This is a genomic window from Kribbella sp. NPDC050459, assembly GCF_040655315.1.
In the GTDB taxonomy this organism is placed as follows: domain Bacteria; phylum Actinomycetota; class Actinomycetes; order Propionibacteriales; family Kribbellaceae; genus Kribbella.
On record NZ_JBFAJQ010000015.1, the window covers coordinates 57,672 to 169,296 of the forward strand.

112 protein-coding genes and 1 riboswitch (2 of these 113 only partly in view) are annotated in these 111,625 nt (G+C 69.4%); of the genes, 50 read left to right on the forward strand and 62 right to left on the reverse strand.

Going from position 1 to position 111,625, the window contains the following annotated elements; translation table 11 throughout:
- The 11 genes from AB0I12_RS35200 to AB0I12_RS35250 all read left to right on the forward strand — a co-directional run.
- On the forward strand, window positions 1-339 hold the final stretch of the coding sequence (locus tag AB0I12_RS35200) for a carbohydrate ABC transporter permease (RefSeq protein ID WP_359938323.1). The gene continues 480 nt to the left of window position 1, outside the view; the window shows 339 of its 819 coding nt (coding positions 481-819); its start codon lies off the left edge, out of view; the stop codon is at window positions 337-339.
- Window positions 340-352: 13 nt separating this feature from the next.
- Entirely contained in the window at window positions 353-1,351 is a 999-nt protein-coding gene (locus tag AB0I12_RS35205) for a LacI family DNA-binding transcriptional regulator (RefSeq protein ID WP_359938326.1), read from the forward strand.
- 38 nt (window positions 1,352-1,389) lie between these two features.
- A complete protein-coding gene (locus AB0I12_RS35210) occupies window positions 1,390-3,930 on the forward strand; it encodes a tetratricopeptide repeat protein (protein ID WP_359938329.1) in 2,541 nt (846 codons plus the stop codon).
- A 157-nt stretch (window positions 3,931-4,087) separates the two neighbouring features.
- Window positions 4,088-4,927, forward strand: coding sequence for a hypothetical protein (locus tag AB0I12_RS35215; RefSeq protein ID WP_359938332.1), 840 nt, complete (start codon window positions 4,088-4,090; stop codon window positions 4,925-4,927).
- A 168-nt stretch (window positions 4,928-5,095) separates the two neighbouring features.
- Window positions 5,096-6,718, forward strand: coding sequence for a sugar ABC transporter substrate-binding protein (locus AB0I12_RS35220; protein ID WP_359938335.1), 1,623 nt, complete (start codon window positions 5,096-5,098; stop codon window positions 6,716-6,718).
- 3 nt (window positions 6,719-6,721) lie between these two features.
- Window positions 6,722-7,681 carry an ABC transporter permease subunit gene (locus AB0I12_RS35225; protein ID WP_359938337.1) on the forward strand — a complete coding sequence of 320 codons (960 nt, stop codon included), beginning with the start codon at window positions 6,722-6,724 and terminating at the stop codon, window positions 7,679-7,681.
- The gene (locus AB0I12_RS35230) at window positions 7,678-8,553 is read left to right on the forward strand and encodes a carbohydrate ABC transporter permease (RefSeq protein ID WP_355474079.1); all 876 of its coding nucleotides are present in this window, start codon (window positions 7,678-7,680) and stop codon (window positions 8,551-8,553) included. The genes AB0I12_RS35225 and AB0I12_RS35230 overlap by 4 nt, the downstream gene beginning before the upstream one ends.
- A gap of 17 nt (window positions 8,554-8,570) precedes the next feature.
- Entirely contained in the window at window positions 8,571-9,563 is a 993-nt protein-coding gene (locus AB0I12_RS35235; RefSeq protein ID WP_359938340.1) for a LacI family DNA-binding transcriptional regulator, read from the forward strand.
- Window positions 9,560-11,029, forward strand: a complete 1,470-nt coding sequence (locus AB0I12_RS35240) for an arylsulfatase (protein WP_359938343.1) — start codon at window positions 9,560-9,562, stop codon at window positions 11,027-11,029. Before AB0I12_RS35235 ends, AB0I12_RS35240 begins: the two co-directional genes overlap by 4 nt.
- Window positions 11,010-11,759, forward strand: a complete 750-nt coding sequence (locus tag AB0I12_RS35245) for an aminoglycoside 3'-phosphotransferase (protein WP_359938346.1) — start codon at window positions 11,010-11,012, stop codon at window positions 11,757-11,759. The genes AB0I12_RS35240 and AB0I12_RS35245 overlap by 20 nt, the downstream gene beginning before the upstream one ends.
- A 3-nt stretch (window positions 11,760-11,762) precedes the next feature.
- Entirely contained in the window at window positions 11,763-12,299 is a 537-nt protein-coding gene (locus AB0I12_RS35250) for an MOSC domain-containing protein (RefSeq protein ID WP_359938348.1), read from the forward strand.
- Between the two features lie 164 nt (window positions 12,300-12,463).
- Here the strand turns inward: AB0I12_RS35250 and AB0I12_RS35255 are convergent, their stop codons facing one another.
- On the reverse strand, window positions 12,464-12,718 hold the full coding sequence (locus tag AB0I12_RS35255; protein WP_359938351.1) for a hypothetical protein: 255 nt from the start codon (window positions 12,716-12,718) through the stop codon (window positions 12,464-12,466).
- On the opposite strand from AB0I12_RS35255, the gene AB0I12_RS35260 reads away from it, so the two are divergent.
- Window positions 12,702-13,193 (forward strand): class E sortase, encoded by a 492-nt coding sequence (locus AB0I12_RS35260; protein WP_359938354.1) that lies wholly within the window; start codon window positions 12,702-12,704, stop codon window positions 13,191-13,193. The genes AB0I12_RS35255 and AB0I12_RS35260 overlap by 17 nt on opposite strands.
- A gap of 1 nt (window position 13,194) precedes the next feature.
- On the opposite strand, the gene AB0I12_RS35265 is transcribed toward AB0I12_RS35260, so the two are convergent.
- From AB0I12_RS35265 to AB0I12_RS35280, 4 genes are all read right to left on the reverse strand, one after another.
- The gene (locus tag AB0I12_RS35265) at window positions 13,195-14,367 is read right to left on the reverse strand and encodes an FAD-dependent monooxygenase (protein ID WP_359938357.1); all 1,173 of its coding nucleotides are present in this window, start codon (window positions 14,365-14,367) and stop codon (window positions 13,195-13,197) included.
- A gap of 2 nt (window positions 14,368-14,369) precedes the next feature.
- Window positions 14,370-14,921, reverse strand: a complete 552-nt coding sequence (locus AB0I12_RS35270; RefSeq protein WP_359938360.1) for a TetR family transcriptional regulator — start codon at window positions 14,919-14,921, stop codon at window positions 14,370-14,372.
- An 81-nt stretch (window positions 14,922-15,002) separates the two neighbouring features.
- Window positions 15,003-15,425, reverse strand: coding sequence for a hypothetical protein (locus AB0I12_RS35275; RefSeq protein ID WP_355696031.1), 423 nt, complete (start codon window positions 15,423-15,425; stop codon window positions 15,003-15,005).
- Window positions 15,426-15,446: 21 nt separating this feature from the next.
- Window positions 15,447-16,175, reverse strand: coding sequence for a methyltransferase domain-containing protein (locus AB0I12_RS35280; protein ID WP_359938363.1), 729 nt, complete (start codon window positions 16,173-16,175; stop codon window positions 15,447-15,449).
- A gap of 63 nt (window positions 16,176-16,238) precedes the next feature.
- On the opposite strand from AB0I12_RS35280, the gene AB0I12_RS35285 reads away from it, so the two are divergent.
- From AB0I12_RS35285 to AB0I12_RS35300, 4 genes are all read left to right on the forward strand, one after another.
- Entirely contained in the window at window positions 16,239-17,030 is a 792-nt protein-coding gene (locus AB0I12_RS35285) for a class I SAM-dependent methyltransferase (protein ID WP_359938366.1), read from the forward strand.
- A gap of 171 nt (window positions 17,031-17,201) precedes the next feature.
- Entirely contained in the window at window positions 17,202-18,389 is a 1,188-nt protein-coding gene (locus tag AB0I12_RS35290; protein ID WP_359938369.1) for a neutral zinc metallopeptidase, read from the forward strand.
- Between the two features lie 17 nt (window positions 18,390-18,406).
- The gene (locus AB0I12_RS35295; RefSeq protein ID WP_359938372.1) at window positions 18,407-19,678 is read left to right on the forward strand and encodes a neutral zinc metallopeptidase; all 1,272 of its coding nucleotides are present in this window, start codon (window positions 18,407-18,409) and stop codon (window positions 19,676-19,678) included.
- Between the two features lie 2 nt (window positions 19,679-19,680).
- Window positions 19,681-20,538 (forward strand): neutral zinc metallopeptidase, encoded by an 858-nt coding sequence (locus tag AB0I12_RS35300; protein WP_359938375.1) that lies wholly within the window; start codon window positions 19,681-19,683, stop codon window positions 20,536-20,538.
- Here AB0I12_RS35300 and AB0I12_RS35305 read toward each other — a convergent pair.
- Complete coding sequence (locus tag AB0I12_RS35305; RefSeq protein WP_359938378.1) at window positions 20,531-20,986, reverse strand: GNAT family N-acetyltransferase; 456 nt, start codon at window positions 20,984-20,986, stop codon at window positions 20,531-20,533. The genes AB0I12_RS35300 and AB0I12_RS35305 overlap by 8 nt on opposite strands.
- A 233-nt stretch (window positions 20,987-21,219) precedes the next feature.
- On the opposite strand from AB0I12_RS35305, the gene AB0I12_RS35310 reads away from it, so the two are divergent.
- A complete protein-coding gene (locus AB0I12_RS35310) occupies window positions 21,220-22,110 on the forward strand; it encodes a hypothetical protein (RefSeq protein WP_359938380.1) in 891 nt (296 codons plus the stop codon).
- An 85-nt stretch (window positions 22,111-22,195) separates the two neighbouring features.
- On the opposite strand, the gene AB0I12_RS35315 is transcribed toward AB0I12_RS35310, so the two are convergent.
- From AB0I12_RS35315 to AB0I12_RS35390, 16 genes are all read right to left on the reverse strand, one after another.
- Complete coding sequence (locus tag AB0I12_RS35315) at window positions 22,196-22,720, reverse strand: hypothetical protein (protein WP_355696044.1); 525 nt, start codon at window positions 22,718-22,720, stop codon at window positions 22,196-22,198.
- A 39-nt stretch (window positions 22,721-22,759) separates the two neighbouring features.
- The gene (locus AB0I12_RS35320; protein WP_359938383.1) at window positions 22,760-23,464 is read right to left on the reverse strand and encodes a hypothetical protein; all 705 of its coding nucleotides are present in this window, start codon (window positions 23,462-23,464) and stop codon (window positions 22,760-22,762) included.
- Between the two features lie 90 nt (window positions 23,465-23,554).
- Complete coding sequence (locus tag AB0I12_RS35325; protein ID WP_359938386.1) at window positions 23,555-24,559, reverse strand: BadF/BadG/BcrA/BcrD ATPase family protein; 1,005 nt, start codon at window positions 24,557-24,559, stop codon at window positions 23,555-23,557.
- A complete protein-coding gene (locus AB0I12_RS35330; protein ID WP_359938389.1) occupies window positions 24,547-25,803 on the reverse strand; it encodes a 6-phospho-beta-glucosidase in 1,257 nt (418 codons plus the stop codon). Before AB0I12_RS35330 ends, AB0I12_RS35325 begins: the two co-directional genes overlap by 13 nt.
- A complete protein-coding gene (locus tag AB0I12_RS35335; protein ID WP_359938392.1) occupies window positions 25,800-26,684 on the reverse strand; it encodes a carbohydrate ABC transporter permease in 885 nt (294 codons plus the stop codon). The genes AB0I12_RS35330 and AB0I12_RS35335 overlap by 4 nt, the downstream gene beginning before the upstream one ends.
- Complete coding sequence (locus AB0I12_RS35340) at window positions 26,681-27,610, reverse strand: sugar ABC transporter permease (protein WP_359938395.1); 930 nt, start codon at window positions 27,608-27,610, stop codon at window positions 26,681-26,683. Before AB0I12_RS35340 ends, AB0I12_RS35335 begins: the two co-directional genes overlap by 4 nt.
- The gene (locus AB0I12_RS35345) at window positions 27,607-28,929 is read right to left on the reverse strand and encodes an ABC transporter substrate-binding protein (RefSeq protein WP_359938398.1); all 1,323 of its coding nucleotides are present in this window, start codon (window positions 28,927-28,929) and stop codon (window positions 27,607-27,609) included. The genes AB0I12_RS35340 and AB0I12_RS35345 overlap by 4 nt, the downstream gene beginning before the upstream one ends.
- Window positions 28,930-28,940: 11 nt before the next feature.
- A complete protein-coding gene (locus tag AB0I12_RS35350; protein WP_359938401.1) occupies window positions 28,941-30,128 on the reverse strand; it encodes an ROK family transcriptional regulator in 1,188 nt (395 codons plus the stop codon).
- Between the two features lie 173 nt (window positions 30,129-30,301).
- Complete coding sequence (locus tag AB0I12_RS35355; protein WP_359938404.1) at window positions 30,302-31,267, reverse strand: DUF2891 family protein; 966 nt, start codon at window positions 31,265-31,267, stop codon at window positions 30,302-30,304.
- Between the two features lie 9 nt (window positions 31,268-31,276).
- Window positions 31,277-32,284 carry a DUF979 domain-containing protein gene (locus AB0I12_RS35360; RefSeq protein ID WP_359938407.1) on the reverse strand — a complete coding sequence of 336 codons (1,008 nt, stop codon included), beginning with the start codon at window positions 32,282-32,284 and terminating at the stop codon, window positions 31,277-31,279.
- Complete coding sequence (locus AB0I12_RS35365) at window positions 32,281-32,985, reverse strand: DUF969 domain-containing protein (protein WP_359938410.1); 705 nt, start codon at window positions 32,983-32,985, stop codon at window positions 32,281-32,283. Before AB0I12_RS35365 ends, AB0I12_RS35360 begins: the two co-directional genes overlap by 4 nt.
- Window positions 32,986-33,135: 150 nt before the next feature.
- Window positions 33,136-33,813 (reverse strand): uracil-DNA glycosylase, encoded by a 678-nt coding sequence (locus AB0I12_RS35370; RefSeq protein ID WP_359938413.1) that lies wholly within the window; start codon window positions 33,811-33,813, stop codon window positions 33,136-33,138.
- 140 nt (window positions 33,814-33,953) lie between these two features.
- Window positions 33,954-34,505 carry a DUF1990 domain-containing protein gene (locus AB0I12_RS35375; RefSeq protein ID WP_359938416.1) on the reverse strand — a complete coding sequence of 184 codons (552 nt, stop codon included), beginning with the start codon at window positions 34,503-34,505 and terminating at the stop codon, window positions 33,954-33,956.
- Window positions 34,502-34,627, reverse strand: coding sequence for a hypothetical protein (locus AB0I12_RS35380; RefSeq protein WP_359938739.1), 126 nt, complete (start codon window positions 34,625-34,627; stop codon window positions 34,502-34,504). The genes AB0I12_RS35375 and AB0I12_RS35380 overlap by 4 nt, the downstream gene beginning before the upstream one ends.
- A 114-nt stretch (window positions 34,628-34,741) precedes the next feature.
- The gene (locus tag AB0I12_RS35385; RefSeq protein WP_359938419.1) at window positions 34,742-35,758 is read right to left on the reverse strand and encodes an LCP family protein; all 1,017 of its coding nucleotides are present in this window, start codon (window positions 35,756-35,758) and stop codon (window positions 34,742-34,744) included.
- Window positions 35,759-35,842: 84 nt separating this feature from the next.
- Window positions 35,843-36,646 (reverse strand): AraC family transcriptional regulator, encoded by an 804-nt coding sequence (locus tag AB0I12_RS35390; protein WP_359938422.1) that lies wholly within the window; start codon window positions 36,644-36,646, stop codon window positions 35,843-35,845.
- A 111-nt stretch (window positions 36,647-36,757) separates the two neighbouring features.
- Here AB0I12_RS35390 and AB0I12_RS35395 point away from each other — a divergent pair, with 111 nt between their 5' ends.
- Window positions 36,758-37,504 carry a phytanoyl-CoA dioxygenase family protein gene (locus AB0I12_RS35395; protein ID WP_359938425.1) on the forward strand — a complete coding sequence of 249 codons (747 nt, stop codon included), beginning with the start codon at window positions 36,758-36,760 and terminating at the stop codon, window positions 37,502-37,504.
- Window positions 37,505-37,542: 38 nt separating this feature from the next.
- On the opposite strand, the gene AB0I12_RS35400 is transcribed toward AB0I12_RS35395, so the two are convergent.
- Window positions 37,543-38,571 carry a superoxide dismutase gene (locus tag AB0I12_RS35400; protein ID WP_359938428.1) on the reverse strand — a complete coding sequence of 343 codons (1,029 nt, stop codon included), beginning with the start codon at window positions 38,569-38,571 and terminating at the stop codon, window positions 37,543-37,545.
- A gap of 207 nt (window positions 38,572-38,778) precedes the next feature.
- Between AB0I12_RS35400 and AB0I12_RS35405 the strand changes: the two genes are divergently transcribed.
- The gene (locus AB0I12_RS35405) at window positions 38,779-40,713 is read left to right on the forward strand and encodes a M13-type metalloendopeptidase (protein ID WP_359938430.1); all 1,935 of its coding nucleotides are present in this window, start codon (window positions 38,779-38,781) and stop codon (window positions 40,711-40,713) included.
- Between the two features lie 81 nt (window positions 40,714-40,794).
- Here the strand turns inward: AB0I12_RS35405 and AB0I12_RS35410 are convergent, their stop codons facing one another.
- The 10 genes from AB0I12_RS35410 to AB0I12_RS35455 form a co-directional block, all read right to left on the reverse strand.
- Window positions 40,795-41,217: a GNAT family N-acetyltransferase gene (locus tag AB0I12_RS35410; protein WP_359938433.1), complete on the reverse strand. Its 423-nt coding sequence runs from the start codon at window positions 41,215-41,217 to the stop codon at window positions 40,795-40,797.
- Window positions 41,218-41,240: 23 nt separating this feature from the next.
- Window positions 41,241-42,680: an aminopeptidase P family protein gene (locus AB0I12_RS35415; protein ID WP_359938436.1), complete on the reverse strand. Its 1,440-nt coding sequence runs from the start codon at window positions 42,678-42,680 to the stop codon at window positions 41,241-41,243.
- Between the two features lie 34 nt (window positions 42,681-42,714).
- On the reverse strand, window positions 42,715-43,131 hold the full coding sequence (panD, locus tag AB0I12_RS35420) for an aspartate 1-decarboxylase (RefSeq protein ID WP_359938742.1): 417 nt from the start codon (window positions 43,129-43,131) through the stop codon (window positions 42,715-42,717).
- A 58-nt stretch (window positions 43,132-43,189) separates the two neighbouring features.
- Entirely contained in the window at window positions 43,190-45,373 is a 2,184-nt protein-coding gene (locus AB0I12_RS35425) for an MMPL family transporter (RefSeq protein ID WP_359938439.1), read from the reverse strand.
- 81 nt (window positions 45,374-45,454) lie between these two features.
- Window positions 45,455-46,135: a response regulator transcription factor gene (locus tag AB0I12_RS35430; protein ID WP_359938442.1), complete on the reverse strand. Its 681-nt coding sequence runs from the start codon at window positions 46,133-46,135 to the stop codon at window positions 45,455-45,457.
- A complete protein-coding gene (locus AB0I12_RS35435) occupies window positions 46,038-47,504 on the reverse strand; it encodes a histidine kinase (RefSeq protein WP_359938445.1) in 1,467 nt (488 codons plus the stop codon). The genes AB0I12_RS35430 and AB0I12_RS35435 overlap by 98 nt, the downstream gene beginning before the upstream one ends.
- A 181-nt stretch (window positions 47,505-47,685) precedes the next feature.
- Window positions 47,686-49,107 carry an FGGY family carbohydrate kinase gene (locus AB0I12_RS35440; protein WP_359938448.1) on the reverse strand — a complete coding sequence of 474 codons (1,422 nt, stop codon included), beginning with the start codon at window positions 49,105-49,107 and terminating at the stop codon, window positions 47,686-47,688.
- Window positions 49,094-50,491, reverse strand: a complete 1,398-nt coding sequence (locus tag AB0I12_RS35445; protein ID WP_359938745.1) for a trehalose-6-phosphate synthase — start codon at window positions 50,489-50,491, stop codon at window positions 49,094-49,096. The genes AB0I12_RS35440 and AB0I12_RS35445 overlap by 14 nt, the downstream gene beginning before the upstream one ends.
- 8 nt (window positions 50,492-50,499) lie before the next feature.
- Complete coding sequence (locus AB0I12_RS35450) at window positions 50,500-51,501, reverse strand: Gfo/Idh/MocA family oxidoreductase (protein WP_359938451.1); 1,002 nt, start codon at window positions 51,499-51,501, stop codon at window positions 50,500-50,502.
- Window positions 51,492-52,976 carry an amidase gene (locus tag AB0I12_RS35455; RefSeq protein WP_359938454.1) on the reverse strand — a complete coding sequence of 495 codons (1,485 nt, stop codon included), beginning with the start codon at window positions 52,974-52,976 and terminating at the stop codon, window positions 51,492-51,494. Before AB0I12_RS35455 ends, AB0I12_RS35450 begins: the two co-directional genes overlap by 10 nt.
- A gap of 68 nt (window positions 52,977-53,044) precedes the next feature.
- Between AB0I12_RS35455 and AB0I12_RS35460 the strand changes: the two genes are divergently transcribed.
- The 3 genes from AB0I12_RS35460 to otsB all read left to right on the forward strand — a co-directional run bounded on the left by AB0I12_RS35460 (window position 53,045) and on the right by otsB (window position 54,863).
- Complete coding sequence (locus AB0I12_RS35460; protein WP_359938456.1) at window positions 53,045-53,353, forward strand: DUF3263 domain-containing protein; 309 nt, start codon at window positions 53,045-53,047, stop codon at window positions 53,351-53,353.
- Between the two features lie 83 nt (window positions 53,354-53,436).
- The gene (locus tag AB0I12_RS35465; protein WP_359938459.1) at window positions 53,437-54,033 is read left to right on the forward strand and encodes a LytR C-terminal domain-containing protein; all 597 of its coding nucleotides are present in this window, start codon (window positions 53,437-53,439) and stop codon (window positions 54,031-54,033) included.
- Window positions 54,030-54,863, forward strand: coding sequence for a trehalose-phosphatase (gene otsB, locus AB0I12_RS35470; protein ID WP_359938462.1), 834 nt, complete (start codon window positions 54,030-54,032; stop codon window positions 54,861-54,863). Before AB0I12_RS35465 ends, otsB begins: the two co-directional genes overlap by 4 nt.
- Here the strand turns inward: otsB and AB0I12_RS35475 are convergent.
- Window positions 54,829-55,296 (reverse strand): hypothetical protein, encoded by a 468-nt coding sequence (locus tag AB0I12_RS35475; RefSeq protein WP_359938465.1) that lies wholly within the window; start codon window positions 55,294-55,296, stop codon window positions 54,829-54,831. The two genes, otsB and AB0I12_RS35475, sit on opposite strands and share 35 nt — an antisense overlap.
- A gap of 46 nt (window positions 55,297-55,342) precedes the next feature.
- Here AB0I12_RS35475 and AB0I12_RS35480 point away from each other — a divergent pair, with 46 nt between their 5' ends.
- The 5 genes from AB0I12_RS35480 to AB0I12_RS35500 all read left to right on the forward strand — a co-directional run bounded on the left by AB0I12_RS35480 (window position 55,343) and on the right by AB0I12_RS35500 (window position 60,320).
- Window positions 55,343-56,290, forward strand: a complete 948-nt coding sequence (locus AB0I12_RS35480) for a DNA-3-methyladenine glycosylase 2 family protein (RefSeq protein ID WP_359938468.1) — start codon at window positions 55,343-55,345, stop codon at window positions 56,288-56,290.
- A gap of 22 nt (window positions 56,291-56,312) precedes the next feature.
- Entirely contained in the window at window positions 56,313-57,539 is a 1,227-nt protein-coding gene (locus AB0I12_RS35485) for a cation:proton antiporter (RefSeq protein WP_359938471.1), read from the forward strand.
- Between the two features lie 65 nt (window positions 57,540-57,604).
- A riboswitch (SAM riboswitch) is annotated at window positions 57,605-57,745 on the forward strand.
- A 13-nt stretch (window positions 57,746-57,758) separates the two neighbouring features.
- Window positions 57,759-59,018: a threonine synthase gene (gene thrC / locus AB0I12_RS35490; RefSeq protein WP_359938473.1), complete on the forward strand. Its 1,260-nt coding sequence runs from the start codon at window positions 57,759-57,761 to the stop codon at window positions 59,016-59,018.
- The gene (locus tag AB0I12_RS35495; protein WP_355473980.1) at window positions 59,015-59,290 is read left to right on the forward strand and encodes a ubiquitin-like small modifier protein 1; all 276 of its coding nucleotides are present in this window, start codon (window positions 59,015-59,017) and stop codon (window positions 59,288-59,290) included. The genes thrC and AB0I12_RS35495 overlap by 4 nt, the downstream gene beginning before the upstream one ends.
- Window positions 59,291-59,303: 13 nt before the next feature.
- Complete coding sequence (locus tag AB0I12_RS35500) at window positions 59,304-60,320, forward strand: zinc-dependent alcohol dehydrogenase family protein (protein WP_359938476.1); 1,017 nt, start codon at window positions 59,304-59,306, stop codon at window positions 60,318-60,320.
- Here the strand turns inward: AB0I12_RS35500 and AB0I12_RS35505 are convergent, their stop codons facing one another.
- The 3 genes from AB0I12_RS35505 to AB0I12_RS35515 all read right to left on the reverse strand — a co-directional run bounded on the left by AB0I12_RS35505 (window position 60,321) and on the right by AB0I12_RS35515 (window position 63,842).
- Complete coding sequence (locus AB0I12_RS35505) at window positions 60,321-61,544, reverse strand: hypothetical protein (protein WP_359938479.1); 1,224 nt, start codon at window positions 61,542-61,544, stop codon at window positions 60,321-60,323. It lies immediately after the preceding gene.
- Window positions 61,545-61,772: 228 nt separating this feature from the next.
- Entirely contained in the window at window positions 61,773-62,720 is a 948-nt protein-coding gene (locus AB0I12_RS35510) for a dihydrodipicolinate synthase family protein (RefSeq protein ID WP_359938482.1), read from the reverse strand.
- A gap of 9 nt (window positions 62,721-62,729) precedes the next feature.
- Window positions 62,730-63,842, reverse strand: a complete 1,113-nt coding sequence (locus tag AB0I12_RS35515) for an enolase C-terminal domain-like protein (RefSeq protein ID WP_359938485.1) — start codon at window positions 63,840-63,842, stop codon at window positions 62,730-62,732.
- A gap of 95 nt (window positions 63,843-63,937) precedes the next feature.
- Between AB0I12_RS35515 and AB0I12_RS35520 the strand changes: the two genes are divergently transcribed.
- From AB0I12_RS35520 to AB0I12_RS35530, 3 genes are all read left to right on the forward strand, one after another.
- Complete coding sequence (locus AB0I12_RS35520; RefSeq protein ID WP_359938488.1) at window positions 63,938-64,912, forward strand: LLM class flavin-dependent oxidoreductase; 975 nt, start codon at window positions 63,938-63,940, stop codon at window positions 64,910-64,912.
- 97 nt (window positions 64,913-65,009) lie between these two features.
- Window positions 65,010-66,092, forward strand: a complete 1,083-nt coding sequence (locus AB0I12_RS35525; RefSeq protein ID WP_359938491.1) for a hypothetical protein — start codon at window positions 65,010-65,012, stop codon at window positions 66,090-66,092.
- Between the two features lie 27 nt (window positions 66,093-66,119).
- On the forward strand, window positions 66,120-66,584 hold the full coding sequence (locus AB0I12_RS35530; protein WP_359938494.1) for a hypothetical protein: 465 nt from the start codon (window positions 66,120-66,122) through the stop codon (window positions 66,582-66,584).
- Between the two features lie 10 nt (window positions 66,585-66,594).
- Here the strand turns inward: AB0I12_RS35530 and AB0I12_RS35535 are convergent, their stop codons facing one another.
- The 10 genes from AB0I12_RS35535 to AB0I12_RS35580 all read right to left on the reverse strand — a co-directional run bounded on the left by AB0I12_RS35535 (window position 66,595) and on the right by AB0I12_RS35580 (window position 76,692).
- Window positions 66,595-67,470, reverse strand: coding sequence for a carbohydrate ABC transporter permease (locus AB0I12_RS35535; protein WP_355696113.1), 876 nt, complete (start codon window positions 67,468-67,470; stop codon window positions 66,595-66,597).
- On the reverse strand, window positions 67,471-68,400 hold the full coding sequence (locus AB0I12_RS35540; RefSeq protein ID WP_355696115.1) for a sugar ABC transporter permease: 930 nt from the start codon (window positions 68,398-68,400) through the stop codon (window positions 67,471-67,473).
- Window positions 68,397-69,641: an extracellular solute-binding protein gene (locus AB0I12_RS35545; RefSeq protein ID WP_359938498.1), complete on the reverse strand. Its 1,245-nt coding sequence runs from the start codon at window positions 69,639-69,641 to the stop codon at window positions 68,397-68,399. The genes AB0I12_RS35540 and AB0I12_RS35545 overlap by 4 nt, the downstream gene beginning before the upstream one ends.
- A 111-nt stretch (window positions 69,642-69,752) precedes the next feature.
- The gene (locus AB0I12_RS35550; RefSeq protein ID WP_359938501.1) at window positions 69,753-71,783 is read right to left on the reverse strand and encodes a hypothetical protein; all 2,031 of its coding nucleotides are present in this window, start codon (window positions 71,781-71,783) and stop codon (window positions 69,753-69,755) included.
- 126 nt (window positions 71,784-71,909) lie between these two features.
- Window positions 71,910-72,473, reverse strand: a complete 564-nt coding sequence (locus AB0I12_RS35555; protein WP_359938504.1) for a hypothetical protein — start codon at window positions 72,471-72,473, stop codon at window positions 71,910-71,912.
- A 5-nt stretch (window positions 72,474-72,478) separates the two neighbouring features.
- Window positions 72,479-73,627, reverse strand: a complete 1,149-nt coding sequence (locus AB0I12_RS35560; protein WP_359938507.1) for an L-histidine N(alpha)-methyltransferase — start codon at window positions 73,625-73,627, stop codon at window positions 72,479-72,481.
- Between the two features lie 57 nt (window positions 73,628-73,684).
- On the reverse strand, window positions 73,685-73,885 hold the full coding sequence (locus tag AB0I12_RS35565; RefSeq protein WP_350278708.1) for a cold shock domain-containing protein: 201 nt from the start codon (window positions 73,883-73,885) through the stop codon (window positions 73,685-73,687).
- A gap of 27 nt (window positions 73,886-73,912) precedes the next feature.
- A complete protein-coding gene (locus AB0I12_RS35570) occupies window positions 73,913-75,046 on the reverse strand; it encodes a Cmx/CmrA family chloramphenicol efflux MFS transporter (protein WP_359938510.1) in 1,134 nt (377 codons plus the stop codon).
- 150 nt (window positions 75,047-75,196) lie between these two features.
- The gene (locus AB0I12_RS35575; protein ID WP_355696124.1) at window positions 75,197-75,388 is read right to left on the reverse strand and encodes a hypothetical protein; all 192 of its coding nucleotides are present in this window, start codon (window positions 75,386-75,388) and stop codon (window positions 75,197-75,199) included.
- Window positions 75,385-76,692, reverse strand: a complete 1,308-nt coding sequence (locus AB0I12_RS35580; RefSeq protein ID WP_359938513.1) for a PspC domain-containing protein — start codon at window positions 76,690-76,692, stop codon at window positions 75,385-75,387. The genes AB0I12_RS35575 and AB0I12_RS35580 overlap by 4 nt, the downstream gene beginning before the upstream one ends.
- 181 nt (window positions 76,693-76,873) lie before the next feature.
- On the opposite strand from AB0I12_RS35580, the gene AB0I12_RS35585 reads away from it, so the two are divergent.
- Both AB0I12_RS35585 and AB0I12_RS35590 read left to right on the forward strand, forming a co-directional pair.
- The gene (locus AB0I12_RS35585) at window positions 76,874-78,379 is read left to right on the forward strand and encodes a PspC domain-containing protein (RefSeq protein WP_359938516.1); all 1,506 of its coding nucleotides are present in this window, start codon (window positions 76,874-76,876) and stop codon (window positions 78,377-78,379) included.
- Window positions 78,376-79,017, forward strand: coding sequence for a response regulator transcription factor (locus tag AB0I12_RS35590; RefSeq protein ID WP_359938519.1), 642 nt, complete (start codon window positions 78,376-78,378; stop codon window positions 79,015-79,017). The genes AB0I12_RS35585 and AB0I12_RS35590 overlap by 4 nt, the downstream gene beginning before the upstream one ends.
- Window positions 79,018-79,311: 294 nt before the next feature.
- Here the strand turns inward: AB0I12_RS35590 and AB0I12_RS35595 are convergent, their stop codons facing one another.
- A complete protein-coding gene (locus tag AB0I12_RS35595; RefSeq protein ID WP_359938521.1) occupies window positions 79,312-79,716 on the reverse strand; it encodes an NUDIX domain-containing protein in 405 nt (134 codons plus the stop codon).
- Window positions 79,717-79,979: 263 nt separating this feature from the next.
- Between AB0I12_RS35595 and AB0I12_RS35600 the strand changes: the two genes are divergently transcribed.
- Window positions 79,980-81,395 (forward strand): IS110 family transposase, encoded by a 1,416-nt coding sequence (locus AB0I12_RS35600; protein ID WP_359938523.1) that lies wholly within the window; start codon window positions 79,980-79,982, stop codon window positions 81,393-81,395.
- Window positions 81,396-81,425: 30 nt separating this feature from the next.
- Here the strand turns inward: AB0I12_RS35600 and AB0I12_RS35605 are convergent, their stop codons facing one another.
- Window positions 81,426-81,986: a GNAT family protein gene (locus AB0I12_RS35605; protein ID WP_359938526.1), complete on the reverse strand. Its 561-nt coding sequence runs from the start codon at window positions 81,984-81,986 to the stop codon at window positions 81,426-81,428.
- 168 nt (window positions 81,987-82,154) lie between these two features.
- Window positions 82,155-82,868 carry a class I SAM-dependent methyltransferase gene (locus tag AB0I12_RS35610; RefSeq protein WP_359938748.1) on the reverse strand — a complete coding sequence of 238 codons (714 nt, stop codon included), beginning with the start codon at window positions 82,866-82,868 and terminating at the stop codon, window positions 82,155-82,157.
- Window positions 82,869-82,937: 69 nt separating this feature from the next.
- On the opposite strand from AB0I12_RS35610, the gene AB0I12_RS35615 reads away from it, so the two are divergent.
- A complete protein-coding gene (locus AB0I12_RS35615; RefSeq protein ID WP_359938529.1) occupies window positions 82,938-83,426 on the forward strand; it encodes a GNAT family N-acetyltransferase in 489 nt (162 codons plus the stop codon).
- A gap of 6 nt (window positions 83,427-83,432) precedes the next feature.
- Here AB0I12_RS35615 and rpsR read toward each other — a convergent pair whose 3' ends face one another.
- On the reverse strand, window positions 83,433-83,675 hold the full coding sequence (gene rpsR / locus AB0I12_RS35620) for a 30S ribosomal protein S18 (RefSeq protein ID WP_355473940.1): 243 nt from the start codon (window positions 83,673-83,675) through the stop codon (window positions 83,433-83,435).
- A 135-nt stretch (window positions 83,676-83,810) separates the two neighbouring features.
- Here rpsR and AB0I12_RS35625 point away from each other — a divergent pair, with 135 nt between their 5' ends.
- Window positions 83,811-85,133 carry a C1 family peptidase gene (locus AB0I12_RS35625; RefSeq protein ID WP_359938533.1) on the forward strand — a complete coding sequence of 441 codons (1,323 nt, stop codon included), beginning with the start codon at window positions 83,811-83,813 and terminating at the stop codon, window positions 85,131-85,133.
- Between the two features lie 115 nt (window positions 85,134-85,248).
- Here AB0I12_RS35625 and AB0I12_RS35630 read toward each other — a convergent pair whose 3' ends face one another.
- Both AB0I12_RS35630 and AB0I12_RS35635 read right to left on the reverse strand, forming a co-directional pair.
- Entirely contained in the window at window positions 85,249-85,977 is a 729-nt protein-coding gene (locus tag AB0I12_RS35630; protein WP_359938536.1) for an alpha/beta hydrolase, read from the reverse strand.
- Window positions 85,978-86,018: 41 nt separating this feature from the next.
- Window positions 86,019-86,744 (reverse strand): PIG-L deacetylase family protein, encoded by a 726-nt coding sequence (locus tag AB0I12_RS35635; protein WP_359938539.1) that lies wholly within the window; start codon window positions 86,742-86,744, stop codon window positions 86,019-86,021.
- Between the two features lie 44 nt (window positions 86,745-86,788).
- On the opposite strand from AB0I12_RS35635, the gene AB0I12_RS35640 reads away from it, so the two are divergent.
- On the forward strand, window positions 86,789-87,859 hold the full coding sequence (locus AB0I12_RS35640; RefSeq protein ID WP_359938542.1) for a serine hydrolase domain-containing protein: 1,071 nt from the start codon (window positions 86,789-86,791) through the stop codon (window positions 87,857-87,859).
- Here the strand turns inward: AB0I12_RS35640 and AB0I12_RS35645 are convergent.
- The 3 genes from AB0I12_RS35645 to AB0I12_RS35655 all read right to left on the reverse strand — a co-directional run bounded on the left by AB0I12_RS35645 (window position 87,856) and on the right by AB0I12_RS35655 (window position 90,133).
- A complete protein-coding gene (locus tag AB0I12_RS35645; protein ID WP_359938544.1) occupies window positions 87,856-88,464 on the reverse strand; it encodes an ATP-dependent Clp protease proteolytic subunit in 609 nt (202 codons plus the stop codon). The two genes, AB0I12_RS35640 and AB0I12_RS35645, sit on opposite strands and share 4 nt — an antisense overlap.
- Entirely contained in the window at window positions 88,461-89,057 is a 597-nt protein-coding gene (locus tag AB0I12_RS35650; RefSeq protein WP_359938547.1) for an ATP-dependent Clp protease proteolytic subunit, read from the reverse strand. The genes AB0I12_RS35645 and AB0I12_RS35650 overlap by 4 nt, the downstream gene beginning before the upstream one ends.
- 203 nt (window positions 89,058-89,260) lie before the next feature.
- On the reverse strand, window positions 89,261-90,133 hold the full coding sequence (locus AB0I12_RS35655) for a phospholipase (RefSeq protein ID WP_359938550.1): 873 nt from the start codon (window positions 90,131-90,133) through the stop codon (window positions 89,261-89,263).
- 82 nt (window positions 90,134-90,215) lie between these two features.
- Between AB0I12_RS35655 and pcrA the strand changes: the two genes are divergently transcribed.
- From pcrA to AB0I12_RS35675, 4 genes are all read left to right on the forward strand, one after another.
- Window positions 90,216-92,534: a DNA helicase PcrA gene (gene pcrA, locus AB0I12_RS35660; protein WP_359938553.1), complete on the forward strand. Its 2,319-nt coding sequence runs from the start codon at window positions 90,216-90,218 to the stop codon at window positions 92,532-92,534.
- 84 nt (window positions 92,535-92,618) lie between these two features.
- Window positions 92,619-93,179 carry a hypothetical protein gene (locus AB0I12_RS35665; RefSeq protein ID WP_359938556.1) on the forward strand — a complete coding sequence of 187 codons (561 nt, stop codon included), beginning with the start codon at window positions 92,619-92,621 and terminating at the stop codon, window positions 93,177-93,179.
- Between the two features lie 53 nt (window positions 93,180-93,232).
- A complete protein-coding gene (locus AB0I12_RS35670; RefSeq protein ID WP_359938559.1) occupies window positions 93,233-93,907 on the forward strand; it encodes a TetR/AcrR family transcriptional regulator C-terminal domain-containing protein in 675 nt (224 codons plus the stop codon).
- A 78-nt stretch (window positions 93,908-93,985) separates the two neighbouring features.
- Window positions 93,986-94,966, forward strand: a complete 981-nt coding sequence (locus tag AB0I12_RS35675) for an NAD(P)-dependent alcohol dehydrogenase (RefSeq protein ID WP_359938562.1) — start codon at window positions 93,986-93,988, stop codon at window positions 94,964-94,966.
- Here AB0I12_RS35675 and AB0I12_RS35680 read toward each other — a convergent pair.
- The 4 genes from AB0I12_RS35680 to AB0I12_RS35695 form a co-directional block, all read right to left on the reverse strand.
- On the reverse strand, window positions 94,956-96,239 hold the full coding sequence (locus AB0I12_RS35680; protein ID WP_359938565.1) for a lanthionine synthetase LanC family protein: 1,284 nt from the start codon (window positions 96,237-96,239) through the stop codon (window positions 94,956-94,958). The two genes, AB0I12_RS35675 and AB0I12_RS35680, sit on opposite strands and share 11 nt — an antisense overlap.
- A complete protein-coding gene (locus tag AB0I12_RS35685) occupies window positions 96,236-96,754 on the reverse strand; it encodes a DUF6886 family protein (RefSeq protein WP_359938568.1) in 519 nt (172 codons plus the stop codon). Before AB0I12_RS35685 ends, AB0I12_RS35680 begins: the two co-directional genes overlap by 4 nt.
- Window positions 96,755-96,778: 24 nt before the next feature.
- Window positions 96,779-97,540, reverse strand: coding sequence for a M23 family metallopeptidase (locus AB0I12_RS35690; RefSeq protein WP_359938571.1), 762 nt, complete (start codon window positions 97,538-97,540; stop codon window positions 96,779-96,781).
- Between the two features lie 337 nt (window positions 97,541-97,877).
- The gene (locus tag AB0I12_RS35695; RefSeq protein WP_359938573.1) at window positions 97,878-98,729 is read right to left on the reverse strand and encodes an alpha/beta fold hydrolase; all 852 of its coding nucleotides are present in this window, start codon (window positions 98,727-98,729) and stop codon (window positions 97,878-97,880) included.
- A gap of 132 nt (window positions 98,730-98,861) precedes the next feature.
- On the opposite strand from AB0I12_RS35695, the gene AB0I12_RS35700 reads away from it, so the two are divergent.
- The 6 genes from AB0I12_RS35700 (at window position 98,862) to AB0I12_RS35725 (ending at window position 104,369) form a co-directional block, all read left to right on the forward strand.
- On the forward strand, window positions 98,862-99,281 hold the full coding sequence (locus tag AB0I12_RS35700; RefSeq protein ID WP_355473907.1) for a cobalamin B12-binding domain-containing protein: 420 nt from the start codon (window positions 98,862-98,864) through the stop codon (window positions 99,279-99,281).
- Between the two features lie 326 nt (window positions 99,282-99,607).
- A complete protein-coding gene (locus AB0I12_RS35705) occupies window positions 99,608-100,933 on the forward strand; it encodes an ABC transporter substrate-binding protein (RefSeq protein WP_359938576.1) in 1,326 nt (441 codons plus the stop codon).
- Between the two features lie 97 nt (window positions 100,934-101,030).
- Window positions 101,031-102,086 carry a sugar ABC transporter permease gene (locus AB0I12_RS35710; protein ID WP_359938579.1) on the forward strand — a complete coding sequence of 352 codons (1,056 nt, stop codon included), beginning with the start codon at window positions 101,031-101,033 and terminating at the stop codon, window positions 102,084-102,086.
- Window positions 102,086-102,967 (forward strand): carbohydrate ABC transporter permease, encoded by an 882-nt coding sequence (locus tag AB0I12_RS35715; protein WP_359938582.1) that lies wholly within the window; start codon window positions 102,086-102,088, stop codon window positions 102,965-102,967. Before AB0I12_RS35710 ends, AB0I12_RS35715 begins: the two co-directional genes overlap by 1 nt.
- On the forward strand, window positions 102,964-103,110 hold the full coding sequence (locus tag AB0I12_RS35720) for a hypothetical protein (protein ID WP_359938585.1): 147 nt from the start codon (window positions 102,964-102,966) through the stop codon (window positions 103,108-103,110). Before AB0I12_RS35715 ends, AB0I12_RS35720 begins: the two co-directional genes overlap by 4 nt.
- 212 nt (window positions 103,111-103,322) lie before the next feature.
- Window positions 103,323-104,369, forward strand: coding sequence for a porin PorA family protein (locus AB0I12_RS35725; RefSeq protein WP_359938587.1), 1,047 nt, complete (start codon window positions 103,323-103,325; stop codon window positions 104,367-104,369).
- Window positions 104,370-104,376: 7 nt separating this feature from the next.
- Here AB0I12_RS35725 and AB0I12_RS35730 read toward each other — a convergent pair whose 3' ends face one another.
- Entirely contained in the window at window positions 104,377-106,056 is a 1,680-nt protein-coding gene (locus tag AB0I12_RS35730) for a glycoside hydrolase family 13 protein (protein WP_359938590.1), read from the reverse strand.
- 127 nt (window positions 106,057-106,183) lie between these two features.
- Between AB0I12_RS35730 and sucC the strand changes: the two genes are divergently transcribed.
- Entirely contained in the window at window positions 106,184-107,356 is a 1,173-nt protein-coding gene (gene sucC / locus AB0I12_RS35735) for an ADP-forming succinate--CoA ligase subunit beta (protein WP_359938593.1), read from the forward strand.
- A gap of 14 nt (window positions 107,357-107,370) precedes the next feature.
- Entirely contained in the window at window positions 107,371-108,261 is an 891-nt protein-coding gene (sucD, locus tag AB0I12_RS35740) for a succinate--CoA ligase subunit alpha (protein ID WP_359938596.1), read from the forward strand.
- A gap of 48 nt (window positions 108,262-108,309) precedes the next feature.
- Here the strand turns inward: sucD and AB0I12_RS35745 are convergent, their stop codons facing one another.
- On the reverse strand, window positions 108,310-109,641 hold the full coding sequence (locus tag AB0I12_RS35745) for a hypothetical protein (protein ID WP_359938599.1): 1,332 nt from the start codon (window positions 109,639-109,641) through the stop codon (window positions 108,310-108,312).
- 175 nt (window positions 109,642-109,816) lie between these two features.
- Between AB0I12_RS35745 and AB0I12_RS35750 the strand changes: the two genes are divergently transcribed.
- Both AB0I12_RS35750 and purN read left to right on the forward strand, forming a co-directional pair.
- Window positions 109,817-111,079, forward strand: coding sequence for a DUF6350 family protein (locus tag AB0I12_RS35750; protein WP_359938602.1), 1,263 nt, complete (start codon window positions 109,817-109,819; stop codon window positions 111,077-111,079).
- A 10-nt stretch (window positions 111,080-111,089) separates the two neighbouring features.
- Window positions 111,090-111,625: the 5' portion of a phosphoribosylglycinamide formyltransferase gene (gene purN, locus AB0I12_RS35755; protein ID WP_359938605.1), read on the forward strand. 106 nt of this gene lie beyond the right edge of the window; the window shows 536 of its 642 coding nt (coding positions 1-536); the start codon lies at window positions 111,090-111,092; the stop codon falls past the right edge of the window.

Below are 111,625 nucleotides of genomic sequence, written 5' to 3' on the forward strand. Positions count from 1 at the left end.
CCGGTCGAGCTCGACGACGCCGCGCGGATCGACGGCTGCGGTGCGTGGGGGATCTACCGGCGGATCATCCTGCCGCTGCTGTCGCCGGCGCTGGTGACGACGGCGATCTTCTCGTTCATCTGGACCTGGAACAACTTCTTCAGCCAGCTGATCTACCTGTCGACCAGGACCCGGCTGACCGTGCCGGTGGCGTTGCGCGGGTTCCTGGACGCCACCGGCAGCTCGGAATGGGGAGCGCTGTTCGCGATGAGCGTCGTCACGCTGGTGCCGGTGGTCGTGGTGTTCGTGATCTTCCAGCGGCGGATCCTGGCCGGAATGGCCCACACCGGCCTCAAATGAGATCCTGCCAGCTATGAGGCCGCGCCTGACCGACGTCGCCGAGGCGGCCGGTGTGTCGATGAAGACGGTGTCGAACGTCGTCAACGGCGCCGAGCACGTCCGCGAGGAGACCCGGCAACGGGTGCTCGCCGCGATCGACAAGCTCGGGTACCGGCCGAACATCGCGGCCCGCAACCTGGCCCAGGGCCGCAGCGGCGTGATCGCGCTCGCCGTACCGCAGCTCGACCGTCCGTACTTCGCCTCGCTCGCGGCCCGGATGCTCGACGAGGCGGAGTCGTTCGGCTGGATCGTCCAGTTCCACCAGACCGGCGGTCGCCGCGAGGCCGAGCTCGCCCTGCTCACCGAGCGGCACCCGGCCCGCCTCGACGGGATCGTGATGAGTCCGCTCGGGCTGACCGCGGAGGACGTGCAGGGCCGCGATCCGGCGTTGCCGCTGGTGCTGCTGGGCGAGAAGGCCGGCGTCGGGCACCACGCGGATCACGTCGGCATCGACAACCGCGAGGCCGGCAAGGTGGCGACCGAGCATCTGCTCGAGCTCGGCCGCCGGCAGGTGATGGCACTCGCGCCGGGGCCGCGGATGGACGACGAGCGGATCAACGGCTACCGCGACGCGCTGACCGCCGCCGGGCTGCCGGTCGACGAGGACATCGTGCTGCCGACCGGAGGCCTGCGCGGCCAGGACGCCGAGCGCACCCTCGGCGAGTGGCTCGACTCGGGACACGCGCCGCCGGACGCGGTCTTCGCGGCCACCGACTGGCTGGCGATGGGCGCGATCCGGGCCCTCGTCCTGCGCGGTCTGCGGGTGCCGCAGGACGTCGCCGTGGTCGGATTCGACGACATCCCGTACGACCTCGCGACCCTCCCGACTCTGACCACCGTCGCGCCCGACCGGGTCGCGATCGCGCGGCTGGCGTTGCAGGCGCTGAAGGACCAGCGCCCCGGCGCCGACCCCGTCCGCCGGCAGGCGCCCTTCAGTCTCGTCGTCCGCGAGAGCACCACCGGCATCGGTTGACCCTGGCGCATCGCCCGCGCGCATCCGAGACTGGCGGCATGGGTGGGGGCATGGTGGCCATGCTGTTCTCGGACATCGAAGGGTCGACGCTGCTGCTGCGCCGGCTGGGCGACCGGTACCTGGACGCGCTGGAGGATCACCGGCGGATCCTGCGCGCCGTGTGGACGGCGTACGGCGGAACCGAGATCGGGACCGAGGGCGACAGCTTCTTCGTCGTGTTCGGGACCGCCGGGGACGCGGTCCGGGCCGCGGCCGACGGGCAGCGACAGCTCGCCGGGCATGCGTGGCCTGGCAACGAGAGCCTGCGGGTGCGGATGGGCATCCACACCGGTACGCCGGGCGTGTACGACGGTGACTACTGGGGGATGGACGTCCATCTCGCCGCGCGGATCGGGGCGGCCGCCCACGGCGGGCAGATCGTGGTGTCGGCGGTCACCGGTCAGCTGACCCAACTGCCCGACGGTGTCACGCTGCGCGATCTCGGCACCCATCACCTGAAGGACATCCCGGAGCCCGAGCACCTGTTCCAGGTCACGGTCGACGGTCTGCAACTCGAGTTCCCGCCGCCGCGCACTCTCGGTACGTCGACGAGCCTGCCGTCGCCGGCGACCCCGCTGCTCGGGCGCGCGCCGGATCTCGAGCGCATCGGCGAGCTGCTCGGGCGGCCCGACGTACGCCTCGTCACGCTGACCGGTCCGGGCGGAGCGGGCAAGACCCGGCTGGCGATCGGCGCGGCCGCGGAGCTGACCACCAGGTTCCCGGGGGGTGTGTACTTCGTCCCGCTCGCGGCCGTCACGTCCGCACCCGTGCTGTGGACGACGATCGCCGAGGTCCTCGACATCCCGCCGCGCGACCGCGGCCGGGTCGTTGCGTACCTGGCCCAGCGAACCCTGCTACTCGTCCTCGACAACCTCGAGCAGTTGCCGGACGCCGGCAAGGTCGTCGCCGAGATCATCGAGGGCGCGCCGCACGTGCAGCTGATCGCCACCTCGCGGCGAGCGCTCGGACTCACCGGCGAGCACCAGCATCCGGTGCTGCCGCTGCCGATCGCGGACGGCGCCGACTCGGCCGCCGTGCAGCTGTTCGTGCAACGCGCGCAGGCCGTTCGGCCCGCGTTCACGCTGACCGCCGGGAACACCGCCGACGTGGTCGCGATCTGCCGCCGGCTCGACGGGCTGCCGCTGGCGATCGAGCTCTGCGCACCGCGGATCCGGCTGCTCAGCGTCAAGGAGCTGCTCGCACGGGTTGACCAGTTGCTCGACATGGCGTCCACGAGTGCGGCGACGCCGCAACGGCAGCGGACGTTGCGCGAGACGATCGCCTGGTCGTACCAGCTGCTCGGGCCGGAGCACCGCCGGACGTTCCGCCGCCTGGCCGTCTTCTCCGGCGGCGCCGACCTGGCCGCGGTCGAGAAAGTTGCCACTGGCATCGACCTGCTCGACGCCGTCGCCGAGCTGCACGACGCCAACCTGATCACGGTGTACGACGGACCGGACGGGACCCGGGTGCGGATGCTGGAGACCGTCCGCCAGTACGCCGCCGACGAGCTACAAGCCACGGACGAGGATGCCGGCGTCCGCGGTCTCCACGCCGGCTACTACGCTGACCTTGCCGAGATCATCGAGAACACCAAGAAGACCACGTCCGACCTGCCGCTCGATCGTGCCGAGATCGACCTCGACAACTTCCGTACCGCCCTCAGCTGGGCGACCGGCCACGACGTACGGACCGCTCTCCGGCTCTGCTCGGCCCTGGCCTGGGTCTGGATCGTCGGCGGCTATCTGGCCGAGAGCCGCGCCTGGCACGAGCAGGTCGTCACCGCCGCCGGTACGACGTCCTCGCCGGAGCTGGCCGCCTGTCTGCGCGGATTGAGCAACGTCTTGCTCATCCAGGGGGAGGCGGAGCACGCCGAAGAGGTGGCAGCCCGCAGCGTCGAGATGGCCCGGAGGCTCGGCGATCCGGCCGGTATCGCGTACGGAATGACCGTGCTCGGCTCGATGCAAGGCCAGCGAGGGGACACCCGCGCGGCGCGGGCGACGCTGACCGAGGCCGTAGCGCGGCTCCGCTCCTTGGACGACGAGTGGCGGTTGGCCCGGGTGCTCAACCACCTGGGCGGGATCGAGGAGGACCTCGGCAACTTCGAGCAGGCGGAGGAGCTGCTCCGCGAGTCGCTGAGGATCACCGAGTCGCAGGGGGACGTGCACGAGCTCGCCGTGGTGGGGCAGAACCTGGCCTACCTGCTGACCCTCGCCGGCCGTCTCGACGAGGCCGGCGAGCTGGCCCGTGGCCTGGTTCCTACCGTGGTGGCGCTCGGCAGCCCGACTCTCACGATGGCGTTCTCGAACACCGTGATGAACCTTCTGATCCGCCGCGGCGATCCGGTCCGCGCAGCGGAACTGTTCGGCGCCGAGGAGGCGATGGGCGAGCGGCTGGAGATCCCGAATCCGTACCGGGAGGAGGAGCTCGCGGAGGCCCTCGAACTCGTCGGCGACACGCTGACCCGCGAAGACTGGGAGCGGCACTGCCGCACCGGCCGGACCGAACGCGTCGAGGAACTCCTGGGCCGCGTGTCGCTCTAGGACCTTGCCGGCCGCAACGAACCGCAACGAACCCGCCACGGTCGCCGAACGGTTGACCACGGACAGTGCCGACTACATACTGCTTGCACCGCCGTCGGCGGGCTGTGGGGGCAGCTGGGGTGATCATGGGGAACAAGGGGGGCAAGTTGTGCATGCCTTGAAGTTGATTCGTGCTGCGCTGATCGTGGGGATTCTCGGAGCGTCGCTGACCGCGCCGCTCGCGGCCTCGGCCGAGGATCCGCCGACCAGCGCGGTGGAGGTCAGTGCGACCACATTGAGTCCGGGGGACACGTTCACGGTCACGCAGACCGTGTACAACAAGGGCGACTTCACGCTCGAAGGCGCCAAGGCCGCGCTGTACGCCAAGGACCAGACGCTCACCGACTGGATCGAGCTGGTCAGCTGCACCGGCGCGAACTGCTTCACCGCCGAGGGGACGCACGTCCGGGCCTCGTTCGGTGACGTCGGCGCGCACGAGACCCGGACCGTGGTGTGGACGCTGCGGGTGCGGGACGACACCAAGCTGGATCCGTTCATCCTGCGGAACCAGTTGTTCGCGGACAACTACGGGTACGAGATCCTGTCGGGCCCGACGATCACGATCGTCCCGAAGGCGGCCGACATCGCCGTCGCGCTGAGTGCCTCGGTGAAGATGGTGACGACGGCGCGGATCACGTACACGATCACCGTGAAGAACAACGGGCCGAACGCGGCGACCGGGGTTCGGGTGGTCGCCACGGCGCCGGCCGCGACGGCGTACTACGCGAGCACCTGCACGCGGGTCGGGACCACCCGGTCGGCGAACTGCGACTTCGCCACGCTGGCGAGCGGTGAGACCGTGACCCGGACGCTGACGGCGAACACCGGGATGCTCACGGCCGGCACGTTGACCGCGACGGCGCAGCGGACGGCGAGTTCGCCGAACGACCCGGTGGCGACGAACGACAAGGCCACGAAGAGCTGCAGCGCGCTCACCGGGCTGGTCGTGCGCTGCTGACGACACGCTGAGGTTTCTGCGACGGCCGGCGGCCGCGGGTTCTCGAGTCCCCGCGGCCGCCGGCTCTTTTGCTGCCCACGTCTTGCATCCAGGGGCGGGGGAGGTTTACGGTCCGGGTTAACGTTTAAGTGAGTGTTAGTGAGCACTTCTTCGAAACTTGGAGCAACTATGATCAGTCGGCGGCGGTTCCTGCAGGTGACCGGTGCGGCGATTGCCACCTCTTCGCTCGCGGCCTGTGGTGACGGCGGGGCGTCGAACGGTGGTGCGAAAGCGTCGGGCGAGCTCAAGCTGCCGACGTACAAGCCGTTCGAGGGGCTGCACCCGGAGCTGCCGGGCGCCGAGTCCGGCCTCGAGCCCGGGTTCCTGAAGTTCCCGGCGGACGCGGTCGCCAGCGTGAAGGCGCCGCCGCTGAAGGGCCCGGTCACCGCGCTGACCGAGACCTTCGCGACGCCTCCGCCGCCGATGGGCAGCAACCCGATGTGGCAGGCGCTGAACCAGGCGCTCGGCGGCGAGCTCCGGCTGACCATCGGCACCGACCCGGGCTACCCGGAGAAGTTCGCGACGCTGCTGGCCAGCGACTCGCTGCCGGACCTGATGTGGCTGCCGCCGAACCAGGGCATCCCGAACATCGGCCCGATGCTCGAGGCGAAGTTCCAGGACCTGACCAAGTACCTGTCCGGGGACGCCGTGCTGGAGTACCCGAACCTGGCCGCGCTCAAGCCGGCCTCCTGGCGGACCGCGGTGGTGAACGGGAAGATCTGGGGCGCCCCGATCCCGTCGACGCCGTTCGGCCAGGTGATGATGGGCAACCCGAAGACCTGGGCGAAGGTCGGCGGCCTGCAGTGCGCGACCGCGGACGAGTTCTTCGCCAAGTGCAAGGAGCTGACCAACGGCACGAACTACGCGCTCGAGCCGGCGATCATCAACATGCTGCACATGTTCGGCGAGTGGTTCGGCGCCCCGAACGGCTGGCGGGTCAACCAGGACCGGTCGCTGACCCATCTGTACGAGACCGACAACTACAAGGCCGCCGTCGAGTACGCCGCCAAGCTCTGGGCCGCGAAGGTGTTCTACCCGGACCTGAACCTGGCCGACGCCACGCCGAAGACCGTGAACGGCCAGATCGCCGCGCAGGTCGTGGTCGGCCCGCGGGCCACCGCCGACTTCCGGGCGCTGGACCCGTCGCTGTTCGTCGACACGATGATCCCGTTCGGCCACGACGGCAAGGCGAAGCCGGTCTACGACATGGGCTACGGCACCGTCGGGTTCACGCCGTTCAAGAAGACCGACGAGGGCCGCATCCGCGAGCTGCTCGCGCTGATGGACTACCTGTCCGCGCCGTTCGGCACCAAGGAGTACCTGGTCAAGAACTTCGGCGTCGAGGGCCAGCAGTACCAGCTCGACGCGCAGCACAACCCGGTGCTGACGAAGGCCGGCCAGCAGCAGGCGCCCGGTCTGGTCAGTGCGCTGCAGATCATGAACTCGCCGGAGAGCGTGATCTTCAACCCGGCGTACCCCGACGACACCAAGAAGATCTACGCGACCGAGCAGCAGCTGCTGAAGTTCGCGATGCGGAACCCGACCGCGGGCACGTACTCCGACACCAGCAGCAAGGTCGGTCCGAAGCTGACCGCGGCGTTCCGGGACACGATCGTGGACATCGTCACCGGCCGCCAGAAGATCGACGCGTACGACGCGGCGCTGAAGCGCTGGAAGTCCGGCGGCGGTGACAAGATGCGCGACGAGTTCGCGGCCGTGCTGCCGTCGAGCGTGCCGGTCACCGGGTCCTGATCGATGCTGAAGCCGAACTCCTCGAAGCGGCAGGTCGCCAACGGCCTGCCGCTGAAGGCGAAATGGCGCCGGGACTGGCAGATGGTGCTGCTGATGATCCCCGGCGTGCTGTTCCTGCTGGTGTTCTTCTACCTGCCGGTGCTCGGAAACGTGGTCGCTTTCCAGGATTTCCAGCCGTACCTCGGCATCATGCACAGCGAGTGGAACGGCCTGCAGAACTTCCTCAACCTGTACGACAACCCGGACTTCTGGGACGCGCTGCGGAACACGCTGGTGCTGGCCGGCGTCCAGCTGCTGCTGTTCTTCCCGGTGCCGATCGGGCTGGCGCTGATCGTCGACTCGCTGGTCAGCAACCGTTTTCGGCGCTGGTTCCAGACCATCGCGTACCTGCCGCACTTCCTGTCCTGGGTGCTGGTCGTGACGCTGTTCCAGCAGTCGCTCGGCGGCGCCGGGTTCGTCAACAACCTGCTCCGGCAGGCCGGCCTCGACCCGATCCCGTTCATGACCAACCCGGACACCTTCCCGCTGCTCGTCGTCGCGCAGCTGATCTGGAAGGACGCCGGCTGGGCGATGATCATCTTCCTGGCGGCGCTGACCACGGTCGACGTGTCGCTGTACGAGGCCGCCGCGGCGGACGGCGCCGGGCGCTGGCGGCGGCTGTGGCACATCACGCTGCCGTCGCTGCGCACCGTCATCGTGCTGCTGCTCATCCTGCGGATCGGCGACATCCTCAGCGTCGGCTTCGAGCAGTTCATCCTGCAACGCGACTCGGTCGGACCGGGCGCCGCCGAAGTACTGGACACGTTCACGTACTACGCCGGCGTGGTCGGCGGTGACTGGAGCAGCGGCGCCGCGGCCGGGTTGGCCAAGGGCGTCGTCGGAGCCCTCCTCCTGTGGGGCGCCAACGCGCTGGCCCACCGCCTGGGTGAGCCCGGCATCTTCCAGAAACGAGGCGCTTCATGAGACCGGTGTGGAAGGAGAACCCTTCTCCGGCGTACCAGGCGATCAAGGCCGTCGTACTGGGCGGCTTCGCGCTCGTCATCGTGATCCCGATCCTGGTCGTGATCTCGACCTCGCTGGCCAGCGACAAGGACATCATCGACGCGGGCGGCTACGTGCTGTGGCCGTCGCATCCGACGTTCAAGGCGTACCAGACGCTGTTCTCCGGCGGCCTGATGGGACGGGCGATCCTGGTCAGCGTCTTCGTGACGCTGGTCGGTACGGCGATCGCGCTCGCCGTCACCATCGCGCTCGCGTACGCCACGTCGCGGCCGGTGCTGTTCGGGCGGCCGGTGCTGCTGATGGTGCTGTTCACGTTGCTGTTCGCGCCGGGCATCATCCCGATGTTCCTGGTGGTGAAGCAGCTCGGACTGCTCGACAGCCTGTGGTCGCTGATCCTGCCGGGCGCGCTCGGCGCGTTCAACTTCGTTGTCCTGCGCACCTTCTTCATGAATGTGCCGGGCGAGCTGCTGGAGAGCGCGCGGATCGACGGCGCGAGCGACTTCACCATCCTGCGCCGCATCGTCATGCCGCTGTCGAAGGCGGTGATCGCGGTCGTCGGCCTGTTCTACGCGGTCGGGTTCTGGAACGCGTTCTTCAACGCCTTGCTGTACCTCAACGACACGTCGAAGTGGCCGGTCCAGGTGATCCTGCGGACCTACGTCCTGCAGGGCAAGTCGCTGTCCGCCGACCAGCTCGGCGTTCATCCGCCGCCGCAGCCCCAGTCCCTGCAGATGGCCGTGGTGGTGGTCGCGCTGGTCCCGATCGCGATGGTGTACCCGTTCCTCCAACGGCACTTCACCAAGGGCGTCATCACCGGTGCGGTCAAGGGCTGATCTGCAAGAATCGACATATGTCCTCACCTTTGGCTGAGCGGCCGACGCTGCGGATGGTCGCGAAGGAGGCCGGTGTCTCGGTCGCGACCGTGTCCTACGTGCTGTCCGGACGGCACCGCAGCCACACGATCAAGGACTCGACAGCGGACCGGGTCCGCGAGGCCGCGTCGCGCCTGGGCTACCGGCGCAACGACGCGGCCCGCGCGATCCGGACCGGCAAGTCGGACCTGGTCCTGCTGTCGCTGAACGTGCTCGCGGACCCGTGGTCGCAGGCGGTCGCGGCCACCGTCAGTACGGCGGTGACCCCGCTCGGCAAGACCGCGCTGATCGTCGCCGACGGGGACTGGCGCACCGTGCTGGCGAACCGGACGCCCGACGTGATCTTCATCGACAGCATCGCGCCGGACCCGGAGCAGATCGCGGAGCTGGCCGCGTTCGCGGCGCAGGGCGTGCAGATCGTCGTGTTCAGCGAAACCCTGGAGCCGCAGGGCTTCGACGTGATCCGGTCCGGCGCCGAGCCGCGCTGCCATCTCGCGGTCGAGCACCTGCTGGAGCATCACGACCGGGTCGGCGCGCTCACCTCACGGACCACCGGGTTCGCCCGCTTCGACGCCTACCTGAACACCCTGCGCGCGGCGGACAAGCCGATCCGCGACCAAGACATCGAGATCTTCGAGCAGCATCCCGAGGGCGCGTACCGCGCCGCGATGGCGTTGCTCACCAAGCCGGATCGGCCGACGGCGATCTACTGCACGACGGACTTCGCCGCGATCGCCGCGGTCCGGGCGGCGCACCGGCTGCGGATCGACGTACCGCGGGAACTGGCGATCGTCGGCGTCGGCAACACGCCCGAGGGCGAGCACCTCGACCCGTCGCTGTCGACGGTCGGGCCGGTCGACTTCAACGAGGCGCTGGCCAAGATCATCGTCGGGCGGCTGACGGACCGCGAGGGCGCGCCCGGCGAAGTGTTCGATTTCCCCTGGCAGCTGATCGTTCGGGAGTCTTCTTGAGTCAACCCAACGTCGTACTGATCTGTGTCGACGAGTGGCGTGGGGACGCGATGTCATGCGCCGGCCACCCGTACGTCGAGACGCCGCATCTGGACGAACTGGCTCGCACCGGGGTGCGGTTCAGCCGCGGGTACTCCGCGACGCCGACGTGCGTGCCGGCCCGGGTGGCGTTGTTCACCGGGCAGTCGCAGGAGCGGCACGGGCGGGTCGGGTACACCGACGGCGTACCGTTCGACGCCGCGCATCCGGTGACGGTGCAGGGCGAGTTCCGCCGGGCGGGGTACCACACGCAGGCGATCGGGAAGATGCACGTCTGGCCGGAGCGGGCGCGGCTCGGGTTCGACGACGTGGTCCTGCACGACGGGTTCCTGCACCACGCCCGGCGTACGCATCGTCAGCAGTTCGGGTTCTTCGACGACTACGTGCCCTGGCTGCGGCGGCAGCCCGGGGTGTCGCCGGACGCGGAGTACTTCGATCACGGGGTGAACTGCAACTCGGTGGTCGCACGGCCGTGGGACAAGGCGGAGGAGCTGCACCCGACGCACTGGATCGGCACGCAGACGATCGAGTGGCTGTACCGGCGGGACCCGTCGCGGCCGTTCTTCCTGTACCTGTCGTTCCATCGGCCACACCCGCCGTACGACCCGCCGGCGTGGGCGTTCGACCAGTACAACGCGCTCCCGCCGTACGAGCGGGAGCTGGGGGACTGGGAAGGCGACTGGGACGAGTTCCGCCGGGACGGGGACTACCAGGCGTCGATCGGGGACCTACCGGACCGGGTCGTGCACCGCGCCCGGGCCGGGTACTACGGCCTGATGGCGCAGATCGACCTGCAGATCAACCGGATCCGCGAGGCGCTGGTCGACTTCGGGGTGTACGACGACACGATCTTCGCGTTCACGTCCGACCACGGCGAGATGATGGGCGACCACCGGATGTTCCGGAAGTCGGTGCCGTACGAGGGGTCGGCGCGGGTGCCGTTCATCGTCGCGGATCGCCCTTCGGCTGGTTCTGTGCGCGGTGGGGTGGTGGATCAGGTGGTCGAGCTGCGCGACCTGATGCCGACGCTGCTGGACCTGGCCGGCGTACCGATCCCGTCGTCCGTCGACGGGGTGTCGCTGGCGCCGTTCCTGCGCGGGGAGTCGGTGCCGGTGCGGGAGTGGTTGCACGGCGAACACCTGCACTTCGGGCAGTCGATCCAGTGGGTGACGGACGGGAAGACCAAGTACGTCTGGGGATCCGAGCGCGGCGTGGAGCAGCTGTTCGACCTGGTCGACGATCCCGGTGAGCTGCGGAACCTGGTGAAGAATCAACCCAAGCTTCGGGACCTGTGGCGGGAGCGGCTGATCCAGGACCTGACCGGTCGCGAAGAAGGTTTCGTTGCCGACGGCAAGCTGGTGACCGGGCGGCCGGTGACCGCGATCCTCCAGCACACGAGGGAGAGACTTGCTCACGCCATCGTCTGACGACTGGACCCCGGTCGACATCGGCGAGTCCGGTCTGTCGGTCTACCGGCGCGGCGACGTGTTCGCCAAGTGCTGCGGACCCGAGGGGATCGCGGATCTGACAGCCGAGCGCGACCGCGTCGAGTGGCTCGCGGGGACAGGCTTCCCCGGGGCGACCGTCGTCGATTGGACGGACTCGCCCGACGGTGCGTGCCTGACGACGTCGGCCGTTCCCGGCGTGCCTGCCGACACTCTGCCGCCCGGCACCCACGAGCGCGCAATGCGGAGTCTGGGTGCAGCGCTGCGCGACCTGCATGCACTGAAGGACTGCCCGTTCGAGCGTCCACTGGAGCAGGTGATCGCGACCGCGGCCGACGTCGTACGGCGGGGTGCGGTGAATCCGCAGTTCCTCACCGACGAGTGGCGCCGGCTGGATCCTGCCGAACTGCTGGCGCAGGTTGTTGCCGAGCGCCCTTATGTCGAGAGTGTCCTGGAGCCCGTCGTCTGCCATGGCGACGCCTGCCTGCCGAACGTGTTCTTCGACCCTGACACCCTGGCGGTCACCGGGCTGATCGACCTCGGCCGGCTCGGCGTCGCCGACCGGTACAGCGACCTCGCTCTCACCACGATCCAGCTCCACGACGAGTGGTCGGCCGACCCGGCGCCGTTCCTCGAGGCGTACGGCGTCCCGGATCCGGACCAGCGCCGCCTGCACTTCTTCCGTCTCCTCGACCCGCTCACCTGGGGCTGAACCATGAGAGTCGACGTCATCGCACTGGTGGTCTCCAGCCGGCACGCGTACGAAGGGCGCCCGCAGGACGGGCCGCGCCCCGACCCCGAGCCGACCGACCGCGCGTCGATCGAGCTCCGCGCCGGCCTGGGGATCGTCGGCGACCGGTACTACGCGCAGTCGATCCACAAGAACGCCGCCGTCACGCTGATCGATGCGGCTGCGCTGGACGAGGTACAGGAGAAGCTCGGTCTGCCCGCACCGCTCGACCCACGGCTCACGCGGCGCAACATCGTCCTGCGCGGCTTCCCGATCGACGAACTCGCGGCGCACCGCTCCGCCGACGGTACGCGGGTCGCCGGCCGGCAGTTCGTGCTGGACTCGGGCGACGGACCGGTCACCTTCCAGGCCAACCGGCCGGCCAATCCGTGCGCCTGGATGGACGAGGTCCTGGCGCCCGGCGCGATGAAGGCGCTGCGCGGGCGCGGCGGTATCCGTGCGACGCCGCTCACGTCCGGCGTTCTGCGGCTCGGACCGGCCGAGCTGAGTTTGCTGGACTGAGGGCCCGCTCGACAGGAGGTGTCGGCGGGGCGGGTAGTGCACCTGAGCGTGATCGGGTCCGCGCGTACGGCGTCTCGCGGGTGCACTACCTGTCGAGCCTGCCGGGCTGAGGCCTGTCGAGCGGCCGAGCGGTTGCCCTTTCGGGCAGTTTTCGGCCCTTGTGTCTACCGTCGAGGGGTGAGGCTGGTGGGCGCTCTGGTCGTGGTGCTGGCGCTGGCCGGATGCAGCGACGTCGCTCCGTCCGGCGAGTCGCCCCTGCCGTCCACCAGCTCCGCCCCGCCAACTACTGCTGACCCGCCAACCAGCGCGACTCGGTCGAGCCCCGCGCCGTCCAGCTCCGCGCCGACATCCCCGGCCCGTACCCCGACGCCCGCGAGGCCGACGGCGGCGGGGCCGGTGACGATGTCGATTCCTGCCATCGGCGTGCGCAACCTGCGCGTGGTCGCCTACACCGGCACCGCGGACGACCGCCCCGGCACCCGGATCCAGGACCGCGGTTTCGCCGCCAGCCCGCGCGGCCGGGCCGGCGGCGTCGGCCCCGGCGAGATCGGGAACTTCATCGTCACCGGCCACCGGGTCAGCCACAACCGGCCCCTCGAACACGCGCCGGACCTGCGTAACGGCGACCACATCCTGGTGACCGCCGGCGGAACCGAGTACGACTACGTGGTCACCCGGACGATGACGATCTCGTTCCGCAAGCCCGCCGAGAAGGCGCAGCAGAACGCCGCCGTACCGGGCAACCCCGGCGCCACGCCGACGAGCGCCATGATCACGATCTCCACCTGCGCCACCCCGGAGGATCACGCGGCCGGCAACTACTGGCACGACGAACTCGGCAACCCCGAACACCGGATCAACAAGATCGGCACCCTCGTTGCGACCAGGCCGTGAATCAGCGCGTCGGCTGCAGACCCCGGATCAGGGTGGTGGGCTTTCCCGCCAGCGCGGCCGGTAGCAGGCTCCGCAGCCCCGGCAGCCTGAGGACCTTCAGCAACACCCGGCGCGCGATCAGTTCGGCCCGCGACCCGGGCAGGAACCAGCGCGCCGCCGAGCGGGCGACCTGCTGCTTCTCCTCGACGACAGGTCGCCACACACGCTCGTACTCCGCGGTCCCCGCTTCGATCGACGCCGAACGCATCAGCTTCTCCGCGAGCACGAACGCCCCGGCGATCCCCAGCGACGCGCCCTGTCCGGCGAGCAGCGAGACGGCCCCGCATGCGTCGCCGGCCAGGACGACGCGCCCCGAACTCCACCGCGGCATCACGATCTGCGCGACCTGGTCGTAGTAGATCTGCTCGTCGCCGGGGCACAACGCGAGCGCCCGCGGCACCACCCAGCCGAGATCCGCGTACGTCGACCGGATCGCCGCGCGCGCATCCGCCGGTACCGCGGGATCCCCCGTCCGGTGCACCGCGAACGACGCCACCCGCCCGTCCCGCAGCGCGTAGAACCCGAACTGGCTGTCCATCGTGTCCGTGAGGCAGAACCGCCCGCCGACCTCGTCGTGGATCTCCGGCGCGTCGAAGGTGTACGCCGCGGTGTGGAACCCGAGGAACCGCAGGTACGACGACTCCGCCCCGAACACCAGCCGGCGAACGGCGGAATGGATGCCGTCGGCACCGATCAGCACGTCGCCGTCGAGCGTCGCCCCGTCCGCTAGCGCGACCCGCACGCCGTCCGCGCGCGGCGTGACGCCCGCGAGCGTCGCGCCGTACCGCAGGTCGACAGCGCTCGGCAGGTGCTCGCGGAGGACCTGCTCGAGGTCCGGCCGCATCACACTGAGCACGTCGCCCTCGGCGAACTGCAGGATGTTGATCCCCGCCTGCTTCCGGCCGTGCGCGTCGACCAGGACCGCCTCCTCGACGTGGTAGGCGACCTCCTGCAGCGCGGGCAGCAGGCCCATCGCCGCCATCGCGTCGTACCCCGGGCCGAAGAAGTCGATCATGTAGCCCTGCGGGCGCGGCCCCGGGCTGCGTTCGAGGACGGTGACGTCCTGGCCGAGCGCCGACAGGCGGTTCGCCAGCGCGAGTCCGGCGATTCCGGCGCCACAGATGATCGCGTGCATTGTCAGCTCACCAGCCTTCGCAGAACGGCAGTCGCGCCAGGGGAATCTGGACCCAGAGCCCGGTGCAGGAGCAGGCCGTCGACGGTCGCCGCGAGCACGGCCGCGGTCGCGGCCGGCTCGGCGACCTGGTGGATCGCGAGCCAGTCGGCCACGCGGGTGCGGAAGTCCGTCACCAAGTCGGCGACCTGCGCGCGCAGGCGCTCGTCGCGGGTCGCGGCCAGGTAGGTCTCGACGAAGAGCAGCGACATCGGGTCAGTCCCGTCGTACTGCTCGACCGAGGCCAGCATCGCGTCGACCCCCGCGGCCGGAGTGGTCGCTGACGTGAAGAGCTCGTCGGTGACCGCGAGCACCTGACGCATGGCCGTGATCGCGGCCTCGGACAGCACCTCCTGGACCGACGAGAAGTGATAGTGCACGACGCTCGGTGTGACCTCGGCGCGGTCCGCCAGGATCCGCGTGCTCACCGCCGACCAGCCGCGCTCGGGGATCAGCTCCGCAGCTGCCGCCAGCAGGCGCTGCCGCACAGCCTGGCCTTGTTTCGCCGTCGGTGCCATCGCATCCTCCAGGGCGATCGTCCTGTACGATCGTCCTGATTCTAGCCCGCGCGGCAACGCCGAGGGCAAGCCGGCCCGGAACTACTTCCGGCCGAACTTCCACCACTTCGGCTTGTTCATCTTGATCTCGTCCGGCGTCATCGGCGGCGGGACCGGCGGCCGGGACTCCTCGGTGAGGAAATCGCCGGACTCGGTGTCGTACGGCGTGACGCCGAGCCGCCGGCTGATCTCCATCACGATCGGGATCGAGCGCGGGCCGTCGTTCAGGTAGAAGGTGATGTCCCGGACCTCGACGCCCTTGCCGATCGTCATCTCGACGTCGTACTCCGGACTTCGCAGCGCCAGCCAGGACGGCTTGCTCGTGTCCACGTCCGGCACCACTTCCCGGACGGTGGCCACCACATCGGTCACCAGACCCACCGCCGGCGGCTCGTAGTCGACCGGTAGATCGTCGAGGCGCCGTACGCCTCCTGGTCCGCGCATCGCATAGACAGCCCAGCTCATGCCCCCAGCATGCCAGGCGGGTCAGCGCTTGCGGGCGGCCAGGACGGCGAAGGTCAGGTATTGACCCTTGTCGGCCTCGAGCATCTCGAGGGTGCTCTTGTCCTCGCCGCGGAACTCCGAAACCGCGCGCGACCAGCGGATCCAGTCGGCCCAGCCGTTGTCCTGCAGTCGCGCGGCGGTGACGTCGACGAGCTCCGTGATCTCCCACTGGAACCGCCACCAGTCGGCCGTGTGCCAGGCGAGCGCCTCCCACCCGACCGCCTTCTTGATGTGCTCCGGGATGTGGCCGAGCTCGCGGACCTCCTGCCGCATCGCGGGCGTCGCGACGCCGAACTGGCCGCCGGGTTTGAGGAAGCTCGTGATGTAGGGCAGGTAGTTGTCCGCGGTGCCGAAGTACTCGTACGCGTCGATGCAGACGATCGCGTCGAAGAACCCCTGCGCGAACGGCAGCGCATGGGCCTCGGCCTTCAGCGTCACGACGTCGTCGCGGTCGATGTGCGCGGCGGCGTCCGTCGGGTCGATCCACAGGTCGGCGGCCCAGACCTGGACGCCGTACTCCTTGGCGAGGAACACCGAGGTGGCGCCCTTCCCGGAGCCGAGGTCGAGCACACGCTGGCCGGGGCGCAGGTCGAGGTCGCGGGCGAGATCCTCCAGCAGCCACAGGGGATTCGGGCCCATGTCGCGGGCCAGCAGCCATTCGGCGTCGTACGTGCTGGAACGTGGGTAGGCGTCGTGCTTCAGGTCCGTCACCGGCACAGGGTAGCGGCGGCAAAACGTGGTGTGCCCGGCATTTTCGTCCCGCACAATGGGTGGATGACTGAACTAGATCCGGCGATTCGTTCCTTTTATCGGGACCGGAACCTCGAGAACGACCGGCTGGTCGTCCCCGGGCACGGCCGGCTCGAGTACCTGCGCACCCAGGAGTTGCTGCGCCGCTGGCTGCCGCCCGCGGCCGTCGTACTGGACGTCGGTGGCGCGACCGGCGTCCACGCACGCTGGCTCGCGGCGGACGGGCATCAGGTGACGCTCGTGGATCCGGTGGACGAGCACGTGGAGCAGGCGGCGGCGATCGGCACCTTCGCTGCCGAGGTCGGCGATGCGCGGGCGCTGCGGCAGGCGGACGCGAGCGTGGACGCGACGCTGCTGCTCGGACCGCTCTACCACTTGGTCGACGCTGCCGACCGTGCTCAGGCGCTGGCCGAGGCGGTCCGGGTGACGAGGCCGGGCGGGGTAGTGGTCGCGGCGGCGATCAACCGGTTCGGCGGTCTGCTGGAGGCCGGCAGCAACGGAACGCTCACCGACGAGAACCTGCCCCTGTTCGTGGACGCTTTCCGTTCCGGCAGCATCGACGGCTCTTTCGGCTTCACGGTCGCCTATTTCCACCACGCCGAAGAGCTCTCCACCGAACTGGTCGCAGCCGGCCTTGCCGGCGTCGAGGTCCTGGGTGTGGAAGGCCCCGCGGCCAGCATCCTCCAGAACGCCGCGCCGGATACCGTCGACGGCCTGCTTCCCGCCGCCGTCCTCCTGGCCCGGCAGGTCGAATCCGACCCCAGACTCCAGGCCGGCAGCCCACACTTCCTGGCCCACGGCCGCGTAGTCAGCTGACCACGGTGTGTGGATACGGTCGCGGAACGGTGTCAATAGCTGCAATCCGGTTCTCCGGATCGCGGTCCAGGCCGTAATATCAGCCGGCGGCCGGCACCGGGGGCGTTCCGGCCCGTTCGACGGATCGGGTGGGACCGGGCAAAGTCCGGTTACTGGGGAGAAGCGGAAACTATGGCGGACAAGCCGGCACCCAAGCCTGGGCATTTCCTGCCGGGTGGCGAGGGTGAGCAGGGCACGGCCGATGATCGTACGGCGGGCGGGGCTGCGCCGTTGGCGGCACCCACACCGCGCCTCGGCGGCGACGCGCCGCCGGCCCCGCCGCAACTGACCGGGTCCCGGATCGACTCCCGCCGTACGACGTTGTCCGGCAGCCGGCTCGGACCGCCGCCGGCCGGTGACCGGGCGGCCGCGGCGTACCGGGAGGTGTTCCACCCCGAACCGGTGCCGTTCGTCCCGAAGAAGCGGTCCAAGGCCCTGATCGCGTTGATGGTCGTCGCGGTGCTGCTGTTCCTCGCCGGCGGCGCGACGTTCGCGGTCAAGGTGCTCTCCTCGGACAGCTTCGTCAGCACCCCGATGCCGTCCACGAAGCCGAGCGGCGGGACGACCGCCACCCAGGAACCGGTCGGCAAGGGGACGCCGGACGCCGACATCGTCGGCAAGAACGCGATCTACTCCGTGGGCCGGCTGGCGGTGGCGAACTGCCCGGAGCCGGCGTTCCGCCCCACGTCGAAGGAGAACGTCCGCTCGTACTACCAGGCGCTCACCGCGTGCCTGGACAAGGCCTGGCAGCCGGTCGTCGCGAAGGCCGGATTCGAGTTCCGGTCGCCGAACCTGATCATCTTCGACGACGGTGACGAGACCGCGTGCGGCGTCCAGCACGATCTCGCGCTGTACTGCCAGGACGAGCACGGCGGCAGCGTGACCATGCCCTGGCAGAACATCGTCGAGGACTACCCGAAGAACAAGGCCGAGGTGCGCGCGGAAATGGCGCAGTCCTTCGGCTTCGTGTACGGCGTCCACGTGCAGAGCCTGACCGGGATGGCCGACGCCGCCGACAACCTCGCCGACACCGCGGCGAACAAGAACGCCCAGCTCGAGGTGCAGCGGCGCTCCGCACTGCAGGCGTACTGCTTCGGCGCCGTGTTCTTCGGGGCGGCCAAGGCGAGCTTCCCGCTGCGCGGCGAACTGCTGCGCCAGTGGACCGGCCTGATCCAGCGGCGCGGCGACGAGCACACCAAGGACAAGGTCCGCGACCACGGCTCCAGCAAGAGCCTCGCGCTGTGGATGAACCAGGGCTTCGCGACAACCAGCCCGGGAGCCTGCAACACTTTCGTCGCAGCATCCGCCAAGGTCAGCTGAGCGTAAGGGAGCCATCGATGCCTGAGTCCGAGGAGGGTACGCCGGAACCCGGACACTTCCTGTCCGGCGGCGATCCCGCACCCGGTTCGCGTCCGCTGACCCTGCAGACCGCACAACCCGCCCGTCTGGGCAGGGCGCGTTCGACATCGTTCGACGAGTCGTCGATGCGCCGCAAGGCCCGTCCGCTGCCCACCGAGCCCGGCACCACGAGCGAGTACAGCGGCCCGCCGGCCGCGCCGCTCACCGGAGGCCCGCTCCCGCCGCTGACCGGCACCTGCCGCGTCGGCGGTTCCCGTCCGTCCGGCTGGCACTCGAACCCGTCCCGCTCCGGCGCCCAGTTCACCACGGAGCCCGCCCCGGCCGCGCCGCCGCGCCAATACTCCCGCCCCGTCGTCGCCGGCCTGTCGATCCTGGTCGTCGTGATGCTGACCGCCGCCACCATCGGCGGCTTCAAGCTGGTCAACTCGTACGGCGTCCAACGCCCCCTCTCCCAGCCGTCGGTCAAGAAGTCCGAGGCCCCACTCCCCGTCCCCCCGGACCCCACCGTCACCGTCACGGCACCCGTGGTCCCGGACGTGATCCGCCTCCGCCTCAACGAGATCTACCGCGCGGGCAAGGTGGCGACCGTCACCTGCAAGGAGCCGGCGATCAAACCGGACTCGCAGTCGGCGATCCTCAGGTACTACCGGGCTCTGCTCCCCTGCCTGAACAACGCGTGGGCTCCGGTGCTGAAGAAGTCCGGCTACCCGTTCCGGGCGCCGAAGGTCGTCCTGCAGACGAACCAGACCACCTCCGCGAGCTGCACCGGTCAGGAGAACGTCGCGTTCTACTGTCCGGCCGACGAGAGCATCTACGTCAGCTGGAAGAAGGACCTGAAGTACTACAAGGACGAGCCGCTCGCGGCGCGGGTGTGGATGATCGACACGATGGCGCACGAGTACGGCCACCACGTGCAGAACCTCACCGAGATGCTGACCGCCGCCTGGTCTCGCGAGGGCTGGGAGAAGGCGCCGGCGGAGAAGCTCGAGTGGCGCCGGCGTACGGAGTTACAGGCCAGCTGCTTCGGGGCCGCCTTCCTCGGTGCGAACAAGCAGGCGCTCGGCCTCACCGGCCGCAAGCTGGAGCTGTGGGAGTGGGAGACCCAGCACAGCGGCGACGAGTACAACCCGAAAAAGATCCGCGACCACGGCTCCCGCAAGAACCACTGGCTCTGGTCCGAACCCGCCTTCAAGGCCGCCGACCCCAAACTCTGCAACACCTTCACCGCCCCACCCGCCAAGGTCAGCTGACCATGCGCCCGGCGCCCCTGCTCGGCCTCGCCGGGCTACTTGTTGCCGTGGTGCTGGCCGGTGGCTGCACTCGCCAAGTGGAGGAAACGCGGGCGACACCCACGGCAACTCCGGTGACGGTGCCGGTGCGGGCGCCTGTGGGGCGGTTGGTGCAGGCGCCCGAGCCGGTCAAGGAGAAGTTCCTACTGGACAACCAGCTCTACAGGTCGGGACAGCTCGCGGCCGTCAGGTGCTCGCTGCCGGACGCGCAGTTGGTGGCCGAGCGGGCGATGATCCGCTATGCCACTGCGTTCGTTGCCTGTTTGGACAGAGCCTGGGAGCCCGTGATCACCCGTGCGGGGTTCGACTTCGTGCGGCCGTCCGCGGTGTTCGCGGCTCCGCCGGGAACCAGGACGGCCTGTGGCGAGATGGAGAAGGACGTCTACGGCATGTACTGCCAGGACAACCGAGGCATCTACTTCAACTGGCCCGAGTACGTCGTCGAGGGATCCTACGATCAGAAGGATGCCGAGAACTCCGTGCAGTGGCTCATCGGTCACGAGTACGGCCACCATGTGCAATGGCTGACCGGCATCGCGGATCAGTACGGCGAGCGCTACTGGGCCGCGAGCGGAGCCGCGCGGCAGGCGGAGGAGGACCGCAGCGAGATGCAGGCGCACTGCTTCGCCGCCGCGGTCTTCGGTGCCAACCGGGAGACCCTCCGGATCCGCGGCGACCGGCTCGCGCACTACGGCCACCCGGGGTACGACCGCCACGCCTCGGACATGGTCAACTTCGACCGGTGGATGCGGCAGGCCTTCGAGGCGAGAGGCCCGGCGGGCTGCAACACCTGGCCGGCCCTGGCGAAGCGGGTCAGCTGAGTTTGAGTTTGAAGCCTTCGTGGGAGTTGGTGAAGCCGAGGGTGGTGTAGAAGCGGTGGGCGTCGGTGCGGGTCTTGTCCGAGGTGAGTTGGACGAGGGCGCAGCCGCGGGTGCGGGACTCCTCGACGGCCCAGCGGATCAGGGTGCTGCCGAGGCCGGAGCCGCGGGCGGGGGCGGCGACGCGGACGGCCTCGATCAGGCCGCGGGTGGAGCCGCGGCGGGACAGGCCGGGGATGATCGTGAGCTGCAGCGTGCCGATCACCTCATCGTTGCGAGCGGCAACCATCAGCAGCTGGTTGGGGTCGGCGTCGATCTGCTCGAAGGCCGCCAGGTAGGGCGTCAGGTCGTCGAGCGACTCGCGGGTGGCGCCGAGTTGGTCGTCGGCGATCATCGCGACGATCGCGGCGACGTCGGCGGCGGTGGCCCGGCGGATCAGCACATCGTTCATACCCACAGGATCGCAAACGCCTGAAGCGGTTCAGCCGCCAGGGTAAGGACCGAAGCGTGAAGACAGTGATTGCCTTATGCAAACACTCTTCGTTGCTCGCCGCGCCCGGAGAACTGTTTGCCTTCGGCACCTGAGGGTACGAGTCATACTGGACACCACTGCATCCGCCCGTGCCGGGGTTGGTGCAGTCCTGTGCCGACAGCGGATGCGGGCCAGTCGGAAGGGTTCATCCGATGTCAGCATTAGCAATCGACTTCACCCAGCCGTTCGAAGATGCCTTCAGCAAACTGCTGTCGTTCATCCCGAACCTGCTGGGCGGTTTGGTCATCCTGGTCGTCGGCTACTTCGTGGCCAAGATCCTCGGCAATCTCGTCGGCCGGTTGCTCGGCCGGGTCGGGTTCGACGGCTGGATGGAACGGGCCGGCGTCTCCGGTGTGCTGCAACGGTCGGGCACGGGGCTGACCGCTTCGGCGATGCTCGGCAAGGTCGTGTTCTGGTTCGTGTTCCTGATCAGCTTCACGATGTTCGCCTCGGCGCTCGGCGTGCCGGAGATCTCGAACTTCATGAGCGACATGCTCGGCTACATCCCGCGGATCTTCGCCGCGATCGTGATCGTCTGCCTGGCGGCGCTGTTCGCCAACTTCCTGGCCGCGATCATCCGCGGCGCGACCGGGAACGAAACCCTCGCCAAGGTGGCCCGGTACGCGGTCCTGGTGTACGCCGCGTTCGCCGCCCTGACCCAGCTCGGTGTCGCCGTCCAGCTCACCGGCAACACGCTGCTGATCGTGCTCGCGGGCGGCGCACTCGCTCTCGGTCTTGCTTTCGGCCTCGGGGGCCGCGAGATGGCCGGCCGCGCACTGGGCAACCTGTTCGACAAAGACAAGATGGTCAAGCCCGCCGAGCAGAACGGCATGGACAACGGCACGGCCGCGTACCCGGCCCAAGGCAACTACCAGGGCAGCTACCAAGGCCAAGCCGAGTACCAGGGCGAGTACCAGGGCGACTACCAGCAGCCCACGCAGCAGATGCCGCAGGCGCAGCCTGAGCAGCACCCAGCCGCGCACAGTGCCGGCAACTGGTCCAACGGAACCCCGCCGAACGGCAACTGGCAGCAGGGGCAGTAACCGAGCGGTTCTCCTCGAGAACGGGCGGCAACCCCACCGGGTTGCCGCCCGTTGCTCAGCAACAGCAGAAAGGTGCGGGGGCCTGTCAGCTGTTGTCGGGGCCTGCCTTGCGGACCTCTTCGACCTTGGTCATCGCCTCGCGGAGGTCGGCCAGCCAGGTCTCGCTGTGCTGGGCCACGAGTTTGACGCACCAGCTGAGGGCGTCGCTGCGGGAGCGGGCCACGCCGGCGTCGACGAGGGTGTCGAGGACCTGGCGTTCGGGCTGGCGGAGTCTGGTCATCACCGGCGCGGACAGCGAGGTGAAGACGGTCCTGGTCTCACCGCAGCGCACGCCCCACGCGACCTTGCGCCGGGTGGCGTGCTCCAACTCGCGGGCGATCTCGATCCGGCGGTCGCGGGTGTCCTCGCGGAACTGCTTGATCCGCCCGCTCTCGGCGGCGGAGCGCTCGGCGGCGCTCACGTCCTTGGTCTGCTCGGGTGCGGGGATCCGGCCGACGATCAGGATCTCGTCCCGGTCGATCTCCAGCTCGGTCTCGCCCTCGAACCAGTCGCCGGGCAACCGCCCGGTCAGCCAGCCCCGCACCTTCTCCTGCTCTGTCTGCGTACTCATGTAATCATGATTACACCGAAGCAGGTCGAGCTCAAGGAACTAGTGGTACTGCACGGTGTACGCCGCGTGCGCGTCGCCCTGTGACAGCCCGACATTCGACACGCCGATCGCCAGCGTGTGCCGGGTGACGTCGTTGCGATACGTCACGTACGTCGTGCCGGCCGCGCCCTCGGTGGCGATCCGCGTCCAGTGCGGGCCGCCGGTCGCCGCGACCGCGTGCAGCTGCTGCGCCGCGCGAGGGGTCGCGTAGTACGCCGTCCACTTCGTGTCACCGCGGCCCCAGGCGCGGACGAGGTTGTCGGCCCACTGGACCGCGTTCCACGCCTTCGGTTCGCCGGTGAACTTGGCGGTGTACGCCGCGTGCCAGCCGTTCGCCGCGCGCAGGCCGACGTTCTGGACGCCGATCGTCAGGTTCCCGCCGCGCGCGTCGTCGTGGTACGTCACATAGATCGTCCCCGCGGCGCCCTCGGTGGAGACGCGCCGCCAGTGGATGCCGCCGGGCGACGCCTGTCCGAAGAGCGTGCGTGAGGTCGCCGTCGAGGCGTAGCAACCCGCGGTCGCGGTGTCTCCGCTACCCCATGCGCGGACAAGCCGGTCGGCGTACGTCACTGCGGAGACACTCGCCGCGGAACCGCGGCAGGTGGTGGTTGTCGCATCGGCCGGCGCGGCACCGGTGAGGAGCAGCGGTGCGGTCGCCGCGAGTGCGGCGGTGGCGCCGAGACCCATGATCCTTCGAATCATCATCGACCTCCCGAGTGGATGTGGTCCTACTCGTGGGACGCCACACCGCACTCGGGAGTTTGCATCGGTCTCGAATGAAACACGGCTGCAATATCAGGCCGCCGGCGGTGGCGCGAACGCCGCCCGCAGCCGTTCCTGAGCGCTCGCTCCGGCGGCGGTGTGGTCAAGACCGAGCAGCGCCGCGCCCACCACCGGCGGTACGTCGACGACGCGCGGTACCGCTTTCGGGGCGATCTCGGCGAGCAACCGCGTGACCTGGTCGAGGAGGACCGAGTGCCCCGCGGTCAGGACGCCGCCGCCGAGCACCACCGTGACCGGTTCGCTGAGTAGGTCGAGCCGCCGCAACGCGCTCGAGGCCATCGCGACGATCTCCTCGGCCTGCTGCTGAACGATGCCCAGGGCAACGAGATCACCGGCGGCCGCGACCTGGAACAGCACCGGCCCGGCTTCCAGTTGCCGCTCGGCCGGCAGGTCGCCGAGGTGGAAGGCCTCGATCACCGCGGTCAGTGTCGGCAGCCCGTAGTGCGTCGGCAACGCGGTCCGCAGCGCTGTCGCCGGACCGCGTCCGTCCTCTGCCCGTGACGCCGACCAGAACGCCTCCTCGGCCAACTGTGCGCCGCCGCCCCAGTCGCCGGTCAGTTTCCCCAGCGCCGTGAAGCGTGCGGTCCGCCCATCCGGCAGCATGCCTGAGCAGTTGATGCCCGCTCCGCACACCACTGCGACCCCGCGCGGCTCGTCGACCCCGGACCGGAGCAGGGCGAACGTGTCGTTGGCGACGTACACCGACTCGGCCCAGCGGCGGTGCTCGAAGGCAGTGGTCAGTTGCTCGACCTCGACCGGCAGATCGGCGTTGGCCAGGCAGGCCGAGATGTGTTGCACCAGCGGTACGTCGCCAACGCGCAGACCGGCCTCCGCTGCGGCAGCCCGCACCAGAGGCCCCAGTCCGTCGACAGCTGCGGCCGGACCGATCCGTTGCGGTTCGAACCCGGCGCCACGCGCCGTACCGAGTACTGTGCCGTCGGCGGCGACCAGTGCGACGTCCGTCTTGCTGTTGCCGGCGTCGAAGGCGAGGACGCCGCCCGGAACTAGCGCGCCCACGGCAGGTAGGCCTTGTTGTGCGCCAGCAGCTTGTCCGTCAGCTCTTGCGCGACAGCGATCTGGCCGACCAACGGATGCGACAGCAGCGCCTGGAATACGCGCTCGGCTCCACCCTTCACAGCGGCCTCGAGCGCCAAGTCCTCGTACGCCGTCACATGCGCGACCAGTCCGGCGTACAAGGGTTCCAGTGGAGACACCGGCACCGGCTTTGCGCCCTCTGCGTTCACCGTGGCTGGTACTTCGATGACCGCGTCGTCGGCCAGGAACGGGAGCGTGCCGTTGTTGAGGGTGTTGACGACTTGGACGTCACCGGTGTTGTTGAGCAGTGACGAGGCGAGTGCGACGGCGGCCTCCGAGTAGTACGCACCGCCGCGCTTCTCGAGCAAGGCGGGCTTCTCGTCGAGCCGCGGGTCGGCGTACATGTCCAGCAGCTCTTTCTCGAGTGCAGCGACCTCAGCGGCCCGGGACGGCTTGGTGCGCAGCTCCTGCACCACCTCGTCGTGCGCGTAGTAGTAGCGCAGGTAGTACGACGGTACGACACCCAGCTGCTGTACGACGTGCGACGGGAGATGCAGGTCGTCGGAGATCTCGCCGAGGTGGTCGGCGAGCAGCTTCGGCAGCATGTCTTCGCCGTTGACGCGGACCGCTCGCTCCCAGGTGAGGTGGTTCAGCCCGACGTGGTCGAGTGTCACCTCCTCCGGCGTGACGCCGAGCATGGCGGCGAAGCGACGCTGGAACCCGATCGCCACGTTGCACAGTCCGACTGCCTTGTGCCCGTGCGACAGCAGGGCCCGCGTGACGATGCCGACCGGGTTGGTGAAGTCGATGATCCACGCGTCCGGGTTGGTACGCCGTACCCGCTCGGCGATGTCCAGCACGACGGGCACGGTCCGCAGCGCCTTGGCGAGACCGCCCGCACCCGTCGTCTCCTGACCGACGCAGCCGCACTCCAGCGGCCAGGTCTCGTCCTCGTTGCGCGCCGCCTGCCCGCCGACGCGCAGCTGCAGCAGGACGGCGTCCGCACCGTCGATGCCCGCGTCCAGGTCGGAGGTCGTGATGACCCGGCCGGCATGGCCTTGTTTCGCGAAGATGCGCCGCGCCAGCCCACCGACCAGCTCCAGCCGGTCGGCCACCGGATCGACCAGCACCAGCTCCGACACCGGCAACGTGTCCCGCAGCCGGGCGAATCCGTCGACGAGTTCAGGCGTATAGGTGGACCCGCCACCGACGACTGTCAGTTTCATCCCTTGACCCCTGTCAGTGTGACGCCCTCGATGAAGGCTTTTTGGGCGAAGAAGAACAAGATGATGACCGGGGCCATCACCAGGAGCGTGGCTGCCATCGTGAGGTTCCAGTTCGTGTGGTGTGCGCCCTTGAAGGACTCCAGGCCGTAGCTGAGGGTCCACGCGGCCGGGTTCTCGCTGGCGTAGATCTGCGGGCCGAAGTAATCGTTCCAGCAGTAGAAGAACTGGAACAGGGCCACGGCTGCGATCGCGGGCTTGGCCATCGGCAGCACGATCCGGACCAGCGCCTTGAACTCGCCGCAACCGTCGACCTTGGCGGCGTCCACGTAGTCCTTCGGGATCGTCAGCAGGAACTGCCGCAGCAGGAAGACCGAGAACGCGTCGGTGAACGCCATCGGGATGATCAGCGGCCAGAGCGTCCCGGACAGGTGCAGTTGCTTGGCCCAGAACAGGTACATCGGCACGATCACCACCTGTGGCGGCAGCATCATCGTGGCGATCACCAGCATCAGTACGACGTTGCGGCCGCGGAACGTGAAGCGGGCCAGGGCATAAGCGACCGGGATGCTCGACAGCAACGTGAGCGCCGTGCCGAGTCCGGCGTACAGCAAGGTGTTCTTCCACCAGGTCAGGAAGCCGGGTGTCTCCCAGACGGTCCGCAGGTTCTCCCAGTGCCAGCTGTCCGGCCACAGGTCGCGGGTGAGCGCCTGCTGGTCGCTCATCAGTGCGGTGAGGAAGATGAACACGAACGGCAGCACGAAGAACAGTGCGGCCGCGATGGCCAGTGAATGGACGCCGATCCAGTGCAGGAATCGGGTACGGCGTGCTGTGCGCGCGGCCGGCGTCAGCGTGACCGGAGACGAGATCGCGGTGGCGGTCATGCCGCGCTCCTCTCACTCATCGACCGCATCAGGAAGGCGGTGAACACCATCGCGAGCGCGAACAGCACGAGGGCGATGACGGAGGCCCCGCCGGTGTCGAAACGCTGGAAGCCCAGGTGGTACACGAGTTGCGGCAAGGTCAGCGTCGACTTGTCCGGGTATCCGGGCTCGAACTGTTGACCCGCCCCGCCGATCACGCCGCTCGCGACCTTTCCGGCGACGAGCGGCTGCGTGTAGTACTGCATCGTCTGGATGACGCCGGTGACGACGGCGAACAGCACGATCGGCGAGATGTTCGGCAGTGTCACGTACCGGAACCGCTGCCACGCGCCCGCTCCGTCGAGCGACGCCGCCTCGTACTGCTCCTGCGGCACGTCGAGCAGGGACGCCATGAAGATGACCATCAGGTCGCCGATGCCCCACAACGCCAGCATCGTCAGGGCCGGCTTCGACCAGGCGGGGTCGTTGAACCAGCCCGGCTGCGGCAGTCCGATGCTGCCGAGGATGCTGTTGACCGGCCCGGTGCCGGGGTTGAGCAGGAACGCGAACGCCATGGTCGCGGCGACGGGAGGGGCCAGGTACGGCAGGTAGAACGCCGTACGGAAGAAGCCGGCGCCGGTCTTGACCTTGGTGATCAGCAGGCCGATGCCGAGCCCGAAGACCACCCGCAGCGTGACCATGACGACGACCAGCCACAGGGTGTTGCGCAGTGCGGGCCAGAAGAACGGGTAGTCGGTGAAGACGTACTGCCAGTTCTTCCAGCCGGTCCAGGTCGGCGGCGTGAACCCGTCGTACTTCATGAAGCTGAAGTAGACCGTCGAGACCAGCGGGTACAGGAAGAAGACGCTGACCCCGATCAGCCAGGGAGACAGGAAGGCGAGGTTGCGGAGCGTCTCGGTGCGGTGTTTCTGCCTCAGCGACGTCATTTCGCCTGGGCCAGGTCTTTGTCGATCTGCTCGTCGGTCTTCGCCAGGCCGGCGGCCAGGTCAGGCACCTTGCCCGCTTCGTGGGCGTAGCCGAAGTCCTGCAGCGTGAGCTGGTAGGCGCCGCCGTTCGGGCTGGCCGGGGTGGTGTTGCTCTTCGCGTGCTGGGCGATTCCGATGAAGGGCTTGAGGTCCGCGGTCAGCGCCGGGGACTTGAGTGCATCCAACGTCGACGGCACGTTGTGGATCGCGTTGGCGAAGCTGACCACCGCGTCGGTGTCGGTGGTCATGAACTTCACCAGCTCCCAGGCCGCGTTCTGCTTCTGGCTGGTGCCGGCGATCCCGATCACCGTGCCGGACAGGTAGCCCTTGCCGTAGCTGTCGGCCTGCGCGTCGGGCACCGGGAACGGCGCGACGCCGATGTCGAACGTCACCCCGGCCTCGCGGGCCATCCCGAGCCGCCACTCGCCGTCCATCGTCATCGCGACCTGGCCGGTGTGGAACGGGTTCTTCGCGCCGAACTCGTCGCCGAACGTGGCGCGGTACTTCTCCAGCTTCGCGAAGCCGCCGAGCTGCTCGACCAGACTCTTCTGCCAGGTCAGCATCGCGGCGAACGCCGGATCCCTGGCCAGATTGGATTTTCCGTCCGGCGTGAAGTACGTCGGGTTCCAGAGCGCGGCGAAATGGGTGGCGGTCGATTCGTAGCCGTGGAAGTTCGGCATGAAACCGAGCCGGCTGTAGCTGTCGCCCTTGACCTTGGTGAGCTTCTTCGCGACCGCGTCGAACTCGGACAACGTTTTCGGCGGCGCGGTGATGCCGGCGGCCTTGAAGGCGGTCTTGTTGTAGTACAGGCCGTAGGCGTCGTTCAGGAGCGGCAGAGTGCAGCGTTTTCCCTGGAACTGCGTGTAGTCCTGCAGCGGTTTCGGAAACGTCGTGTCCAGCTCGATTCCCGACCTGTCCAGGAACGGCTTCAGGTCGGCGAAAACGTTTGACGCGCAGAACGTGCCGACGTTGTCGGTGGTGAACGACGACACCACGTCGGGTGCGTTGGCGCCGCCGGCCCGCAGCGCCTGCTTGATCTTGTCGTCGTTGATGTTGCCAACGACCTTCACGTGGATGTTCGGATGCTTCGCCTCGAACGCCTTGACGTCGGCCGCGATCGCGGCCGCCTCGCCGAGGGCGCTCCATCCGTGCCAGAAGGTGATGCTGACGTCCTTCGTGGCATCGTCGTCGGCCTGCGGTGCGTTCGATGTCCCTGTGCAGGCGGTCGCGAGAAGCGCGACGGCGGCGGTGCCGATGACGGCACGGGTGAAGCTCTGCATCCGGTCTCCTACTAGGTGATGGGTGGCCCCGCGGTGTCGAAGACCTCGTCGCGGGTGGTGCTCAGTGCGGACTGGAGTGCTCCGGAGAGCACGGGGTCGGTGCTGATCGCGGTCATCAACAGCTGCGGCCGCGGTACGGCGAGATCGGCGAGCTCGTCCTGGACCAGGCCCCGCAGCCGCTCGCCGCCCGCGGTGATGACACCTCCGGCCAGCACGATCAGCTCCGGATCGACGACCGCGACGATCGCGGCCAGACCGACCGCGAGCCGGTGCGCGAACTCGGTCAGTACGTCGTCGCCCGCGCCCTCGGTCTGCAGGGCGAGCGCGATCGCGGCCTCCGGCGTCCGGGCCTTCAGGCCGTGCGAGTGGGCGAGCTCCAGGACCGGCTCGCCGCCGGCGAGTTCCTGGAAGCCGCCGGCGTTGTTGCGGCCGACGTTGCGGACCAGCGGCGTCCCCGGCAGCGGCAGGAACGCGACCTCACCGGCGCCGCCGGTCGCCCCGCGGTGCAGGCGGCCGTTGATGACGATCGCGGCGCCGATGCCTTCCTCGCCCCAGAGCAGCACGAAGTTGCCGTGCTGCCGGGCGTGGCCGATCCGCTGCTCGGCGATCGCGGCCAGGTTGACGTCGTTCTCGACCTCCAGCGGTACGGCGATCGCGGCGGCCAGCTCGTCCAGCAGGTGCGGGGCGTGCCAGCCGGGCAGGTGGGTCGCGTACCGCAGCCGGCCGGTGGTCGGGTCGAAACCGCCCGGGGTGCCGATCGAGACCCGGTGCAGCCGCTCACGGCTCAGACCCGCCTCGCCGGCCGCGCCCTCGATCGCCTTGACCACGCGGTCGACCGTGCCCTTGGCGCTGCGGCCCGGGGTGGCCAGCTCGTAGTGGCCGACCACGTTGCCGGTCAGGTCGGCGACGGCGGCCCGGATCCGGGTCGGCGTCACGTCCAGACCGCCGACGTACGCGATGTCGCCGTTGATCTCGTACAGCTGCGCGTTCGGGCCGGGACGGCCCGCGGTGGTGCCGCTCGGACGGACCAGCCGGGCCGCCTCCAGCCGCGCGAGCAGCTGGGACGCGGTCGGCTTGGACAGCCCGGTCAGGTTGCCGAGCGTGGTGCGGGAGAGCGGGCCCTGGCTGAGCAGCAGGTCCAGGGCGGCGCGGTCGTTCATCGCGCGCAGCAGGCGCGGCGTTCCGGGTGTTGTTGCCATGAGCCAACCCTGCCTCCCTTCGCCGCCCGCGGGTACTCGCCGCGCTGAGAATCCGAACTGTTAGGAAAGTTTCCTATTAGCCGGAGACCGTACGGCGGGATGACGGCAGGTGTCAATCGCCGCGCGGAATCTGGTCCGCGCGGCGGTGAACGGCAGAGTTGGAAAGGGCGGGGCTACGTCTGGTCGGCCAGGAGGGCGAACGACACCAGCCAGTGCGTCGACATGAAGTCTCCGCCGGTGACCGTCGGCTGCACTGCCTCGACCTGACGCTCCGCACCGGCCCGCAGCAGGTCGGCCACGTCGGGGAGAGCCGGTGCGATCGTCCGCAACTGCCACGCGCGCGACAACGCCAACCCGGACAGGTGCGCCAACTGCCCGTCACCCGAGTCGTCGGTGATCGGCAGCTCGAGCAGATGCCCATGGGCGCTCGTTCCCAGCCCGGGCAGAAACGCGGACAGCCAGTTCGCGAACTCGGCATCCGGCAGCACCCGGCGCATCAGCTCGGCCTCCGACAACGCCGGCGACAGGAAGTCGGTGCCCGACGGCTCGAACCTCGTGTCGTACGCCGTGTCCTCCCCGAACCACTCCAGCGCCCGGGCCCGGATCGCATCCACCACGTCGGCGCGACCCAACTCGTCGTACGCCTCCAGCAACAAGGCGAGCGCGAACGCCGAGTTCAGGTGGACGCCGTGGCGCACCGGATACGCCTGCCTCGGCAACCAGGCGAGCACCAGATCCGCGATCACCTCACCCAGCGGAGCGACCGCGTCCACCCACTGCGTCTTGCGGCAGGCGGCGACCAGCATCGCCGCCCAGGCCCAGCCGTACGGGCGTTCGTACGACGGGCGTTCGCGCAGGTACGCGGCCTCGACGGCGATCGCGTCGGGTGTCAGGCGCCGGCCGAGCACCTCGATCGGGCGGCTGCCGACCTGGTCCGGCGCCAGCGTCAGCAACCGGACCAGGGACCACTGCATGTGTGCGCTGGAGTGCCAGTCGTAGGACCCGTGGAAGGCCGGGTGCAGGCGATCCGGGGTCACGTCGACGTCGTCCGGGCCGTACGACGCGTGGGCCGCGCCGTACGGGTACGGCGTCTCGAGCACCTCGCAGGCGATGTTCGCCCAGGCGGCGGCGTACTTCATGGAACTCCTCTAGAAGGCGAAGACGTACATGACCAGGATGTTGCAGGCCAGCAGCGGGACCGCGGTCGGGATCTGCGCCTTGATCGGCCCGTACTGGTCTTTCATCTCGAGCAAGGCCGCTGGGACCAGGTTGAAGTTCGCGGCCATCGGCGTGCACAGCGTGCCGCAGAAGCCGGCCAGCATGCCGACCGCGAACACGACCGCGGGCGTGCCGTCGAACTGCTGCACCAGCAGCGGCCAGCCGACCGCGGCCGTCATCACCGGGAACGCGGCGAACGCGTTGCCCATGATGATCGTGAAGACCGCCATCCCGATGCAGTACAGCGCGACCGCGGCGATCAGCGAGCCCTTCGGGATCAGGTGATCGGTGACCCGGCCGACGGCCTTGCCGACACCGGAAGCGTTGAAGAGCAGGCCGAGCGTGGCCAGCATCTGCGGCAGGATCGCCGCCCAGCCGATGTGCTCCAGCAGTCGCCGGCCTTCGTGCAGCGGGACGCCCGGGTTCTGTATTGCATTCTTTCCCCGCCCCACCGCCCCGGTCTGGGGTCGGAGCAAGACCATGCCGACGATCAGCGCGAGGATCGACGCGACCCCGAGGCCGATGATGGTGGCGGACCCGGTCTGCAGCAGCGGCGTGCCGTCGCCGAGTTTCACCTTGGCCAGCCAGGCCCCGAAGATCGCGGCGACCACCGGGATCACCAGCGCCGGAAGGAAGAGCTTGTTGCCGAACCGGTCGGCGAGGTGCACCCGCTCGGCCGGTGTCGTCGTCCGCTCCTCGCCCTTGCCCGGGAAGCCCGAGCCGGCCAGCACTGCCAGGCCGATCACCGCGATGCCCAGCAGCCAGGCCGGTGCCTGCTTGTTCACCACGAACGTGCCGTAGCCGAACGACAGGCCGAGGATGCCCCAGAACGCCGCGCTGCCGACCCGCTTCGGGTTGGTGTGGTCGTTGAGCACCTGGAGGGCGATCAGGACGAAGAAGATCCCGCAGAGCCAGTAGAACCACTCGACCTTGATCATCGGGCCGTCTCCTTCTCCGCCGCCTTGATCTCAGCCGCGAGCCTGTCCAGCTTGCGGTCGAGCAGCAGCAGCCGGGCGCCGTGGATGAGCAACGCGCAGATGCCGGTCGGGATCGCCCAGAGCGCGATGTCGATCGCCTCCAGGTGCAGGCCGTACGTCGCGTCGACGAAGCCGGTGATCAGCAGGATCGAGCCGATCGCGACGAAGATGTCCTCACCGAAGAACAGCCCGACCGTGTCGGCGCTGGCCGCGAAACCCTTGATCTTCTCCTGGAGCTTGTCCGGGAGCTTGCCGCCGTACCGGCGTTCCGCGGCGCCGGCGGCCATCGGGTGGATGAGCGGCCGGACCGCCTGCGCGGGACCGCCGATGCTGGTCAGGCCGAGGGCCGCGGTGCCCTGCCGGATCAGCAGGTAGACGGCCAGCAGGCGGCCGGTGGTGACGACCTTGAGCCTGCCGATCAGCTTGCGGGCCTGCTGCTGCAGGCCGTAGCGCTCGATCAGCCCGATGACGGGCAGCGTGACGATGAAGACGGTGACGGACCGGCTGCCGGCGAAGCCGTCGCCGAAGGCGTTCAGGATCTTGACCGGCGACAGGCCGCCGATCAGGCCGGCGACGATACCGGCCGCCGTGACGACGAGCATCGAGTTGATCCGGAGGGCGAACCCGACGACCACCACCGCGATGGCGAGCAGAACCCACATGGTTCCTCCCGGGAGGGACAGGGCGATTCCGCTCACCTTAGGAGATTGTTGAACGATCCTGCAATGGATCATTCGAACAAATCTTTGGCCACATGACAACGCGCCGTGACCCGATGGGTCCGGCGCGTCGTCGGTACGGCGTGAGAAGTGTTAGGGGAGGCGCCAGTCGACCGGCTCGGCTCCTTGCTCGACCAGGAGGGCGTTGACGCGGCTGAACGGGCGCGAGCCGAAGAAGCCGCGGTCCGCGGACATGGGGCTCGGGTGCGCGCTCTCGACGTACGGCGTGCTGCCCAGCATCGGCTTCAGGGTCTGCGCGTCGCGGCCCCACAGGATCGCGACCAGCGGGCCGCCGCGGTCCACCAGCGCGTGAATGGCCTGCTCGGTGACGCTCTCCCAGCCCTTGCCGCGGTGGGCGCCGGACTTACCGGGCTGCACGGTCAGCACTCTGTTCAGCATCAGCACGCCCTGGTCCGCCCACGGCGTCAGGTCTCCGTTGGACGGCGCCGGTACGTCGACGTCCGCCATCAGTTCGCGGTAGATGTTCGCGAGGCTCCGCGGGATCGGCCGTACGTCGGGGGCCACCGAGAAGCTGAGCCCCACCGGGTGGCCGGGCGTCGGGTACGGGTCCTGCCCGACCACGAGCACCTTCACCTCGGCCAGCGGTCGGTGGAACGCGCGGAGCACGTTCTCCCCGGCCGGCAGATAGGCCCTGCCCGCGGTGATCTCTCCGCGCAGGAACTCACCCATCTGCGCCACAGTGCCTTCGACCGGGGCCAACGCCTCGGCCCAGTCCGGCGCCACCAGATCCGACAACGTCTTGGGACTCACCCGCCACAGTCTCGCAGTACTACGGCTCGCAATGCACCCCGGGTTGTCACCTGCCGTTCGCGTGTCGCTCGAGCGCCGGTCTTGCCCGCCAAGGTACAAAGGTCGCGGCCCCGCAAAGGTATGAGCTTGCGGGGCCTTTGCTATGCGGCCAGGTGGCGTAGGGCTGCCGCGTAGCGGGTGGCGGCGTAGTGCTGGGCCGTGCGGGCGAGAGGGCCGGCGACGCGGGTGTACCAGGTGGCTCCGCGGCTGTACGCGCGGATGGTGACGTGGACGCCGTCGGAGTCACGGGTGACGACGAAGGACTCCTCACCGGCCTCGGGGTGGCCCTGCAAGGTGCCGTACGCGAAGCCGATGCGGTCCGGCTCGTCGACGACCCGGACGACGCGGCACGGGATCGGCAGGCCGAGCTGGGTGCGCGTCCGCAGCGGTGGGACGAGCAGCCCGGGGCCGAGGCGTCCGAGCGAGTCGGTGCCGACCTCGGGTGGTTTGGACGTCGCTGTCACCGGGATACCGGCCGCGCGGTGCATCCGCCACGCCAGCAACGCGTCAGCAGCCCGCCGGAACACCTCGTCCCCGGCGCCGATCCGCTCCCGGTACTCCAGCCGGTGATAACCCTCGGGCGTCTCGTCGTACTCCGTGCAGCCCACCTCGTCGTACGTGAACGGCAACCTCGCCAGATCCTCCAGCCTCATCGGGCTCCTTCCCGTCGCATCGCCAGCACACCGCACAACCCGAAGCCAACCGCATTCGCCACACCGTGCGTGGCAACCATCCACTCCAGTGGCAGGTACGGCGTGTCCACCACATGTCCCAGTGCCCAAGAACGCGAACCACCAGCGGGTGCTGGTGGTTCGCGTCGGGAGGAGGGTGAGGCCGAGGGGTACGACGATGAGCATCCCCAGGCTCACCACCGCGTGGACGAGGAGGGTCAACTGCTCTTCAGGCCGGTGGTGTTGTCGTTCTTGATGGCGTCGAAGAGAGCCTTCGCCTTGGCCGTGTCCCACTTCACCGCGGAACCCCGGTTGCAGCACAGGCCGTAGTTGTCGTCGCTCGTCGGCACGCTCAGCGCGACACCGCCGCTGCCGGAGATCGCCTGCATGCCGCGCGCGAACCGGACGAAGTCGAACAGGCTCATGTCCTGGTCCACGGTCAGGGCGTCGACGCCCTTGGTCGCGACGTTGAAGTACCGGACCGGGTTCAGGAACGTCGACGGCGAGGCGGCCTTCTTCGCGACCGCGCCGACCATCTGCCGCTGCCGCTCGGTGCGGCCGAAGTCGTTCTTGCCGTCGGCCTTGCGGGACCGCACGTAGCCGAGCGCGTTCACACCGTCGAGCTCCTGGCAGCCGGCCGGCAGGTCGATGTGCGCGTCCTTGTCCTTCATTGCCTTCGGCAAACACATGTTGATGCCGCCGACGCTGTCGATCACCGACGCGAAGCCGCCGAAGCCGACCTCGACGTAGTGGTCGATCCGCAGCCCGGTGTTGTTCTCGATGGTCTGGATCAGCAACGCCGGGCCCTTGTTGAAGGCGGCGTTGATCTTCTGCCTGCCGTCGACGCCGGGGATGTTGACCGCGCTGTCGCGCGGGATGCTGATCAGCACCGTCGGCCCGGACTTCGGGACGTGCATCAGCATGATCGAGTCGGTCCGCGGCGGTCCCGCGTCACCGCCGGTGTGCAGCCGTGCGCGCTCGGCCCGGCTGAGGTCCTCGCGGGCGTCCGACCCGACCATCAGGTACGTCGTGCCGGGCGTCTCGGCCGGCCGCTGACCGGTCGGCATCGCCTCGATCTTGTCGATCCGGCTCCACGCGTAGAGCGGGACCGCGATCAGCATGAGGACGAACAGCAGGACGATCAGTCCGACGGTCCGGAGGAACCAGTTGCGGCGCTTCTTCGGGCGTCGCGACGGGTTCGCGTATCGCGGGTCGATGGGCTGCGTTTCACTCATGGCCACGACCGTATCGGTGCCCGGCACCGAAACACGTCACCCCAGTGAATGGTTTTACACGTCGGAAAGTCGACGGCGCCTCCGTCAAAGGGAGGAAATCCGCCCCGAGATCGAACCGGACCGGCGGAACGCAACCGGCGACATCCCCACTCTGGCGGTGAAGAGGCGGCTGAAGTACGCCGGATCGTCGTACCCGACCCGCCGCGCGACCGCGGCCACGGACAGGTCCTCTTCGGCGAGCAAAACCTTTGCAGAGCTCAGTCTGGTGTTCAGGACGAGTTCATGCGGGGTTGAGCCCGTCGTACGACGGACTGCGTCGCGCAGCTCGCTGACCGTGAGTCCGAGCGCACTGGCGTAGTCCTGAATGCTCATCGGTGTAGACGCCAGCTCCGCGAGCCGCGCGACGACACCGTCACCCGCGGTCGTGCTGGCGTGACCGATCAGGTCGTAGATCGCCCCGGTCAGCTGTACGGCGTTGTGCTGCGTGCTGACGCGGAGCAGGCGAGTGAACGCGCGGTCGATCGGCCGCGGATCGCCGTACCGGCGGACCGGTCGGCTGGGATCGAGATGCCCGAGTGAGGTGAGCGCTTCGGTCGCGGGTCCACTGAACAGCGTCCACGCCTGGCGCCAGCGTGTGCTGGGGCGGTAGCCGTGCAGTACGCCGGGAAACAACGTCAGCAGGGCGGGTGCGCGCACCTCGTGCAGCTCGCGGTCAGGGCCGTGCAGCAGCTCGCCCCGGCCCTCCTTGAGCCAGACGAGCGCGTGGCAGCCGAGAGCGCGCTCCGCAGCGGCGCCCGGGCCGTGTGTCTGCTCCCCGACGCCGAGACAGAAGAGTCCAAGCTGATGCTCGACAGCCCCTGGGGTCAGGTAGGTCGACCAGTTCTGCACGATTACAAGAGTCCAAGAAGCCGGTACCGGGTGTCCATTCCGCTGAGCGCGGTACGCCGGTGGAATGGAGGCGTGCTGACGTCAAACGGATACGTGCTCGATGAGCGGCGGTTGGGTGAACTGGTTGCGGTGCCCGAGGCAGAGCGGGGGGATCGGACCGCGTTGCGCTCCAGGCTGCAGCGCGACGGATACCTGTTTCTGACCGGACTGCTCGACCCTGCGGCGGTGTGGGCGTTCCGGGAGTACTACTTCGGGTTGACGGGTGCCGCCGCGGACAGAGCGTCGTACCGGAAGGTGCTGTTCGAGGAGATCGTGCCGGGATCGGAGTATGCGGCGTTCTGTGCGCAGCCGGCGTTGAAGGGCTGGTTCGAGTGGTTCCTCGGTGGTCAGCCGTTCCTGCACCGGCGGAAGATCATCCGCCAGACGGCGCCGGGTGAGAACGGCATCGGTACGGCGACGCAAGCGCACTACGACCTGGTGTACCTGCGCGGCGGAAGCGACCAGGTGTTGTCCGCCTGGATCCCACTGGGTGACTGCCCGGTCAGCCGCGGTGGCCTGACCTATCTGGAAGGCAGCCACCACAGAGTGCTCGAGGAAGAGGCGGCTGGCCGGCTGAAACGGCCGGCCGCGTCCATCACCGCGGACCTGCCCGCACTGGCGACGCAGTACGACGCCAACTGGCTGGTCACCGACTATGCGGCCGGAGATGTCGTCGTCCACACCGCGCACACCGTCCACGCGGCGCTCGACAACGTGTCGACGGACATGCGCCTTTCGACCGACATCCGCTACCAGCGCGCCGACGACGCCGTCGACGCCCGCTGGCAGCACCACTGGCACGACCAGGACGGGTTGTGAACGTGTCGCTGACCGTGAGCTGTCCGTTCAGCTGTCCGTCAGCGCCGGACCGCCGTGGCCCAGTAGAGCGTGGTCGGCGTCGGCGGGGTGCTGAACCGGGCGTTCGCCAGGTAGAGCCGGTGACCGAACGCGGCCGCGGTCGTCGGGACGTCGAAGCCCGGATCGGTGATGGTCCGGACCTGCCGGCCCGCCGTTCCGGCCTTGTTCAGCTGCACGACGGCGACCTGGTTGGAGAAGTTCTGCACGACGTACAGCGTGCGGCCGAGCAGCAGCATGCCGTCGCCGTTCGTCATCAGCGTGCCGCCGAGGTCGACGCGCTTCGTGACACCCGTCCGCGGATCGACCCGGAACAGGAACCCGGTCGACGACTGCACGATGATCAACGCCCGGCCGTCCGGGGTCAGCGTCAGGCCGTTGCCGTTGAACCCGGTCGGGTCGTGCACGTAGTCACCGCTCAGCGGGACGGTCCGTACCCGGTTCAGCAGCTGACCGTGGCGGCCGATCGGCACCTGGTAGACGACGGGACGGCTGGAGTCGGTGAACCAGGCGCTGGTCCGGCTCAGGACGACGTCGTTCACGAACGTCGCAGTCTCGGTGGTCAGTGTGTAGCTCTTCAGGATCTTGCCGGTCCGGATGTCGACGACGCGGGCCGTCCCGCTCGGACCGCCGGCGATCCACAGCCGACCGCGGTTGTCCGCCTTCAGACCGACCGACGGCGTACCGGGTCCTTGGCTGATCACCTTCCCGCGTCCGGTCCGCAGCGAGGCGGCGTAGATGTCACCGTCGACCAGCGAGCCGAAGTACGCCGTGGCCCGGCTGATCGCGATGCCTTCGGGCTGGAAGCCGTTCGGCAGATCGATCCGGGTCGGGAACACCTTGGACTGCCGGGACGTCTGCGCGGTCCCGAAGCGGACCTTGTCGCACGGTGAGTCGTAGACCGATTGCTTGACGACGGCCGGCCCCGGCGCTGGTTCACCGGAGGCGGCCGCCGACGTGGAGACGAGGCCCATCAGCAGGACGGGCAGGCCGAGAGCGGCCATCACATGACGGATATGCCGGTTGTTCATGATTCCTCCCCTTCGGCCCACCGTAGGACGGTCGGCGGCGGTGCGGAAGTCGTCGGGATCGTCTCGGCCTTCCGCCGGAGAACTTGGAGAAGACCGGCTCCTGTGAGTCGGTGAAGTACGCCGCGTCTTGTGGATAGTTCAGACCGGCGGATTCGCGAACCGGGTATGTTCGCTGACAGCAACTCGACTTGGGACAAGGGGTCAGGGATGACAGCAGGAATCGACGACTCGGCGGCGGTTCGCCCGCAGGACGATCTGTACCGCTTCGTGAACGGGACGTGGCTCGCGGAGCACGAGATTCCCGCGGACAAGGCGATCCACGGCGCGTTCCACGCGCTCTGGGACAGCGCCGAGAAGGACGTCCGCGCGATCGTCGAGAAGACCGTCGCCGCCGGGCATCCGGAAGGCAGCGAGCCGCGCAAGATCGCCGACCTCTACAGCAGCTTCATGGACACCGAGACGGTCGAGCGCCTCGGCGCCGAGCCGATCGCGGACCAGCTCGCCCTCGTCCAGGGCGTGACCGACGTGGCCGGACTGGTGTCGGTCCTCGGGCAGCTCGAGCTGCAGGGCGTGCCGGGTGTCTTCCACTACTGGGTCGACGCCGACGCGAAGAAGTCCGACGAGAACATCGTCCACCTGACCCAGGGCGGCCTCAGCCTGCCCGACGAGTCGTACTACCGCGAGGACACCTTCGCCGAGATCCGGACGGCGTACGTCGCGCACGTGGCGACCATGCTGGAGCTCGCCGGGCTGTCCGACGCGACCGCCGCGGCCGGGCGGATCCTGGAGTTGGAGACCCGGCTGGCCGGCTCGCACTGGGACCGGGTCAAGGACCGGGACGTGCAGCTGACCTACAACAAGCTCGACCGGGCCGGGCTCGACGAGCTGACACCCGGCTTCGACTGGGCGACCTGGCTGGCCGGCGCCGGCGTGCCGGAGAGCGCCTTCGCCGAGGTCGTGGTCCGCGAGCCGGACTACCTGACCGCGGCCGCGACCGCGCTGCAGGAGGTCGGGATCGACCGGTGGAAGGAGTGGCTCGCCTGGCGGATCGTGCACAGTGCCGCGCCGCTGCTGAGCCAGGCCTTCGTCAACGAGAACTTCGCCTTCTACGGCAGGACCCTGACCGGTGCGCCCGAGCTGCGGGAGCGCTGGAAGCGCGGCGTCGGCGCGGTCGAGTCGGCGCTCGGCGAGGCGCTCGGCAAGCTGTATGTCGCGGAGCACTTCCCGCCGGACGCCAAGGCCCGCATGGTCGACCTCGTGCAGAACCTGGTCGCCGCCTACCGGCAGCGGATCGAGGCGCTGGACTGGATGGGTCCGGACACCAAGCAGCGCGCGCTCGAGAAGCTCGGCACCTTCGTGCCCAAGATCGGGTACCCGGACGAGTGGAAGGACTACTCGGCCCTCGAGATCGACCCGGCCGACCTGTTCGGCAACGTCCGCCGGTCGGTCGCGGTGGAGACCGCGCGTGACCTGGCCAAGCTCGGCAAGCCGGTCGACCGGAACGAGTGGCGGATGACGCCGCAGACGGTCAACGCCTACTACAACCCGCGGATGAACGAGATCGTCTTCCCGGCCGGCATCCTGCAGCCGCCGTTCTTCGACCTGGTCGCCGACGACGCGACGAACTACGGCGCGATCGGCGCGGTGATCGGCCACGAGATCGGCCACGGCTTCGACGACCAGGGCTCGCGGTACGACGCGGACGGCAACCTGAACGACTGGTGGACCGACGAGGACCGCAAGGCCTTCGAGCAGCGCACCGACAAGCTCGTCGCGCAGTACGACGCGCTCGAGCCGGCCGAGACCCCCGGCCAGAAGGTGAACGGCAAGCTCACCCTCGGCGAGAACATCGGCGACCTCGGCGGCCTTTCGATCGCGTACGTCGCCTACCAGCTGTCCCTGGACGGCGGCGAGGCCGACGAGGCCGGCAGCGGACGGTTCTTCGCCGCCTGGGCGCATGCCTGGGCCACCAAGACCCGTCCCGAGGAAGCCGCCCGCCGCCTCACGATCGACCCGCACTCCCCGCCGGAGTTCCGCTGCAACGCGGTGGTGAAGAACATCGACGCGTTCCACACCACCTATCGGACGACCGACTCCGACGGCATGTGGCTCGCCCCGGAGGACCGCGTCCGCATCTGGTAGGACGACCCGCCACCTGATCCTGCGCCCGACGCCGGGCGCTGGATCAGGCGGGCGGATCAGGTGGCGGATCAGGTGGCGGGATCAGCGCACCCGTCGCCACATGGTCCGGTGCGGGATGCCGTCCTCGACGAACTCGGGGCCCTCGGCAACGTAACCGAACTTCTCGTAGAAGCCCTGGGCGTACGTCTGCGCGTCGAGGACGCTGTCGGTGTCGCCGACGATCTCCAGGGCGTCCTTCATGAGCTGCGCCGCCAGCCCCCGGCCGCGGGCCTGCGCGGCGGTCGCCACCCGGCCGATCCGCATCCGGCCGGGCTCGGTCAGCAACCGCAGGTACGACTGGATCGCGCCCTGCTCCTCGGTCCACAGGTGATGCGTACCGGCGAGCAGGTCACGCCCGTCGAGCTCCGGGTACGCACACTCCTGCTCGACGACGAACACGTCGACGCGCAACCGGAGCACGTCGTACAACTGCGCTGCCGTCAGCTCGCTCCCGATGATGTGCACCGGCTCTTCCTACCAGACTCGGGCTAGGAGGCCATCCAGTTCTGGATGCCGTCGACGGTGCGGGGCATGGCCTCGGAGAGGTTCTCCGGGCCGTTGTCGGTGATCAGGATGTCGTCCTCGATGCGGATGCCGATACCGCGCAGGTCCTCGGGGACGGTCAGGTCGTCGGACTGGAAGTACAGGCCGGGCTCGACGGTGAGGACGTAGCCGGGCTGGACGTTGCCCTTGCGGTAGTTCTCGTCGCGGGCCGCGGCGCAGTCGTGCACGTCGAGGCCGAGCATGTGGCTGACGCCGTGCAGCGTGTAGCGCTGGTACAGCCGGCTCTCCGGGTCGAGCGCCTCCTCCGCCGACACCGGCAGCAGCTCCATCGCGTCGAGACCGCGGACGATGACCTCCATCGCGGCCTCGTGCCCGGCGCGGAACGCGGCCCCCGGGGTGAGCGCCGCGATCCCGGCGTTCTGCGCGTCCAGGACGAGCTGGTACAGATCCCGCTGGCGCGGCGTGAACTCGCCGTTCACCGGCAGCGTCCGGGTGATGTCGGCGGTGTAAAGCTGCCGGTTCTCCACACCCATGTCGAGCAGCATCAGCGTGCCGTCGTTCACCGGGCCGTCGTTCTCGATCCAGTGCAGCGTGGTCGCGTGCGGACCGGCCGCGGCGATCGACGTGTAGCCGACGTCGTTGCCCTCGGCCCGGGCCCGGCGCCAGAACGTGCCCTCGATCCAGCGCTCGCCGTACTGCCGGACCTTGTCCATCTCGGCGAGGACGTCGGAGAAGCCGCGGTGGGTGATCGCGACCGCGTCCCGCAGCTGCTCGAGCTCGTACGCGTCCTTGACCAGCCGCAGCTCGGACAGCGTCGCCGCCAGTTCGTTGTCCTTGAGGTCGTCGGTGCGGGCGCCGGTGAGCAGCGCGGCGATCGACTGGTCCTCGTCGCGCCGCACCCGCGTCGCTACGTCGCTCTTCAGCGCGTCGGCCAGCTGGTCGACGTGCCGCGTCTCGATCCCGAACTCCTTCGCGGTCTCGGTCAGCGACGGCCGACGCCCGGCCCACAGCTCGCCGTACATCCGGTCGCGCCAGAACTCCTCGCCCTGCGAGCGGTCGGCGCGCGGGCGGAAGTACAGCACGGCGTCGTGGCCGGTGGTGCCGTTCGGCTCCAGGACGAGCACTGCGTCGGAGGTCTGGCTGCCGGTCAGCCAGACGTAGTCAGTGTGCGGGCGGAAGACGTAGTCGGTGTCGTTGGAGCGGACCTTGTAGGTGCCGGCCGGGATCACCAGACGCTCGCCTGGGAACGCCTGGGACAGCGCGTCCCGGCGCTTCGCCGCCCACACGCCGGCATCGCTCAGTGACAGATCGTGCCGCTCGGAGTCGGCCCAGCCGGAATTCATGAACGCGCGCAGCTTCGGGCTCGGCTCGTTGTCGTGCGACGCGGTCTTCGGCGCGGCGTTCTCGGCAGCGTTCTCGGTCATCGTCGACCAGTCCTCATCTCAGCGGTTCGTGGCGCTACGGGTGCAGTTCGTCCCCGCGCAGCGTGCCGCTGTCGGGCAGCGCCTCGGCGGGGTCGGAGCCGATGCGGGTGATCGCATTGTGCTCGTCCACGAAGACTACGCTCGGTTCGAAGACCTTGGCCTCGGCGGTGTCGAACATCCCGTACGCGATCAGGATCACCAGGTCGCCCGGATGGATCAGGTGCGCCGCCGCGCCGTTGATGCCGACGATCCCGGACCCGCGCGGTCCCTCGATCAGGTACGTCGACAGCCGCGCGCCGTTGGTGATGTCGACAATGTCCACCTTCTCACCCGGCAGCAGGTCGGCCGCCGCCATCAGCTCCGCGTCCAGTGTGCACGACCCGACATAGTCCAGGTCCGCCTGCGTCACCGTCGCCCGGTGCACCTTCGACTTCATCATTTCCCGCCACATGGCGGCCATGATCCGGCCCATCCGGGCTTCTGTCAGTGGCCGCCATCACCCAACCGGTTCAGTGCGCCGGTTCAGGTTCCTTCGGCGCGGGGACGGGCGGGAGGTTCCTGCGCAGGGTTTCGCCTTCGACGTCGACGTTGGGGAGGAGGCGGTCGAGCCAGCGGGGGAGGTACCAGGCTCGCCGGCCGAGCAGCGCCATCACGGCCGGTACGACGGTCATCCGGACCACGAACGCGTCGAGCGCGACCGCGAGGGCCAGGCCGAAGCCCATCTCGCGGATCAGGGTCTCGCTGGACAGGATGAATCCGGAGAAGACCGCCGTCATGATCACCGCCGCCGCCGTGACCACCCGAGCTCCGTGCGAGAACCCGTCGACGACGGCCGTCCGCGGCGCCGCGCCGTGCACGTGTTCCTCGCGCATCCGGGTCACCAGGAAGATCTGGTAGTCCATCGCGAGCCCGAACACGACACCGATCAGGAAGATCGGCAGCATGCTGATCACCGGCCCGGTCTGCCCCTCGATCCCGAACAGCCCGGCCAGCCAGCCCCACTGGAACACCGCGACCAGGGCGCCGAACGTCGCCACCACGGTCAGCAGGAACCCGAGCGTCGCCTTCAGCGGCACCAGGATCGAGCGGAACACCAGCATCAGCAGCAGGAACGCGAGCCCGACGATCAGCGACAGGTACGGCAGCAACGCGCCGCCGAGCTTGTCCGAGATGTCGATGCTGACCGCGGTCGCTCCGGTGACCGCCACCTCGGCGCGGTCGCTGTCGGGCATCGACCGGATTGCCGTGACCAGGTCCTTGGTCTCCTGCGTACTCGGTCCGCTCGACGGGATCACCGTCAGGAGCGCGGTGTTCCCGGCGGGGTTGAAGACCGGTGGCGTGACCATCGTGACGTCCGGCAGCCCGCGTACGGCGGACGCGGTAGCCGTTGCCGCGGCGCGCGGATCGGGAGACGCGCCGGCGTCCACCACGACCATCAACGGGCCGTTGAACCCGGGCCCGAAGCCCTCCGAGAGCAGCTCGTACGCCTTGCGCTGCGTGGAATCGGGTGCCGCCGTACTGTCGTCGGGCAGCCCGAGTTCGAGGTCGGTCGCCGGGATCGCCAGCGTGCCGAGACCGATGACGGCCACCAGCAGCACGGCCAGCGGTCGCCGGGTGACGAACCCTGCCCACCGGCGTCCGGCGGTCGACCGTCCGGCCGCTTCCGGATCGCCGCCGCGCAGACCGGGGATCCGGCCGCCGAGCACGCGCCGCCCGGCGAACCCGAGCAGCGCCGGCAGCAGCGTGAGCGCGATCGCGACCGCGATGACCACGGTGAACGCGGCCGCGAGGCCCATCTGGGTGAGGAACGGGATGTCGACCACGAACAACCCGGCCAGTGCGATCACCACGGTCAGGCCCGCGAAGACCACGGCCGATCCGGCGGTACCGACCGCGCGGCCGACCGCCTCCTCCGGCTCCAGTCCCGTGCTGAGCTCGTGCCGGTAGCGCGACATGATGAACAGCGCGTAGTCGATCGACACCGCGAGCCCGATCATCAGCGCGAGGATCGGCGTCCCGGAACCGATGTCGACGAAACCGCTGATCGCCGAGATCGCGGTGACCCCGATGCCCACACCGATGATTGCCGACAGCAACGGTAGGCCGGCGGCGATCAGCGAGCCGAACGTGATCAGCAGGACGACCGCGGCGACACCGATGCCGATCACCTCGGTGAGCTGTTGCTCGCCCTGCGCCTGCATCGCGTCCCCGCCGTACTCGACGGTGAAGCCGGCCGCGCGGGCCGGTTCGACCGCCGCGGCGACGGCCTCTTGGGCCTCGGGGGTGACCTCCTGGGCGGTGACCTTGTAGGTGACCTGCGCATAGCCGGTGCGTCCGTCGGGGGAGATCGCCTTGGCGGTGAAGGGATCCACGACGCGCGCGACCTGCGGCGCGGCGGCGAGCCGGTCCAGGGTCTGCCGGACCGGGGGCGTGTCGGTGAGTTTCTGGCCGGCCGGTGCCTGGAACACGATCCGGGCGGTCGCGGCGTCGGCGCCTGCCTGCGGGAAGCGCTCGTTGAGCAGGTCCGCGGCGCGCTGCGACTCGGTACCGGGGATCGAGAAACCGTTGGCGGTCGGGCCGGACAGCGTCGCCGCACCCGCGATCCCCGCGGCGAGCAGCCCGAGCCAGATCAGCACGACGAACCGTCGCCGGCGGAACGCGAAGCGGCCGAGGCGATAGAGATACGTAGCCATGCCGCTGATGCTTCCGGCGGTACGTCGTCGCCCGCGTCTGCCCGTGGCGGGCTTCTCGGCGTACCGCGTTCGCCGTACCGGCTACCGCGGCTGCGGTACGCCGGGACGCACGAGGCCGGTCTGGTACGCCAGGACGACGAGCTGCGCGCGGTCGCGGCAGTCGAGTTTCACCATCGCGCGGTTCACGTGCGTCTTCGCCGTCGACGGGGACAGCACCAGGCGGTCGGCGATCTCGTCGTTGGACAGGCCGAGGGCGACCAGGCCGACGATCTCGCGCTCGCGGTCGGTGAGCGCGTCGAGGAGGCCGGCGCCGATCGCGTGCCCGGCGGTGGGTTCGGCCAGGAAGCGGTTCATCAGGCCGCGGACCGCCTTCGGGGACAGCAGGGCGTCGCCGCGGGCGACCACCCGGATGGCGTCGATCAGCTCGGCCGGTTCGACGCTCTTGCCGAGGAAGCCGCTGGCGCCGGCGCGGATCGCATCGAACACGTACTCGTCGACCTCGAACGTGGTCAGGATCAGCACCTTCACACCCGCGAGCGCCTCGTCCGCGGTGATCATCCGGGTCGCCGCGAGCCCGTCGACCTCGGGCATCCGGATGTCCATCAGCACCACGTCGGCCCGCTCGGACCGCGCGAGCTCCACCGCGTCCCGCCCGTTCGAGGCCTCAGCAACGACCTCCAGATCTGGCGCTGAACCCACCAGCACCCGGAACCCGCTCCGGATCAGCGTCTGGTCGTCGGCCAGCAACACCCTGATCGTCACCTTCAACTCCAGTCTCCAGAGGAAGCACAGCACGGACGGCCCATCCACCTGATGCCCGCGGCCCGGTGTGCAGGGTGCCGCCGACGGCGGCGACACGCTCACGCATCCCGATGAGGCCGTGGCCCGCGCCCAGGTGGGTGACGACGGGGTTGGCGGCGCGGGGCGAGGCAGCCGGTGCGTTGGTGGACGGGGGCGAGTCGGCCTGGGCGCCGAGAGATCGTGGCCAGGCAGCCAGAGCACCGGTAGGCCCAGCCGGGCCGCCTGCGGCGTCAGCATTTCCAGCGGATGTGGCGGAAGCACGGGCGGTGCCGGCTGCGAAGAGGACGGGGCCGGCGGAGCCGGCGGGGTGAGGGCCGGTGTCTGTTACCTCTACCGTCAGGCTGGTCGGGGTGCGGGTGATGCGAACGTCGGCGGTTGCCCCCGGGGCGTGTTTGAGGACGTTGGTCAGGGATTCCTGGACGACTCGGTAGGCCGTGAGTTCTATGACGTCCGGGAGTTCGCCCAGTGCCGGCGGTGGGGTCCAGTTGACCTCGACGCCTGCGGCGGTGAAGGAGTGGATGAGCGCGTCCAGCTCGTTCAGCGAAGGGGCTGGTGCGGTCGGGAGCGGGGAGCCGGAACGGCGGAGTACGCCGAGGAGAACGGTCAGTTCCTGCAGCACGGTGCGGCCGCCGGAGCGGACCAGGGCCAGGGCGCGTTCGGCCTCGTCGGGCTGGGTCCGCAGGACGTGGGCCGCGACCCCGGACTGCACGTTCATCAAGGCGATGTGGTGGGCGATGACGTCGTGCAGCTCGTGCGCGATCCGCAGTCGTTCCTCGATCACCCGCCGCTGGGCCTCCTCGTCGCGCGACCGCTCGGCCCGCAGCGCCCGCTCCTCAAGCTCCATCAGCCAGGCGCGCCGGTTGCGCACCGCCTCGCCGATCGCGCCCGAGAACAGCACGAAGAAGACCAGACCCAGGTTGTCCAGCACGTCCCCGCTGACGAACAAGGCCTCGGCGACCAGCGTCGCCAGGGCCGTGCCGATGACCACCACGCAGCGGGTCAGACGGTCGTCCTTCGCCAGGACGACCGTGAAGACCGCGACACCCATGAAGAGCACGATCGGGCTCTTGGCCTGCTCGGCGATCACGAAGGCGATCGCAACACCCGTCGTGACCACCAGCACGGTGATCGGCGCCCGTCGCCGGAACGTGAGCGCAACGGCACCCACGACGGCCAGGACGACGACCGTCGCGTTCAGCTCGATCCGCTCGCCGACGTGCTTGCCGCCGGGAACCAGCAGGTTGATCAGCAGGATCGTCAGGGCGAGCGCAAGGTCCAGCACCAGCGGATCCCGCGCCGAGGCACGGCAGAACCGGATGAGCCGTTCCATGCCTTCACAGTACGTGGCCGCCCGCCCGACCGCCTCGTCCTGCGGCAGTATCCCCGTCCTACCGCAACCGCAGTAGAGCGGCAGCTCGACAGGACGTATACGTCCACTAGGCGGGATCGGCCGTCCCGCTGAGCGCGAGCGTAGCCGGACCGACCGGACACATCCTGTCGAGCTTGCCGATTCAGAGGGCCGAAGCCTGGACAGCCAGCTCGCGCAGGGCCTCGTAGCGCGTCCGCAGGTCGGCCAGGCGAGCCACCTCGTCGGCGACCGGGGTGAGGTGCTCGCCGCCCGGCTCGGGGGAGAGGCCGAGCGCTACGGCGGCCGCGCCCCGCGCGCCGACCTCCGGCTCGGCACAGACCGTGGTGGGGCGGGCGAAGGTCGCGGTCAGGCAGCGGCGCCACCACTGCGAGGCGTCGATCCCGCCGCCGCCGAGGACGACGTCGAGTTGCTGCCCGAACAGCGTGTCGAGGGTCCGCAGCCCGCGGTCGATCTCCAGCGAGGCACCTTGCAGGGCCGCGGCGAGCAGGGCGGCCGGGGTGTCGTCGAACGACAGGCCGAAGTACACCCCGGACCCGCCGGGTACGACGGCGGGCGGCCTGGTGCCGGCCATGAACGGGATCGCGATCGCGTTCGTCGTCCCGATCTCGACGCCGGCCGGTTCGTCGGACTCCAGCCGCAGGACGCCGGTCAGCCAGGCGTGCAGGTTCCCGGCCGCGGAGAACGCCATACCGGTCACGGCGCGCTTGTCGTCGACCCGGTACCGCCAGAGCTCCCAGGGCAGCTCCGGCGCGTTCTCGATCGGGTGCACGACCCGCACGGCCGCCGAGGTCCCCACGGTCACCGCGGCGGTGCCGGCGTCGTACCCGCCGGTGCCGACGTTCGAGGCGGCTCCGTCACCGGTCGGCGGATGCACCGGTACGCCGACCAGCCCGGGCCAGCGGCGTGCGTACTCGGCCGACAACGTGCCCGTCCACCCGGTCGGCACGATCGGCGGCAGCTGGTCGGCCGTCACACCGGCGATCTCCAGCGCCTCGTCGTCGTACGCACCGGTGGCGAGGTCGAGCGTGCCGGTCCCGGAGGCGACCGAGACCGACGTGACGCGCTCACCCGTCAACCGCTCCAGCACCAGGTCCGGCAGGCCGGCGAACTGATCGGCGGAGGCGGTGGACAGCAGCCAGGGGATCCGGCGGGTCCAGTACAGGCGGTGCAGCCACGCGCCGGTGCGGGCGTGGAAGGCGTGCTCGTCGAACGACGTCCCGAGACCGAGGTCGACCGAGCGGGTGTCGGCCCACGTGATCACCGGGGTGCGCGCCGTGCCTTTGGTGTCGAGGGCAACGATCGAGTGCCACTGCGAGGACAGCACGATCGCGCCGATGCCGTCCAGGTGGCCGTTCTGCTCGAGCTCGTCGAGACAGCCGAGCAGGCCCTCGACGTACTCGTGCAGGTCGAGCGTCGCCGAGCCGTCGTGGCCGTAGGCCGGAGTTATCTTGTGCCGTGCGAGCGCGCCCGGGATCGGTGCGGCGTCGTCCGCCGCCAGGACGAGTGCCCGCGCCGACGACGTACCCAGGTCCAGCGCGAGGACCTTCCTGTCAGTCCTCGTCATGCAGAGCCTTCAGGAAGGTCTGCGCCCAGACGTTCACGTCGTGCGCGGCCAGGTGCTTGCGCATCGCCTTCATCCGGCGGCCGAGCTGCCGGTCGTCGGTGTTCATCGCGTCGACGATCGTGTCCTTCATGCCGTTGATGTCGTGCGGGTTCACCAGGAACGCCTGCCGGAACTCGTCCGCCGCCCCGGCGAACTCGCTCAGCACCAGCGCTCCGGTGTCGTCGTACCGCGTCGACACGTACTCCTTGGCGACCAGGTTCATACCGTCCCGCAACGGCGTCACGACCGCGACGTCCGCGGCCCGGAGCAGCGCTGCCATCTCGGTCCGCGAGTACGTCGTGTGCAGGTAGTTGATCGCCGGCGTACCGATCCGGCCGTGCTCGCCGTTGATCCGCCCGACCAGCAGCTCGATCTCGTCGCGGAGCACCCGGTACTGCTCGACCCGCTCCCGGGACGGCGTCGCGACCTGGATGAACACCGCGTCGTCGACCGAGATCCGCTTCTCGTCCAGCAGCTCGCCGAACGCCCGCAGCCGCTGCCGGATGCCCTTGGTGTAGTCGAGCCGGTCGACGCCGAGCAGGATGTGCGTCGGGTTGCCGACCTCCTCGCGCATCTCGGCCGCCCGCGCGGTGGTCTCCGGCTGCCGGGCGAGCTTCTCCAGCTCGTTGACGTCGATCGAGATCGGGAACGCCTTCGCCCGGACGATCCGGTCGTCGGGCAGGTGGATACGGTCGCCGCGGGTCCGCAGGCCCATCCGGTTGCGGGCCAGCCGGGCGAAGTTCGACGCCGCGCCGGGCCGCTGGAAACCGACCAGGTCGGCGCCCATCAGGCCGTCCAGGATCTGCCGCCGCCACGGCATCTGCGCGAACAGCTCGGTCGGCGGGAACGGGATGTGCAGGAAGAACCCGATCCGTACGTCGGGACGCAGCCGGCGCAGCATCGCCGGGACCAGTTGCAGCTGGTAGTCGTGCACCCAGACGTCGGCGTTGTCGTCGGCGGCCTCCGCGGCGGCCTCCGCGAACCGCCGGTTGACCGCGACGTACGACTCCCACCACTCGCGGTGGAACTCCGGCGCCACGATCACGTCGTGGTACAGCGGCCAGAGTGTCGCGTTCGAGAAACCCTCGTAGTACAGCTGCACGTCCTCGGCCGACAGCATCACCGGCACCAGATGCATGCCGTCGTTGTCGAACGGGTCCAGCTTCTCGTCGGGGCTGCCGGTCCAGCCGATCCAGGCGCCGTGGTGGCCCTGCATCACCGGCGCCAGCGCGGTCACCAGGCCACCGGGACTTCGGCGCCACGCGGTGCTGCCGTCGGGCATCTCGGTCCGGTCGACCGGCAGCCGGTTGGCCACCACAACGAAGGAACTCCTACCGTTCGGCATCTTCAGCGTCATCCACTCAGGTCGTCGTCGTCACCGGGGTAGCGCACCCCGATCTGGCTCCGGGTCTCGTCGAGCAGTTCGAGGATCTCGAGCGTGCCGGCGTGGGGGAGAGCCGGAACCTCGATCAGTCCCTGGCGTAGCGCACGGATCACTTCTGCCGCCTCGTAGTGGTACCCACGGCCATGCGTCGGGACGTCGATCCGCTCCGCTCCGGAGGCGGTTGTGCGCACGTAGTACTCGGGTTGGTGGAAGCGGTGCGGGAGCTGCAGGTTGCCGTCCGGGCCGCTGATCGACGCGACCCACGGGTTCTGCGAGCGCAGGCCGCAGGTCAGCGCGGCGACCGCGCCCGAGTCGTACCGCCAGGCCATCGCGACGTTCAGGTCGATCCCGTCCTGGTTGAGCGAACCGACCGCCTTCACCTCTGCTGGCCGGCCGAGCGCCAGGTAGGCGAACGTCATCGGGTAGATGCCGCCGTCCATCAGCGAGCCTCCCCCGAGCGCCGGGTCGAGCAGGCGCGCCGGCAGTGCAGGCTTGTGGAAGGCGAAGTCCGCGACCACCTGCTGCGGCTCGCCGATCACGCCGCGCTCCAGGTCCGCGAAGACCGCCTGGATCACCGGGTTGGTGCGCATCCACATCGCCTCGGCGAACAACGTCCGGTGCTCGGCGGCGACCGCGATCAGGTCCTTGGCCTGCGCCGCGGTCAGCGTGACGGGCTTCTCGCACAGCACGGCGACGCCGGCCTGCAGCGCCGTCCGGGCGATCGCGTAGTGCTGCGGGTGCGGGGTCCCGATGTAGATCACGTCGACCTCGCCGGAGTCGATCAGTCGCCGGTAGTCGTCGTACGCGCGCGGGATGCCGAACTCGGCGGCGAACTTCCGCGCGCTCTCCTCGGAGCGGGACGCGACCGCGGCCACGACCGCATCGTCCGGGAGCAGCGCCAGATCGTGCGTGAACTGGGTCGAAATGTTGCCGGTTGCAACGATTCCCCACCTGACGCGATCTATACCCACTGTGTGAACTCCGGGGTCGGGAACGGTCCGTCTGCAACGATTCTCGCGGTTTCGAAGGCGTGAGCCAAGCGAATGAGCGTGACCTCACTTCGCGCCGTACCGCTGATCGTGATCCCGACCGGCAGTCCGGCGACCGTCCCGGACGGCACCGAAAGCAGCGGATAGCCCGCCAGAGCGGCGTGTGACGACGAGCTACCGAGAACGTGGTCGCCGTTCACCAGGTCGATCGCCCAGGCCGGCGAGTACGACGGGCTGACCAGCGCGTCGAGCTGGTTGTCACGCAGCAGGTTGTCGATGCCGTCCCGCCCGGCGCGGAGCGCGGTGAGGCGCGCAGCGACGTACACCGGGGCGTCGAGACCCTCGGTGGCCGCGGCGCGCTCGAACAGCTCCTGACCGAACCACTGCAGCTCCTGGTCCGCATGCTCGTTGTTGAACGCGATCAGATCGTCCAGCGTTCGCGGACCGCCGGGCGCACGGGTGGCGAGGTACGCCGCCATGTCGACCTTCAGCTCGTGGGAGAGCACCTGCAACTGGTCCTCGTCGCCGCCCGGTGTCGGCAACGACAAGTGGTCGACCAGCGTCGCTCCGCACTGACTGAGGAGCTCCAGCGCACGCTCGGTTACCTGGTCCAGGCCGGTCGAATAGCCCCAGAGGGGACCGCGCGGTACGCCGATGCGCACGTTGCTGAGGTCCGTGCCGCGGCAGTACTCGGTGTAGTCGGTGTGACCGCCGGTGAGGACCGAGAGCAGCGCAGCCGTCTGAGTAACCGTCTTCGTCATCGGTCCGGCGGTGTCCTGCGAGTGCGAGATCGGGACGATGCCCTGCTGCGAGATGAGCCCGACGGTGGGCTTCAGGCCGACCACGCCGTTCAGCGCGGCCGGGCAGACGATCGAGCCGTTGGTCTCGGTGCCGATCGCGTAGTCGGCGAGCCCGGCCGCGACGGCCGCGCCGGACCCGGAGGAGGAGCCGCCCGCCGACCGGTTCAACGCGTACGGGTTGCGGGTCAGGCCGCCGTACGCGCTCCAGCCGGACGAGGAGGCCGAGCCGCGGAAGTTCGCCCACTCGCTCAGGTTCGTCTTGCCCAGGATCACGCAGCCCGCCTCGCGCAACCGGCGGACCAGCGGCGCGTCCTCCGGCGGCGGTGGCTGGTCGGCCAGCGCCAGCGAGCCGGCTGTGGTCGGCAGGCCGGCGGTGTCGATGTTGTCCTTGACCAGCACGGGTACGCCGTGCAGTGGGCTACGGACCCGCCCATCGTCACGCTCTGTGTCGAGACGGGCGGCATCGGTGAGCGCCGCGGGATTCGGAGTGCAGACGGCGTTGACCAGCTGGTCGACCTCACGAATCCGCCCCTGCAACTCCTCCACGAGCGCCACGCTGGAAGAAGTTGAGCTCACTGGAACGATCCTGCCAGAGTTGGCTGCGTCCGGTTGCCTTGTCAGCGACACGCTTCGTGTCGGTCCGGCGGTGAATGACATGGCTGTCGTTCTGCACGTAGAGTGGCTGGCGGACGGACGATCACCGACCGCACAGGAGTCAGCAGCAGATGGACAGCGCCAACGCCAGCTCCCCCGGCCCCGCCGAAGCTGCGCCGCCGGTCGTCGCCGGACTCTCGGAGCGTGACGGCCAGATCCTTGCCTTCGAGCGGCACTGGTGGAAGTACGCCGGGGCGAAGGAGCAGGCGATCCGGGACCAGTTCCAGATGTCGGCGACCCGCTACTACCAGGTCCTGAACGCGCTCATCGACCGCCCCGAGGCCCTCGCGCACGACCCGCTGCTGGTCAAGCGCCTGCGCCGCCTCCGCGCCGCCCGCCAGCGCGCCCGCTCCGCACGCCGCCTGGGCATCGAGGTCTGACCATGTCCCGCCGCCTCAGGGCGTGCCTTGCTGCTCCGCGCCCGCGGGGCGATCAGGGGCAGGTGCTGTCCTCCTTCGTTGCCGTGGCTGCTGTGGTCGCGATCGTGGCCGGGCTGCTCGTGCTGTTCGGGACCCGTGGGCACGACAGCAAGGCCGAGGAGAAGCCGGCCGGCGCGAGTACGCCGAAAGCGTCGGAGAAGCCGTCCACCGGGCCTTCGACGGTCGGGGCCAGCGTGCCGAAGCCGTCCACCAAGCCGTCCGCTGAGCCGACTCCCGCGCCGACGACCGCACCCAGCAGCGAGCCGCCGTCCACCGAGCCCACCACCCAGCCGAGCCAGCCGTCGGAGACGACACAGGCCACGCAGCCGCCGAAGCCGACGCAGCCGGTCACGATCCCGGCCGAGGAGCGCCCGGCGATCGAGGTGTACAACAACACCTCGCAAAAGGGCTTGGCCGACTCGGTCGCGAGCCGCGCGCGGCAGGCCGGCTGGACCGTGGCCGGCTCCCCGGACAACTGGCACGGCAAGATCGCCGAGAGCACGGTGTACTACCCGCCGGGCATGCTCGACGCCGCCAACCAGCTCGCCCGCGACATCGGTGTCGGCCGGACCAAGGGTGCGCTGGACAACATGAAGAAGGATCGCCTGACGGTGATCCTGACCTCGGACTACTCAGGATGAGTACTCCGGTCATCCAGACCGAGGCGGGACGGGAAGGCTGGGAAGCCATCGTCTCGGACCCGGCGAGTGCCGTGATCTCGTCGGACTTCGACGGCGTCCTCTCGCCGCTGGTCGAGGACCCGGCGTTGTCCCGCCCGGTCGAGGGCGCTCTGGACGCGCTGGCCCGGCTCGCCCGGAGCGTGAACCAGGTCGCGATCGTCACCGGCCGGCCCGCGCTGGTCGCCACCGAGCTGTCCGGGGTGAGCGGTCACCCGGGACTCGGGAATCTCGTCGTCCTCGGGCACTACGGGCTGGAGCGCTGGGACGCCGCCACCGGCATGGTGACGAGTGAGCCGGTGCCGCCCGGTGTCACGACGGCTCGGGACCGGCTGCCGGGACTGTTGCGCGAGGCCGGCGTACCGGACGCGTTCGTGGAGGACAAGGACAGCTCGCTGGCCGTGCACACCCGCCGGCTGGACGATCCGGTCGGGGCCTTCGAACTGCTCCGGGCGCCGTTGACCGCGCTCGCCGAGGAGACTTCGTTGCGGCTCGAGCCGGGCAACCTCGTGCTCGAGCTGCGGCCGCCCGGGATCGACAAGGGCGTCGCGCTCCGCGGCCTGATCGAGTCGACCGGCGCCCGATCGATCCTGTACGCCGGTGACGACCTCGGCGACCTCGCGGCGTACCGGGCGATCCAGGCCGAGCGGGAGACCGGGCTGCGCGCCGTACTGCTGGCCACGCGGTCCTCGAACGCCGCCGAGCTGATCGAGGCCGCGGATGTCGTCGTCGACGACCCGAGCGGTGTGGTGACCGTGCTCACGGCGCTTTCGGACGCGATCTCAGCACGCTGAGAGTCTGCGTCACGGTCTTGCCGATCGGCTGGATCGGCCGCTCGACGTAGCCGCCGTCCTTCAGGTTCGCGAGCCGCTCGAACGGGTTCCGCGACGCCGGGTCGCCGGTGAGCAGGAACGAGACGACCACGCCCACCACGTACAGCGGGAGCATCAGCAGGCCGATCAGGCAGAAGTACTGCCACGAATGCCGCTCCTCGTGCCGGACCAGGGCCGCGTTGTCGAAGTACGTGCGGTCGTGCTTGCTGAGTACGACGTTGCCGATCGTGAACGCGCCGGCGATCGGAAAGCCGAGCTTGTACTCGTTCGCGAAGAACAGCCCCCGCGGCCCTCGCGTGAACTTGGCCCGTCCGAGCACGCCGACGAAGGCGCCGGCCACGGTGGACAGGTTGAGGAAGTTGCCCACCACCTTGAGCCACTGCCAGGCGTTCATGGGGATCAGTATGAATTCTGTCGGAGCGGTGGGTAAGACTTGGCGGGTGAGTTCGGTGGTGCGGGTCTGGCGTCCTGGGCGGGTGGTGGATCCGCAGTCGGTGATCGGCGGGTTGCGCAAGGGGCCCGGCGATCCGGCGTACGTGTTCGACGCGGCGCGGCGGACGGTGTGGCGGGCGACGCGGACTCCGGAGGGGCCGGTGCTGTTGCGGCTGACGCCGCATGCCGGATCCGTCGAGGCCGAGGCGTGGGGGCCGGGGGCCGAGTGGGCGTTGGACGGGGTTCCGGAGTTGCTGGGCGACCGGGACAGCTGGGACGGGTTCGAGCCGCTGCCCGAGCACCGGGTCCTGGTGGACGCGGCGCGGCGCTTCCCGCATCTGCGGGTGCCGCGGACCCGCGCGGTGTTCGAGGCGATGGCGGCCGCCGGGATCGAGCAGGTGGTGACCGGCAAGGAGGCCTTCCGGGCGTGGCGACTGCTGCTGCGGGAGTACGGCGAGCCGGCGCCAGGGCCCCATCAGCAGGGCAACCGGGTGATGATGGTGCCGCCGGCGCCGGAGGAGTGGCGGCAGATCCCGTCCTGGCAATGGTTGCGCGCCGGTGTCGAGGGTCGGCGATCGCGGGTCGTCATCACGGCCGCGACCCGGGCGAAGGCGCTGGAGCGGACGCTCGAGCTGAGTGACTCCGCGGAGATCGAGCGACGGCTGCGGTCGCTGCCGGGAGTCGGCGTGTGGACGGCGGCCGAGGTGCGCCAGCGGGCTCACGGCGACGCGGACGCCTTCTCGTTCGCGGACTACCACGTGTCGCGGAACGTGTCGTACGCGCTGATCGGCGAGGAGCTCGACGACGACGGCTGCGCCGAACTGATCGAGCCGTACCGCGGTCACCGCTTCCGGGTGCAGCGCCTGATCGAGCTGGCAGGCATCGGCCATCCTCGCTTCGGCCCGCGCAAATCCCTGCCCACCCACACGCCGGGGGCCACGCATCGGCTGAGGTAGCCCTGGGCACAGGTGCCTGACGATGATCATCAACGGGGATGGCCTGTATCTCGTGGCAGGCCTGGCACTGCTGCTCGGTGCCGTACTGCCCCGGTTACTGGCGCGGTACGCCATTTCCGCGCCGATCGCCTTCCTCGGTGCGGGTCTGCTCCTCGGCCTCGCCGTCGACCGCGTCCACCTCAGCCCGATCGCCCAGCCGGCGCTGACGAAGCATCTGGCGGCGCTGACTGTGATCGTCGCGCTGATGGGCGTCGGCCTGGCCATCGACCGGCCGATCAGCCTACTCACCTGGTCAGTCACCTGGCGGTTGCTGTTCGTCGCGATGCCGGCCGGAATCGCGGCGCTGGCCGGGGCCGGCTGGCTGCTCGGGCTCGCTCCGGCGACCGCGCTCCTGATCGCCGCGGTGCTGGCGCCGACGGATCCGGTGCTCGCGTCCGACGTCCAGGTGGAGGGACCGACGACCGGCGAGGACGCCGAGCTCGACGAGGACGACGAGGTGCGGTTCGCGCTCACGTCCGAGGCGGGCCTGAACGACGGGATGGCGGCGCCGTTCGTGTACCTGGCGGTCTTCGTCGCGACCAAGACCCTGTCGCCGTGGCAGTGGGTCGCCTGGGACGTGGTCGGGAAGTCGGTGATCGGGGTCGCGATCGGCTTCTGCGCGGGCTGGTTGCTCGGGCGGATGACGTTCTCGGCGCCGGCCCGGAGCCTGCGGCTGTCGGAGGCCCGGGAGCCGGTGCTCGCGCTGGCTCTGACGGTTGGGGTGTACGGGCTCACCCAGGTGCTGCACGGGTACGGGTTCATCGCTGTGTTCGTCGCGGCGCTCACGCTGCGGTCGGTGGAGAGCAAGCACGCGTTCCACGGCGAGCTGCACGACTTCATCGGTGAGCTCGAACACATCCTCACGTGGAGCGTCCTGCTCCTGCTCGGCGCCGCGGTCACCGCCGGGCTGCTGAAGCCGCTCACGGTCGCCGGCGCCGCTGTCGGCGTACTGCTCGTCTTCGTGGTTCGTCCGCTGTTCGGGTGGCTGTCGCTCGCGCGATCCGGGCTCCGGCGGTCCGAACGCTGGGCGACGGCGGCGTTCGGCGTCCGCGGCGTGTCGTCGGTGTACTACCTCGCCGCGGTCGGAGCGCATTTCCGGGACGACCTGCCGTGGCTCTGGGCGACACTCGGGTTCACGGTGATCCTGAGCGTCGTTGTGCACGGGGTCGCGGCGACGCCGGTGATGCGCTTCCTGGAGCGCCGGGGCTGAGATCCCGCGTCTCGAATACTGGGAACGCGGGACACAATATGGACCCGATTGGGTAATCTCGGGGGAGCTCATCCAGAGGGACTGAGGGAAACGGCCCGTTGACGTCCCGGCAACCCTCCCCGTCGAGACCCCGTCCGGGGCTCTCCGCGAGGGAACGGTGCCAAATCCGTCCCGCGCCGAGATCCGGCGACCGGGGAAGATGAGGAGGGAACCTCACTCATGAGCCTGACCGCCACCCACACGATCCGTGAAGGTGCCTTCGGCAACGGTACGCACCTGAGCTGTCGCGCCTGTGGGGCGAAGTCGCCGCTCGGCCCGTTCTACGCCTGTATGGAGTGTTTCGGTCCGCTCGAGGTCGGATACGAGTACCCGAACATCACCCGCGAGCAGATCGAGGCCGGCCCGAAGAACATCTGGCGGTACCAGCCGCTGCTGCCCGTCCCCGTCGACGTGGCCAGCTTCCCGAACACCGAGCCCGGCTACACCCGGCTCGTCGACGCGCAGAACCTGGCCCGCGAGCTCGGGCTGCGCAAGCTGTGGGTGAAGGACGACTCGGGCAACCCGACGCACTCCTTCAAGGACCGCGTCGTCGCCTCCGCCCTGAGCGCCACCCGCGAGCTCGGCATGAAGGTCTTCGCCTGCCCGTCCACCGGCAACCTGGCGAACGCGGTCGCCGCGGCCGCCGCCCGGGCCGGCATCCGCTCGGTCGTGTTCATCCCGCACGACCTCGAGCGCCCGAAGGTCATCACGACCGCTGTGTACGGCGGGACGCTGGTCGCCGTCGAGGGCAACTACGACGACGTGAACAAGCTCGCCTCCGAGATCGCCGGTGAGGAGGAGGGCTGGGCGTTCGTGAACGTGAACGTCCGCCCGTACTACTCCGAAGGCTCCAAGACGCTCGCCTTCGAGATCGCCGAGCAGCTCGGCTGGCGGCTGCCGCAGCAGATCGTGATTCCGGTCGCGTCCGGGTCGCAGCTGACCAAGATCGACAAGGGCTTCACCGAGTTCGGCAAGCTGGGCCTCGTCGACGCCACCGACTACAAGGTGTACGGCGCGCAGGCGACCGGCTGTTCGCCCGTCGCGCAGGCGTTCCGCGACGGGCACGACGTGGTCAAGCCGGTGCGCCCGGACACGATCGCGAAGTCCCTTGCGATCGGCAACCCGGCCGACGGGCCGTACGTGCTGGACGTCGCCCGCCGGACCGGCGGCGCGATCGAGGACGTCAGCGACGACGAGGTCGTCGAGGGCATCCAGCTGCTGGCCCGCACCGAGGGCATCTTCGCCGAGACCGCGGGCGGGGTGACCGTCGCGACGCTGAAGAAGCTGATCGCGACCGGCCAGCTCGACCCCGAGGCCGAGACGGTGATCATCAACTCCGGCGACGGGCTCAAGACGCTCGACGCCGTGGCCGACCGGGTCGGCCCCAAGGTGACCATCCCCGCGTCGTACGACGCCTTCGTGAAGGCAGGCCTGCAGTGAGTGTGAGCGTTCGCGTCCCGACCATCCTGCGGCCCTACACCCAGGGCGTGTCCGAGGTGTCCGCCGAGGGCACGACGCTGACCGAGGTGCTCGACTCGCTCGACGCGTCGTACCCCGGCATCAAGGGCCGCGTCCTGGACGACGCGGGCGAACTCCGCCGCTTCGTCAACGTGTACGTCGACGACGACGACGTCCGCTTCGCCGAAGGCCTGCAGACCACCATCAAGGACGGCGGCCAGGTCTCGATCATCCCCGCGGTCGCCGGCGGCTGATTAAGCTGCTCTGATGCGAGCAGTTGTTGTCTCGGAGTACGGCGTACTGCCTGAGGTTCGTGAGGTTCCGGAGCCTGTTGTCGCGGACGGTTCGGTGGTCCTGAAGGTCGAGGCCACCGGGCTGTGCCGCAGTGACTGGCACGGGTGGATGGGGCACGACTCCGACATCGTGCTGCCGCATGTGCCGGGGCATGAGCTGGCCGGAACGATCGCCGCGGTCGGTGCCGGCGTGTCCGGGTGGGCGGTCGGGGATCGGGTCACGACGCCGTTCATCTGTGCGTGCGGCTCGTGTGAGCAGTGCCTTGCCGGTGATCAGCAGGTGTGCCCGAATCAGTTGCAGCCCGGGTTCAACTACTGGGGTTCGTTCGCCGAGTACGTCGCGGTGCCCTACGCCGCGGTGAACCTGGTCCGGCTGCCCGACGACATGGACTTCGCCACCGCCGCGGGCCTGGGCTGCCGGTTCGCCACGTCGTTCCGGGCCGTCCACCAGATCGGCAAGGTCGCCGCCGGCGAACGCGTCGCAATCTTCGGCTGCGGCGGCGTCGGTCTCTCCGCCGTCATGATCGCCGCCGCTCTGGGTGCTGAGGTGATCGCCATCGACACCAACCCGGCGGCGCTCGAGCTGGCCCGCACCTATGGCGCTTCCCACACCCTCGAAGCGTCCGCCGACACTGTCAGCCAACTGCGCGATCTCGGCGGTGCGCACGTGACCATCGACGCCCTCGGGTCCAGCGACATCGTCCAGCAAGCCCTGACAGCTCTCCGCCCCCGCGGCCGCCACGTCCAGGTCGGCCTCCTCCCCAACGGCGTCCAGTTGGACGTAGGCCGCCTCATCGGCCAGGAACTCTCCTGGCTGGGCAGCCACGGCATGCCGGCCCATGCTTACCCCGAGATGCTGGATCTGGTTGCCCAAGGCAAGCTCAACCCAACCCAGCTGATCACCCGCACCATCACCCTGGCCGAAACCCCCGCCGCCCTGGCGGACCTCTCGAACGGCACCCCACCCGGCGTCACCGTCATCACCCCATAGCTACAGGCGGATCAGGTACACGGTGGGTGGGCGGCCGGTGCGGCCGTGTTGTTGGGTGCCGGTGGGGGCGGCGAGGCCGGCTCGTTCGAGGCGTTTGAGGACTCGGCGGGCGGTGCGGAGTTGGACGGCGAGGTGGTCGGCTACGTCTTGGGTGGTGAGGCCGTTGGGGAGGGTGGCGGTGAGTTCTCGCATGCGGGCGAGGGTTTGGGTGTTGAGGCCGACCCGCCGGGCCAGGAGCGGGAGGCTTTCGGTGCCGCGGGCGCCGGCCGGCTGTTCGCCGGAGGGTTCGATGACGATCTCGACGTCGTCGGACATGGAGACGACCCCGGCAACAGTGCCGATCGAGGCGGCGCGGCCGACTGCGCGGCGGGCGAGCGCCTCGGCTTCGGCAGCCGTCCGGCCGACGCCGAAACCGACGTACGCCGTGGAGTGCCGGGCCGCGAGGTGGTCGAGCAGCGGCATCCGGGAGAACTGTTCGGTGGCCTGTTCGAGCAGCCCGCGGGTGGTGACGACGAGGTGCCGGCCGTCGGGCAGCGCCGCGAGGCTGCCGCCGAGGGTGATGAGGTCGGCGGCCAGCGCGTCGTCGGGCTCGGGGAGGTCGATGACGCCGAGCGCGACCTGGGCGTCGCCGACGTGCTGGCCGGTGGTGGTCAGGATCAGCGCCTGCAGGGTGGAGCGGATCGAGTACCGCGACGGCGCGAGCCGCACGGACGGCATCTCGTTCTCGATCAGGTGGAACGCCGAACCCAGGCAGCTGATCGCGACCTTCGTGTCGTGCTTGTCCCGCGCGGTGCGGTGGAACGCGACGATGTCGTCCGACGTCAGGCCCGGCCGGTACGGCAGCACCTGGATCTGGTCCGTCGGCAGCTTCGCCTCGATCAGGGTCTCCAGGACCTCGGCCCGCCGCAGCGTGTCGATCGAGAACTGGGTGACGTTGTGCCCGAGCCGCAGCAGCTCGACCAGTGCGCGCAGCAGGGTCGCCCCGTCGTACGAGACGTACATCGTGGGCCGGTCGATCACCCCGGCCTCGGTGGCGATCGTGTACGGGACGACGCCGGTGAACAGGAACGCGTCGACGTCGCTGTGCGCCTGCTCGACGAGCTCGACGGCCTCGGTCTCGTGCCGGTACGGCAGCGGCAGCAGTGTGGTCCCGCTGGGGGCGCCGACCACGGTCACCCGCTGGACCAGGTCCTCAGGCCCGACCACCCCGACCGCAAGCGCCATCAGTCCACCGAGCCTGGAGCTGAGCAGATCCTCACGGCGGTCCTCCGACGACTTCTGGTCTGGCCCTCAAGTCGCACAATAGCGCAGCGGGCTCCGAGATCTTGACGTTCAGGCCTTGCTCTCCTAGTTTCGGTCAATACCACAATTGCCGCCACCCCTTGCGGTGGGCCCGGGGAGCGTCGGTGTGGTGGAGCGAAGGAGGGAGCGCGCCACCTCACTGCTCCCTGGCTAGTGCAGTTCCTCGAGGCAGCGGATCACCAGATCGCGCTCGCCCGGCGGCAGCACCGGCCCGTACGGATCGTGTGCGGCCGCGGCCGGCACCAGCCCCTCCCATTCGGCCGCCCACAGCATCCGCTGCACGTAGCCCTCGATCGGCGCGTAGAACGTCGCCGCCGCGAACCGGTCCAGCCGCTCCGACGCGGTCAGGAACCCCGAGTGGTCGCCGGCCGTCCAGGCCTGCAGTACGGCGGCCGACAGCTCGACCTGGGCCGACGCGATCCCGACGAGCGCCGTGTCCGCGCCCCACATGAACGACGGCCCGTACATCCGGTCCTCGCCGGTGATCAGGAGCTTGCCGGTGCCGCGCCCGGCCCAGATCGCGTCCTGGCAGCCGATCGCGCGGTCGAGCGTCGCGGTCTTCACGCCGAGCATCGCGTCCAGCGACAGCAGATCCCGGATCAGCTCGGGCGGATACGGATAGCCGCCCGCCTCGCCGTGCAGGTAGAACCCGACGAGCGGCAGCCCGCTCTCGGCCGCGACGCGCTCGTGCAGCGCGACCGCCTGCGCGTGACCGTCCGGCCGCTCGCCCAGCGCTGCCAGCGGATAGACCATCACCGCATCGGCTCCGCCGGCCGCAGCGGCCCTCGCCATCTCCACCGTCGCGTCCGCGGCGTCCTCCAGCGACTGCGCCGCAGTGGCCTTCGGTACGCCGACACCGGCGACGATCGGCACGTCGGTGGCGGACCGCCACGTCTCGAGCACCTTCGCGCGGTCGCCCGGCGACAGATACAGCCCGCGCCCGGTGTGCGCCCACACGGCGACGCCGCCGATCGCGTGCTTGGTCAGCGTCACGGCGTACGCCGACAGGGCGTCGTAGGCGACGACGCCGTCGGAGTCCATCGGGGTGACGACCGCGGGGAGCAGTGTCCCGCGAAGCCTCTCGACGAGTGGATGCATGATGTCCTCTCAGACGTCGTGCCCGAGACCGGGGCGTTTCGGTACGTCGATCCAGCCGTCGCAGTCGGCGAACACGCTCGGGGCCAACGGGTCCTCGTCGACCATCAACGGCCCCACCAGGTCCGCCGCGACGGTCGCTCCGGGTACGGCGGCGGCCAGGTGTACGGCGGCCAGTGTGGCCACGCCCAGCTCCGGCATCGAGCCTACCTTCACCGCCAGCCCGGCGGCCTCGGCCACCGCGGCGATCTGCAGCGCCCGGTGCAGCCCGCCGACCTTGAGGATCTTGATGTTCAGTACGTCGGCCGCACCGCGGCGGGCGATCTCCAGCGCGTCGTGGAGCGAGTGCATGCTCTCGTCGACCATGACGCGCACGTCGAGGCGGTCCCGCAGCCGCACCAGGCCGGCCAGGTCCCACCGTGGCAGCGGCTGCTCGAGCAGAGTCAGCCCGGCCGCGCTCATCTTGGCGAGGTACGGCAGCGCGGTCGTCGCGTCGTACCCCTCGTTGGCGTCCAGGCACAGCTCGGCGTCGGCGGGGATCGCGGCGCGGACGGCCCGGATCAGCTCGAGGTCCTTCGCCGGGTCGTGGCCGCCCTTGACCTTCAGGTGCCGGAACCCGCGGTCGGCGTACTCGGCTGCCTCGGCGGCCATCTCGTCGAGCGTGCCAAGACCGACCACCCAGGTCGTCTGCACCCGGTCCCGGACGCTGCCGCCGAGGAGGGCGTGCACCGGCCAGCCGCTCATCCGGCCGGCGAGGTCGAACAGGGCGATGTCCAGGCCGGACTTGGCGACCTGCTGGCCGCGCAGTACGCCGTCCATGGCGACGTGGGCACCCGCACGGTCGAGCGGGTCGTGGCCGATCAGCGCCGGTGCGAGGTGCTCCTCGATCGCGGCCTGGACACCGGCCAGCGTCTCGCCGGTGTACGCCGTCATCGGGGAGGTCTCACCGATCCCGACGTCGCCGTCGGCCGTGTGCACCTCGACGACCAGGCTGATCAGCTCGTTGCTGACCCCGCTGCTGATCTGGAACGGCCGGCGGTACCGCGCACTGACCACGCGCGTCTTGACCGCGCTGATCGGCGCCGCCCCGGCCGGCAACCCCGCCGGTAGTGCTGCAAGACTCATTTCCGGCTCCTAGGGTCGCAATCTGCGCGGAAAGCATTTACGGTCAAGACCGTAAATACCGTGAGCGCTCCCTGTCAACGGAAGGTGGCACCCCGATGCGGCTGGGTCTGTATCTGAACCTGTACGGCACCCCGGACGAGCGGCCGCAACTGGCCGACGCCGTCGAGCAGGCGCGACTGGCCGAGCAGGCCGGGTTCGAGTGGATCGTGCTCGGCGAGCGGCACCTGCATCGGCCCGGGTACCACGAGATCCTGACGTCGATGACCTGGCTGGCCGCGCACACGTCGCGGATCGGGATCGCGACCGCCGGCATCGTGGCGCCGTTGTACGACCCCGTCGTCCTCGCCGAGACGCTGGCGCACCTGGACGTCCTGTCGGGCGGTCGGCTGACGGCCGGTTTCGTGCTCGGGTACCGGCCGGAGGAGTTCGCGCTGTACGGCGTCACGCAGGCCGAGCGGGTCGCGCGGTTCGAGGAGTGCCTGGACATCGTCACCAGGCTGTGGACCGAGGACGAGGTCAGCTACGACGGCAAGTTCACGAGCATCAGCGAGGCCTACCTGTCGCCGCGCCCGGTGCAGAACCCGCGGCCGCGGCTGTGGAACGGCGGCCGGGTGTCCGCGGTGCTGGAACGGACCGCCCGGATGTGCGACGGCTGGACGACGTCCTTCAACGAGCTGGACGCGGACCTGCCCGGCAAGATCGCCGAATACCTGTCGTACCCGCGCGGCGAGGGCACGCTCGGCGCCGAGGTCATCCTCTGCCGGGAGGGATTCTGCGGGTCGACCTCGCAGGACGCCCGGCAGACGCTCGAGGAGCCGCTGCGCGACCTGTACGACGCCTACACGGGCTGGAAGCGCACCTCCACCGACGCGAGCCGCTACACCCAGGGCTGGGACGAGATCGCCGACCGCAGCGTGATCGGCTCGCCGGCCGAGTGCGCCGAGCGGCTGGCGCACTACGAGCAGATGGGGGCCGACGGCATCGTCCTGCGGATCCAGCCGCCGGGGATGCCGCAGCGGGACGTGCTGCGCTCGATCGAGGGGTTCGGAAATCTCATCGGTTCCAGGTGAGGCGTTACGCAGGGTGTAGGTCGTAACCTCTTGGTGACGGAGGTTGTCCCGCCACTGCCGGCGGGACACGGCTGACCGTCGACGGGAGGCGAGCGGGATGGCCGAGGTGGTCTTCTGGATTGTCGTCTTCCTGCGCTTCGCCGTACCGCTGCTGATCCCGCGCTGGCCGCTGCCCGCGGTGCTGGCCTCGCTGGTGCTGGACGCCGCCGACCAGACGATCTTCCAGGCGTTCGGGTACGACCCGCCGTTCTACCAGAGCTACGACAAGGCGATGGACGTGTTCTACCTGTCCATCGCCTACCTGGCGAGCCTGCGCAACTGGTCGAACCTGCATGCGGTCAAGGTCAGCCGCTTCCTGTTCTTCTACCGCCAGATCGGTGTGCTGCTGTTCGAGCTCACCGGCGTCCGGACGCTGCTGCTGATCTTCCCGAACACGTTCGAGTACTTCTTCATCGCCTACGAGGGGATCCGCGCGCGCCGGAACCCGCTGCGCTACAGCCTGCGGTTCTGGGTGCTGGTGGCCGCCGGGATCTGGATCTTCGTCAAGCTGCCGCAGGAGTACTGGATCCACGTCGCCGAACTCGACTTCACCGACACGGTCCGCGACGTCGCCTGGTTCGGGCCGGCCGTGGTGATCGGGCTGCTCGCCCTCGCCGCCGTGGTCTGGTTCGTGGTGCGGCCACGGCTGCGGCCGCCGGACTGGCGGCTGCGGCTGACGGCCGATCCGCTGCCGGCCGCGATCGACGAGGCCGGCGAGCGGGCTGCGTTCCGGGCCGAGCACGGCAGGGTCTTCGGCTGGTCGGCGGTGGAGAAGATCTTCCTGATCGGCATCATCAGCGTGATCTACGGCCGGGTGCTGCCGGGCGTCGACGTCAGCGACTTCCAGCTCTTCCTCGGGATCGCGTTCTTCGTCGTGATCAACTCCGCGATCGGCCTGTGGGCCGCCCGGCGCGGCTACGGGTGGGACTCGGCCGCGATCTCGTTCGCCGTGGTCTTCGGGCTGAACGTGCTGATCGTGTTCGTCGAGGACCTGCTGCTGAGCCGCCGGGGCGACGGCCTGTCGCTCGGCGACACGTTCTTCTTCATCTTCCTGTTCAGCATCCTGACGGTGCTCTACGACCGGTACCACCCGGTCAACGAGTACCGCACCGCCGCCGCGAAGAACGAGGTCACGCCCTAGACCGCACACCGAACCGAGGAGCTCACGATGTCAGACGGCGACACCCCCGGGACGCACCGGCGCCCGGGCGAGGTCGAGGTGCCCGAGTGGCCGAGCCGATGGGTCGGCTGGATCCTCTTCGCCGGCGTGATGATGATCGTGCTCGGGATCCTGCACGCCTTCCAGGGCTTCATCGCGATCTTCCACGACGACTACTTCCTGGTCCGCACCACCCGGCTGGCGATCGAGCTCGACTACGACTCCTGGGGCCTGATCCACCTGATCCTCGGCCTGGTCGTGGTCGTGTCCGGCATCGCACTGCTCAACGGCCGGCTGTGGGGACGGATCGTCGGCGTGATCCTGTCGGTGCTCAGCATCGTGGTGAACGCCGCGTTCCTGGCGGCGTACCCGATCTGGTCCACGATCCTGATCGCCGTCGACATCCTGGTCATCTGGGCCCTCACCGTCCACGGCGACGAAATGCACAAGATGCTCGAGGCCCGCGACGGCTAGGCCCTGGGGATCAAGCCTTCAGGCCGGACATGGCGATCGAGTCGGTGAGGTAGCGCTGGAGGAGGCCGAAGACCAGCAGGCTGGGGACGACCGTGATGGTCGCGCCGGCCATCAGCTGGTTGATCGGGACGGCCTGGCCCTGGAGGGTGGCGAGGCCGACGGTGAGGGTCTGCATCTTGCCGGACTGGCCGATCACGAGCGGCCAGAGGAAGTCGTTCCAGTGCCAGAGGAAGACGAAGATGCCGAGCGTGGCCAGCACCGGGCGGACCAGCGGGAGCACGATCATGGTGAAGATCCGCCATTCGGGGGCGCCGTCGATCTCGGCGGCCTCGAAGAGCTCGTCGGGGAGCTGCAGGATGAACTGCCGCATCAGGAACACGGCTTGCGAGTTCGCCAGCGTGGGCACGATCAGGCCCCAGTAGCTGTCCACCCAGTCGAGCTTCGCGACCAGGATGTACGACGGGATCAGCGTCGCCTGGAACGGGACCATCAGCGTGGCGAGGAACGCCCAGAACATGATCTCCCGGCCGGGGAACTTCTTCTTCGCGAACGCGTACCCGGCCATCGCGGCGAACAGCAGCACCAGCGCCACCGACACCAGCGAGTAAAGCAGCGAGTTCACCGTCCAGCGCGGGATGTCCGAGCTGGACAGCACCTTGGAGAAGTTCTCCAGCGTGAAGTTCGCCGGGTTCAGCGCGTCCGGGAACGTCTGCCCGCTGGGCGGCGCGAACGCGACCAGCACCATCGCCGCGAACGGTACGACGGTGACGATCGCGGTCAGCGTCAGCAGCGTCGGCAGCGTCAGCCGGGCCGCGGTCCCACGCCGGGCCGCCGCCGGCGGCTCCGCGACCGGGCGGACCGGCGGGCGGTCGAGTACCTGGGCCATCTAGTCGTCCCTCCCGACGAGCCGGCGCTGTACGAGCGAGACGATCAGCACGATCAGGAACAGCACCAGGCCGATCGCGCTGGCGTAGCCGAAGTCGAAGTACTTGAACCCGCTGTCGTACAGGAAGTACACGAGCGAGTAGCTGGAGCGCACCGGGCCGCCGCCGGTCATCACGTACATCGCGTCGAAGACCTGGAACGCGCCGATGGTCTCGATCACCAGCACGAAGAACAGCACCGGCCGCAGCTGCGGCAGCGTCACGTACCGGAACCGCTGCCAGGTCCCCGCGCCGTCGATCATCGCGGCCTCGAGGTACGACTTCGGCACCGCCTGCAGGCCCGCGAGCAGGATCAGCATCGAGTACCCGAAGCCCTTCCAGGCCGAGGTGAGGGCGATCGAGGGCAGCACGGTGTTCGACTGGCTGAGGAAGTCGATCGGGCCGATCGAGACCAGCCCGAGGACGGCGTTCAGCAGCCCGTCCTGCGCGTCGTAGATCCACTTCCAGATCACCGCGGCCAGCACGATGCTGGTCACGTACGGCAGGAAGAACACGCCGCGGAAGAAGCCACGCCGCCACACCACCTGGTGCAGCAGTACGGCGGTGCCGAGCGACAGCAGGACCGTCAGCGGGACGAAGATCACCGTGTAGGTGATCGTCACCAGCAGGGCCTCGTGGAACACCTTGTCCGAGAGCAGGCGGGTGTAGTTGTCGAGCGCGATGAAGTCCCACTTCCCGCTGATCCGGTAGTCGGTCAGCGAGAGGAAGAACGCCCCGATCGCCGGCAGGAACCGGAACAACAAGAACAAGACCAGCATGGGCAGGACGAACACGAAGCCCACCCACGGGCGTTTGAGCGTGCCGCGCCGGGCCGGGCCGGCGACGGGTCCCGCCCGACCCGCCGCCGTGTCCGGCTGCCGTGCTTCGGTCAACGCTGCCTCGAGAGCAGGTCGTTGGCCTGCTTGGCCGCGTCGTCCAGGGCCTGCTGGGGCTGCTTCTTGCCGGTCAGCACGGCCTGGATCTCGGTGCTCAGGAACGACATCACCTGCCGCGCCGACGGGTTCGGCTCACCCGGTACGGCGTACTGCAGCGCGTCGCGGAACTTCGCCGCGTTCGGGTCGGTCGACTCGGACTTGGCGTCGCTGCGCGGCGAGTAGAACCCGGACGCCTTGCTGAGCGCGTCCAGCTGCGCGGACTGCATCATGAACGACAGGAACTTCTTCGCGCCGTCGACGTTCTCCGAGGCCGCGTTCAGGACCAGACCGCCGGGGAGACCGAAGCCGACCTGCTTCTTGCCGGTCAGCGGCGCCCCGAGCTCGACGTTCGCGGCGCCCCAGGTCGGCGTCACCGTGGCGACGTCGGCCGGCACGCTGGTCATCGCCATCGCGACCTGCCCCTTGCCGAACGGCGAGTCGGCGACCACGTTGCCCGCGGTGAGCGCGGTCTTCGGGATCGCGCCCTGGTCCCACAGGCTCTTCAGGAAGGTCAGCGCCTCCAGACCCGGGGCCTGGTTGAACGCGACGCTCTTGCCGTCGTCGGCGAAGACCTTCCCACCGGCCTGCCACAGCAGCGGGTAGAAGTTCAGGTTCAGCGTCGCCTCCGGCGAGGCCGAGTAGTCCAGCGTGGAGAACCCGGCCGCCTTGAGCTTCGGCGCGGCGGCCTTGATCTCGTCCCAGGTCGCCGGCGGCTTGCTGATGCCGGCCTTGGTCAGGACGGTCTTGTTGTACATCGTCGTGGTGACCGTGTGGTAGATCGGGGCGCCGTACACCTTGCCCTCGACCGTCAGGCCGGGGATCGCGGCCGGCAGGAACTTGTCCTTCTCCGGCGCGACCACGTCGTCGACCGGCTCCAGCGAGCCGCTCTTCACGTACTGCGGGATCTGGTCCGGGATCATCAGCAGGACGTCCGGGCCCTTCCCGCCGGAGAACGCGGCCGCGACCTTCTCCTCGCGGCCCTTCCACGGCTGGTTCTCCAGCTTCAGGTCGACACCGGAGTTGGCCGCCTCGAAGTCGGTCTCGACCTTCTTCCAGTACGCGTCGCTGGCCGCCTGGTCGGCGATCACCGGGTACATCCAGAGCGTGACGCTCTTCTTCGAGTCCGAGGAGCCCGAGTCGCCTCCGCCGCAGGAACTGAGCGCGGCGGCGAGCACGAGCGCCGTGAGTGGTGCCGCCATGCGGCGGACGGTGGATCTCATCGCACCCCCAGGGTGTCCGGAAGTCAGGGCCGGAAGTAGTGAAACCGAATAACGGTCAGGACCGAAAGTAGCCGGGGTGAATTTCGGCTGTCAACGGCTGATATCAATCCGGAACAGCTCGGAGCCGCTCGTCATCAGCAGTTGGTGGTCTCCGCGGACGCCGAGCCGCCGGTGCGCGTGCTGCACGAACACCGTCGGGACCGAGTTCTTCCCCGGCGCGATCCGGTAGATCTTGTTCAGGTCGATGCTCACGTAGACGGCCTCCGAGGTCGCGACGATGTCGCCGCTGGAGGTCGTCGTTCCGAGCGTGAAGGACTTCTTCAGCTTGCCGCTGTCCGGGGCCAGCGCGAAGACGGTCTTCCCGGCCACGCCCCACAGCAGCCCGTCCGGGCCCATCGTGACCGCCGAGACCGTCGCGGCCTTCGCCACCGGTACGACCTCCCAGAGCTTCTTCTTGCCGGCCACGTCCCACGCGAACACTGTGCCCGCTTCGCGGGTCGGCGGGGTGGTCGTCAGGCCGCCGGCGATCGACGTTCCGCCGTACACGATGCCGCAGTGCGCGGTGAGACCGAAGACGGATTCGTCCTGGACGACGTTGCGGTACTTCTCCGCGGTGTTCGTCGCCGGGTCGTAGATCACCAGCGCCCCGCCGAGCCGGTCGCCGTCGGGGATCGTGCCGACCGCGATCTTGCCGTTCACCTCGGTCAGCGCGCGGGCCCGGGTCTGGAACAGGTCGGGCTTCAGGTTGAGGAGTTGCTTCGGGTTGTCCGGCGTACCGGGCGGGCCGGGGGAGTACTCCGGGCTGCTCCAGGGCTTCGTGGTGTCGTAGGAGTAGAGGCGGGCCTCCGGATAGGCGCCGACCCAGACGGTGCCGTCGGACCCCTCCATCAGGGCCTCGACCTGGGAGAACCGGTTGAACTTCGCCTCGCCGGTGGTCGGGTTGACCACCGAGACGCCGCCGTTGAGGAATCCGCCGGCGTAGATGTCGTCCTTGCCGCCCGCCACGGACAGGATCTCGATCGGCTCCCGCCGCACCTTGGTGGTGAAGATCTCGGACTTGCCGGTCTGCGGGTTGTACCGGAACTCCTCGCCGCGCCACAGGGTGCCGACGACGCTGGTGCCCGGGTAGTCGGGCAGGCCCAGGTCGGCGTACCCGATCGACCGCGCGTTCTGGATCCGGCCGGTGAAGGTCAGGCCGGTGCCGGTCAGCGTCTTGGTGGCCGGGTCGTACTTCTTCAGTTCGCTGCTCTGGATGAGGTACAGCGAGCCGTTCGCGCCGATCGGAGAGATGTCCAGACCGTGCGCGTTCGGGATCTCGTCCACCCAGGTCCGCGAAGCGATGTCCCAGACGTACAGCGGGCCGGGGAACGCGGTGCTGATCCGCGCGTACACGCGCCCGCCGCGCGCGTTCAGGTCGTACACGACCTTGTCGGAGGGGTCGCCGAGGCCGGGCGGCGACGGCAGTTCGGTGATCGCTCCGGTGGTCGCGTCGACCTCCATGATGTGCGCGTCGGGCATCGTGCCGGCGTACACCTTGCCGCCGGCGTAGTCGATGCTCTTGACGTACGTCTGGCCGGCCAGGACCGTGCCGTAGTCGCGGACGGCGCCGGTCTTGTCGTCGTACCGGAACACCTTCCCGTGCGGGAACGTCCCGCCGTACACGTTGCCCTGGTCGTCGGTGGTGATCCGCCAGATGAACGTCTCGGTGGCGATCGGCCGGCCGAGGTCCTCGACGGCGCCGCCCGGGCGCAGCCGGTACAGGTGGCCGTTGTTGTAGGTGCCGACGTAGATCGTGCCGTCCGGCGTCGCGGCGACCGCGTAACTGCCGTCCGCGCCGGGCAGCGCCGCCGAGAGCAGGCTGTCGCCGGTGGCCGGGTCGACGGCGTTCAGGTACGCCGGACTTCCGGTGGACACGTTCCAGATCGCGGCCTTGCCGTTCGGGCCGGGTGCGACGGTGCCCCCGATCAGGAGTACGTCGGACAGCGGCGTGCCGAGCGACACCACCGTGCCGGTCGGCGGTCCGGGCGGCCCGGCGGGCGCCGCGCCGGCAGGTGGCGCCGAGGGAGCCGTGAAGAGCAGAGCGGCGAGTGCCGGTGCGAGAAGGGAGCGGACTGATCGCATGCGATTGCCTCCGGGGGCCTATTTACGGTCCTGTCCGAAAGTGAAGCTCTCACGGCGTGGCCAAGTCAACGGCTCGGGAGAATTTGCCACTACTGACAGCAACCGGTCCGGTTACGGCCCCTGCCGTTAAAGTCCGGGCAGCGCGCCGAGCAGCTTCTCGAGCTTCTCGCGGGTGGCCGCGAAGTAGCTGTTCTCGCGGTGCAGCGCGCGGTGGAACGCGGCCAGTTCGGCCGCCGAGATGGTGTTCGAGAACGTGCTGATCTCGGTCAGGTCGAGCCGCCGGTTGAACAGGTGCACGGTGTCCCGCCACCGGTGCAGTTGCCCGACGAGCTCGGCGTCGCGGCGCAGGCCGAGGGCTCCGGACACCAGCGCGAGATCGACCGCGGACACCACGAGCCGCGGGTACACCTGCCGGGCGGTCGGGGCGTCGGGCGAGAACCGGTCGTCGTTCAGCAGCCGGGTGTTCTCGTGCAGCTCGTCAGCGACGGACCGCAGCACCTCGGTACGGCGTTCCGCCTCGGCGGTCAGCCGCTCGACGAAGATGCCGGTCAGGCCGGCCACCAGCGTGAGCGAGTTGACGGCCGGCTCCCAGCGCGAGTTCTCCGGCCAGAAGAACCAGATGACGCCGAGCACGAACGCCAGAGCGAGCAGGCCGTACGTCACGACGCTGACGACGGCCCGCCGGTTCATCCGGCTCACGTGGCCCAGATGTCGTCGGCGAGGCTGCGCGCGCCCTCGCCGGCTGCCTCCGGGGCGAGCAGCAGTAGCTCCAGGCCGAACGGGTTCGGACGGCGGGTGTACCGGAACTGGGACTGGATCGCCTCGACCGGCGTCAGCTTGCAGGCCTCGGTGAGCCGCTTCAGCCGGGTCGTGGAGTACTTGCGGGTGGTGTAGAGCCGGATCGTGTCACCGATCGGCAGCACCACCTCGGTGTGGTCCGGCAGCTCCATCCGGACCTCGTCGCCGGTGTCGTTCTGCCAGAGGATCTTCACCAGCAGGGCGTCGTCGTCCTCGACCTCGCCGACGAACTTGACCAGCTCGTTGTTGATCTTGAGGTCGGTGTTGTACCGCAGCGCGCTGGTGACGAACTCCGCGAACGCGCGGGTCTGGTGGTACTCGTCCGCGGCCGCGTCGGCGGTCTCCTGGTCCAGGCGCGTCGTACTGGCCACCTCGAGCAGCAGCCTGTCCTGCGCGCGCAGCCCTTGGGTCAGAGTGCCGAGCAGTTCCTCGTCGCTGTCGAAGTTGGCCAGCGTGTTGCCGGTCAGCGTGAACAGGATCGGCTCGTCACCGACCAGCCGGGCGAGCATCTCGGCCAGCTCTTCCATGTTGTCCGCGATCGAGAAGTCCAGCTGCACCGGCAGCAGCTGGGCGACCGGGAACCGGGCGTCGCGCACCGGTTGGGTCCCCATCCGGAGCATCTCGGAGCTCATGTCGACCGGGATGTAGTACATGTTCCGGTTCTGCCGGCGCAGGTCGCTGACGATGGTGCGGTCCTTGACGCCGGTGCCGACGCCGAGGCTGACGACGTGGAAGCCGCCGTTCTCGACGTGCGGCCGGACCTTGCGCCAGTGCCGCTGGAACGACTCCGCGCCGGCCTTCATGACCAGGTAGAACGGGTCGTTCGTCGCGTTCGCCCAGGCGATCGTGGGGCCGATCCCCCAGTAGGAGAAGCCGGAGGTGATCTGCTTGCCGTCGCCGGTCGTCGAGAACGGCCCGCGCAGGTCGCCGGTCAGCGTCGCGAGCTTGTCCGTCTGGTCCTCACCGGTCAGCACCAGCGACCAGGCGAAGTCGTCGTCGGCCAGCGCATGCTCGAGCTTCCGGATCACGGGTACCGGCTCTGTCACGTCTCACCCCTCACACGATGAGACGTCAGGCTACCGGTTCGCGACGGTGCGTGCCGGTCAGATCGGAGTGACCGCGTCGGCCTCCCGGCCCTTCGGCCCGTCGACGATCTGGAACTCGACGTGCTGGCCGTCCTCGAGGGTCTTGTACCCGTCGGAGACGATCTTGCTCCAGTGCACGAACACGTCGTCCTGCCCGTCGACGGCCAGAAAGCCGTAGCCCTTGTCGGCGTTGAACCACTTCACGGTGCCGCGCACCATCGGAACTCCTTGACCACGGGACCCGCTTCACCCGGGCCCCTCGCGATCCACAAGCTTAATGGAGCCGCCTGCGACCAGCGCGACGCCCACGAGCGCCGCGCTGACCCAGAGCGGTCCGCGGAACCCGGCCGCTTCGATGGCCGGCCCGCCGAGCAGCGGTCCGGCGGCGGCGCCGACGTTCAGCGCGGCGGTGGCCAGTCCACCGGTCAGCACGGGCGTCGCGCTCCCGGCGTACAGGCTGTAGGCGATCAGTGTCGACCCGACTGCGAAGGACAACCCGCCCTGGAGCAGCACGAGCAGCACGGTCGGTACGACGGACGCCGCGGTGAGCGCGAACGTGCACCACCCGACGAGCAAGATGCCGCCGGCAACCAGTACGAGCCGGTCGTTGCGCCGGTCGGCGTACCGGCCCGCGACCGTCACGCCCGCGAACGAGCCGAGGCCGAAGAGCGCGAGCATCAGCGGCACCCAGCCGACGCCCAGCCCGGTGACCTCGGTGAGCACCGGGGAGAGGTACGTGAACGAGCAGAACGTCGCGCCGTTGACGAGGGCCCCGAGCAACAACAGGACGGCGAGCCGGGGCCTGATGTGGAACCGGCCGACCGTGGCCGGACCGGCGCCCCGCGAAGGGACCGAGCGGAGGATCCCGAGCAGCGCCGGGAGCGAGATGATCGCGACCGCCCAGAACGCGGACCGCCAGCCGAGGTACTGGCCGAGCACGGCGCCGGCCGGTACGCCGACGATGCACGCGAGCGTCGTACCGCCGAGCAGGACGGAGGTGGCACGGCCCTTCGCGTCCGGAACGAGACTCGCGGCGGTGGCGAGCGCGATCGCCAGGAAGCCGGCGTTGGCGAGGGCCGCGAGGACCCGCGTGACCAGCAGCACCGTGAAGTCGGATGTGAGCGCGCCGGCTCCGTGAACGGCGAGGAAGACGGTCAGCGTCACGAGCAGGGTCCGCCGGCGTGGCCAGCGGGCGCCGAGGACGGCGATCGCCGGGGCGCCGACGATCATGCCGAGCGCGAATGCGGACGTCAGCCAGCCGGCGGCGGGGATGGAGACGCCCAGGTCGCGGGCGATGTCCGGGCCGAGCCCGGAGAGCATGAATTCGGACGTTGCCTGGGCGAAAACGGCCAGGCCGAGCAGATACAGCACGAAAGGCATGGAGAGGCTCCGTAACCAGTGGAGGACGGCATGAGTCGTCTCCGGCGGTTCCGGTGGGTCACACGGAACGGCCGGTGGTTACGGTCTGTCCGCCTCCGGGCTGGTCACGCCATGGAGCCTAGACAAGCGCAGACACCTACGTCCACCGAGTTAGACGCGACGCGACGCGGCCAGGCCGAGGAGTCCGGCGGTGACCAGCAGCAGGGCGCTGGTGACGCCGAGGTCATCGGTCTGCAGGACGCCGTTGTCGGTGAGCATCCAGATCGTGGCAGCGCCGCTCAGCACCGTGCCGGCCACCACACCCGGCACGTCCGGCCTGGTCTTGCGGGGTTGCTGGCTCATCCGCGCTCCACCTTGATACTGCCCAGCCTGAGGTCCAGGTCCAGGGTGACCTGCGACGGACCGGCCTTGCCGTCCGCGCCGAGGTCGTTGAGCTTCAGTTCGGCATTATGGCCGCCCTGGTGCTGGTCGAGGAAGGCGACGTCTCCCATCTCGGTCGACAGCGCGCCCTGCACGTCGACGTCGGCCGGCAGCTTCACGATCACCTCGCCGACGCCACCGTGTACGTCGACCTTGGCGCCCGGGCCGAACTTGGCCTGAGTCAGGTCCAGCTTCACCGACCCGGCGTCGAACTGGTAGCTGGTGCCGGTCGCGGTGATCGTCTGGCTGGCCGGCGCCACGTAGTTGGTGTCGGCGAAATTCTTCGGCACATCCGGGAACACGGTGCTCGCGATGGCGCCCGCAGCCAGCAGGATGCCGAGCGGCAGCAGCGCCAGCGTGCGGCCGACGAATCCGCCGAGCAGCATGCCGCCGCCGAGCGTGGCCAGGCCGATGATCAGCATGGTCGCCGTGGACGCGCCCGCCAGCGCGGCGATGCCGATCGCGATACCGGTCAGGACGACGATGATCGACTTGACCCCGCGCATGCCCTTCGCGGGCGGCTCGGCGGGCTTGCGCGCGGCCGGCGCGGCGGCCGGCTCGTCGACGTACAGGCCGAGAGGGTCGTCCTCGGTCCACACAGCCTGGACCGGTTCGACGGTGCGGTCCTGGGGTCGCTGTGTGGCCGAGGACGACGGGCCCGCCGGGGGAGCTGACGGGCCGGTCTGCGGAGGCACGTACGCCGTGGTCGGCTGCGGCCCGGCGTACGGCGACGACGCCGGGGACGCCGGGGACGCCGGCGGGACCGTGTCCTGCGGGCGCTGTGCCTGCTTGTTGCTGTTGCTCTTGCGCTGCTTCGCGATCAGCCAGATGACTCCGAGCACGATCAGCGGGCCGGGCACGAACCGGCCGAAGTCGAACGACGACATCATCGCGATCGCGATGAACACGCAGGCCCCGACCGCCACCGGCCAGAACCACGGGTGGTCGGTCCGGATCCGGTCGCCGAGCACGCCCTGGGCGGCCGAGCGGTCACTGCCCTCGTCGGGCATCAGCACCCAGGCGGCGATGTAGAAGATCACGCCCGGGCCGCTGATGATCAGCACGGCCATCACGACGCGGACCAGAACGGGGTCGATGTTCAGCGCACGGCCGATGCCGCCGCAGACCCCCGCGACCCAGCGGTCCGACCTGCTGCGCCGCCAGCTCTGGGGGTTCTGCAGGCGGTCGCGGTCGAACCCGGCGGGTCCACTCTGGTTCTGCTCCATGCCATCGATACTCACACCGGAGTGCGCCGTGGACATCGGGGATGCACCCTGACCACTCCCGGAGAGGCGGGATTTGGGGGTTCTCCCCGAGTCGACCCTGAGCGCGGAGGGTAGCGGCTGAGGAGGCGGCCGGGGACAAGCCTGCTGGTGTCGGGCCTGTCCACATGTGACGATCGTGGTGATGAGCCAGCCAGCAGCCGCGCCGCCGGGCGGGACCTCCAGCAACGGGGGCCAGCCCGAGCCTACGCCTGGGCAGACCCAGGACCAGTGGCGCTACAAGGGCTGGGGGCCGCAGGGCCCGGCAGGGCAGTACCAGGGCCCGTACGCCGCTTACGCCGCCCGGATGGGTGCGCAGGCGGGCTCGGGACCCGGTCAGTCGTACCTTCCACCAGGGCAGCCGGCCTCCGCCCGGCAGCCGACGGACGCTCCGCGGCGGGCGTACCGCCGTACGGAAGGACGCGTCGTCGCCGGTGTGGCCGGTGGCATCGCCGACCACCTCGGCGTGTCGGACACCGTCGTACGGCTGGTGCTGATCGCGACCACGGTGTCCGGCGGCTTCGGCATCCTGATCTACGCGGCGTTGTGGTTCTTGATGCCGCTGGCCCCGGAGACGGTACCGGCCGCGCCCGGCCTGGCCGCGCACACGCGGAGCGGGCTGCGCTCCGACGAGCCTGCGCCGCCGGTCGCCGAGGCGAAGCAACGGAAACGGGAGAAGAGCCGCGGGCAGCTGCCCGCGCTGGTCGCCATCGGCGCCGGGCTGCTGATCCTGTTGCAAGTCGCCGGGCTCGGGATCGCCGGAAAGCTGTTCTGGCCGTTGGTGTTCGCCGCGACCGGTCTGGCGCTGATCTGGCGGCAGGCCGACGAGAGCCAGAAGGACAAATGGGCGCGCGACGTCCGGGTCCCGATCCTCGGGCTGGTGCTCGGCAAGGGCGGCTGGAAGTCGCTCGTCCGGATCGGCGTCGGGCTGGTCCTGATCGGCACCGCGGTCACCCTGTTCCTGGTGCAGAACGGCCGGCTCTCGATGGTCGGCGACGTCCTGATCGCGCTGCTGCTCGCCGTGGTCGGGATCGGCGTCATCGCCGGGCCGTGGGTGCACCGGCTGACCCGCGACCTGAACTCCGAGCGCGCCGAGCGGGTCCGCTCGCAGGAACGTGCCGACATGGCCGCGCACCTGCACGACTCGGTCCTGCAGACGCTCGCGCTGATCCAGAAGCAGGCCGACGACCCGAAGGCCGTGGCCCGGCTGGCGCGCTCCCAGGAGCGCGAGCTGCGGTCCTGGCTGTACGACGAGGAGCACGACGCCGACCAGACGATCGCCGGTGCCGCGAAACAGGCGGCCGCCGAGGTCGAGGACTCGCACGGCGTACCGATCGAGGTCGTGACGGTCGGCGACTGCGACCTGACCGAACCGCTCGCCTCGATGGTCCGGGCCGCGCGCGAGTCGATGGTGAACGCCGCCAAGCACTCGGGGGCTGCGAAGATCGACGTGTTCGTCGAGGTGGACGGCGACCGGGTGGAGATGTTCGTCCGCGACCGCGGCAAGGGATTCGACGTCGACGAGGTCCCCGACGACCGGCTCGGCTTGCGGCACAGTGTGATGGGCAGAATGGAACGGCACGGCGGCCGCGCGACGGTGCGGTCCGATCCGGAGACAGGGACCGAAGTGCGACTGGAGATGGACAGATGAGCAGCAGGCGGGTAGTCGTCGTCGACGATCACGACATGTTCCGGGCCGGGGTACGCAGCGAGATCGGCTCCTCGGTCGACATCGTCGGGGAGGGCTCCGACGTCGACACCGCCGTGAAGGCGATCGTCGGCACCGAACCGGACGTCGTCCTGCTCGACGTCCACCTCCCGGGCGGCGGCGGTACCGAGGTGATGAAGCAGGTGCACCAGCGGCACCCCGACATCAAGTTCCTGGCGCTGTCGGTGTCCGACGCCGCCGAGGACGTCATCGGCGTGATCCGCGCCGGCGCCCGCGGGTACGTCACCAAGAACATCTCCGGCACCGAGCTGGTGGACGCGATCAACCGCGTCGCCGAGGGTGACGCGGTGTTCTCCCCGCGCCTGGCCGGCTTCGTCCTGGACGCCTTCTCCGGCGCCATCGACATCGCGTCGGTCGACGAGGACCTGGACCGGTTGTCGCAGCGCGAGCGTGAGGTCCTGCGGTTGATCGCGCGCGGGTACGCGTACAAGGAAGTCGCCCGCGAACTCTTCATCTCCGTGAAGACCGTCGAAACCCACGTCTCCTCGGTCCTCCGCAAACTCCAACTCTCCAACCGCCACGAACTAACCCGCTGGGCCACCGACCGCCGCCTGGTCTAACTCGACCCACGCGCGCGGCTGCTGGTTCTACGTGAGTTGGACGGGTGTAGTCGACCCCACGCGGCGCGACGCGCGGCTCCTTCGTCGCCGTGCTATGCGCCGCTCCCACCCACCCCGCGCTGGCGCGCGTGTGCGCGCTACCGCGCGATTCCGGCTGCCGCCGGGGCGACTGCGGCTGGGGTATCGCCGGGTTGGTCTGCCTGAGCTGGTTGGGGGAGTCGGCTCACCCCGGCGCGATCCCACCTGAGGGAGGCGTGCTGCCCTGACGTGACGATGGTCGGACGGTCGGCGAGGCTAACCGGCTGCGACCTGGACGGCGTTCAGAATGTCTTGCAGGGCTTCTGGGTGGGCCAGCTTGAGGTTTGCGAGGTCGTTCGGGCGGAACCAGCGGAGGTCGTCGTGCTCTCCGGGCTCGGTGATGACCGGTTCCCCGTCCCAGTGCGTGACGAGGAAGCCGCGCAGGTCGAGGACCGGGTCGTGGACGGTCATCGGGACGGGCAGCGGGTCGTGGATCTCGACGCCGACTTCCTCGAGACACTCCCGACGGACCGCCTGGTCAGGTGATTCGCCTAGTTCGACATGTCCGCCGACAAAGCCCCAGCAGTCCGGATACGCCTGACGCAGTGGGTGTCGATGAGCCAAGAGCACGAGGCCGTCGCGCACAAGGACAGCGGTAGCGATCTGAATCCGGGCGACCATGGCGACACGCTAGGCGCGACCACCGACATTTAGGTTAGGTGTGTGCCCCGCGGGCGGCCGGACCACCGACGGGAACGCTTGGCGATTCCTTGATTCTGAGTGGTCGCTCGTGGGGCCGGTCTGTGTTCGGCCGGTGTCCCTGTTCGGGAACTTGGAGCCGCTCGTCGTGGGTGGACTTCTGCTTGTGGAATGTCTGGGCTGTGCCGTCGTCGAACCGGGCCAGTGACCGTTGGTGGCTGTGCTGGTTGATGGAAGGGATGTTCGTGGAGCTGACGTTGGGGATCGATCTGGCGTGCCGGGCCGCGCATCAGGCGTCGCTGGTTCGTGCGGACGGGACATATGTGTGGACGGGGAGGAAGTTCTTCACCCGGCCCGGCGACCTGGAGCGGCTGTGGGATGCCCTGGGGCTGGCCGAGGGGGACTCGGTGACGGTGGTGATGGAACCCACCCGCAACGCGTGGGTGCCGGTAGCGTCGTGGTTGCGGCGCCGGGGCGCGAAGATCGTGATGGTGCCGACCACGCAGTCGGCGGATCTGCGGGCGTATTACTCCAAGCACACCAAGAACGATCACCTGAACTCCAAGCTGCTCGCGCGGTTGCCGTTGCTGCACCCCGAAGGGCTGCGCGCACATACCGGTGACGGGCCGGGCGATCCGTTGCGCCGGGTCGTGAAGGTCCGGTCCTCGATCGTGAAGCGCCGTACTGCGGTGTTCCAGCACCTCGACGCCCAGCTCGAGCTGCTCGGCCCGGCCTGGTACGAGGCGCTCGGCTCGAACTACGGCAAGGCCGCGCTGGCGGTGCTGGCCCGCTACGCCGACCCGCACGCGCTGCTCCGGCTCGGGCAGGCCCGGCTGACCCGGTTCCTGATCCGACACTCCCGCGGCGCCTGGCGCGACGACCACGCCCGGGCACTGCTCACCGCCGCGAAACAGTCCCTGCAGCTATGGGGCACCGACCCCGAGACCGGGCTCGACGGGCTCGACTTCGCCGAACTGGCCGCCGACATCGCGGCCGAGGCCGAACAGGCCCAGGTGCTGACCGAGCAGATCGAAGACCTCGACGAACGCTGCGCGAACCTCTACGCCGAGGCCGACCCCACCGGTCTCATCGCCTCCGCGCCCGGTGTCGGGCCGGTCACGTCCGCGATCATCGCCGGCCGGATCGGCGACCCGCACCGGTTCACCTCGCTGGCCGCCATCCGCGCCTACTCCGGACTTGTCCCGAAGGTCGCCCAATCCGGCCTCAGCGAGCATCACCACGGGCTGACCAAGGCCGGCGACCCGCTCCTGCGCGAGGCCCTGTTCACCGCCGCGGACGCCGCCCGCAAGACCGATCCCCAACTCGCCGCGAAATACGCCCGGCTCATGGCCACCGAACGGCACCACGACTCCGCGATCTGCCACATCGCCACCACCCTGCTCACCCGGATCGCGACCTGCTGGCGCACCGGCCAGCACTACGCCCTGCGCGACACCGACGGCCGCGCCATCACTGCTGAAGAAGGCCGCCACATCGTCCGCGAGCACCACAAGATCGACCCCAAAACCCGCGACAAAGCCGCACACACCCGCATGTCCCAGCGCCGCAAAGCAAGGACGGGCCGGGAGTCACAGGAGTCGCCAAGCGCTCCAACATCCCGGCCCGCCACCACCAGCATAGAAGCTACCCACGTGCCTTGACTTCCCTTAGGAACTCAAATCGAGGAGACCTCAGTGGGAAGTGTCAGGTGTCCATTCGCGGCGCAGAAGGCCGTAGACCCAGGAGTCGGAGACGTCCCCGTTCACTATGCAGTCTTCGCGTAGCGTCCCCTCGCGGACGAAGCCGAGCTTCTCGAGGACTCGGGCGGATCCGATGTTGCGAGTGTCCGCCTCGGCCTGGACGCGGTTCAGGTCCAGCGCGTCGAAGGCCCACCCCAGCACAGCGCGAGCGGCCTCTGTCGCGTAGCCATGGCCCCACGACGCCTCGGTGAAGCAGTAGCCGAGCGACGCGCTGCGGAAGTCCGGGTTCCACTGGCTCAGGCTGCACCAGCCGAGGAACTCTCCGTCGGACGCACGATCGATGGCCACGCGAGCGCCCGTACCCTCCTCCGCCATCGTCCGGCACGCCGCGAGGAACCGCGCAGCGCGGCTCCGCTCACTCCACGGCGGCGAGTCCCAGTACCGCAGTACAAACGCATTGCTGTGCAGCGCGAACAGCGCGTCCGCGTCCGCGTCGCCGAAAGGACGCAATCGCAGGCGATCAGTGGTCAACGTCGGCGTGGCCAGCGTCATCGTTCCTCCAAGCTCGGTCGCAGATCAACCAAGCACCTGAACCCCTCCGTCCGCAACGAGTTTCCACCCCGGCAGCTCCGCTGGCGCGGGCGGTGACCGTTGCCCTCGCCAACAAATTACAGGCTGGGACGGGGCGGAGCTTGAACATCAGGATGCCAAGGTACTTGTTCATCCACGCCTGCTTGTGCGGGTAGCGGCGTCCTCGGACAGTTGAGGCTCGATCGCGGTCTCGATCCACAGTCCGGCCGCACTGAACACGTTGATCAGATCGGAGACGGTGTATCGACGCTTGGTCAGGGCGATCTGCTCGTTCCAGCCGGTGCGGTAGGAGAACGGAGCGGTGGAGAAGTACTCCTCGCCCAAGGACGTGCCGTTCCGGTCGGCCCGTTCGACGGCGTATCTGAGCGGTTGCGTCTTGGTCAGCAGGACGAATCCGTCGTCGGTCAGCAGCGTGCGGGCTGCCCGCAGGGTGCGGACCGGATCCTTCGCGTAGCCGAAGGACTGCAGGAACAGGATCCGGTCGAAGCGGCGGCCGGCGAGCCCGGGCACGGAATCGAGCTCGGACAGATCGCCTCGGACAAACTCCGCGCCAGGCGGTGGGGCGCCGAGGAAGTTGCCGCTGATGTCGACGCCTACGGAGGCGGTCGCCCCGTCTCGAACCAGCTCCGCGAGTTTGCCGCCGTTGCCGCAGCCGACATCGAGGACCGACCGCCCGGTGACATCACCCAGGAGATCTCGCTGTGCGGGCCACTCGACAAGCCGGTCCAGCGAATCCTCTTTGGCTCGGGCTTGCTCGTAGTCCGGAGCGAGTTCGAGCCACGCGAGGCTCGGATCCTCGGAACCGTGAGAACTCGTCGCCGCCTGCGGGTCGTCATCCGGCATCGCCACGACGAAAACCCTAGCTGTCTAATTCGTTGGTGCCGGTCGGTGGTGAGCTGGCAGGGTGCCGGAATGGCTGAGGTTGTCGTGCCGCTGACTGTTCGCGATCTGACCGAAGCCGACCTGCCCGACTGTGGCTGGTACGGGTCGGCGACGGGGCTCGCGTCCGTGGCTGAGGCGATTCGGCGGGCAGGTCGCGGTGAGGTCGACTACCTGGCGGTCTGTCCGCCTTCTGGTCTGCCGGTCGCGGTCGGTGGCGTGGACTACACGAAACCGCCCGGGGCGGCCACCATCTGGCAGCTGTCGGTGCAGGCCGAGCTGCGCTCGTGCGGGATCGGCTCGGTCCTGATCGGGGCGTTGGAGCAGCGTGCGCGAGACCGCGGACTTGACTGGGTTGAGCTGGGCGTGGACGACAACAGATCGCGGCCGCAGGCCCTGTACGAGCGGTTGGGGTACGTCGTGAGCGGCAGCGAACCTGGCGCCTGGGACGAGGAGGCCGCGGACGGATCCGTCAGCCGCTACGAAACACGCATCACCCTGCTACGCAAGCAACTGACCTAGCTGGGTTTACCGGCCGGAGGACGTGTACGGGAGGAGGGCCATTTCGCGGGCGTTCTTGATGGCTCGGGCGATTTGTTTTTGTTGCTGGACGGTGAGGCCGGTGACGCGGCGGGAGCGGATTTTGCCGCGGTCGGAGATGAACTTGCGGAGGAGGGCGGTGTCCTTGTAGTCGATGTAGGTGATGCCGTCGCGGTCCAGCGGGTTCTGCTTCGGCTTGCGCTTACCGGTCGGGGCCGGGCGTCGGGGCATGACGCCTCCTCTGTTGAATGTGGTTTTCAACTAGCGTAGCGCAAGGGTTCGGCGGTGGCGCGTTTCGGCCAGGGCATGGATTCGCCACTCCGTTCCGGCGGTCCGGGCTTGGTGGCTGTTATACCGTCGACTGTTATGGAGCGGAATCTCACAGCCGATCAGCTCGCGCTCTTCGAGAAGGAGTTCGCGTCGAACCCGCAGTACCGGGTGATGCAGAACGCCGTCACGCAGACGCCGGTCAACAGCATCGCCCTGGATCGCCAGATCGTCACCTCGATGGACCATTCGGTGTCCCATCTGCTGGACGACTGGAAGGTCACCAATCAGAAGAAGAGCGGCCGCTGCTGGCTGTTCGCCGGGCTGAACCTGCTCCGCGCCGGCGCGGCCGAGAAGCTCGGGGTCAAGGACTTCGAGTTCTCCCAGAACTACCTGCTGTTCTGGGACAAGTTCGAGCGCTCGAACTTCTTCCTCGAGGCGATGATCGACACCGCGGACCGCGACGCCGACGACCGGACCGTCGCGCACCTGCTGTCCGACCCGATCGGTGACGGCGGCCAGTGGAACATGTTCGTCGCGCTGGTCCGCAAGCACGGCCTGGTGCCGAAGACCGCGATGCCGGAGACCGAGAGCTCGTCCGCGACCGCGCAGCTGAACGACACCCTCCGCAAGCTGCTCCGCCAGGGCGCGCGCGACCTGCGGGCGCTGGAGGGCGACGAGGCCCGTCGCGACCGCAAGCGGGAGATCCTGACCGCCGTGCACCGGGTGCTGAGCATCCACCTCGGGACGCCGCCGCAGAAGTTCCTGTGGCAGTGGAAGGACAGCGACAAGGGCTTCCACCGCGACGGCTGGACCACACCGACCGAGTTCGCGGCGGCGTACGTGCAGCTGCCCGTCGACGAGTACGTCTGCCTCGTGCACGACCCGCGCCCGAGCAGCCCGGTCGGCCGGACGTTCACGGTGGACTACCTCGGCAACGTCATCGACGCCCCGCCGGTGGTGTACCTGAACGTCGAGATCGACCTGATCAAGCAGCTCACCAAGGACGCGATCGTCGGCGGCGAGCCGGTCTGGTTCGGCTGCGACGTCGGCAAGCAGATGAACGCCGACCTCGGCTTCTGGGACGCCAAGCTGTACGACTACGGCGCGGTGTACGACACCGACTTCACGCTGGACAAGGCCGAGCGGCTGGTGCACCACGAGACGCTGATGACGCACGCGATGCTGTTCACCGGCGTCGACGTGGTGGACGGTGAGCCGCGCCGCTGGCGGGTCGAGAACAGCTGGGGTGACGAGAAGGCCGACAGCGGGTTCTGGACGATGAACGACTCGTGGTTCGGCGAGCACGTGTTCGAGGTCGCCGTCCGTCGGTCCGCGCTGCCGGCCGAGCTGCAGGCCCGCCTCGACGACGAGCCGATCGTGCTCCCCGCCTGGGACCCGATGGGCGCCCTGGCCGACTGACAACGCAGTGTTCCCGAAGGACCCCGGCCGATGGTCGGGGTCCTTCGGCGTTTCAGTACCCCTCGGCCGAGCCGACGACCGTGCGCCCGATCGCGGCCGCGGCAGGCCGGGTTGCTCACTCGGTGATCAGGGCGAGGGCCTCGGCGGGGCGTTCCAGGGTTGGGAGGTGGCCGGCCCAGGGGAGGTGGAGGCGTTGCGCGTTCGGCAGGCGGTCGGCCAGATACTCAGCGCTGTCGGTGAAGAACTTGAAGTCGTCGGCGCCGGTGACCAGTCGCACCGGTGCGGTGATCTTCTCGGGCTCGACCGGCCATTCCTCGTTGTCCACGTCACCGGCCGCGAGCTGTACGTCGTACGCGCGCTTCTGCATGACCCGGAGCAGTTCACGGGCCTCGTCGTCCGCCTCCGGGCCGATCCACCGGCGCACTGTGAGTTCGGTCGCACCGTCGACGTCGCCCGCCTCCAGCAGCGCGTTCTCCTCGCCCCACAACGCCCGCAGCTCGTCGTCCGGCTGCACGTTGTCGGTCGGCGCGCAGAGCAGCACCAGCCGCGAGAACAGCTCCGGCCGACGGCTCGCCACCTGCTGTACCACGTACCCGCCGTACGACGCGCCGACCGCCGTCACGTCCTTCGCGCCGAGCTCCTCGAGCAGCGCAAGCACGTCGCCGGCGTCGGAGTACGTCGGGGCGAGCGGCGTCTCGCCGTACCCGCGCAGGTCGAGCGTGATCACCCTGTTGCTGCTCTTCAGTTCGTCCACCTGCCGGGCCCACATCCGCGAGTCGGCCACTCCGGCGTGCACCAGCAACAGATCCGGGCCGTCCCCGGTCACCGCATGAGAAATCGTCATGGCTGAACCTTCCAGGCCCCAGCCGTCGCCAGGCAAACTGATTAGACCCGGACGACGGTGAAGGCCTCGGCGTAGTGGTTGGCCGGGAAGCCGGCCGCTGCGGCGACGGCCGCGAAGTTGGTGCGGATGCCGGCCCGGAGACCGTCGGGGTCGCGGTGCTGGCTGGTGTGCGACATCAGCGCCGCGATCTTCTGGTCGAACGTGTCGGTGATGTCGACGTAGTGGTTCGCGACCGGGTGGTCCATCATCCACAGCTCGCCGACGTCCCACGCCTCCTCGGCCAGGTCCGGGTACGCGTACGGGTTCCCGGCCGCGGGATAGAACGCGCGGACCGCCGCCTCGGCCGCGGCCAGGTGGTCCGGGTGGGAGACCTGCAGCCGGTGCCACGAGCGCTCCGGCGACTGGGTGAGCAGCCGTTGCGGGCGCACCGTGCGGATCACCCGGCTGATGTCGCGGACCAGTTGCGGGGTCGGCTCGACGGAACCGTCCTGGTAGCCGAGGAAGTGCAGGTCGCGGACGCCGACGTGCTGCGCGGCGGCGGTCTGCTCGGCCCGTCGTACGGCGGGGATCCCGGCACGGTCCCGATCCGGCTCGAAGCCGCCGGCCTGACCGTCGGTGACGACGCAGTACTGGACCTCGATGCCGGCCTTGGTCCACAGCGCGACCGTGCCGGCGCCGCCGAAATCGATGTCGTCGGGATGCGCGACGACGACCAGCACGCGCTCGATCTCGCTGTCCGGCCGCGGGTCCGCCTGAGGCACTGTCACCTTCCAGACCCTAGCTGTTTGCCTGGGTGGGCACAGTGGAATTCATGGAGTTCGGTGGTACGTGCGACCCGCGGGACGCCGGCCTCGACCCCGGCCGGCTCGCGGAGGCGGTCGCGCTGATCGAGGCCCGGGGCGCGGTCGCGCAGCTGTGCGTCGTCCGGGACGGCAGGACGGTGGTCGATCGCTCCTTCGGGTGTTCACCGAACGCGTTGTTCTGGCTCTTCTCCGCGAGCAAGCCGTACGTCGCGGTCGTCATCCATCAGCTCGTCGAGTCCCGGCGGCTGCACCTCGACGACGCGGTCGCGGCGTACTGGCCGGAGTTCGGGCACAACGGCAAGCGGGAGATCACCGTTCGCCACGTGCTGCGGCATCGCTCGGGCCTGTCCAACGCGGGCTCGTACGTCGGTGAGGTCCGCGCGATGACGGACTGGAACCGCTCGCTGCGGCGGATCGAGGAGACCGCGCCGCGGTGGCCGATCGGGACCGTCGCGTACAGCCCGCTGGCGTTCGGGTTCGTCCTCGCCGAGGTCGCGCGGCGCTGCAGCGGGACGCCGATCGACGAGTTGGTCCGGCACAACGTGCTCGAACCGCTCGGCGTCGAGGACACGTACCTCGGCCTGCCCGCCGAGCTCTGGGGCCGGCACGTGCCGATCCGCGCGACCGGTCCGCTCGGGCCGTTCATCCAGTCCGTCGTGAACCGGCGCAGCACGCGTGAGGCCGTCGTACCGGCGGCCGGGATGTCGACGACCGCGCGGGACCTGGCCGCGTTCTATCAGGCGTTGCTGGAGGGCCGTCTGCTGCGGCCCGACTCGCTCGCGATCGCGGTCGAGCCCAGCAGCGAAGGCGAGTACGACCCGGTGGCGCGGGCGCCGGTGCGGTGGTCCCAGGGGTTCCAGCTCGGCGGGCCGCGGTGGATGGAGGGCACGGTGTCGTCGCTCGGGTCACTCAGCAGCCCGCGGGCGTTCGGCCACAACGGCAGCAACTGCTGCATCGGCTGGGCCGACCCGGATCGCCGGATCACGTACGCATACCTGACCAACCGGGTCGGCCGCCCACAGCCGGACCTCCTCCACCACGCGGCCGTCGCCGACAAGGTCCTCCAAGCCGCCGGCTAGCTGAAGACGGGGAGCGGCACCCGACCCGTGATCACCTGGTCGACGATGCCGTACTCCTTGGCGCCCTCCGCGGTCAGCACGTGGTCGCGATCCGTGTCGTGCCGCAACTGCTCGACGGTCTGCCCGGTGTGCCGCGCGAGGATCTCCTCGACCTGGCCGCGGACCCGCACCACCTCGTCGGCCTGCAGGATCAGGTCCGGGATGGTGCCCCGACCACTGGCCGCCGGCTGGTGCAGGACGATCCGGGCGTGCGGCAGTACGGCGCGGCTGCCCGGAGTGCCCGCCGCCAGCAGGACCGCGCCCGCGGAGATCGCCTGCCCGACGCAGAACGTCGAGATCGGCGACTGGATGTACTGCATCGTGTCGTAGATCGCGAGCATCGCGGTCATGTCGCCGCCCTCGCAGTTGATGAAGATCTTGATCTCTTGCTCGGGCTTGTCCGCTTCCAGATGCAGCAGTTGCGCGATCAGTGCGTTCGCGACGCCGGCGTCGATCGCCGTGCCGATGTAGATGATGCGCTCGGCGAGCAAATGGGAGTAGACGTCCATGATGCGCTCGCCGCGGGGGTGCTGGGCGATCACGTTCGGAATCGTGTAGGTGCTCATGCAGCTGCCTTCTTTCGGGGCATGACCTGGTCGAAGGAGTCGACGATGTGGTCGATGAAGCCGTACTCGAGGGCCTCGTCCGCGCTGTACCAGTGGTCGTGCAGTGAGTCCTCGTGCACGGTCGCGAACGGCTGGCCGGTGTCGTCGGCGATCAGCCGGAGCACGGTGTCGCGGATGTGCCGCAGATCGTTGGCCTGGATCTCGATCTCGACCGCGGACCCGCCGATCCCGGCGGAGCCCTGGTGCATCAGGACCCGCGCGTGCCGCAGCGCGAAACGCTTGCCCGGCGTGCCGGCCGACAGCAGGAACTGCCCGGCGCTGCAGGCCAGCCCGATCGCCAGCGTCGACACGTCGCACGGCACCAGCCGCATCACGTCCCGGATCGCCAGCATCGACGGCACCGAACCGCCGGGCGAGTGGATCCACAACGCGATGTCGGTGTCCGGGTCCTCGGCCGCCAGCGACATGATCTGGCTGGCGAGCAGGGTCCCGTTGTCGTCGTCGAGCACGCCGTCCAGGACGACGATCCGCTGCCCGAACAAGCGTTGCCGGGCGGCCTCGTTGAACATCGGCGGTTTCATGTCTTCTGCCATGTGTTCATGGTTGTCGCAGACGCCGGGCGCATCCCAGCTTTTCTGCTGACGGCAAGTCTGCCCAGAGCAAAGCCGGCGGTACGGCAATCTCCTGCGGGTGAATCTGACTGAGGACCTGACCGAGCAGGAACGGGCGCTGCTGGAACTGACGGCGACCCGGGCAGCGCCGCGCCGGTCGTCCTGCACCTCACCCGGCAGCTGTCCTAGAGAACGGCCGCCAACCGATCTGCGAAGTCGGCCGGGAACGCGTGCCCGAGCCCCGGGATCGGCTCGATGGTGAACCCCTTCAGCTGATCGGCCGAGCCCTCGACCGTCGCCAGCAGATCGTCCTCGGCACCGATCCAAATCGTTGCTGGAGACAACGGCATCCCGCCCGCCGGCAACTCCCGCAACGCGGGAGCCATCGCAAGCACACCAGCAACAGGAACCGGCCGCCCGGTCAACGCCCAATCAACAGCAGCCCGCCCACCGGCCGAGAACCCAGCCGCAACCACCGGCAAGCCTGCCGTCGCCTGCGCTTCGGTGAGCGCCGCCGCGATGTCTGCCGCGGCCTGGTCGCGGTCGGGCCAGGTGCGGTACATCGGGGACATGCGGCGTGACGACTGGACGCAGACGAGTGCGTAGCCGTGCTCCAGCACTCCACCCCAGTCCCGCCGAGCATGGCTCGCCGTCTGCCCGGCCCCGTGCAACGCCACCACCACCCCCACCGCCGCCTGATCCGGCAGATCGATCACCGGGCGAGCCGGATCGTCGGTCACGCGGGCCTCGGACACCCTGACCAGTTCCTGGAACTCGGGGCGGTCCTGCAACCCGGCCAGGTCGTCGTCCTCGGTGAGGATGGTGGACCGCCACCACCCACCCGCCGCACTCGCCTCGCGGAGGACCTGCAGAGCCCCGTCGGCATCGCCGGACACGCCGAGCAGGCACGCCTTCACGTGGGCCAGTTCGGCGGCCCACGCCTCCAGGCCGTCGCTCTCCGCGTCCACCAGGTCCGCGGCCGCGCGGTACTGCCGGTCGTAGTACAGGACCTCGACCCGGTCCACCAGGTCGTCGTACCGCAGTTCGGAGGCATCCATGAGGCCGATCCTGGCAGCTCCGGACGCGCGGTTCGAACCGGTTTTCGGTAACTGTCGGCGGGAGCGCCTAAGGTGTTGGGTGATGACTACGCTGTTCTCGCCTGATGAGCTCCCGGTGCCGCTGGAGGAGCCGAAGACGTCCCGGACCGACCCGGATGCGCTGCTCGACGGGCTGAACCCGCAGCAGCGCGCCGCCGTGGTGCACGCCGGCAAGCCGCTGCTGGTGGTGGCCGGTGCGGGGTCGGGCAAGACCCGGGTGCTGACCCGCCGGATCGCCTACCTGCTGGCGGCCCGCGACGCGCATCCCGGCTCGATCCTGGCGATCACGTTCACTAACAAGGCCGCCGCCGAGATGCGCGAGCGCGTCGTCGACCTGGTCGGGCCGCGGGCGAAGCTGATGTGGGTCTCGACGTTCCACTCGTCCTGTGTGCGGATCCTCCGTCGCGACATCAAGCGGTTCGGGATCAACTCGACGTTCTCGATCTACGACGACACCGACTCGCGCCGGCTGATGACGCTGGTCTGCCGCGAGCTCGACCTGGACGTCAAGCGCTACAACCCGCGCGCCGTGCTGAACTGGATCAGCGCCCAGAAGAACGAGCTGGTCGACCACGAGACGGCCGCGTCGAAGGCGGAGAACCACCTCGAGCAGACGTATGCCGAGTGCTACCGGATCTACCAGGAGCGCCTCGCCCAGGCGAACGCGCTCGACTTCGACGACCTGCTGATGACCACGGTCAACCTGCTGCAGGCCTTCCCCGAGGTCCGGGAGTACTACCGCCGCCGCTTCCGCCACGTGCTGGTCGACGAGTACCAGGACACCAACCACGCGCAGTACACGCTGATCCGCGAGCTCTGCGGCGAGGACGACCCGGGCCACAACGGCCCGACGGCGCCGCCGGCGGAGCTGATGGTGGTGGGCGACTCCGACCAGTCGATCTACGCGTTCCGCGGCGCCACGATCCGCAACATCCTCGCCTTCGAGGAGGACTTCACCGGCGCCGAGACGATCCTGCTGGAGCAGAACTACCGCTCCACCCAGACCATCCTGACCGCGGCCAACGCGGTGATCGCGCGCAACGAGGGCCGCAAGGCGAAGAACCTGTGGTCCGACCAGGGCCAGGGCGAGCAGATCGCGGTGTACGTCGCCGACAACGAGCACGACGAGGCGCAGTTCGTCGCCGACGAGATCGACCGGCTGGCCGACGCCGACGGGGTGAAGCCGTCGGACGTCGCGGTCTTCTACCGGACCAACGCGCAGTCGCGGGTGTTCGAAGAGGTCTTCATCCGCACCGGCCATCCGTACAAGGTGGTCGGCGGCGTCCGGTTCTACGAGCGCAAGGAGGTCCGCGACGCGCTCGCGTACCTGCGGGTGCTGGTGAACCCGGAGGACACGGTCTCGCTGCGCCGGATCATGAACGAGCCCAAGCGCGGGATCGGCGACCGCGCCGAGGCCGCGATCGAGGCGCTCGCGCAGCGGGACCGGATCTCGTTCGCGCAGGCGATGCGCCGGGCCCAGGACGCGCCGGCGATGGCGTCGCGGTCGGTGAACGCCGTGCAGGCCTTCGTCGACATCCTCGACGAGCTGACCGCGATGGTCGACTCCGGCGCTCCGCCGGACGACATCCTCGACGTCGCGCTGCACCGCTCGGGGTACTACGAGACCCTGCAGAAGTCGCCGGACCCGCAGGACGAGACCCGCCTGGAGAACCTGGACGAGTTCATCTCGGTGGCCCGCGAGTTCGTCGAGGAGCGGACCGCGGCCGGCGAGGCGGCCGACCTGCAGGCGTTCCTGGAGCGGGTTGCGCTGGTCGCCGACGCCGACCAGATCCCGGACGCGGCGGACGACGGCGGCGTGGTCACGCTGATGACGCTGCACACCGCGAAGGGCTTGGAGTTCCCGGTGGTGTTCCTGACCGGCATGGAGGACGGCGTCTTCCCGCACTCCCGGTCGCTGACCGACCTGAAGGAGCTGGAGGAAGAGCGCCGGCTGGCGTATGTCGGCATCACCCGGGCCCGGCAGCGACTGGCGATCTCCCGCGCCGCGGTGCGTTCGGCGTACGGCGCTCCGCAGCACAATCCGCCGTCGCGGTTCCTGGAGGAGATTCCGGCCGAGCTGCTCGACTGGCGCCGCGACGAGTCCGCGATCACCCGCTGGTCGGGGACCGGCACGAGCCGCGGCAGCGGGATCCCCAGCCGGTACGAGCCGGCCCGCAAGACCGCCTCCGACAAGCCGGTGATCAGCCTCAACCCGGGCGACCGGGTGGTGCACGACAGCTTCGGGATGGGCACCGTCGTGGTGGTCCGCGGCGAGGGTCAGCAGGCCCAGGCAGACATCGATTTCGGCTCCGAGGGCGTCAAACGCCTGCTGCTGCGCTACGCACCGGTGGAGAAGATCTAGTCAACTTCTTGGACGGGTGCGTTGCATCTGACCCGGAGATTGAGACAATCAAGGATCTTCGGCCCACTCCCGGAAGCGGCCCCCATGTCCAAGTCGTCGGCCAGCAACCGCCGGATCATCCTGGCGGGAGCGAATCCTGGCCTGCGGCTGTTCGACGAGAAGGGCAAGGTCACGGCGTACGCGTCGATCTGGATGGTCGACTGGTCGATCCGCGGCTCCGGTACGGCGGTGGTGCTGTGGTTCGACGGGATCGTCCGGGTGGTGTCCGAGGATCCCGACCTGGCCGCCTGGCTGGAGTCGTACTTCGTCCGCTCGTTCCTCGAGGTCCAGGGCCTGCCGTGGCACGAGCCGGCCGTCGAGCGGGACCTGGTCCAGGTCTCGATGAACCTCGCCGACGGGTTGAGCGCCAAGGCCGCGGACATCCAGATCGAGATGAGCGGCGTCCTCGACCGCCGGCTGTTCGCGACCGACAACTTCCAGCTCGCCGACGGCAACCACAGCCTCAGCCTGGTCATCGCCCCGGTCCGCGCCGCCACGGTGTCGATCGGCGGCGCGTCGGTCCCCGGCTTCGTCCAGGTCGACGGCTCACCGGACAAACCGGGCTCGTCGGCGTTCCTGACCACCGCCGAGGTCTGGCAGCGCTGACCGTTCCCTGGCCGTCCCTTACGCTGTAAGCCCAGCGTCGGAAGGGAATCCAGGTGGCACAGGCGAACTCCGAGCCACGGGCGCCGCTGAGTCGCGAGCTGTTGCTCCGGGCCGCGGTCGCGATCGCCGACGCCGACGGGCTCGAGGCGGTCACGATGCGCCGCGTCGGCGAGGCGGTCGGCGCCGAGGCGATGTCGCTCTACCACCACGTCGCGAACAAGGGCGATCTGCTCGACGGTCTCGTCGACCTGGTGATGGCCGAGATCGACGAGCGCGTCGAGCGGACCGCCGTACCGGGCGACACCTGGCAGCAAGCGATGCGGCGCCGGATCCTCTCGGCGCGCGAAGTCATGCTGCAGCACCCGTGGGCGCCCCGGTTGTTCGAGACGCGGCCCACCATGAGTCTCGCGGTGGTCCGGTATCACGACCGGTTGGTCGGGCTGATGCGCGCCGGCGGGTTCTCGTACGACCTCGCCCACCACGCGCTGCATGCCTTGGGCAGCAGGGCGCTCGGGTTCTCCCAGGAACTGTTCGATCCGGCCGCGAGCGCGAGCCCGGCGTCCGAGCGGATGCTCCGGGAGTTGGCCGATCAGGTCCCGCACCTGACCGGGATGATGGCCGAGATCGCGCACGACGACCCGGCCGGCACGATCGGCTGGTGCGACGACCAGGCCGAGTTCGAGTTCGCCCTCGACCTGCTGCTCGACGGTCTCGACCGCCGGCGCTGACCGCGCCGGCCCTTGACGTCCCTTACGGCGTAAGGCAACCTTACGCCGTAAGGAGACTTACGTTGTAAGGGGGACGGGATGAAGGCCATCGTTCAGCACGAGTACGGATCACCCGACGTTCTGGCGTTCGCCGACGTGGAGACGCCCGAGCCGGCCGGCGGTGAGGTGCTGGTGCGGGTGCACGCCGCCTCGGTCAACGCGCGCGACTGGCACGTGCTCCGCGGCGATCCGTACATCGCCCGCCCGTCCGCCGATCTCGGCCTGCGGCGGCCGAACGTCACGATCCGCGGCACGGACTTCGCAGGCCGGGTGGAAGCGGTCGGCCCGGGAGTGACCGACGTTCAGGTGGGCGCCGAGGTGTACGGCGAGGCGCCGCGGGCGTTCGCGGAGTACGTCGCCGTGCCGCAGGACCGGGTCGCGGCGAAACCGGCCGGCCTCGGCTTCGAGGAGGCGGCCGCGCTGCCGCTCGCGGCGAACACGGCGTTGACGGGTCTCCGCGACACCGCGAAGATCCGGCCGGGGCAGCAGGTGCTGATCAACGGCGCGGCCGGTGGCGTCGGCACGTTCGCGGTGCAGATCGCCAAGGTCCTCGGTGCGACGGTGACGGCGGTCTGCAGCACACGGAACGTCGACCTGCTCAGCTCGCTCGGTGCCGACGATGTCGTCGACTACACGACGTCGGACTTCAGCCGGCGGGACCAGCGGTACGACGTGATCCTCGACCTCGTCGGCAACAGGTCGCTGACCGCCCTGCGGCGCGCACTCGTCCGCCGCGGCACGCTCGTCCTGTCCGGTGGCGGGCTGTACGGCGGCGGCAGCGTGTTCGGCCCGCTCGGGCTGATGATCCGCGGGCAACTGTCGAGGCCGTTCGTGCCGCAGCGGGTCGTGATGTTCAACGCGGTCCCCAGCAAGGCCAACCTGACGACGCTGCGGGAGTACGCCGAAGCCGGACAACTCACCCCGGTCATCGACCGGACCTACCCGCTCTCCGCCGCTGCCGAGGCGATCCGCTACGTCGAAGCCGGCCACACCCGCGGCAAGGTCGTGATCACGGTCTGAGCGCCCACCAGTTCTCCATCCGCTCTACGGCCCGCTGGTCGCCGTCGAGCGCCCGCTGCAGCCGGAACAGGTACGCCGCGATCCCGGCCGCGCCCTGCAGCCATCCGACGCCCGGCGGCAGCAGCGGATCCTCGTTGCGGTGCTCGACGAACCGCCAGTACCCCTCCGGGTAGGCGTGGTCGACGAGCGTGTCACCCATCCGTACGGCGAAGTCCCGGTCCTGCCTCTCGCCGTCGCGCTGCCACGCGTCGAGGAACGCGTCGCCGACACCCGCCGTACCGCAGCAGCGGCCGTCGTTGTCCCAGAACCCTGGATGGAGCCGCTCGGGGATGCCGGAGTACCGCACACTGTCGAGGCACCGCCGCCGCCAGGTCCGCGGTGTCTCGCCCGCGACCTGCTCGACGCCGGCGTGCTCGAGGGCGCTGAACGTCAACGCGGTCCCGGCACCGCCGTGGCACCAGTTGAAGGTGAACTCGTCGCCGTGCCGCTCCGCCCACGGAATCACCCGCGGCACCCGGAACCCGCGCTCGTCGGCGATCCCGATCGTGACCAGGTGCTCGGCGCCGCGCCGCGCCGCGTCGACGAGCTCCGGACGGCCGAGCTCGGTCCCGGCCAGCGCGAGCACCGCCGCGATCCCCGCGAGCCCGTGCGTGAAGTTCGGCATCTCGGTCGGCTCGTCGGTCCGGAACCGGCGGGACACGAACTGCCAGTTGAGCCCGGTCGGCAGCTCCTCCCGTTCGCCGAGCAGCAGGTCCGCGGCACGGTCGGCGAGCGCCGAGGCGTCGTCACCGCGGCGGGTCGCCCACAGGGCCCCGAGCAGGATCGCGCCGGTTCCGAGCGTCACGTCGTTGCCGACCGCATCAGGCGCGTACCTCGGCTCGTCGAGGAAGCTCTCGTGCCAGCCGTTGCCGGTCGCAAGGGACTGAAGGCGTGCGAGCGCGGCGCCGGTGCCCGGTTCGTCGAGTGCGGTGAAGACCCCGATCGAGCTGACCAGTCCGTCGAAGAACGTGGTCACCGTGGTCGTCGGAATCGTTGCGCGGACCCGGTCCGCAACGGCCGTCGCGAGGTCCTGCTCGGCCTGGGTCCACGCGCGAGTCAGCCGGATCTCCGCCAGCACGTGCGCGAGCCCGCCGACACCGCTGTGCATACCTTCGGGGTACTTGTCGGGGGTGTCGCTGCCGCCGAAGTCAGGGATCCACGGACCGTCGTCGTCCCACCGGACCTGGCTCAGTGTCCAGGACCAGGCCCGCTCGGCCACCTCGCCGTACGTCATGGCTGGGCGTTGCGGAGCCGGATGCCGCTGAACTCGAGGGTGCTGGTGACGACCGCGGCCCAGAAGTCGTGCAGCCGCTGCAGGACCCGCAACTGGATCCCGGCTTCCTCGTGCAAGGCGAACAGGTCGCCGACGCGCTCGGGCGGACCGATCGGCCGTACGTCGACGCGGGCGACGACCGCGGCGTCGTGCTCGGCGAAATCGGCGGCGGGCAGGCGGTACGCGTAGAGCTCGACCGAGCGGATCGCGTCCAGCCAGCCGTACTCGACGGCGTGCACACGGGTGCCGGAGCCGGCGCCGATGATCCGGTCGCGGTCCTCGGGAGTGGTGTTCGGCCCGACCCAGGCCATCGCGCGCGGGCATTGCCGCGGGAACCAGTAGTCGGGGGCCCGGTCGTGGCCGACGGCCCAGACGTACGGGGTGATCTTGCCGCCGGTCCTGGCGACGTAAGGCCGGAAGATCTCGATCGTCGGATCCTCGGAGAAATGCAGAACCTCACCAACTGCCGGACGCATGCCAGCAGCTTAGTCAGGGAGTCGTTACGGGTTCAGGCCACAGTGGTTGCGCAGCCACGGCATCGGGTTGATCGGCTCGCCGCCGTCCGGCCGGACCTCGAAGTGCAGGTGCGGGCCGGTGGTGTTGCCGGTCATGCCGACCCGGCCGACCTCGTCGCCGGCGTACACGGTCTCGCCGACCTCGACGCTGAACTTCGACATGTGGTTGTACCAGGTGACGGTGCCGTCCTCGTGCCGGACCTGGACCTGACGGCCGTACGGACCGGCCCAGTCGGCGAAGATCACGACGCCCTTCATCACGGACCCGATCCGGGTGCCGATCGGGGCGGCGAAGTCGGTGCCGGTGTGGTTGCGGGCCCAGCGGCTGCCGCCCTGCCCGAACGTCGCGGTGATGTGGTAGCCGGAGATCATCATCTCGCAGCGGGTGGCCGACTCGCGGGCCTTCTGCTCGGCGGCGTCGGCCTTGGCCTTCGCGGCGGCCAGCGCGCTCGCACGCTTGGCGGTCAGGGCCTGGGTGGCGGTGAGCTTCGCGGCCCGGGCCTGCGCCAGCTTCGCCGCGGCGGACTGCTTCTTGGTGGTGGTCGTGTCGGCCAGCTGGACCCGGGAGGAGTCACGGGTGGCGAGCTGGCGCGCCTGGATGCGTGCCGTGGTGATACCGGACAGCTGCTGACCGCTGTCCAGGCTGAGCGCGGCGAGGTTCACCGCGGAGTTGGCCTGGGTCGGTGACGACAGGGCGCTGTGGCTGAAGCCGACAGCTCCGGCTGCCGCGGCGAGCGCGGCGGTCAATCCGACGATCTGGGTACTGCTGGGGGTATTACGCCTGGCAACGCGATGTTTTGCACTCTGACGTCCTGCGCCTGGCTTGCGCGCAGCATTGCCGGGCGTGACGCGGTCGCCCGCGGCACGGTGCTGGGACACAACGTGGCCTTTCGGTCACAGGGGAGGGGCTTGAAGCTTCTCTTGCAGCCCCCGGAGGGTTTATTCCCCGGGAGGACTCACAGACCATAACGGAAGGGTCACGGGGTGACAAACCCCGCCACCCCCTTTTCCGCGGCTCCTTCACGAAACTTTTGCATGAGCCGCTGCACGTGCATCCGCCGGAAGCGCCCAGGAAGCTTCCTGATCAGGCAGTTTTGGGCTCTTCGTCCAGGTGGGCCAGTACGCCGGTGATGCGGTGCACGACCTCGCCGTGGAACGGCAAGGACAGGTGGCCCACGCCGTGCACCCGGACATTACTCGCCGTCAGGTCGGGGTGCCGGATCCGGGCCCTGCGCTGCGGCACGATCAGCTGGTCGACGTCGCTGTAGAACGCGACGAACCGGGTGTCGCAGTCCGGCGCCGGCTCGGCCAGCTCCGCCATCAGTTCGCTGTCCGGCCGGACCTGCTTGACCAGCGGCCACGGCAGCAGCTTGGCGGCGACGGTGCCCTGGTGCGGCGTGCCCAGCGTGACGCACGTGTGCACGCGGGCGTCGCCGCCGAGGCGCTGGACGTAGTACCGCGCGATCAGCCCGCCGAGGCTGTGCCCGACGACGTGGATCTGGTCCGACCCGGACGCCTCGCAGATCGCCTCGATCTCCCGCCCCATCCGCTCGGCGGTGCGGCGGACGTCCAGCGTCAGCGGTGAATACGAGAACGCGTGGATGCGGCTGAACCCGCGACGGATCAGCTGCCGCCGCATCAGCGCGAAGATCGTGTGGTTGTCGATGATCCCGTGCGCCAGCAGGATCGGCGTACCGGCGGCCCGGACGTCGCTGACGAGCAGGCCGCGCTGGGTCGGGCCGAGGCCGGCGAGGTTCAGCCGCGCGGGCAGGTCGGGGGCGCCGCGGACCAGGCCGAGCGGATACATCGCCAGATGGGTGGTCAGCCAGCCGATCTCGACCGCCGCTCCCTGCAGCACGCTGGGCGAGAGAGCCGAGCGGGCGCCGTACGCGAGCCCGTCCAGCGCGCCGCGGACCTCGTCCTGCCAGGTGCTCATGGCGACTCCTCACCAAACCAGACCCCCCGGTGGTCCGATCTCTTCCAAGGTAACCGGTTCCCATCCTGCGTGTGGGGGAACACACGCCTCTGTGTCTTATCCGTGAGGAACGCCAGCGGTTAGCCTGCCCCCATGCCTGCTACGAGCCCGTTGCGCGTCGTCGTCGCCAAGCCCGGTCTGGACGGACACGACCGCGGTGCCAAGGTCGTCGCCCGAGCCCTGCGGGACGCCGGCATGGAGGTCATCTACACCGGTCTGCACCAGACCCCGGAACAGATCGTCGAGACCGCGATCGCCGAGGACGCCGACGCGATCGGCCTGTCGGTGCTGTCCGGCGCGCACATGACCCTGTTCAAGCGGGTCCGTGAGCTGCTGACCGAGCGGGACGCCGAGGACATCGTGGTGTTCGGCGGCGGCATCATCCCGGACGCCGACCTGCAGCCGCTGGCCGAACTCGGGGTGCACAAGATCTTCACCCCGGGCGCGACGACCACCGAGATCGTCGACTGGGTGCGCAGCAACGTCGGCGACGCCTCGGCGACCTCGGCCTGACCCCTCGGGCTGGTTCCGCGTCACTCCGGAGCGTGATGACGACTGCCCGGAGTCGTTCTGAACAGTCATGCCCTGTTCAGCCAGGTTACTAATCGGTAATACCGAATCGTTAAGAAATACCCGGTTGTGCGGGCTTCCCAAACGCGGTCGCATACAGCCATGCGGCTGTCCGTTTCAGAGACCGTCCGGCCGGGTTGTGTGTGGCTCAGAACACATCGGCCCGTTCTCGGTTACTGTCCGGACAGGGCGGATCGCAGTGCGGTGGGGGACTGCGACCTACTGACGCAGGACCCAAGCGAGTCCCATCGGGAGAGGGCAGGTAAACGATGAGGTTTGAACGATCACACGCACGCAGGACGGCTTTCGTCGCCGTCGCAAGCAGCTTCGCGCTGCTCGCCACCGCGTGTGGTAGTGGCGACGACGCAAGCAGCGGCGGCGGGGGCAGCAGCTCGGCCGGAGCGCTCGAGGGCCGGGGACCGATCACCTTCGCCACCGGCAAGGACACGTCCGGAAACCTGCAGAACCAGCTCAACGCCTGGAACGCTTCGCACCCGAACGAGAAGGTGGAGCTGAAGGAGCTGCCCGAGGACGCCGACGCACAGCGCCAGCAGATGGTGCAGAACGCGCAGGCCCAGTCCGACGCGTTCAGCGTGCTGAACATGGACGTCGTCTGGACGTCGGAGTTCGCCGCGAACCAGTGGATCACCCAGATCCCCGAGGACAAGGTCCCCGACCTGGGCAAGCTGATCCCGGCGACGGTGGAGACCGCGAAGTACCGCGACAAGCTGTACGGCGTGCCGGTCACCTCCGACGGTGGTCTGCTCTACTACCGCAAGGACCTGCTCACCAAGGCAGGTGTCGCGGAGGCGCCGAAGACCTGGGACGAGATGCTCGCCGCCTGCCAGAAGGTGGCCGCGCTGCCCGAGGGCAAGGGCATGAGCTGCTACTCGGGCCAGTTCGAGAAGTACGAGGGCCTGACGGTCAACTTCTCCGAGGCGATCAACTCGGCCGGCGGCGAGGTCGTCGGCAAGGACGGCAAGCCGAACGTCAACACCCCCGAGGCCAAGGCCGGTCTCGACGAGTTGGTGAACGGCTTCAAGACGGGTGCCTTCCCCAAGGCCGCGATCACCTACAAGGAGGAGGAGAGCCGGCGGGCCTTCCAAGACGGCAAGCTGCTCTTCCTGCGCAACTGGCCGTACGTCTACTCGCTGGCGAACAAGACCGACGGCTCGTCGAAGATCGCCGGTAAGTTCGCGGTCGCGCCGCTGCCGGGCAAGTCCGGCGCCGGTGTCTCCTCGCTGGGCGGTCACGACTACGCGATCAGCTCGTTCGCGAAGAACAAGGCCACCGCGATCGACTTCATCAACTTCATGGCGAGCGAAGAGCGCCAGAAGGCGAACATCGAGAAGACGTCGCAGGCGCCGACCTGGCAGTCGCTGTACGACGACGCGGCGCTGAACAAGCAGTTCCCGTACCTGGCGCCGCTGAAGGCGTCGATCCTCGGTGCGCAGCCGCGCCCGCGGGTGGTCAAGTACGGCGACGTCACGGCCGCGATCCAGCAGGCCGCGTACGACGCGCTGACGGGCAAGCAGACGTCGGACCAGGCGTTGTCCGGCCTGCAGACCAAGCTCGAATCGCTCATCACGCAATGACCGTCGTGCCGGGGCCGGTGTGTGGGGAGGTTGTGACCACGCACCGGCCCCGGCCAGTCCCTGCCCCGGCTCCGGCCGGGAAGCAAAGGAGGCACAGGTGACTGCAAGTACGCCGGTCGCGGAACGGCCGGTCAAGGAGCCGAAGCGCCAGCAACGGTTCGACGAGGGCACCGGCCGGCTGGCCGCGACCCTGCTCTCCCCGACGCTGCTCGTCCTGGGCGTCGTCGTGTTGTTCCCGATCATGGCCGCGCTGCGGGATTCGCTCTACCAGAGCGGCCAGCGGCTCGACGAGAACGGGTTCATCGTCAAGGGCTCGACCTTCGTCGGGCTCGACAACTACACCGCCATCTTCAAGGGTGAGACCGGCGACCGGTTCTGGAACGCGTTCTACAACACCACGCTCTTCACCGTGGTCTGTGTCGTGCTGGAGACCGTTCTCGGCGTAGCGATGGCGCTGATCATGCACAAGGCGTTCAAGGGCCGCGGCATCGTCCGGGCCAGCATCCTGGTCCCGTGGGCGATCCCGACCGTCATCTCGGCGCTGCTCTGGAAGTGGATCTTCCAGGCAGACGGCATCGCCAATACTCTGATCGGCACCCAGGTGCTGTGGTCGACGGAGGGCTGGCAGTCGAAGCTGTCGGTCGTCATCGCCGACACCTGGAAGACCGCACCGTTCATCGGCCTCCTGGTCCTGGCCGGGCTGCAGACCATCCCGGCCGAGGTCTACGAGGCCGCGAAGGTCGACGGTGCCAACGCGTGGAAGACCTTCACCCGGATCACGCTGCCGCTGGTGAAGCCGGCGCTGCTGGTGGCGGTGTTGTTCCGGATCCTCGACACGCTGCGGATCTTCGACCTGCCGTTCGTGCTGGTCGGTGCGCACAAGAACTCGGTCGAGTCGCTCTCGATGCTCGCCTACGACGAAGCGTCAAACGTCAGATACGGCCCGGCCGCCGCCTACGCGACCTTGCTGTTCCTGTACGTCGCGGTGGTCGCCTACCTGTTCGTCAAGATCCTCGGCGCCGACGTGATCGGTGAGGCCCGGGCCAAGAAGCCCGGCGGCGGGCGCCGGAAGAAGAACCGCAACTCGGATACGGCAGCCGCGCGGGCCGTCGTCGCCGCGGGAGCCGGTCCGGGTACTGGAGGGAACGTCTGATGGCTACCGCAACCGCACAGCCCCGGGCCGACGCGGCTCAGGTCCGGGCCGCCGAGTCCGGCTGGGTCAAGCGCTGGCTGCCGCTGCTCGGCGTCGCGCTGATCGTGATCTACTGCCTGGCGCCGTTCTACTGGATGGTCGTCTCGGCGTTCCGCCGGCCGGCCGACCAGTTCTCGAACGCGCCGATCCCGTCGCCGTTCTCGATCCAGAACTTCAAGGACGTGTTCAGCGGCAACAACGGGTTCCCCCGTGGTCTGCTGAACAGCCTGATCGTGGCCGGCTCGGTGACGATCCTGACGCTGGTCATCGGCATGATCGCGGCGTACACGCTGGCCCGGCTCGACTTCCGGGGCAAGAACCTCGTGCTGGCGATCATCATCACCACGTCGATGTTCCCGGGCATCTCGCTGGTGGTGCCGCTGCTGAAGCTGTTCGTCGACATCAAGTGGATCAACACCTACCAGGCGATGATCGTGCCGAGCCTGTCGTTCGCACTGCCGCTGGCGGTGTGGAACCTGACCGCGTTCTTCCGGCAGATGCCGCAGGAGCTCGAGCAGGCCGCGATGGTGGACGGCTGTACGCCGGCCCAGGCGTTCCGCAAGGTCATCATCCCGTTGGCGGCGCCCGGTGTGTTCACCACCGCGATCATCACGTTCATCGCGGCCTGGAACGAGTTCCTGATCGCGCTGAGCATGACCAACAAGAAGTCGATCCAGACGGCGAACGTGATCGTCTCGCAGTTCACCGGGACGACGGGCCGCGACCAACCGTTCGGCAGCCAGATGGCCGCCGGTGTGGTGGTCACGATCCCGCTCGTGATCGCCGTCCTGCTGTTCCAGCGCCGTATCGTCGCCGGCCTCACGGCAGGTGGCGTGAAGTGAGCTGGCGGGACCGGCGGGAACAGGACCGCCGGGACCGGGAAGAACGTGACCGGCGGGACCGGGAGGACCGGGACCGCCGCGATCGCGAGGACCGTGACCGGCGGGACCGGGAAGACCGGGACCGCCGCGAGCGCTACCGCTAGGTGAACGACACAAAGGGCCGGGGCCGACCAAGGTCCCGGCCCTTTCGTGTGTTCACAGGACGGCGGCGCCTGAGGACGCAGCGCGTCGCGTTCATCCGCACAGGCGGATGTGCCGGCCGGTGCGCACTGAGACGATGCCCCAGGGGATCGACGGCGGAATCCGCCACGGCACACACCGGGCCGCCTGGGGGCGGTCGCAATCAGGGGGCATCATGCGACGAACAGCATGGATTCTGATCGGATTCGGAGTGCTGCTGCTGATTTTGGCGGCAGTGCTGAGGTTCGTGGTCGCACCGGCCGCGACGAAGCTGCCGAGCGATACCGACACCACCACGACGTACAGCGGGAAAGGCACCGTGCTGAACGCCGCGGCCCTGCAATCGGGTGACGTGGCCAACGCGCTCGCCCGGGACATCCCGGTCACTCTCGACCGCCATGTCTATGTCAGTGACTCCGACAGCGACACCGCCATCGTCCACGACGACGGGACCCTGAAGGCCGGCCCGTCGTCGTCACAGAGCAACCACACGTACGCCGTCGACCGGACGACGATGACCGAGACCGATCCGATCAACGGCATCCAGGTCGAGCAGCACCATGGCCTGACCGTGACGCTGCCGGTCGACCCGGAGCCGTCGTCCGACGTCTACACCTATTGGGACACCATGACCCGGAAGGCTGTTCCGGTCACCTACATCGGTACCGAGGACCGCGCGGGGCGCACGACGTACCACTACCGAGCGACCGCGTCCGGCCCGCTCGCGGACCCTGCGCTGCAGCAGCAGTTGCCGACCTCGCTGCCGAGGACGCTGGCGCCCAGACTGCTTGCGCTGCTGCCGACGCAGACGCAGCAGCAGCTCGCTCCGCTGGTGGCCGCACTGCCGGCACAGGTGCCGCTGGGCTACACCGCCACCAGCACGTACGACGTGTGGGCCGACGCTGATCTCGGCGCTCCGCTCGACACCAAGATCAACCGCTCCGTGGTCGCCAACGTGTTGCTCGGCAACAACGCGCTCCCGCTGCTCCCGGTCCTGGCGGTCGATGTCACCGAGAACCAGGCGTCGGTCGCGGACGCGGCAGCCAAGGCGGACGATGCTGCGCTCAAGCTCGACTGGATCCAGCTGTGGGGTCCGCTCATCCTGCTGGTCCTCGGTCTCGCCCTGATCGTCGTCGGACTGCTGATCGGCCGGCGGAAGCCGGAGCCGCCGGTGGCCGCACCGACCGGACGGGTCGATGCGGGGTCACCAGCAGCCACGTGACGGCGGCTTACTCCTCGAGCCAGACGCTGGTGTCGGGCGGCAGCCCGGCACCGGTCAGCGGCTCACTGCTGAGCAGAACCTTGCTGTGGGGCGGGAGCGGAATCGTGGTTTCGCCGAGGTTCACCACACACCGGAAGCCGGGGTCGCGGGTGAACGAGAGGACGCCGCCGGGGGCGTCCTCGTCCCAGACCAGCTGGCCCTCGCCGAGCGCCGGGTGTTCACGCCGGATCCGGAGCGCGTCCTTGTAGAGGCTGAGGTGGCTGCCGGGGTCGCCGGTCTGTGCTTCGGCGGTCAGGCCCGCCCAGTCGGCGGGTTGCGGGAGCCACGGCTGCCCGGACCCCGGGCCGAAGCCGTACGGCGGCTCGGAACCTGACCACGGGATCGGGACCCGGCAGCCGTCGCGGCCGCGGACTGTGTGCCCGGAGCGCTCCCAGGTCGGGTCGTCCAGCACGTCCTCGGGCAGGTCCTCGACCTCGGGCAGTCCGAGCTCGTCACCTTGGTAGATGTACGCGCCGCCGGGCAGCGCCAGCTCCAGCAGCGCGGCGGCCCGGGCCCGGCGCAGCCCGAGCGCGAGGTCGGTCGGTACGACGCCCGCACCCGCGAGCGCGTCCTTGTGGTCACGCCCGTACCGAGTGCGGTGCCGGATCGTGTCGTGGTTGCTCAGCACCCAGGTCGCGGGCGCACCGACCGCCCACAGGTTGTCGGTCGTGTGGTCGACGACCTCGCGCAGCTCCGCCGCGTCCCAGGCGGCGCGCAGGGCGTCGAAGTTGAACGCCGAGTGCAGCTCGTGCGGCCGCACGTACTGCGCCAGCCGCTCGGCCGGCGACAGCCACGCCTCCGCCACGAACACCCGGGGGCCCTGCGGCGTATCGGCGTACTCGTCCGCGATCGCGCGCCAGCGCTGATGGATCGTGTGGACGCCCGGCTGGTCGTAGAACGGGTGGCCGACGTACTTCTCGTGGGTCGGTTCACCGTTGTGCAGCAGCTCCACGTCCGGCATCGCGGGATCCTTGGCCATCGAGTCGGCGACGTCGATCCGGAAGCCGTCGACACCGCGGTCGAACCAGAACCGCAGGATCGCGTCGAACTCCTCGATCACCTTCGGGTGGTCCCAGTTCCAGTCCGGCTGGGAGATGTCGAACAGGTGCAAATACCACTGGCCGTCGTCGATCTGCTGCCAGGCGCCGCCGCCGAACGCGGCCGGCCAGTTGGTCGGCGGCAGTGTTGGATTCCTTCCCCGCCCCTCCACCCCGGTCTGGCCGCCCTCCTTGCCGTCGCGGAACCAGAACAGGTCGCGCTCCGGGGAGCCCTTGCCGGCCGCCAGCGCGGCCTTGAACCACGGGTGCTCCCAGGAGCAGTGGTTCGGCACCAGGTCGATCAGGATCCGCAGGCCGAGCGCGTGCGCCTCGGCGATCAGCGCGTCGGCGTCCGCGAGGGTGCCGAAGTCCGGGTTGATGTCGCGGTAGTCGGCGACGTCGTACCCGCCGTCGAGCAGCGGGGACGGGTACCACGGGCTGATCCAGATCGCGTCGACGCCGAGATCGGCGAGGTACGGCAGCCGGGCCCGGATGCCGTTCACGTCGCCGGTCCCGTCACCGTCCGCATCGGAGAACGAGCGCGGGTACACCTGGTAGACGACGGCGCTGCGCCACCAGTCGTCAGCTGGTCTGCTCTCAGGATCGGTCATGCCAACCAGCCTCGCACGACCGGCGGGAGGGCTGTGACAGTCGTCTCAGCCAGTACCCCGGCTGTCGCTGCCGGCCCGAAGGTGGCTAATGTCAGGAATCCGTACCGGCGAGAGAGGGACCACACTCGTGGATCTGATGGAATTCCAGGCGAAGACGGTCTTCGCCAAGCACGGGGTGCGGACGACCGTGGGTGCGGTCGTCACGACTCCGGAGGAAGCGCGCGCGGCGGCCGAGAAGATCGGCGGCCGGGTGGTCGTGAAGGCCCAGGTCAAGACCGGTGGGCGCGGCAAGGCCGGCGGCGTCAAGCTGGCCTCGAGCCCGGACGAGGCCGAGGAGAAGGCCCGCGAGGTCCTCGGGCTGGACATCAAGGGTCACGTCGTCAAGATCCTGAACATCGTCCCGGCCGCGGCGATCGGCGAGGAGTACTACTTCTCGTTCCTGATCGACCGGGCGAACCGGAACTACCTCTGCATCGCCTCCGCCGCCGGCGGCATGGAGATCGAGGAGGTCGCGCACACCAACCCGGACGCGGTCGCGCAGATCTCGATCGACCCGGCGACCGGCGTGGACGAGGCGAAGGCGCGCGAGATCGCGGTCGCCGCGAAGTACCCGGCCGACGTGATCGACGCCGTCGTCCCGGAGATCGTCAAGCTGTACGAGGTGTTCATCGCCGAGGACGCGTCGCTGGTCGAGGTGAACCCGCTGGTCAAGCTCGAGGACGGCAACGTCGAGGCGCTGGACGGCAAGGTCACGCTGGACGAGAACGCTGACTTCCGGCACCCCGAGCACGCCGAGTTCGAGGATGTCTCGGCGGCCGACCCGCTGGAGGCGGCGGCCAAGGCCAAGGGCCTCAACTACGTGAAGCTCGACGGGTCCGTCGGCATCATCGGCAACGGCGCGGGTCTGGTCATGTCGACTCTGGACGTCGTCGCGTACGCCGGTGAGGAGTTCGGTGGCCAGAAGCCGGCCAACTTCCTCGACATCGGCGGCGGCGCTTCGGCCGAGGTGATGGCGAACGGGCTGGAGATCATCATCTCCGACCCGCAGGTGGAGAGCGTGTTCGTGAACGTCTTCGGCGGCATCACCGCCTGTGACGCGGTCGCGAACGGCATCGTCCAGGCTTTCGAGCTGCTCGCGAGCCGCGGTGAGCACGTCACCAAGCCGCTGGTCGTGCGGCTGGACGGCAACAACGCCGAGGAGGGCCGCCGGATCCTCGACGAGGCGGGTCTCGCCGGTCTGGAGCGGGTCGACACGATGGACGGCGCCGCCAAGCGCGCCGCCGAGCTGGCTGCGAAGTAAGGGATCGCCGAACAATGTCTATCTTCCTGACCAAGGACAGCAAGGTCATCGTCCAGGGCATGACCGGCTCCGAGGGCACCAAGCACACCACCCGGATGCTCGCCTCGGGCACCAACATCGTCGGCGGCGTGAACCCGCGAAAGGCGGGCCAGAGCCAGGACTTCGACGGGAAGGCGGTGCCGGTGTTCGGCACCGTCGCGGACGCGGTCAAGGAGACCGGCGCGAACGTGTCGGTCATCTTCGTCCCGCCGAAGTTCACCAAGGACGCCGTACTGGAGGCCGTCGAGGCCGAGGTGCCGCTGGTCGTGGTGATCACCGAGGGCGTGCCGGTGCACGACACCGCCGCGTTCTTCGCCGCCGCGCAGGCGACCGGCAAGACCCGGATCATCGGCCCGAACTGCCCCGGCATCATCACCCCGGGCGAGTCGAACGCCGGCATCATCCCGGCCAGCATCGCCGGCCAGGGCCGGATCGGTCTGGTCAGCAAGTCCGGCACGCTGACGTACCAGATGATGTACGAGCTGCAGGACTTCGGGTTCTCGACCGCGATCGGCATCGGCGGCGACCCGATCATCGGGACCACGCACATCGATGCGCTGCAGGCGTTCCAGGACGACCCGGACACCGACGCGATCGTGATGATCGGTGAGATCGGTGGCGACGCCGAGGAGCGGGCGGCCGCGTTCATCAAGGAGAACGTGACCAAGCCGGTCGTCGGGTACGTCGCCGGCTTCACCGCGCCCGAGGGCAAGACGATGGGCCACGCGGGCGCGATCGTGTCCGGCTCGTCCGGCACCGCGGCCGCGAAGCAGGAGGCCCTCGAGGCCGTCGGCGTGAAGGTCGGCAAGACGCCGTCCGAGACCGCCAACCTGATGCGCGAGATCATGCAGGAACTGAGCAAGTAGATCCCAGGCTGCCGGAGCGGGACCTGCCCAGCCGGGCGGGTCCCGTTCCTACTTGTAGGCGGCGGCGCGGTCGACCGCGCGGATCAGCGTCTCGTTGAACGTCGCGTCGGTGAGGTCCAGGTTCTTCAGCACCGGGAACAGCAGGTAGACCGCCCGGTTCCCGGATCCGGCGATCCCGATCCGGTAGACGAACTTCTTCCCATCGCCGGTGTCGTACGTCGCCTTCCAGCTCTTGCCGCTGACGGTGCTGGTCTTGACCGTGCCGGTCGACTCGACCTTGGCGTTCGAGACGTTCTTCTCGCAGGCGTCGACGTTCTTCTTGACCTGGCTGACGAAGGTCGAGGCGGCGGCCGTGGTGGCGAACTTGGCCACCGTGTCGTCCATGCCGAACTCGGTCGGCACCTGCGCCTCCGGCGTCACATAGGTGACCGTGCCGTACTTCACCGGCTTGGTCTTCTTGAAGTCGATCTTCTCGCAGCCGGTGCCGGTGCCGGTGCTCGCGGTGGCGCTCACCCACGGCTTGTCGATCTCGTCCAGCAACGGAAGGTCGACCGACGCCATGAAGCCGGGGGTGTCGACGTTCGGCAGCAGGGCCGGTTTCGCCAGCGGTGCGCCGGTGCCGCAGCCGCCGGTCTGCGCGCAGATCTTCTTCGCCGCCGCGTTCGCGGTCGCCAGCACCGCGTCCGGCCGCGGCGGGGTGGCGGCGGTCGTGTCGTGCTCGACGACCATGGTCGCCTGCCCGGCCAGCGTGACCGCGACGGTCCGGTACTTCGTCTTCGATCCGGGCAGTTGGGCGAAGACCGCGATCACGCCCTGCTCGCCGACGCCGGACGTCACGTAGCCCGCCGACAACCGGGTCTGCGGTGTCGTGCATTGGCTGAGCCAGTGCACGACCGTCGAGTACGTCTTGGCCGCGGTGGCCTTGTCGTTCGACACGTCGACGTACTGGACCGCGGTGTCCTTGGTGGCCGAGTTCTGCAGGGTGCGGACCCAGGTGCGCAGGCCGGACGGGTCCGCGAAGCGCTGCAACTGGCACGCGAACGCGCTGTCGGGCGCCGAGTCTCCGTCCGCGGTCTTGGTGACCGCCCAGGTGCCGGTCGCGCCGAGCGTCTTTGCGCCCACGGCGTCCAGCAGCGCCTTGTCGTCGGTCAGGACGTCGGAATTGGTCGGCTTGTCGTCCGACGGGCCGCTGCCGGCCTTCGGACCTGCCTTGTCGTCGCCGCCGAACGCGTTCAGCGCGGCGACACCGCCGCCGCCGACCAGCACCACGACCGCGACACCGGCGGCGATCGTCTGGTTCCGCTTGCGCGTCTGCTGGCGACGCGCTTCCCGGGCAGCGGCGCGACCGCCGCCGCGTGGTGCACGGTGGGAACCGGCCAAAGCTCGACCTCCTGACTGATTCCACCCGACAGTACCCGGTGAACCCCGGCGGGCCCCACTCCGCTACCACCAGGCGAACTCTCGTGGACCGAGCGTGAGCAAGCGGCCTGAAGTCTCCCACATCCGGCGTGTCAGGACGAGTGGTGTCCGCGGACGGGGAGACCATGGGAGTCAGATGACCGACATGCTGAGCCGCCCGGGCGCGCGGGACGGCGATACGAGCGCTGCGCAGACGTCGGAGATCGCCGCCCGGACCAAACCCTTGGTCGTGTCGGCCGTGATCTCCGCCGGGGCCTGCCTGCTGACCGGTCTGCTGACCTGCGCCGCGGTCGCCGTGATCGGCTGGCTGGGGGCGACGTTCGGCGGCGCGTCCGGCGCGGTCCGGGCCGGTGCGTCGGCCTGGCTGATCGCACACAAGGCCGGGGTGACGATCGGCACCGGCCGGATCAGCATCGCGCCGCTCGGCCTCACCCTGTTCTTCGCCTGGTGCCTGTATCGCGGCGGCAAGTCGGCGGCCCGCTCCAGTGCGGTCGACCGCACCAAGGACCTGATCGCGCTGGGCGGCGCGTTCGCGCTCGTGTACGGGCTGGGCGCGCTGGTGATCGCGTTGCTCACGGCGGAGGGCTCGCTGAAGGTGTCGCCCTGGTCCGCCTTCCTGGGCGCGTTCACGCTCGCGCTGGTGGCCGGGCTGGCGGGGATTGTGGTCGAGTCCGGAGCCGGCGAGGACATCGCGGACGCCACACCGGCCGGCCTGCGGGACGTGGTACCGGCCGCGACGGCCGCCGTACTGACCGTGATCGCGCTGGCGTCGTTGCTGTACGGCGTCCTGCTCGCGATCCACTTCTCCCGGATCACCGGGATGCTCGAACTCCTCGACGCCGGCGTGATCGGCTCGGTCGTGCTGTTCGCGATCTGCCTGATGCTGGTGCCGAACATGGTGCTGTACGTCGTCGCGTTCCTCGCCGGGCCCGGCTTCCGGTTGGGCACCGGTACGACGATTGCCCCGACCGGCGTGGACGTGGGGAACCTGCCCGCGCTCCCGTTGCTGGCCGCGGTCCCTGCCGACGGCGCGCCCCCGTCGTACCTGCTGGCGCTGACGGCCGTGGTGCCGCTGGTGGCCGGTGTGATGGCTGGGCTGGTCGTCGTACGGCGTGGGCTTGTGGAGCGGGATGCGTACGCGCTGGGCTGGGACGCGTTCGCGTTGCGCGGCGCGATGGCGGCGCTGGTCGCGGGGGTCGTCCTGTTCGTGCTGCTCGCGCTGTCGGGCGGGTCGGCGGGGCCTGGGCGGATGTCCGCGGTCGGGGTGCCGGCGGCGCTGCCGGCGGCCGGTGTGCTGGCCGCGGGGATGGCGATCGGGGCCGCGATCACGGCCGCGGTGGTCGCGTCCCGCCGTCCGCCCGGCCGACCGGATGACGAGGAGACCGACGCCGGGCGATAGGCTTCCGGCCGTGACTTCTGCTGTGGACCCCGGTCCGGCTGATCCTGCGCGAGCGCGCCTCGTCGTGCTCGTGTCGGGGTCGGGGTCGAACCTGCAGGCCTTGCTGGACGCCTCCGCCGACCCGGCGTACGGCGCTCAGGTCGTCGCCGTGGGCGCCGACCGGGACGGGATCGCCGGCCTGGACCGCGCCGCGGCCGCCGGGGTGCCGACCTTCGTCCACAAGGTGAAGTCTTTCGCCGAGCGGGCGGACTGGGATCGCGCGCTGACTGAGTCGGTCGCAGCGTACAAGCCTGACCTCGTGGTCTCGGCCGGGTTCCTGAAGCTGGTCGGCGACGACTTCCTCGCGGCGTTCGGCGACCGGTACATCAACACCCACAACGCGCTGCTGCCGGCGTTCCCCGGGATCCACGGTCCCCGGGACGCGCTGGAGTACGGCGTGAAGGTCGCCGGGGCGACGCTGTTCTTCGTGGACGGCGGCGTCGACACCGGGCCGATCATCGCGCAGGTCGTGGTCCCCGTGGCCGACGACGACACCGAAGAATCCCT

Bases quoted from the DNA above. Each gene is read 5' to 3' on its own strand.
- AB0I12_RS35205 (WP_359938326.1), top strand. From the start codon at position 353: ATGAGGCCGCGCCTGACCGACGTCGCCGAGGCGGCCGGTGTGTCGATG.
- AB0I12_RS35210 (WP_359938329.1), top strand. From the start codon at position 1,390: ATGGGTGGGGGCATGGTGGCCATGCTGTTCTCGGACATCGAAGGGTCG.
- AB0I12_RS35220 (WP_359938335.1), top strand. From the start codon at position 5,096: ATGATCAGTCGGCGGCGGTTCCTGCAGGTGACCGGTGCGGCGATTGCC.
- AB0I12_RS35225 (WP_359938337.1), top strand. From the start codon at position 6,722: ATGCTGAAGCCGAACTCCTCGAAGCGGCAGGTCGCCAACGGCCTGCCG.
- AB0I12_RS35230 (WP_355474079.1), top strand. From the start codon at position 7,678: ATGAGACCGGTGTGGAAGGAGAACCCTTCTCCGGCGTACCAGGCGATC.
- AB0I12_RS35235 (WP_359938340.1), top strand. From the start codon at position 8,571: ATGTCCTCACCTTTGGCTGAGCGGCCGACGCTGCGGATGGTCGCGAAG.
- AB0I12_RS35250 (WP_359938348.1), top strand. From the start codon at position 11,763: ATGAGAGTCGACGTCATCGCACTGGTGGTCTCCAGCCGGCACGCGTAC.
- AB0I12_RS35260 (WP_359938354.1), top strand. From the start codon at position 12,702: ATGTCGATTCCTGCCATCGGCGTGCGCAACCTGCGCGTGGTCGCCTAC.
- AB0I12_RS35255 (WP_359938351.1), bottom strand. From the start codon at position 12,718: ATGGCAGGAATCGACATCGTCACCGGCCCCGCCGCCGTCGGCCTCGCG.
- AB0I12_RS35265 (WP_359938357.1), bottom strand. From the start codon at position 14,367: ATGCACGCGATCATCTGTGGCGCCGGAATCGCCGGACTCGCGCTGGCG.
- AB0I12_RS35270 (WP_359938360.1), bottom strand. From the start codon at position 14,921: ATGGCACCGACGGCGAAACAAGGCCAGGCTGTGCGGCAGCGCCTGCTG.
- AB0I12_RS35275 (WP_355696031.1), bottom strand. From the start codon at position 15,425: ATGAGCTGGGCTGTCTATGCGATGCGCGGACCAGGAGGCGTACGGCGC.
- AB0I12_RS35285 (WP_359938366.1), top strand. From the start codon at position 16,239: ATGACTGAACTAGATCCGGCGATTCGTTCCTTTTATCGGGACCGGAAC.
- AB0I12_RS35290 (WP_359938369.1), top strand. From the start codon at position 17,202: ATGGCGGACAAGCCGGCACCCAAGCCTGGGCATTTCCTGCCGGGTGGC.
- AB0I12_RS35295 (WP_359938372.1), top strand. From the start codon at position 18,407: ATGCCTGAGTCCGAGGAGGGTACGCCGGAACCCGGACACTTCCTGTCC.
- AB0I12_RS35300 (WP_359938375.1), top strand. From the start codon at position 19,681: ATGCGCCCGGCGCCCCTGCTCGGCCTCGCCGGGCTACTTGTTGCCGTG.
- AB0I12_RS35305 (WP_359938378.1), bottom strand. From the start codon at position 20,986: ATGAACGATGTGCTGATCCGCCGGGCCACCGCCGCCGACGTCGCCGCG.
- AB0I12_RS35310 (WP_359938380.1), top strand. From the start codon at position 21,220: ATGTCAGCATTAGCAATCGACTTCACCCAGCCGTTCGAAGATGCCTTC.
- AB0I12_RS35315 (WP_355696044.1), bottom strand. From the start codon at position 22,720: ATGAGTACGCAGACAGAGCAGGAGAAGGTGCGGGGCTGGCTGACCGGG.
- AB0I12_RS35320 (WP_359938383.1), bottom strand. From the start codon at position 23,464: ATGATGATTCGAAGGATCATGGGTCTCGGCGCCACCGCCGCACTCGCG.
- AB0I12_RS35330 (WP_359938389.1), bottom strand. From the start codon at position 25,803: ATGAAACTGACAGTCGTCGGTGGCGGGTCCACCTATACGCCTGAACTC.
- AB0I12_RS35335 (WP_359938392.1), bottom strand. From the start codon at position 26,684: ATGACCGCCACCGCGATCTCGTCTCCGGTCACGCTGACGCCGGCCGCG.
- AB0I12_RS35340 (WP_359938395.1), bottom strand. From the start codon at position 27,610: ATGACGTCGCTGAGGCAGAAACACCGCACCGAGACGCTCCGCAACCTC.
- AB0I12_RS35345 (WP_359938398.1), bottom strand. From the start codon at position 28,929: ATGCAGAGCTTCACCCGTGCCGTCATCGGCACCGCCGCCGTCGCGCTT.
- AB0I12_RS35350 (WP_359938401.1), bottom strand. From the start codon at position 30,128: ATGGCAACAACACCCGGAACGCCGCGCCTGCTGCGCGCGATGAACGAC.
- AB0I12_RS35355 (WP_359938404.1), bottom strand. From the start codon at position 31,267: ATGAAGTACGCCGCCGCCTGGGCGAACATCGCCTGCGAGGTGCTCGAG.
- AB0I12_RS35360 (WP_359938407.1), bottom strand. From the start codon at position 32,284: ATGATCAAGGTCGAGTGGTTCTACTGGCTCTGCGGGATCTTCTTCGTC.
- AB0I12_RS35365 (WP_359938410.1), bottom strand. From the start codon at position 32,985: ATGTGGGTTCTGCTCGCCATCGCGGTGGTGGTCGTCGGGTTCGCCCTC.
- AB0I12_RS35375 (WP_359938416.1), bottom strand. From the start codon at position 34,505: ATGAGGCTGGAGGATCTGGCGAGGTTGCCGTTCACGTACGACGAGGTG.
- AB0I12_RS35385 (WP_359938419.1), bottom strand. From the start codon at position 35,758: ATGAGTGAAACGCAGCCCATCGACCCGCGATACGCGAACCCGTCGCGA.
- AB0I12_RS35400 (WP_359938428.1), bottom strand. From the start codon at position 38,571: ATGAACAACCGGCATATCCGTCATGTGATGGCCGCTCTCGGCCTGCCC.
- AB0I12_RS35405 (WP_359938430.1), top strand. From the start codon at position 38,779: ATGACAGCAGGAATCGACGACTCGGCGGCGGTTCGCCCGCAGGACGAT.
- AB0I12_RS35415 (WP_359938436.1), bottom strand. From the start codon at position 42,680: ATGACCGAGAACGCTGCCGAGAACGCCGCGCCGAAGACCGCGTCGCAC.
- panD (WP_359938742.1), bottom strand. From the start codon at position 43,131: ATGTGGCGGGAAATGATGAAGTCGAAGGTGCACCGGGCGACGGTGACG.
- AB0I12_RS35425 (WP_359938439.1), bottom strand. From the start codon at position 45,373: ATGGCTACGTATCTCTATCGCCTCGGCCGCTTCGCGTTCCGCCGGCGA.
- AB0I12_RS35435 (WP_359938445.1), bottom strand. From the start codon at position 47,504: ATGGAACGGCTCATCCGGTTCTGCCGTGCCTCGGCGCGGGATCCGCTG.
- AB0I12_RS35440 (WP_359938448.1), bottom strand. From the start codon at position 49,107: ATGACGAGGACTGACAGGAAGGTCCTCGCGCTGGACCTGGGTACGTCG.
- AB0I12_RS35445 (WP_359938745.1), bottom strand. From the start codon at position 50,491: ATGCCGAACGGTAGGAGTTCCTTCGTTGTGGTGGCCAACCGGCTGCCG.
- AB0I12_RS35455 (WP_359938454.1), bottom strand. From the start codon at position 52,976: ATGTCATTCACCGCCGGACCGACACGAAGCGTGTCGCTGACAAGGCAA.
- AB0I12_RS35460 (WP_359938456.1), top strand. From the start codon at position 53,045: ATGGACAGCGCCAACGCCAGCTCCCCCGGCCCCGCCGAAGCTGCGCCG.
- otsB (WP_359938462.1), top strand. From the start codon at position 54,030: ATGAGTACTCCGGTCATCCAGACCGAGGCGGGACGGGAAGGCTGGGAA.
- AB0I12_RS35475 (WP_359938465.1), bottom strand. From the start codon at position 55,296: ATGAACGCCTGGCAGTGGCTCAAGGTGGTGGGCAACTTCCTCAACCTG.
- AB0I12_RS35485 (WP_359938471.1), top strand. From the start codon at position 56,313: ATGATCATCAACGGGGATGGCCTGTATCTCGTGGCAGGCCTGGCACTG.
- thrC (WP_359938473.1), top strand. From the start codon at position 57,759: ATGAGCCTGACCGCCACCCACACGATCCGTGAAGGTGCCTTCGGCAAC.
- AB0I12_RS35500 (WP_359938476.1), top strand. From the start codon at position 59,304: ATGCGAGCAGTTGTTGTCTCGGAGTACGGCGTACTGCCTGAGGTTCGT.
- AB0I12_RS35505 (WP_359938479.1), bottom strand. From the start codon at position 61,544: ATGGCGCTTGCGGTCGGGGTGGTCGGGCCTGAGGACCTGGTCCAGCGG.
- AB0I12_RS35510 (WP_359938482.1), bottom strand. From the start codon at position 62,720: ATGCATCCACTCGTCGAGAGGCTTCGCGGGACACTGCTCCCCGCGGTC.
- AB0I12_RS35515 (WP_359938485.1), bottom strand. From the start codon at position 63,842: ATGAGTCTTGCAGCACTACCGGCGGGGTTGCCGGCCGGGGCGGCGCCG.
- AB0I12_RS35520 (WP_359938488.1), top strand. From the start codon at position 63,938: ATGCGGCTGGGTCTGTATCTGAACCTGTACGGCACCCCGGACGAGCGG.
- AB0I12_RS35525 (WP_359938491.1), top strand. From the start codon at position 65,010: ATGGCCGAGGTGGTCTTCTGGATTGTCGTCTTCCTGCGCTTCGCCGTA.
- AB0I12_RS35530 (WP_359938494.1), top strand. From the start codon at position 66,120: ATGTCAGACGGCGACACCCCCGGGACGCACCGGCGCCCGGGCGAGGTC.
- AB0I12_RS35535 (WP_355696113.1), bottom strand. From the start codon at position 67,470: ATGGCCCAGGTACTCGACCGCCCGCCGGTCCGCCCGGTCGCGGAGCCG.
- AB0I12_RS35545 (WP_359938498.1), bottom strand. From the start codon at position 69,641: ATGGCGGCACCACTCACGGCGCTCGTGCTCGCCGCCGCGCTCAGTTCC.
- AB0I12_RS35550 (WP_359938501.1), bottom strand. From the start codon at position 71,783: ATGCGATCAGTCCGCTCCCTTCTCGCACCGGCACTCGCCGCTCTGCTC.
- AB0I12_RS35555 (WP_359938504.1), bottom strand. From the start codon at position 72,473: ATGAACCGGCGGGCCGTCGTCAGCGTCGTGACGTACGGCCTGCTCGCT.
- AB0I12_RS35565 (WP_350278708.1), bottom strand. From the start codon at position 73,885: ATGGTGCGCGGCACCGTGAAGTGGTTCAACGCCGACAAGGGCTACGGC.
- AB0I12_RS35570 (WP_359938510.1), bottom strand. From the start codon at position 75,046: ATGCCTTTCGTGCTGTATCTGCTCGGCCTGGCCGTTTTCGCCCAGGCA.
- AB0I12_RS35575 (WP_355696124.1), bottom strand. From the start codon at position 75,388: ATGAGCCAGCAACCCCGCAAGACCAGGCCGGACGTGCCGGGTGTGGTG.
- AB0I12_RS35580 (WP_359938513.1), bottom strand. From the start codon at position 76,692: ATGGAGCAGAACCAGAGTGGACCCGCCGGGTTCGACCGCGACCGCCTG.
- AB0I12_RS35585 (WP_359938516.1), top strand. From the start codon at position 76,874: ATGAGCCAGCCAGCAGCCGCGCCGCCGGGCGGGACCTCCAGCAACGGG.
- AB0I12_RS35590 (WP_359938519.1), top strand. From the start codon at position 78,376: ATGAGCAGCAGGCGGGTAGTCGTCGTCGACGATCACGACATGTTCCGG.
- AB0I12_RS35595 (WP_359938521.1), bottom strand. From the start codon at position 79,716: ATGGTCGCCCGGATTCAGATCGCTACCGCTGTCCTTGTGCGCGACGGC.
- AB0I12_RS35605 (WP_359938526.1), bottom strand. From the start codon at position 81,986: ATGACGCTGGCCACGCCGACGTTGACCACTGATCGCCTGCGATTGCGT.
- AB0I12_RS35610 (WP_359938748.1), bottom strand. From the start codon at position 82,868: ATGCCGGATGACGACCCGCAGGCGGCGACGAGTTCTCACGGTTCCGAG.
- AB0I12_RS35615 (WP_359938529.1), top strand. From the start codon at position 82,938: ATGGCTGAGGTTGTCGTGCCGCTGACTGTTCGCGATCTGACCGAAGCC.
- rpsR (WP_355473940.1), bottom strand. From the start codon at position 83,675: ATGCCCCGACGCCCGGCCCCGACCGGTAAGCGCAAGCCGAAGCAGAAC.
- AB0I12_RS35625 (WP_359938533.1), top strand. From the start codon at position 83,811: ATGGAGCGGAATCTCACAGCCGATCAGCTCGCGCTCTTCGAGAAGGAG.
- AB0I12_RS35630 (WP_359938536.1), bottom strand. From the start codon at position 85,977: ATGACGATTTCTCATGCGGTGACCGGGGACGGCCCGGATCTGTTGCTG.
- AB0I12_RS35640 (WP_359938542.1), top strand. From the start codon at position 86,789: ATGGAGTTCGGTGGTACGTGCGACCCGCGGGACGCCGGCCTCGACCCC.
- AB0I12_RS35645 (WP_359938544.1), bottom strand. From the start codon at position 88,464: ATGAGCACCTACACGATTCCGAACGTGATCGCCCAGCACCCCCGCGGC.
- AB0I12_RS35650 (WP_359938547.1), bottom strand. From the start codon at position 89,057: ATGGCAGAAGACATGAAACCGCCGATGTTCAACGAGGCCGCCCGGCAA.
- AB0I12_RS35655 (WP_359938550.1), bottom strand. From the start codon at position 90,133: ATGGATGCCTCCGAACTGCGGTACGACGACCTGGTGGACCGGGTCGAG.
- pcrA (WP_359938553.1), top strand. From the start codon at position 90,216: ATGACTACGCTGTTCTCGCCTGATGAGCTCCCGGTGCCGCTGGAGGAG.
- AB0I12_RS35665 (WP_359938556.1), top strand. From the start codon at position 92,619: ATGTCCAAGTCGTCGGCCAGCAACCGCCGGATCATCCTGGCGGGAGCG.
- AB0I12_RS35675 (WP_359938562.1), top strand. From the start codon at position 93,986: ATGAAGGCCATCGTTCAGCACGAGTACGGATCACCCGACGTTCTGGCG.
- AB0I12_RS35680 (WP_359938565.1), bottom strand. From the start codon at position 96,239: ATGACGTACGGCGAGGTGGCCGAGCGGGCCTGGTCCTGGACACTGAGC.
- AB0I12_RS35685 (WP_359938568.1), bottom strand. From the start codon at position 96,754: ATGCGTCCGGCAGTTGGTGAGGTTCTGCATTTCTCCGAGGATCCGACG.
- AB0I12_RS35695 (WP_359938573.1), bottom strand. From the start codon at position 98,729: ATGAGCACCTGGCAGGACGAGGTCCGCGGCGCGCTGGACGGGCTCGCG.
- AB0I12_RS35700 (WP_355473907.1), top strand. From the start codon at position 98,862: ATGCCTGCTACGAGCCCGTTGCGCGTCGTCGTCGCCAAGCCCGGTCTG.
- AB0I12_RS35705 (WP_359938576.1), top strand. From the start codon at position 99,608: ATGAGGTTTGAACGATCACACGCACGCAGGACGGCTTTCGTCGCCGTC.
- AB0I12_RS35715 (WP_359938582.1), top strand. From the start codon at position 102,086: ATGGCTACCGCAACCGCACAGCCCCGGGCCGACGCGGCTCAGGTCCGG.
- AB0I12_RS35725 (WP_359938587.1), top strand. From the start codon at position 103,323: ATGCGACGAACAGCATGGATTCTGATCGGATTCGGAGTGCTGCTGCTG.
- AB0I12_RS35730 (WP_359938590.1), bottom strand. From the start codon at position 106,056: ATGACCGATCCTGAGAGCAGACCAGCTGACGACTGGTGGCGCAGCGCC.
- sucD (WP_359938596.1), top strand. From the start codon at position 107,371: ATGTCTATCTTCCTGACCAAGGACAGCAAGGTCATCGTCCAGGGCATG.
- AB0I12_RS35750 (WP_359938602.1), top strand. From the start codon at position 109,817: ATGACCGACATGCTGAGCCGCCCGGGCGCGCGGGACGGCGATACGAGC.